Source organism: Enterobacter kobei (assembly GCF_001729765.1).
In the GTDB taxonomy this organism is placed as follows: domain Bacteria; phylum Pseudomonadota; class Gammaproteobacteria; order Enterobacterales; family Enterobacteriaceae; genus Enterobacter; species Enterobacter kobei.
Map to the genome: position 1 here is coordinate 1719625 of NZ_CP017181.1, position 113480 is coordinate 1833104.

Here is a 113480-nt window from a genome sequence, read left to right on the forward strand (position 1 = left end):
CTAAATCCGCTGCAGGAGCAGTCTGAAAAGTTGCAATCAGGTAAAATAAATGTTGCATTTATGATAATTCCTGATGTACTTAAGATAAGACAGCGGTAGTTCCCGGCAGTGATGCTGAATCACTATGGAGATCGCGAATGGTTGCGTCCTGTACTGGACAAGGTAAACATAACAACCGCAGCACCCGGCGCGGAGGCTCAGACTCCGGCAGCGATTTCCTCACCACTAAATTCTCCCCCTCTCCTCAAGAATCTGATTCGACCGACGTGCAGACTGGTGCGCGTAGCCGTTCTGTATCGTCATCTGATAAAGCAAGCAATGGCTTACAAGGAAGCCAACCCTCTGATGTTCGTGCGCATAATCGTGCCGACGCTGGCACGTGTGATGAATACCAACAACTCAAGGTGCTATCCATGGGAAGACAAAAAGCAGTGATCAAAGCTCGTCGCGAGGCAAAACGTGTGCTGAGACGGGACTCACGTAGCCATAAACAGCGTGAAGAAGAATCGGTCACCTCGCTTGTGCAGATGAGTGGCGTAGAAGCAATTGGCATGGCCCGAGACAGCCGTGATCATTCTCCAATTGTGGCGCGCAATGAGGCTCAGGCGCACTACCTGAATGCTATCGAGAGTAAACAGCTCATCTTTGCAACCGGTGAAGCCGGATGCGGGAAAACCTGGATCAGTGCAGCCAAAGCGGCGGAAGCGCTGATCCATAAGGACGTGGAGCGTATTATTGTTACCCGTCCGGTACTGCAAGCGGATGAAGATCTCGGCTTCCTGCCCGGCGATATTTCGGAGAAGTTTGCCCCGTACTTCAGACCCGTCTATGACGTGCTGGTGAAGCGTTTGGGTGCATCCTTTATGCAGTACTGCCTGCGACCAGAGATTGGCAAGGTGGAAATCGCGCCGTTCGCCTATATGCGCGGACGTACATTTGAAAATGCGGTCGTCATTCTTGACGAGGCTCAGAACGTGACCGCTGCGCAAATGAAGATGTTCTTAACGCGCCTCGGGGAGAACGTGACGGTCATCGTTAACGGCGACATTACCCAGTGTGACCTGCCATCCGGCGTGAAATCCGGGCTGAGCGACGCGATGTCACGTTTTGAGGAAGATGAGATGATTGGGGTGGTACGCTTCACGAAAGAGGATTGCGTGCGTTCGGCACTGTGTCAGCGGACGTTGCAAGTCTATTCCGACTGAAGGTAAAACATTACCGTTTTATCCTTCTTAAGTAATCCCTTCCCGGCATCATGCCGGGAAGCTTCTTTTATTCCTGTGCTCTACTCGCGCCTGGTTATCTTTTAATAGATCGCCTGTCGTACGGAATTCATCATTTCGGTATTCATTTCAGCGGTGGGTTTTTATCACGCCTGGCGAAATGTGATGCGTATTTATAATATCCACAAAATACCCATGAATATCATGATCGCGCTAATTGTTCGTTCAAATTTAAACGTGAATGTTGTCACATAATGTTACTAAGTTGTAAAAATTAAGTTGGTGTATTGAGGGTAATTATCTATGTTTCGTACTGATTCAAACAACATTCTAACAAGAAAATCCCATGGGGAACCGTTTCCCTGGAACATCACGTTGAGGGTCATACATGAACGAACTGGTTGGTGCAATTAACGGTGTTATCTGGAGCCCGGCGTTAATATTCTTATGTCTGGGTGTCGGTCTCTATTTCTCATTACGTAGTCGTTTTTTGCAGTTACGTCATATAAAACATATGATTACCTTGATGTTCCAGGGGCGTCCTACCGATGCAGGGGTATCGTCTTTCCAGGCACTGACGATGACGCTGGCAGGGCGAGTAGGGACCGGAAACATTGCTGGTGTCGCCACCGCAATCACCTTCGGTGGACCGGGCGCACTTTTCTGGATGTGGATGGTGGCGTTTTTGGGTGCCAGCTCAGCGTTTGTGGAATCTACGTTGGGCCAGGTTTATAAAGAAAAAATCAACGGTGAATATCGTGGCGGTCCTGCCTTTTATATCGAAAAAGGATTAGGGGTCAAATGGTATGCATGGTTATTTGCAGTCGTCACCATTTTCTCCTGCGGTTTATTAATGCCAGGGGTTCAAGCAAACTCGATTGGCGCCAGCCTGGAGATAGCTTTTGGGCTTGATCCCAATGTCACGGCGGCATTACTTGCCGTACTGTTAAGCTTTATTATTTTCGGTGGTGTGAAAAGGATCGCCAGTTTTAGCAGTATGGTCGTTCCGTTTATGGCACTCGGCTATATTATTGTGGCTTGCGTTATTATCGCGATTAATATTGCCGAGCTTCCTGGTGTTATTCTGCTGATCTGGAAAAGTGCTTTTGGCTTTGAAGCGGGCTTTGGCGCGATTCTGGGTCAGGCGATTATGTGGGGCGTTAAGCGCGGCGTCTATTCCAATGAAGCGGCACAGGGGACCGGACCGCATGCTTCATCTGCGGCAGCGGTGAGCCATCCGGTGAAACAGGGGCTGGTGCAGGCATTCTCAGTTTATATCGATACGCTGTTTGTCTGCTCCGCGACCGGGTTTATGCTGCTGATCACCGGGCTGTATAATGTTCAGGGCGTCGACGGCGCTGCACTCTATACGGGGATTGCAGGCGTGGCCGCAGGTCCTGGCTATGTTCAGACGGCGATGGAAAGTATGATGCCGGGCTTTGGTAATCACTTTGTTGCCATTGCGCTGTTCTTCTTCGCCTTTACCACCATTATTGCGTACTACTATATCGCCGAAACCAATATCGCCTACATCAACCGTAAAATTCACCGTCCCTGGCTGACATTCCTGCTCAAATTATGTTTGATGGCTTCCACCGTGTACGGGACCGTCCGCACCGCGGATCTGGCGTGGGGACTGGGGGATATTGGGGTTGGGATGATGGCATGGCTTAACATTATTGCCATTGTACTTTTACATAAAAAAGCCTTTGTAAGCCTTAAGGATTATGAAACCCAGAATGCACAGGGACTGGATCCACAGTTTGATCCGGTTCGACTGGGAATTAAAAATGCCGATTACTGGCTGGGAGAGCGTAAGGATGAACCGGCTGCGAATCCGGGGCAGACGACTTCTGTCGTGAGAGAGCAAAGCGCAGGGAAACTGAACAATTAATCGTGACAGCCCGTATCGCAATACGGGCTCAGACTGCTGACAACGTTTCGCCCGGCGGCGCTACGCTTGCACGGGCCTACGGGTTTTGTCGAACCCCGGTCGGGGATTCTCATCCCCCCTGTTGGAGAATATAAAAGAAAAAAGCCCGTACTTTCGTACGAGCTCTCATCTTGAATATGGCGGTGAGGGGGGATTCGAACCCCCGATACGTTGCCGTATACACACTTTCCAGGCGTGCTCCTTCAGCCACTCGGACACCTCACCATATTGTTTTGCTGCCTGACCGCGTGGGGGGCAACGGGGCGCTACTATAGGGAGTTGCGCTTACACGGTCAAGCAGATTTTCTGTATTCGTGCTTGTTCGGTTAAGCCTTAATCAGCACATGCCGCTGAGGGCTGAATTAACGCTGTGAATCGAGCACTTCGCTGTTTTTAACCACTTCCTGAGCTTTGCTATAGCTTTCGATCAGCAGCTGGTACGCCGGGAAGATATGGGTGTACACCTCAGCCCACTCCGCAGCATCTTCGCGGTTCCAGGTTCGCTGGATCTCAGACGCCACCGCCGCGGTGTCCATCGGTACCACACCGGCCTGCATCACACGCGCGAGGGTGATCTCCTGCGCCATTTTGCTGTAGGTCCCGGAGGCGTCAATTACCGCAAAGACTTTATACCCATCCGCAACCGCGCTGATCGACGGGAAGGCCATGCAGACGCTGGTGATCGTGCCCGCAATGATCAACGTGTTGCGCCCGGTGGCTTTTACTGCCGCGACAAACTCCGGGTTATCCCAGGCGTTGATCTCACCTTTGCGGGCCACGTACTGAGCATGCGGCGCATTGGCGTGGATCTCCGGGATAAGCGGGCCGTTCGGTCCTTGTGGGACGGAAGCGGTGGTGATCACCGGGATCTTCGCCAGGGTGGCGATTTTTGCCAGCGCCGCCGCACGGGCGCGCAGTTCTGGCATCGGCATATCGCCGACGGTCTGGAACAGCCCGCTCTGGTGGTCGATAAGCAGCATGACTGCATCGTTTACGTCAATGACGGGACGTGTACCGTTGAAGTTTGCAGGGGTAGACATTTTGCGCTCCTTATTACGTTTAGATCTGGCCGAAGCGGCCGGAGTTGAAATCACGAATGGCTTCCGCAATTTCGGTTTTACTGTTCATCACAAACGGGCCATAGCCCACAATCGGTTCATTCAGCGGCTCGCCGGCCATCAGCAGTACTTTTGCGTCGCCGTTTGCTTCCAGATGAAGCTTGTCGCCTTGCTGACTGAATACGATCAGCTGTGCCTCACCCGCTGGCGTGGTGCCGTTCACCGTTACGCTGCCCTCAAGTACCACCAGCGCCGTGCTCCAGCCTTCAGGCTGATTGAGCGTCAGGTGGCTGCCCTGGCGTAGTGTCAGATCCCACACATTCAGCGGTGAGAAGGTATGAGCCGGGCCAGTCACCTCGTCAAAGCGGCCGGCGATGACGCGCAACGTTCCGCTGCTATCCGGCAGCGTGACGACAGGGATATCCGCCTTCGTGATGCTCTGGTAACCGGGCGCTGCCATCTTGTCTTTGGCGGGCAGGTTGACCCACAGCTGCATCATTTTCAGTTCGCCGCCTTTCTGCGAGAACGCGCTGGAGTGGAACTCCTCGTGCAAAATGCCTGCGCCCGCCGTCATCCACTGCACGTCGCCCGGTCCGATGACCCCGCCTTTGCCGCTGGAGTCACGATGCTCCACTTCGCCGGAGTAGACGATGGTGACCGTTTCAAAGCCACGGTGAGGGTGCTCGCCCACGCCACGCTTCGCGCCATCCGCCGGGAAGGTGTAGGGACCGGCATAGTCCAGCAGCAGGAACGGACTGAGTGATTCACCGTGTGTCTGATAGGAAAACATCGAACGAACCGGGAAACCGTCTCCGACCCAATGGGGACGAGGTGCGGTATAGACGCCTGTTACGTTTTTCATGATTAACTCCTGATGTGCTGTTGATGTAATTAGCTTATATTCAGAGCTAATATCCCGGTAGAGAGTGAAAATGACATTCACTGTTCTTAAAATGGAACAATGGGGGCATATGCAGGATCTCAATGATTTCGTGTGGTTTGTGAAAGTGGTGGACCACGGTGGGTTTGCAGCGGCAGGTCGGGCGCTCGATCAGCCTAAATCGAAACTGAGCCGCCGGATTGCGCAACTGGAAGAGCGACTGGGTGTGCGGTTGATACAGCGTACCACGCGGCAGTTTACGGTGACGGAGGTGGGGCAAACGTTCTATCAGCACTGTAAAGCCATGCTGGTCGAGGCTGAAGCGGCGGAGGAGGCGGTGGCTGCCTTACAGGCTGAACCGCGCGGTGTTGTCAGGATAACGTGTCCTGTCACGTTGCTGCACGTTCATGTGGGGCCCATGCTGGCGCGGTTTATGGCGCGCTACCCGGGAATCAATCTTCAGCTGGAGGCCACCAACCGGCGGGTTGACCTGGTAGGTGAAGGCATTGACGTGGCGATCCGCGTTCGTCCGCGTCCGTTTGATGACAGCGATCTGGTGTTAAGGGTGCTGGCTGACAGAGGACACTGCCTGGTGGCGAGCCCGGCGTTGATTGAGCGGATGGGCAACCCGGTGATGCCTGCTGAACTCAGTGACTGGCCGGGTTTAAGTATGGGGGCGGGCAAGCAACTGCATAAATGGGATCTGAGCGGTTCGGAGGGGGCGAAAGCCGAAATCCACTACACGCCGCGCTTTATAACTACCGATATGCTGGCGCTGCGGGAAGCGGCGATGGCGGGCGTAGGCGTGGTGCAGTTGCCGATTTTAATGGTTAAAGATCAGTTGGCGAAAGGGGAATTGGTGCGGGTTCTGGATGCCTGGGAGCCCAGACGGGAAGTGATCCACGCGGTGTATCCTTCGCGGCGCGGTCTACTGCCATCGGTCAGGGCGCTGGTCGATTTTCTAACCGAAGAGTATGCGCGGATGGTTGAGGAGTAAATTCTTTGTAGGTCGGGTAAGCGAAGCGCCACCCGACACCATCACCGCAGAGGAAGCAAAGTTCTCATCCCCCCCGCTGGAGAATATAAAAGAAAAAAGCCCGTACTTTCGTACGAGCTCTCATCTTGAATATGGCGGTGAGGGGGGGATTCGAACCCCCGATACGTTGCCGTATACACACTTTCCAGGCGTGCTCCTTCAGCCACTCGGACACCTCACCATATTGTCATCCCGTTGTTACCGGGACGGGCGCTAATGTAAGGAAAAGCCGAACTGCCGTCAACTCACTTTTTCAGTAATTTAGCGTGTTTAGACAAACTTCAGGCAACCTGATTCCTAAATGTGCGAAAAGCGTCTTTTTTATCAGCAATAACATAGCGCCATAAATTTGTTATGCTGACAATCCATTTGAAAATGAAAACAAAACAGCGCGAAAAAAGGCAGGAATGACTATGGATATACTCTTCTATCACCCCACTTTTGATACGGCTTATTGGATTAAAGCACTGTCGGCAGCACTGCCGGGCGCGCGCGTTCGTGAGTGGAAGCGGGGCGATAACGAACATGCTGACTATGCGCTGGTCTGGCATCCACCCGTTGAGATGCTTCAGGGCCGCAAACTGAAGGCCGTGTTTGCGCTTGGCGCTGGCGTGGATTCCATTCTGAGCAAACTGAAGGCACACCCGGAGATGCTGCCGGAAGATATCCCCCTGTTCCGCCTGGAAGATACCGGTATGGGCCAGCAAATGCAGGAATATGCCGTCAGCCAGGTCCTGCACTGGTTCCGTCGATTTGATGATTATCAGGCCTTTAAGCAGCAATCCCACTGGGAGCCGCTGCCGGAATATCAACGTGAAGCGTTTACCGTCGGTATCCTCGGAGCGGGACTGTTGGGCTCAAAGGTGGCTGAAGCCCTTGCCCCGTGGGGCTTCCCGTTACGCTGCTGGAGCCGTAGCCGTAAAGCGTATCCGGGCGTTGAGAGTTTTGCCGGAACGGATGAACTCCCGGCGTTTCTGAAAGGCACACGCGTGCTGATCAACCTGCTGCCGAATACGGCGGAAACGGTGGGGATTATCAACGAAGCCTTGCTCAATCAGCTGGCCGATCGGAGCTACCTGATGAACCTTGCGCGCGGGGTGCATCTGGTGGAGCCGGATCTGCTGAAGGCGCTGGATAGCGGAAAGCTTAAAGGTGCCATGCTGGATGTTTACAGCCGTGAGCCGCTGCCTGAAGAAAGCCCTCTATGGCGACACCCTCGCGTGGCAATGACCCCGCATGTCGCCGCCGTGACGCGACCGGCTGAGGCGGTGGCTTATATCTCGCATACTATCGGTGAAATAGAGAAGGGGAACGCGGTTACCGGTCAGGTCGACCGACAGCGCGGCTACTGAGAGAAACCCGGCGTTGGCCGGGTTTTTGCTAATATTCGCCGCTGATAACTGCTATCCTTTGGAAAAACCGCAGAGGAGAGAAAGATGTATCCCGTTGACCTGCATATGCACACCGTCGCCAGCACCCACGCGTATAGCAACCTCCATGATTATATCGCCCAGGCAAAGCTAAAAGGTATTAAGCTCTTTGCGATAACCGATCACGGCCCGGATATGGCGGATGCGCCGCACTACTGGCATTTTGTGAATATGCGGATCTGGCCACGTCTGGTGGATGGCATTGGGATACTGCGCGGCATTGAGGCGAACATCAAAAACACCGACGGTGAAATCGACTGCACCGGCCCGATGCTGACCTCCTTAGATCTGATCCTTGCCGGTTTCCATGAGCCGGTTTTCCCGCCGCAGGATAAAGAGACCAATACCGCGGCGATGATTGCCACCATTGCCAGCGGCAATGTGCATATCATCAGCCATCCGGGTAATCCTAAATACCCTATTGATATTCAGGCAGTGGCGCAGGCCGCCGCGAAACACCGTGTGGCGCTGGAGATTAACAACTCCTCGTTCGTGCACTCGCGTAAAGGCAGTGAAGCCAACTGTCGCGAAGTGGCAGCCGCCGTGCGTGATGCCGGAGGGATGGTGGCGCTGGGCTCTGATTCGCACACGGCCTTCACGCTGGGGGATTTTGGCGAGTGCATGAAAGTGCTGCAGGACGTCAATTTCCCGGAAGCACAGATCCTGAACGTCACGCCACGCCGTATGCTCGACTTCCTGGAGTCGCGCGGCATGACGCCCGTTGATGAATTTGCCGACCTTTAATTGAATAACGGAATAACACAATGAATGAATTCTCCATCCTTTGCCGCGTGCTGGGCTCCCTGTATTATCGCCAGCCGCAGGACCCGCTGTTGGTTCCGCTGTTTACGCTCATTCGCGAGGGTAAGCTGGCGCAGAACTGGCCGCTGGAACAGGATGAGTTACTGGAACGTCTGCAGAAAAGCTGTGATATGCAGCAGATCTCAACGGACTACAACGCATTGTTCGTGGGGGAAGAGTGCCGCGTTTCGCCTTACCGTTCTGCCTGGCAGGAAGGGGCGACCGAAGCGGAAGTGCGGGCATTCCTCTCTGAGCGCGGTATGCCGCTGAGCGATACGCCAGCCGATCATATTGGTACTCTGCTGCTGGCGGCCTCCTGGATCGAAGACAACGCGGGTGATGATGAAAATGAAGCCATCGAAATCCTCTTCGAGACGTATCTGCTGCCGTGGGTTGGAACCTTCCTGGGGAAAGTTGAAGCCCACGCCACCTCTCCGTTCTGGAGAACGCTGGCTCCGCTGACGCGCGACGCCATCGCAGCAATGTGGGATGAGCTGGAAGAAGAGAGTGAAGAGTGATTTAAATCACAAAAATTCTGCAACGATACATTTCAACTTGCACGTAATGTGCTTCTGATCTCATTTCCATGGTGCGCATCTGCTAAGATGCGCACCATGAACATATTACTTTGTATTGCAATCACGACGGGCATTCTCTCCGGTATCTGGGGATGGGTGGCGGTGTCTCTCGGTTTATTAAGCTGGGCTGGCTTCCTTGGCTGCACGGCCTATTTCGCCTGCCCGCAGGGAGGGCTGAAAGGGCTCTTTATCTCTGGTTGCACGCTGATGAGCGGCGTTATATGGGCGCTGGTTATCATGAAAGGCAGCGCGCTTGCGCCGCATCTGGAGATCCTGGGCTACGTCATGACGGGGGTCGTTGCCTTCCTGATGTGTATTCAGGCGAAGCATCTGCTGCTGTCGTTTGTACCGGGCACCTTTATGGGGGCGTGCGCGACCTTTGCCGGACAGGGGGAGTGGAAGCTGGTCGTCCCTTCACTGGCGCTGGGGTTGCTGTTTGGCTATGCCATGAAGAACAGCGGTCTCTGGCTGGCGGCGCGACGGGAAAAAACGCAAAACATCACCGCGGTGAGTGAATAAAAAAAGGCGAGATAATCATCTCGCCTTTTTTATGCGCTTCCTGTCAGGATTCCGGAGGCACGGACATATCACGGTATTTCACCAGGATCGGGTTCTGCACGTCTGATTTGTTTTGCAGATCCCACAGCCCGCGATCGATACCATCGTTAATCAGGAAGATCACGCCGGTTTCAATGGCTGACATCAGACACATCATGACCGGTTCATTCGAGGTATAACCAATTTCACCTTCCAGTAAACGCTGGTAGTCGATGAAGCGGAATACCCCCGCCTGGACTTCATAAGACAATATCGTTTTGCTGGTGTTTACCGAGGAGAGCACTTCACCGGTACTGACGTTGACGACACGCAGGTTAACGGCAATTTGGTCGAGCTGATACTGGGTATCCGCGCCAATCCCAAAGTAACGTGCTCCCACACCACCCGATTTAACGTTGCTCTCATATCCGATAATCGAGCCTTCGATCATGACGTTTGCCGCAGCCAGAGACTGCAGAGGCATTCGGTTATTGTCCGCGACGGTGCCATTCTCCTGTGCCGCACGAATAATTTTTCGTTCATTTAACAGGTTCTGTAGCCCCTGGCGTTCCAGCGGTATAAACCAGTGCGAATCCTTGAGTGCGGTAACCAGCATGGCGGTGGCGCTTTGCGGCACTGCCGTGGAGAAGTTACTGGCCGGGTAGGGCTTAAATTGCCCTGTTTCATCCTGAATGTTGTATACCGAGACAAATATTTTGCCCGTTGGAGAAGGCAAATGGGTTAAATCACGATAACTCTGAGCCCGAGGCATTAATGTTGGTTTTGCAGCTTCTTTAGGCGGAGCAGTTAAACAACCGCTCAATAAGCACACTGCAACAAATATCAGGAAGCGCTGCATGATCGTTGTCCTTATTTAGCTATTGTTTAAAAGTCAGTTGAATTGCTTTGTAGGCCAGAAACCTCAATAGTGGAGGTTTTTCCGGTTTTACGATCGGTTACGTTCAACTGAAGTTGTCCGTCTCTGTTGGCGATATCGACAATAAAATCGTTGGTCACCATTCGGCCGGGCTTGCCGGTGTTAATGTTTGTCAGCAATCCCCCTAAAATTTGCGACTGGATAGCCTGGGTGAAGTTATCCAGTGCGGAAGGGGTATCAACGGTAAAGTCCTTATAACTGGGATCTTTATAGGAGTTTTGCGCCTGAGCTTCATTCAGCAGGAACGCACCGTTGTTAGGGTTACCGCCAAAGTTGGGGTTACGGAACTGGAACGTCATATTTCCGCCCCAGCAAAGAGGGGTAATAAGCATTATCGAAACAACTGCATATGCAATACGCATGACAGCCTCCGCATATCGGTTCGCTAGAACTCATCTTTTGCTAAATCGCTGGTGCTTAATAGCGCTTTGTCTATTTGCAGGCGATTAATAGCATCTTCAGTTTGAGCCAGTGCTAAGGCCACGTTTTTATCGAAGTCTGTTTTCGAGGGGAATAAAAACGTTTGATAAATAACGTCCTGATTAGCCGTGATGGTTATCCAGCTTCCCCAACGTGCACTGGGCCGCTCGTTGATTGTTAAATTACCCGTGTAAGTACTGTCCCATTTATCACTGAAGGCCCGGTAAAAACTGTGCCCGATCGATGAGACTGTGTGGTCAGTTAACAATCCGGGAACTTCGACCTCGACGGCCTGCAGGTTCCCTGCAGCGAGCAAGAAACTCGCTGCGGCGATCCAACTCAACGTGCGCTTCATGTGATTAACGCCTGAGGTTATCGTTTGCCCATGAAACAGCCTGAGTTCGATTTTTAACAGCTATCTTCTTGAAAAGATTATAAAGGTGCGTCTTTACCGTATTTTCGCTGATAAATAACGAACGGGCGATTTCAATATTTGAAGCACCAATGCGTAATTTGTTCAGGATCTCTTTTTCACGGTGCGTGAGCAGCGCGGATTCCGAACTGTTATAGCGGTAGTTACCGGAGTGCGTGATGAGGTAGCTGGCCAGCTTTTGCGAGAAATAACACTCTCCGCGCAATATGCCCTGCAGACCCTCTACCACCCGGCCTTCTTCTTCAGTGACGTAGAACACGCCATTGATATGCGGCCAGCTTTCAATATCTCTGAAAGGGTATTCATCAGGAGTGTTCAATAATAACACGCGGATATTATTGTTTTTCCTGCTTAAGTTATCTTGCCAGTAATGGATAAGCTTCTTATCAGCTTCCATCATATCAAACAGAATGATGCTGCCAGGCGCAATATCATCAAAAGAACGTTGAATATTATGCAATTTCCCGTTCAATGATAAAGATTGCTTTAAATGTTGTAATAAAGCTGTCGCTTGCAGAGAAGGTTTTGTGATCAACAGTAATGTATGACCATGTAAACTATGGACTTCATTATACATGATGAAACCCCACTTATTTTTGGCACCTGACAGCTGCCCTCCTGAAAAGAGGAAGGCACCAGAAGTACTGACAGATGTTGCACTGCTGTGTGTAGAATCAGAACATAACCTCCACAGGGAGGTAAATATAAAACCAATTTCGTACAGCTAATTTCAATCTAGCTTTTACGAAGTTTAAAGCAAGTGTTAATCATGTAACAAGATGTAAAAATCAGGTAATGACTCCAACTTATTGATAGTGTTTTATGTTCAGATAATGCCCGATGACTTTGTCATGCAGCTCCACCGATTTTGAGAACGACAGCGACTTCCGTCCCAGCCGTGCCAGGTGCTGCCTCAGATTCAGGTTATGCCGCTCAATTCGCTGCGTATATCGCTTGCTGATTACGTGCAGCTTTCCCTTCAGGCGGGATTCATACAGCGGCCAGCCATCCGTCATCCATATCACCACGTCAAAGGGTGACAGCAGGCTCATAAGACGCCCCAGCGTCGCCATAGTGCGTTCACCGAATACGTGCGCAACAACCGTCTTCCGGAGCCTGTCATACGCGTAAAACAGCCAGCGCTGGCGCGATTTAGCCCCGACGTATCCCCACTGTTCGTCCATTTCCGCGCAGACGATGACGTCACTGCCCGGCTGTATGCGCGAGGTTACCGACTGCGGCCTGAGTTTTTTAAATGGCGGAAAATCGTGTTGAGGCCAACGCCCATAATGCGGGCGGTTGCCCGGCATCCAACGCCATTCATGGCCATATCAATGATTTTCTGGTGCGTACCGGGTTGAGAAGCGGTGTAAGTGAACTGCAGTTGCCATGTTTTACGGCAGTGAGAGCAGAGATAGCGCTGATGTCCGGCAGTGCTTTTGCCGTTACGCACCACCCCGTCAGTAGCTGAACAGGAGGGACAGCTGATAGAAACAGAAGCCACTGGAGCACCTCAAAAACACCATCATACACTAAATCAGTAAGTTGGCAGCATCACCTAAAAATCAATATTAATTTGTGAATATTGGCTGTTTTGAATGTTGTTATTTGATATGAAAGTTGTACATATAAATAGGCGTGCACAGATTTTAAAAATCATACAAATTTTATTAACTGGTTGATTTTATGTCTTAATTTTTATTTTGGAGACGTTAAGCTTTGGTATGAGTAACTGATACTTTCTAAGCCATTATGTTCTCCTCTCTCTGGCTTAAGAAAACACGTCCTGTGTCACGTGATGAACAAAATGCCATCCTGCCGTTACGCTTAAACAACGCGGAGGGAAGCGTGGGCAGGCTTGTCGTCGTTGTACGACACAACGCGTATAAATATTCTATAAAAAATTAAACCAGCCTGTGTAATGTGTATTTTTTCTGCAAATTACGACTTTGTGGTGACCTGATAAATAAAAATAAGCCACGCGGGTGAGATATTTAAAATGTTTCAGCGGACATACTCTTCACCGTAACGACGCGTTAACAAAAAAACGAGTCGTTTAACACGAAATACGAACAGGGTGTTTTCAGGTAGCCGGGTCCAGGGTGACAACATGAAAAACACATCGTTATTTTTGATGTTTACATTACTGGGTGTGCCTGGATTTGTAACCGCGGCTAATACTGATTTGGCGAATGCTGAAATTAATTTTGCGGTTAATGAATTAAGTCGTTCATCATTAAATCAGGCAGCCATTATTGGTCAACAGGGCGTATTTAATGACGCTCAGATTCGCCAGGAAGGGTCGAAACTCTTGTCAGTCGTTTCCCAGGATGGTGCAGGCAACAGAGCGAGAGTTGATCAATCAGGGACTTACAATATTGCCTGGATCGATCAGAGCGGTAACGGGAACGATGCAGGTATTACGCAAGATGGATATGGTAATAGTGCAAAAATTATCCAGAAAGGGTCGGGTAATAGAGCAAATATTACGCAGTACGGTACGCAGAAAACCGCAGTTGTAGTGCAGAAACAGTCGCAGATGGCAATTCGCGTTATTCAACGCTAGTTATTTCGCGACGACTTTAATCAATCCGATGGGGGTTTACCATGAAATTTATCAAAGTGGCAGCACTTGCAGCAATCGTAGTTTCTGGTAGTGCTATGGCTGGTATGATTAACCAGGGCGGATGGGGTCATGGACATGGTCATGGCGGATACGGTGGCCCAAATTCAACCCTGAATATTTACCAGAATGGTGGCGGTAACTCCGCGCTGGCCCTGCAGACTGATGCCAGAAATTCAGTTCTGAATATTAGCCAGACCGGTGGTGGTAACGGCGCTGACGTTGGCCAGGGGTCTGACGACAGTAGCATTAACCTGACCCAGAACGGATTTGGCAACAGTGCGACACTTGATCAGTGGAACAGTAAAGATTCCGTGATGAATGTCAGCCAGTACGGTGGCCTTAACGGCGCACTGGTAGACCAGACGGCGTCTAACTCCACCGTCAACGTTACCCAGATTGGCTTTGGTAACCACGCGACAGCTCATCAGTACTGATACTGACATCTGTGCTACAAAAAACAGGGCTGATGCCCTGTTTTTTTTCGGGAGTTAATTATGAATACCTTAATTCTCCTCGCCGCGCTGTCGAGCCAGATAACCTTTCAAACCTCACAGCAGGGCAATATGACCACCATTATTCCGCAGGTCACGTTGACGGAATCGTGTGATTGTCAGGTCCAGATTGTTTCTTTGCGCGAAGGGCAGAGTGGACAAAGTTCATCCCGCCAGCAAAACACACTTTTTATCCCCGCTAATCAGGCGATTGATTTAATGCGCTTGAGTTTAAATATCTCTGCGGGAGACACGGTAACGATCGTGGTAACCGTCACTGATGGAAAAGCACTTCATTTATCACAACAGTGGTCGCCTGGAGGGCGCGCGCTCTAATAATTCATAATATCAATATGTTGCGAAGGTGGCGGGTCTGTGCCGTTGAGCTATGCTGTTATCAGGAACTGTGTCGTAATGTTCCGTAACGTGACACTTCGTTAACATAATGAAGCGCGTTTGCCCCTCATGGACGATTTTCATTGAGGAGTACCTATCGTGACCCACAATTTTGCACATCTTATTTCAGGTTTGGGCCTGCTCGTTTCTGCCTTTATCGTTCCTGCACATTCGGCCACTTTTGCGGAAGGGGGCGTCATTCACTTTCGCGGTGCAATCGTTGCTGACCCGTGTGAAGTTACGCAGCAACATCGGCAGCTGGCGGTATCGTGCCCGGATAAAAACCGTATGCAAACCCGTATGGTCAGTTACGACGATGCGCTGAACGGCATGACGACACCTTCCAGCCTGGCGACAGTGGATATGAAATACCTTAATCCTGAAAAAACGCTCGCAGTGGTTCAGATCCAGTACCGCTAATTCGTGTTTTACCGCCGATCGTTTTTCTCAATAACCCCTCTGCGATACACTTAAGAAAAAGGCGGGTAGCAGAGGGCTTTTATGAAACCGCAAATTGAAGTGATTCATGGCGATATTACGACCCAGCATGTCGATGTCATCGTCAATGCGGCCAATCCTTCCCTGATGGGGGGAGGCGGGGTTGACGGTGCTATTCACCGCGCTGCCGGACCGCAGCTGCTGGAAGCCTGTAAAATCGTGCGTCAGCAACAGGGCGAATGCCCGCCGGGCCATGCGGTGATTACGCTTGCGGGCAACCTTCCGGCCAAAGCGGTGATTCACGCCGTTGGCCCAGTATGGCAGGGCGGCGACCACCATGAAGCGAGTCTGCTGGAAGAGGCATACCGAAACTGCCTACGGCTTGCCGCCGACAACGGATACAAAACGATGGCGTTTCCGGCAATTAGTACCGGCGTGTATGGTTATCCTAAGGCGGCAGCGGCGACCATCGCGGTAGAAACCGTTTACCGTTACCTGTCGCTGAAACCGCTGCCAGAGAAGGTGACCTTTGTCTGTTTTGATGAAGACACCCTGCATCTGTATCAGCGGTTGTTGGCGCAGCGCAGACAAGCGTTGGAGAGTTGAAACAAACGTGGCGCACCGTCAGTGCGCCACGCTGCTCAGGCAGTTTTCGTCTGGGGCTTGCCTGAAAACAGGAAACGCAGGAGAGGGATCCGCAGATGGATCTCGTAGAGCACGATCGCCACGCCCACTACAAACACCAGTCCGGTAAAGAAGCCCAGCGTGTTAGAGGCGATATGCGGCGTGATGTAAGCCCCGAAGAACAGCGTCAACGGGTGATGCACCAGATAGATAAACAGTGAAGCATTGACGAAGTAGGTCACGCGGCTGGACTTAAAGTTCAGCAAGCGGTGGCCGAGTGCGAACACCACATTCACCATCCACAAGCCCAGCAGCATAGTGATCACGCTTTCCGTTTCATACATCCAGGCGTCGCCGCTACCGTAGCGCTGGTTCAGCAGATAGGCCGCAAACGCGAAGGCGGCACCCACTGCGCACCACGGTGACGGTGTGGTAAACAAGGCTTTAAGCTTCGGATAAATAAACGCCAGTGCGCCAATTAAAAAGAACGGAATGTAGAACAGCGACTGCATCACCACAAAATTAAACAACCCGTCGCTCAGTATCGGTGGGTAGACGATAAACAGAGTGCGTCTCACGGCGGCATAAGCAACGCCAAGCAGCAAAAAGAGCACCGACAGTTTGCCCAGCGTGACGTTGGCGAAGAAGGCGTCAGCGGTCGTGCTTAAATGACGGCGCAGACGGCTAAAGATCACCAGGCTGACCGTGGTCAGTACCACCAGTACCAGCAGGAACCAGAGGTGAGACACCAGTTCCCAGACCAGCGTATTGTACTTTTCATACAGCGTAAGATTCGGCCAGTTCTCTGCTTTGCCTTTAACATACTGCAGCATAATGAACTGCGGCAGCGTCAGCAGCGGGATGGCGGTCAACATAGGAATACCCACGCGCTCTACGCGGACTTTCCACCAGCGCTTCAGCGGATAGCGTAAAAAAAGCATGTAGGAGAAATAGCCTGAAATGACAAAAAACACCTGCATACGGAAGGCGTGAATAAAGTCATTAAACAGCGTGAGCCACCAGGAGGGCATCTGGCTATTAACATGCCACGTGTGGCTGGAGTAAATCAGTGAAATGTGAAAGGGGATCCCCAATAGCATCAGCCATGCCCGGATCGAGTCGAGGAAATATTCACGTTCTGTTGGTGATGTGCTCATATAACTTTGTGCATTCTCAGACTTTTCGTCTTATCCCTAAGACTCATAATGGTTACATTCGACGCCAACCCTACACCAAGACCGACACACTGTCTCCAGGATAAGCACGCAAAGTGAATCGCGGGTTCTTTCATTTGCTTAATCCATGAGCCAGTAGCTGAACAAAGCAGTGATTATGTTGTCGGATTGCCTGAGTTTCCATTAAAATGGATCGGATCGATATAAGCACACAAAGGGGGAAGTGCTTACTTATTATGAAACATAAACCACAGATGATGAAAATGCGTTGGGTGGGTGCTGCAGTCGTGTTATCACTGTATACCTCATCGGCACTGGCCTTTAACATCGACGATGTCGCAAAACAGGCAAAATCGATGGCAGGCAAGAGCTACGAAGCGCCGAAAAGTAACTTGCCCTCCGTTTTCCGCGACATGAAGTATGCGGACTATCAGCAGATCCAGTTCAATCACGATAAAGCGTACTGGAACAACATTAAAACCCCGTTCAAGCTTGAATTTTATCATCAGGGTATGTACTTCGACACGCCTGTTGCCATCAATGAAGTGACGGCGACCGCGGTACGTAAGATCAAGTACAGCCCGGATTACTTCAATTTTGGCAATGTGCAACACGACAAAGATACGGTGAAAGACCTGGGCTTCGCAGGCTTCAAGGTGCTTTACCCGATTAACAGCAAAGATAAAAACGACGAAATCGTCAGCATGCTTGGCGCCAGCTACTTCCGCGTGATTGGCGCGGGGCAGGTGTACGGGCTTTCTGCGCGTGGTCTGGCCATTGATACCGCGCTGCCATCAGGTGAAGAGTTTCCGCGTTTCCGCGAGTTCTGGATTGAACGTCCAAAACCAACGGACAAACGTCTGACTATTTATGCGCTGCTGGACTCCCCGCGCGCAACCGGTGCCTATCGCTTTGTGATTATGCCGGGTCGTGACACGGTCGTTGACGTGCAGTCTAAAGTCTATCTGCGTGACAAAGTGGGCAAACTGGGCGTTGCGCCGCTTACCAGTATGTTCCTGTTTGGGCCAAACCAGCCGTCGCCGGCAACCAACTTCCGCCCGGAACTGCATGACTCCAATGGTCTGTCTATTCATGCCGGTAACGGTGAGTGGATCTGGCGTCCGCTGAATAATCCGAAACATCTGGCAGTAAGCAGCTTTGCGATGGAAAACCCGCAGGGCTTTGGCCTGCTGCAGCGTGGCCGTCAGTTCTCTCGCTTTGAAGATTTGGACGATCGTTATGACCTGCGCCCAAGCGCCTGGGTTACGCCGAAAGGCGACTGGGGTAAAGGCAAGGTAGAGCTGGTTGAAATTCCAACCAACGACGAAACCAACGATAACATCGTCGCTTACTGGACGCCGGATCAACTGCCGGAAGCCGGCAAAGAGATGAACTTCAAGTACACCATTACCTTCAGCCGCGACGAAGATAAGCTGCATGCGCCGGATAACGCGTATGTGATGCAGACTCGCCGCTCAACGGGTGATGTGAAGCAGTCTAACCTTATCCGTCAGCCTGACGGTACCGTGGCGTTTGTCGTGGACTTCACAGGCCAGGATATGAAGAAACTGTCTCCGGATACGGCGGTGTCGGCTCAGGCCAGCATTGGTGATAACGGTGAAATCGTTGAAAACACGGTGCGTTACAATCCGGTAACCAAAGGCTGGCGTCTGACCCTGCGCGTGAAAGTGAAAGATCCGAAACAGACCACTGAAATGCGTGCTGCGCTGGTCAGTGACGATCAGCCGCTGAGTGAAACCTGGAGCTATCAGCTACCTGCCAATGAATAATACATCTGAATATATTGATGCCATGCCACTGACGGATATCGAAAAAGCGGCGCTGCCTAAGAGCGACATCCGCGCGGTTCACACCGCGCTGGATGGTGAACATCGTCAGTTTTCCCGTGATGATGATACGCCGCTGGGGTCAGTAAAAGCGCGTCTGGAGCAGGCATGGCCAGACTCGCTGGCAGAAGGGCAGTTGATTAAAGACGACGAAGGACGCGATCAGCTTCAGGCGATGCCGAAGGCGACGCGTTCCTCTATGTTCCCCGATCCATGGCGCACCAACCCGGTTGGCCGCTTCTGGGATCGCCTGCGTGGGCGTGATGTGACGCCGCGCTATCTGTCACGCCTGACGAAAGAAGAGCAGGCCTCTGAGCAGAAATGGCGTACCGTGGGGACTATTCGCCGTTACATCCTGCTGCTTCTGACGCTGGCACAAACGGTTGTCGCGACCTGGTACATGAAAACCATTCTGCCTTACCAGGGCTGGGCGTTTATTAACCCAACGGACATGATGGGCCAGGATCTCTGGGTCTCCTTCATGCAGCTACTGCCTTATATCCTGCAAAGCGGCATCCTCCTGCTGTTTGCAGTTCTGTTCTGCTGGGTTTCGGCCGGTTTCTGGACCGCGCTAATGGGCTTCCTGCAATTGCTGATGGGGCGGGACAAATACAGCATTTCAGCGTCAACGGTCGGGGATGAACCCCTCAATCCTGAGCACCGTACCGCGCTGATCATGCCTATTTGTAACGAAGACGTTGACCGCGTATTTGCGGGCCTGCGTGCGACCTGGGAGTCCGTCAAGGCGACCGGCAACGCGGCGCATTTCGACGTCTATATCCTGAGCGACAGTTACAACCCGGATATCTGCGTTGCAGAACAAAAAGCGTGGATGGAGCTGATTGCAGAAGTACAGGGCGAAGGCCAGATCTTCTACCGTCGTCGTCGCCGTCGTGTGAAGCGTAAAAGCGGTAACATCGATGACTTCTGCCGTCGCTGGGGTAACCAGTACAGCTACATGGTGGTGCTGGATGCGGACTCCGTCATGAGCGGTGACTGCCTGAGCGGTCTGGTGCGTCTGATGGAAGCCAACCCGAACGCGGGGATCATTCAGTCTTCGCCAAAAGCGTCCGGTATGGACACGCTTTATGCGCGCTGCCAGCAGTTTGCCACCCGTGTTTACGGGCCGCTGTTTACTGCCGGTCTGCACTTCTGGCAGTTGGGTGAATCGCACTACTGGGGTCACAACGCCATTATTCGCGTGAAGCCGTTCATTGAACACTGTGCGCTGGCGCCGCTGCCAGGTGAGGGTTCGTTTGCCGGTTCTATTCTGTCGCATGACTTCGTGGAAGCTGCGCTGATGCGTCGTGCGGGCTGGGGCGTCTGGATTGCCTACGACCTCCCGGGATCGTACGAAGAGCTGCCGCCGAACCTGCTGGATGAGCTCAAGCGTGACCGCCGCTGGTGTCACGGCAACCTGATGAACTTCCGCCTGTTCCTTGTCAAAGGGATGCACCCGGTTCACCGCGCGGTGTTCCTGACGGGCGTGATGTCTTATCTCTCTGCACCGCTGTGGTTCATGTTCCTTGCGCTCTCTACTGCATTGCAGGTCGTCCATGCTTTGACGGAGCCGCAATACTTCCTGCAACCGCGCCAGCTGTTCCCGGTGTGGCCGCAGTGGCGTCCGGAGCTGGCAATTGCACTGTTTGCGTCTACCATGGTGCTGCTGTTCCTGCCTAAGCTGCTCAGTATCATCCTGATCTGGTGCAAAGGTTCGAAAGAGTACGGCGGTTTCTTCCGCGTGACCCTTTCACTGCTGCTGGAAGTGCTGTTCTCCGTGCTGCTGGCACCGGTGCGTATGCTGTTCCACACCGTGTTTGTGGTCAGTGCGTTCCTGGGCTGGGAAGTGGTCTGGAACTCACCGCAGCGTGATGACGACTCCACGCCGTGGGGCGAAGCCTTCATGCGTCACGGTTCTCAGCTGCTGCTGGGGCTGGTGTGGGCGGCGGGCATGGCCTGGCTGGATCTGCGCTTCCTGTTCTGGCTGGCGCCGATTGTCTTCTCGCTGATCCTGTCGCCGTTCGTCTCTGTGATCTCCAGCCGTTCAACGGTGGGACTGCGGACTAAACGCTGGAAACTGTTCCTGATCCCGGAAGAGTACTCCCCGCCGAAGGTGCTGGTGGATACCGATACCTATCTGGAGCAGAACCGCAATCGCACGCTGGATGATGGCTTTATGCACGCCGTGTTTAACCCGTCATTTAACGCCCTGGCAACAGCCATGGCGACGGCGCGTCACCGTGCAAGTCATGTGCTGGAGATTGCCCGCGATCGTCACGTTGAGCAGGCGCTTAACGAGACGCCGGAAAAACTCAACCGCGACCGTCGTCTGGTGCTGCTGAGCGATCCGGTCACGATGGCAAGGCTTCACTATCGCGTATGGTCCGCTCCGGAAAAGTATTCTTCGTGGGTGAACTACTACAAAGACGTGAAGCTGAATCCGCTTGCACTGAAGGCGAAGTAAGTTGTTAACCAGGGCGGGTAAGCGTAGCGCCACCCGCCAGATAAAAATACCGGCTTAATCGCCGGTATTTTTTTAGAGGTAACTTATGAGAATAATCATTGTCGTCCTGATGGCATGCCTGCTTAGCGGCTGCGGCAGCATCATCAGCCGCACTATTCCAGGGCAGGGCCATGGGAATCAGTATTACCCGGGTGTGAAATGGGATGTCCGTGATTCCGCGTGGCGCTACCTGACCGTGCTCGATCTGCCGTTTTCGCTGATTTTCGACACGCTGTTGCTGCCCATCGATGCCAGCCACGGCCCGTACGAGTAGCGTAAATCAACGCTCGTCCCACTCATCGGCTGCGGTTTGACCTTCTTCCGTATCCAGCGGGGGTTCGAGCTGAAATTCGCCCTCATCCCACTCGTGCAGGGTGTTCTCTTCCAGCCACTCCTGCCGTAACTCGATTTCGTCATAATCACCATCAAAGACGGCCTGCGCGCCTTCACCGCTCAGGACCGGCAAACATTCCCCTTCTTCACCTTCATCAGCAAAGAATTCGGCCTGCCACATAATATCCCCGTCCTGCAGAACGTATTTTTGGATATTAAGTTGTTGCACGTCAGCATCTTCTTCCTCAACACCGGGATTGTCGGCGAGGAACTCTTCGCGAGCGGCATCAATAGCTTCTTCCAGCGTGGCGTACATGGTCATTGGTGTCTCCCTGTTTTCCAGAAGGTTTCAGGGAAAGAATAGCTGAAGATCGGATTCTGCAAGTATGAATGCGAAAATAAGCCGTCAGGCTTTCGCCTTATTCTGTCGTGGGGCGTAACGCGCGGGATAAACTCAACCACGAATACATCGCGTTGAACAACACCACGCCCGCCGTCACGATAAAGACGGCGCGGAAACCAAAGCTGGCGGATATACCTGCACCGAGAAGCGGTCCGGTCACGTTACCGATATCGCGAAATGACTGGTTATAGCTAAAGATTCGTCCGGCGATCTGGTTCGTGGAGTTGTAAACCAGCAGGGTCTGTACGGCGGGCAGTAACGCCCCGTCGGCGGCGCCCAGTAAAAAGCGCAGAACCCCCAGTTGCCACGGAGAGTGCACCATCGACATGGGGACAAGCAGCAGGACGGAGATCACCAGTGCGCAGATCAGAATTTTTTCCGGGCCCACCCGATCCCCCAGCTTGCCCAGCCTCGGGGCGCTAAGCAGCGCCGCCACGCCGGGCACGGAGGCAATCAGCCCGCTGATAAAGGCGATGTTACTGACATCACCCGCCAGGTCACGCACGTAGAGCGTCAGAATTGGCGCAATCGAGCCGGTAGCGACCTGAATAATCATTGTCGTGACGAACAGGCTCAGCACCAGTCTGGGATTCTTAAGCGAGGTCAGCACGTCTCTGGCATGGAGCATCTCTTTTTTGGCGACAGGCGTGAAGTTCTCACGGATACAGAGCAGAGTGACGATAAAGCACAGGAACAGCACGCTGGCGGTGATGAAAAAGACCGGGCGCAGGCCGTAATTATCCGCCAGCAGTCCTCCGGCCAGTGGCCCCAGCAAGGCGCCACTTACGCCACCGGTGGAGAGCGTCCCAAGCGCCCAGCCGCTCTTATGGCGCGGAATTTGCGTGGCAATCAGGGCATTCGCATTGGGAATAAATCCGCCCAGTAAACCCAGCAATGCCCGCAATACCAGGAACTGCCAGACGTTTTGCGCGACCCCCATCAGCGCCATGATGATGGCCATCCCCAGCGCAGAACGTAGGAGCATAATTTTTCGGCCCTTGCGATCGGCAAGGCCACCCCAGAAGGGTGAGGCAATCGCGGAGAAGAGAAACGTAATGCTGAAGACCAGTCCAGACCACATATTGAGCGCGCTGTGGCCCGTCACGCCCAGTTGTTCGACGTAGAGCGGCAGGAAAGGCATAACCAGGCTGAACGCCGCACCGGTAAGAAAACAGCCAAGCCACGCAACCGTGAGGTTACGTTTCCAGTTTATGGGGGCATCTGAGGGTGACATAACATTCCGCATAATGAGGTGCTGAGCACCTGAGGCATAAAGTAATAAGCCTGCTAATTATGCGCCTGGGTTATGATTGCCGCAATGCGGAAGCGCTTTTAAAGCTAAAACAGGAGGCGGCCCGAATGGGGCCGCATGAGGATCAATAGCGGGACGGTGTGCCCTGTGGTCGCGTTTTAAAGCGGCGATGCAGCCACATATACTGCTCAGGGGCCAGCATGATGCACTTCTCTACAACGCTGTTCATCCAGCGCGCGGTGGTTTCTGCATCGTCTAACGGCGGCGCGAGCTCCGGTTCGAGCATCATCAGCTCGTAGCCTGAGCCATCCGGCATACGGCGGGGCACAAAGGGGACGATGGCGGCTTTGGACATCCGTGCCAGCATCCAGGTGCCGGTGGTGGTGGCCGCCTCTTCAACGGCGAAGAACGGCACAAATACGCTCGACTGCGGACCGTAGTCGTGGTCGGGAGCATACCAGACCACTTCACCGGATTTAAGGGCGCGGATCATGCCCTTCAGATCCTTACGGTCGATCATGCTTTTATTGGAGCGCATGCGGCCGTTGGTCTGAATGAGATCGATAACCGGGTTGTCGTTTGGACGATAAACACCGATGCCGGGCGCCTGCATGCCAAACATCCGCGCCCCGATCTCCAGCGTCAGAAAATGAACCCCGATCAGCAGAACGCCGGTCTGGTTAGCCTGAAGCGTATGCACGGGCTCCATGCCGGTTCCCGTCACTTTGCTCCAGCGCGCCATGCGCTTATCTGACCAGAACCACGCCATACCGGTTTCCATGAGCCCCATACCGACGGATTCGAAATTCTTCGTGACCATATCGTGGCGCTCTGCCTCGCTCATCTGCGGGAAGCACAGCTCAAGATTTCGGTACGCGATGCGCGCCCGACGCTTCATGAACGTTAGCGCGATTCGGCCTAACGATTTACCTAACCGGAAGATAACAGGGTAGGGAAGCTGTACCAGTAGCCATAAAAAGCCAATGCCAAGCCAGGTCATCCAATAGCGAGGGTGCAAAAGGGCGACGGTAAATTTGGGTAACTGGGTCATGTCTTTCCTGTGTTCAAACGTCCTGTTTCGCTATTGTCGCATTTTTTGAGACGTTGCCAAAATATCTGCCAACGAAACCTGTACGACGAGAGCAATTGTTAAACCTGATTAATCAGGGTGTGTGAAATGTAGCGTAAATTGTGTGGATGTAAATTGGTTTTGTTTGCTATATGATGCCGACCGATTTTTCATTCTCTCTAACGATTCCAGGACTGTACACCATGCCAGTGTTACACAACCGCGTGTCGAATGAGATGTTAAGAGCGCGTATGTTGGCTGAAACCGAACCGCGCACAACCATCTCTTTCTATAAATACTTCACGATCGACGATCCGCAGGCGACCCGCGATGCGCTTTACCAGGCCTTCACGGCGCTGAACGTTTTCGGGCGCGTCTACCTTGCCCGCGAAGGCATCAACGCGCAGATTAGCGTACCGGAAAGCAAAGTCAGCGCTTTCCGCGAGTGTCTTTATCGCTTCGACCCCGCCCTCGACGGCTTACGTCTGAACATTGCCCTGGACGATGACGGGAAATCCTTCTGGGTGCTGCGCATGAAGGTGCGTGAACGCATTGTGGCGGACGGTATTGACGATCCTGAATTTAACCCGGCGAACGTCGGTGAATATCTGAAGGCCGCGGAAGTGAATGCGATGCTGGACGATCCGGATGCCGTGTTCATTGATATGCGTAACCACTATGAATACGAAGTGGGGCATTTCGAGAACGCGATGGAAATCCCGGCCGATACCTTCCGCGAGCAACTGCCTAAAGCGGTTGAGATGATGCAGGAGCATAAAGATAAAAAAATCGTTATGTACTGCACCGGCGGTATCCGCTGTGAGAAAGCCAGCGCGTGGATGAAGCACAACGGCTTTAATAAGGTCTGGCACATTGAAGGCGGCATTATCGAGTACGCCCGCCGCGCGCGCGAGCAGGGTTTACCGGTGCGTTTTATCGGGAAAAACTTTGTCTTTGACGAGCGTATGGGTGAGCGTATTTCGGAAGACGTTATTGCCCAGTGCCACCAGTGCGGTGCGCCGTGCGATACCCATACCAACTGTAAAAACGACGGTTGCCATCTGCTGTTCATCCAGTGCCCTGCCTGTGCCGAGAAGTTTAACGGTTGCTGCAGTGAACTGTGCAGTGAAGAGAGTATTCTGCCGGAAGAAGAGCAGCGTCGGCGTCGTGCGGGACGAGAAAACGGCAATAAGATTTTTAATAAATCACGCGGCCGTCTGAATACCAAACTGGGTATTCCCGACCCGGAATGATAATAACGCCCGGCAGGCGAGATCCTGCCGGGCGAATCTATTATGACTTCTGCTGCACACCTTCAACAGAAATAACCAGCTCAACATCCTGAGACGCCGGACCCAAATCCGTTGTGATATTAAAATCTTTCAGGTGAATTTTTCCTGCCGCTTCAAAACCTGCGCGTTTACCCCCCCACGGATCGTCACCCTGGCCGATCAATTTTGCATCCAGAGTCACGGGTTTCGTAACGCCATTCAGGGTAAGATTACCGGTAATATTCAACTTATCACCGTCTTTTTTCACGTCCGTAGAGGTGAAAGTCGCTTTCGGGAATTTAGTGACGTTCAGGAACTCTGCGCTGCGCAGGTGTTTATCGCGCTCAGCATGATTGGTGTCAACGCTGTTCGTATTAATGGTCACATTGACTTTATCCGCCGCAGGATTTTTCTCGTCAAAGGTGAATGTGCCGTCAAAATCTTTAAAGGTACCGTACAGCCAGCTGTATCCCAGATGCTGAATACGGAAATTGACGAACGCGTGCTGGCCCTCTTTATCAATTTTATAATCCGCCGCCACGGCGGAACCGGTGGTGAATAACAGAGAGCCCAGTGCGATACCCAGCAGGTGTTTTTTCATTTTATACTCCAGAGTCAATTGACGAGCGGCCAAGCATGCGCTTGAGCGTATCGTCTTTATCAATAAAGTGGTGTTTAAGGGCGGCAAGCCCGTGCAGCACGGACAGGATCACCACGCTCCAGGCAAGCCAGAGGTGGACCACCCCCGCCGTGTCGGCCTGAACCCCAGCATCACTGAGCGTTGCTGGCACCTCGAACAGACCAAAAACGCTGATCGGCTTGCCGTCTGCCGTCGAAATGAGATAGCCGCTGATCAGAATGGCGAAGAGCAGCGCATAAAGCGCAATATGCGCGGCGACAGCACTGAAACGGGTCAATTTACTGTGGGTCTTCGGTGCTGCAGGTGGCGGGGAGATATGTCGCCATATCACGCGGAAAATCAGCCCCAGCATCAGCAAAACGCCGATGCTTTTATGCAACTCCGGCGCCTGGTGATACCAGCCGTCGTAATAGCTGAGCGTGACCATCCAGAGTCCAAGTCCGAACATGCCATAGACGGCAATGGCAAATATCCAGTGCAAACTTATGGATATTATTCCGTAGCGCCGGGAGGAGTTACGCAATTGCATCAGAATGTCCATTTTCAAATTAACCGAAACGTAAAAATGAACGGGAAGGCAAGATATTGCAACTGAAATAAGAGTATATGGATTTTTATTTTATTTATTTCAGCAATTTTGAAAAGGAACCGCAAAGGTAATTCAAAGGCTTCGTGCAAGGCGGAATAAGCAGGGGAAAAGAGATTAAATAAACATAAAGTAACGTCAATAAATGTCAGTCAACGCTTTCAATAAAATACAATGTAAATAAAATCAACGATCGCAAGTAGTGCCCACAGTAAGATATAGAGCATAAAATGTTCGCGAATATTATTGACGAGAAAACTCACGATCCTGCGCATAATGCCCCATGATTCACCGTAAAGAAAACGGGCCCCGAACTGTCCGGAGCCCATAGCGATTATCCGTTAAAACGCGCGAGTGAGAAGGGCGTCAGATCAAACTGAGGCGTGATACCCTGAGCAAATTGCGCGGCGATTTCACCCAGCACGGAAGCGAACTTAAATCCGTGTCCGCTCAGCCCGGTAATGAGCAGGGTGTTGTCATGTCCTGGCAGCGTATCAATGATAAAGTCTTCATCCGGCGTGTTGTCGTAGGTGCAGGCCGCGCCGTAGAGCAGGCCACCCACGCCCGGGAGAATATTGCGCAGGAACGAGAAGGCTTCTGAACCATCCTGCGGACAAGCACCAAACGGTTTACGCTCGTCAGGTGAGGAGATAACTTGCCCCCCGTTGTGTTTTCCAATCTTGAGCGCGTCTTTTTCGGAAGGGAAACCGTAGAACTGATCGCCATTGGGCAACTCGCCGGTGAACGCCGGGAATTTATTCTGGGCACTGTAGCGACCATCCGACTGGAACCACGAAAAGACCTTACGCACGGGCTGGATCGGCAGGTCTGGCAGCAGGCGGGTGACCCAGGTTCCAGCGCTGATAAGCAAACGAGACGCCGAATATTCACCGTCCAGAGTCGTTACCGTCACGCCATCTGCGTTATGCGTGATGGCCTCCACCGGACAGTTAAACAATTGCGCACAGCCCGCTTTGGCGGCAAGGTCGATCCAGGTTTTGATGGCGGTTTCACAGTGCAACACCCCGGAGTTGGCTTCAAAGAGGCCAATATAATCGTCCGGGACGGTAATTTCTGGCCAGCGCGCGGTGATAGCCGGCGCGTCCAGCTTCTCAACCTCCAGATTAAAGGCCTTTGCGCTGCGTTCCACATTAGCCAGAAATTCCGAACGGGCCGGGCCAAGATTGATGACGCCCGTACGTTCGAAAATGCGCTCTTCAGTCTCTTTAGCCAGCTCGTCCCACAGCGTCTGGGCACGAAGCACCAGCGGAACATAGCGTTCCCCCTCGCCATAGGCATGGCGAATGAGACGCGTGTCGCCGTGGTGGCTACCTTCGCTATGGGGCGGCAGGTGAGAGTCAATCATCAGGACATTGAGTCCTGCCTGTGTCGCGTAATACCCGGCGGCCGATCCTACGGAGCCACTGCCAATAATGATTAGGTCATATCTCATATGCATCTCGTCACGTACGTTTTTTTTAGCAGAGTAATTAACAAAGCGGGTGCAAACAAGCGGGAAATAAATAAGGCACCGCGTGGGTGCCTGTTGAAAGAAAAGTGAGCATTCGGTTAGTGCCGTTTATACTCATTTTCCTGATAGTCGCCAGATTCTATTTTTGCAATTCCTGCCTCTAAAATAGAAATAAACTGACGGGCGACGTCTGTCGTAAGCCACAGCGTCTGTCCAACTTCCGCTTCTTCACGGTTCAGCTGATTTGGGGTCTGGTAGTGCAAACGCAGCATCAGTGCATCGTAGCTGTCTACGGTACTGATATCCCAGCCAACGAGTGGGTGGGTCTGGATGACTTCGCTATTCTTTTCCATTATAACCCCCATAATGCGTGTTAGAAGACAACGACTTCGAGGTTCAATGCATGTTTTTCTGAAAGCAACTTCAGTATACAAGTAATAAGGGTTCCTAAGGGAAAAATAAACAGCTAGCAACACATTTTTCTGCTTTTTAGGATTGTTCGAGCAATAAAACACCATCTTGTTCACGATTTTTAAAGAAGTTGCCGAATTATTTTGAACTTTCTGGAATTTCAGGCAAAAAAAAGCCGGGGCGACCCGGCAAAAAACACAATGAGGGAGCAGTGTTAATCTGTGATGAACCAGTCGTCCGCGCTCTCCCACGTTTCCTGCAGGATTTCGCTGATGCGATCTTTATCTTCTTTTGCACCGCCAATGACGGAAAGGTTGTTCGCCGCGGCGTAACGAACAGTGACGGCGCCTGCATTGTCGGGGAAGGTGTTATGAATACGACGGGATAATTCGCCTGCCAGTGCGTCAAGCGCGCCAGCAGGCAGAACGGTAGTTTTGGCTATGGTGACTTCAATACGCATAAATGCCCCCTGTGTAATATACTGTTTATTTATACAGGTATATTGTTCGTTTGACAACAAGGGGCGTTGATTATTTAGCGTTTTACCGTCCAGTTGACGGTTTCGCCTGCCAGGAAGGGGATCAGCGTATCATCCGTCAGGGCAATGGATGCCTCCACCTGGCTCGCTTTGCGCTCCAGTTCAATGAACGTGTCATTGACCGGCAGGCCGTAAAAGCGCGGGCCGTTGAGGGAGCAGAACGCTTCGAAATGTTCCAGCGCGTCCATCTCTTCAAATACCGTTGCATAGCTGGCAAGGGCCGTAGGGGCGTTGAAACAGCCTGCGCAGCCGCAGCTCGCCTCTTTACGATGGCGGGCGTGAGGCGCGGAGTCTGTGCCGAGGAAAGCGCGTGAGAAACCGCTGGCAACCAGTTCGCGCAGCGCCTGCTGGTGAACGTTGCGCTTAAGGATCGGCAGGCAGTACAGGTGAGGGCGTACCCCGCCTACCAGCATGTGGTTACGGTTAAACATCAGATGCTGTGGGGTGATGGTGGCGGCAATCAACTCGTTGCCGTCACGCACATATTCTGCGGCGTCTTTGGTGGTGATATGTTCAAAGACCACTTTAAGCGCAGGCAGGCGCTGACGCAGCGGTTCCATCACGGTCTCGATAAAGCGGGCTTCACGGTCGAAGATATCAATCTCGGCATGCGTGACTTCGCCGTGTACCAGCAACGGCATGCCCAGTTTCTGCATACGTTCCAGCACCGGCATGATGGCATCAATGCTGGTGACGCCGTGGCTGGAGTTGGTGGTGGCGTTTGCAGGATAGAGTTTCGCCGCCGTAAAAACGCCTTCGTTAAACCCGCGCTCAACTTCGTCCGGATCGAGAGAATCGGTCAGATAGCAGGTCATCAGCGGGGTGAAATTATGTCCAGCCGGGACGGCATCCAGAATGCGCTGGCGGTAGGCAATCGCGGCATCGACGGAGGTGACTGGCGGAACCAGGTTTGGCATGACAATCGCGCGGCCATAAATTTCACTGGTATAAGGCACGACGGTTTTCAGCATATCGCCATCGCGCAGATGGATATGCCAGTCGTCAGGGCGGCGGATTTTAAGAACCTGGGGTTGTGCAGTCATGGAAGCTCCGGCTTGTCAGGAATCAGTCATAAGGATGGCTGTTTTTGCCGGACACAAATCATAAGCGGAAACGTTTTCGTTTGCACACTTTTCCGTAAAAAAAAGGGCGCCGCAGCGCCCTTCAGGTTAATCGGTGAAAGGAATGATGATTTCTCCCGGTTTCACCTCTATCCCTTTTGCGTATTTTTTCGCAAGGGCTTCACCCTTACTTTTGTCTTCGCTTAAGACATACGCCGGTTGCTGATTGAAATAGTTACGCAGCGACTGGTTCAGATAGGGCATCAGGGTTTGCAGAACCGGTGCCATCTTGTCCGGTGAAACCTGCGCATCGACCACTTCCATCTCCTGCAGGAAAATCGCGCCCTTCTCTTTGTTGAAAACCGGAAGTGCCTTCAGCTTGAGCTTGATGTTGGCTTTCTGGTTGCCAAAAAGGGAGGTCATATCAAGGCTGGCATCCCCGGCGAGGGTGACTTTGTTGGGCTCTTCACGACCAATCTGGCTGGTGAGATTGGTGAGAATGATATGCGCATCGGCAAGGCCTGGCACACCAATGTCTTTGGAGAAATTGTTATGTTTTTCCAGCGCCTGATTAATTTCCTGTTCACTGACGGTGTATTGCGTAAGCTGATTGCAGCCCACCAGCAGGCCGCTAACGATAAATGCGGCGGCAATGACAATTTTCTTCATGGTGTTCCTCAACGAAAAATCGGCGCTTCTGTCCTGTAGCGTCAGTATGTCAGTGTGAAATGGCAGAAACCAGCAGAAAATACTGAGAAGTGAGGCGGGAGAGTTCTCCCGCCAACGAGAAGGATTATGCGCCCGGCTCGAGCATACCGCTCGCGCTGCGCTTCTGGCTGAACTGCCACCAGAGGGCCAGTAACGTCATAAAGCCCACTGCGCCGAGCATCATCCACGGCAGTTCCGGTTGATTCAGCGCTTTACCGGCATCGAACAGCCAGCCGCCGCCGGTGTAGCCTAACGCGCCACCAAAGGCCAGACCGAGTCGGCTGAATCCCATATAGCTGCCGCGGGCACGCGCGTCCGCAAGCGAGGCGCTCAGCGTTTCCCGGGCGGGCTCGGCGATGATGGAGCCGATATAGAAGGTGCAAATCAGCGTAAACAGCTGCTGGAGCGAGCTCACCAGACCGATCGGCATCATGCTCAGCGTCATCAGAAACAGCCCGGCCATCAGGCGATGTTCCAGGCGAAAACGCCGTTCGCTCCAGCGGGCGATGGGGTAGAGCAGCGTCAGTGACAGGCAGGCTTCAATGGCGTACATCCATTTAACGGCAGCAGGCGTGCCCGCAATATCGTTTACCATGATCGGCAGCATCAGCATCACCTGCACGGCCAGCATGTAATACCCGGTCAGGGTCAATACGTAGGTGACAAAACGCTTGTCGCGAAGCACGCGACCTAGCCCTTCGCGCACCGGCGCTTTTACCGTCGACAGTTTCCAGGCGGGAAGATAGAGACCGTTAAACAGCGCGCACAGAATAAAGAGTACCGCCCCGGCCGCACAGACCAGACGGAAATCGTACTGCAGCAGCCAGCTTCCCAGCAATGCGCCAACCACCGCGCCGGCACTGTCCTGCATCATCAGAATGGAGAAGAAACGCCCCCGGTGCTGCGGGCGAATCAGCTTCACCACCAGCGCGGTACGGGGCGGGTCAAACAGCGTGCCGCCGATACCTGAGAGGAAGCAGGAGAACCAGAGCAGCCAGGGCTCGTGGGCAACGGCCATCGTGGCAAAGCCTGCCGCGCGGAGCAGCATACCGGTCACGATCATTGGTTTAGCGCCAAAGCGGTCAGCGATCGCGCCGCCAAAGACGCCCAGACCCTGCTGGACAAACTGACGCAGTCCCAGGGCAATACCGACCATTACCGCCGCCCAGCCCATTTGATCGACAAAGCGGATCGAGATGAGAGGGAACACGACAAAAAAGCCGAGCACGACCAGCATGTTATCGACTAACAGGAAATATTTACCCAGGCTCCTCGCCTGTGATACGCGGGACATTTTCCCTCCAGGGAAAATAAGAAGGTGAGCACGCTAACATTCTGCGGTGTCGCCACGTTTTTTCCCACCCCTGGACGCGACAATATTTTTTTATCAAAAGGGTGCTTTGATAGAGAGTTTTCATTGAAAAAGGTGAAAAGAGGTGAAAATGGTATGTCACTGTTTTCACAGACGGCACGGGCGCAGGTATAGTAAAGCTAATGGGCAAGCTGAAGTGACGGGAAGGAGTGGTATTGATGTTTGGCTATCGCAGTAATGTGCCAAAAGTGCGTCTGACAACGGACCGGCTGGTCGTTCGTCTGGTGCATGAGCGTGATGCCTGGCGTCTGGCGGATTATTACGCCGAGAATCGCCAGTTTTTGAAACCCTGGGAACCCGTTCGGGATGAGAGCCATTGTTACCCCTCCGGCTGGCAGGCGCGCCTCAGCATGATTGCGGAATTTCATAAGCAGGGTAGCGCGTTTTATTTTGCGTTGCTGGATCCAGAAGAGAAAGAAATTATCGGGATCGCCAATTTCTCGAATGTGGTGCGCGGGTCGTTTCACGCCTGTTACCTTGGCTACTCCATCGGTCAGAAATGGCAGGGGCAGGGGCTGATGTACGAGGCGTTAACGGCGGCAATCCGCTATATGCAACGTACGCAACACATTCATCGCATTATGGCGAACTATATGCCGCATAATCAGCGCAGCGGAAATTTACTGGCGCGCTTAGGGTTCGAGAAAGAAGGTTACGCCAAAGACTATTTGTTGATAGACGGCGAGTGGCGTGACCACGTGCTGACGGCGTTAACCACCCGTGACTGGACTGCAGGTCGTTAAGGAGAAAAGATGAAGTATCAGCTAAACGGTACAGAAGCGCGCGTGATTGGGTGCTTACTCGAAAAACAGGTCACCACGCCGGAACAGTATCCGCTTTCTGTTAACGCCGTGACCATGGCCTGTAACCAAAAAACGAACCGTGAGCCGGTGATGAACCTCAGCGAGCATGACGTTCAGGAGGTGCTGGATGCGCTGGTAAAACGCCACTATCTGCGCACCGTCAGCGGCTTCGGTAACCGCGTGACCAAATACGAACAGCGTTTCTGTAACTCCGAATTTGGCGACCTGAAGCTGAGCAGCGCCGAAGTGGCGGTCGTTACTACGCTGCTGTTGCGCGGGGCGCAGACGCCAGGGGAGCTGCGCACGCGTGCTTCCCGTATGCATGAGTTTAGCGACATGCAGGAAGTTGAGCAGACGCTGGAGGGGCTGGCCGCACGTGAAGATGGCCCGTACGTTGTCCGTCTGGCCCGCGAGCCGGGTAAACGTGAAAGCCGCTATATGCATCTCTTCTGCGGTGACGTTGATATTTCAGTTAAGTCTCCTGTAACCGATATAACAACTGGCGATGACGATTTGGTTGCCCGTGTGGAGGCTCTGGAAGGTGAGGTTGCCGGGTTGAAACAACGTCTGGATGCATTACTGGCACATTTGGGAGACTGACGGTGAAAAAATTACGCATTGGCGTCGTGGGGCTGGGCGGAATAGCGCAAAAAGCCTGGCTACCGGTTTTAGGGGCTGCGACCGACTGGACGCTGCAAGGCGCATGGTCTCCTGGCCGTGAAAAAGCAGAGCGTATCTGCGCAACCTGGCGTATTCCGTATGCCGCCTCGCTGCAGGATCTGGCCCGCGAGTGTGACGCCGTCTTTGTGCATACCTCTACGGCCACCCACTATCAGGTGGTAAGCGAGCTGCTCAATGCGGGCGTCCACGTCTGCGTGGATAAACCGCTGGCGGAAAACGTGCAGGACGCCGAACGCCTGATTGATCTGGCGGCGCGTAAAAACCTGACCCTGATGGTGGGGTTTAACCGCCGCTTTGCGCCGCTTTACCAGCAGCTGAAAGCGCAGTCCGGCAATATGGCTTCGCTGCGTATGGATAAGCATCGTACCGACAGCGTAGGGCCGAACGATCTGCGTTTTACCCTTCTTGATGATTATCTTCACGTGGTGGATACCGCGCTGTGGCTGAGCAACGGTAATGCACAGCTGAAAAGCGGCACCCTGGTCACTAACGAACGAGGGGAGATGGTGTACGCGGAACACCATTTTGCCGTTGAGCATCTTCAGATTACCACCAGTATGCACCGTCGTGCGGGCAGCCAGCGTGAGTTCGTTCAGGCCGTCACCGACGGTGCGCTGTATGACATTACCGATATGCGCGAGTGGCGCGAAGAGAAGGGCAATGGCGTTGCTACGCCTCCTGCACCCGGCTGGCAAAGTACGCTTGAGCAGCGTGGTTTCGCAGGATGTGCCCGTCACTTCATCACCTGTGTGCAAAATCAGACGGTTCCTGAAACGTCCGGCGAGCAGGCCATTCTGGCGCAGCGCATTGTGGAAAGGCTCTGGCGCGATGCCATGAGTGAATAATTCGCTGTAACATCTGCCGATAGTAATTCGATGAAATCCGGTTAGACTAAGCGCCGCTTGTTGGCTTTGCCGGGTAGCGCTTACGCTAACCCGGCCTACACATCCGTATGGTTCTGGAAATTCACGTTAATGAACTTATTAAAATCGCTGGCGGCAGTCAGCTCGATGACCATGTTTTCTCGCGTGCTGGGCTTTGCACGTGACGCGATTGTGGCAAGGGTTTTTGGTGCAGGAATGGCGACGGACGCCTTTTTCGTCGCGTTCAAATTGCCAAATCTGTTGCGTCGTATTTTTGCGGAAGGGGCATTTTCGCAGGCATTTGTGCCTATTCTCGCGGAATATAAAAGCAAGCAGGGCGAGGATGCGACCCGCGTCTTTGTCTCTTACGTCTCTGGGCTACTGACCCTGGCGCTAGCCGTGGTGACCGTTATCGGGATGCTGGCCGCGCCGTGGGTGATTCTGGTGACCGCCCCCGGTTTTGCCGATACGGCTGATAAATTTGCACTGACCTCGCAGCTGCTGCGCATTACCTTCCCCTATATTCTGCTGATCTCGCTGGCCTCGCTGGTGGGGGCGATACTGAACACCTGGAACCGTTTCTCCGTTCCGGCGTTTGCGCCGACGTTCCTTAACGTCAGCATGATCGGTTTTGCCCTGTTCGCCGCGCCGCATTTCAACCCACCGGTACTGGCGCTGGCCTGGGCGGTAACCGTGGGCGGCGTGCTGCAGCTGGCGTATCAGCTGCCGCACCTGAAGAAAATCGGTATGCTGGTGCTGCCGCGCATTAATCTCAAAGATGCCGGCGCGATGCGCGTGATTAAGCAGATGGGGCCCGCCATTCTTGGCGTCTCCGTCAGCCAGATCTCGCTTATCATCAACACCATCTTTGCCTCTTTCCTGGTGTCGGGCTCTGTGTCGTGGATGTACTACGCGGACCGTCTGATGGAGTTTCCATCCGGTGTGCTGGGCGTGGCGCTGGGGACCATCCTGCTGCCGTCGCTGTCAAAAAGCTTTGCCAGCGGCAACCATGATGAATACTGCCGCCTGATGGACTGGGGGTTACGTCTCTGCTTCCTGCTGGCATTGCCAAGTGCGGTGGCGCTGGGGATTCTGGCCAAGCCGCTGACTGTGTCCCTGTTCCAGTACGGTAAATTCACTGCCTTTGACGCCGCGATGACCCAGCGGGCGCTGATTGCCTACTCCGTCGGCTTGATGGGGCTGATTGTCGTCAAGGTGCTGGCTCCGGGGTTCTACTCGCGTCAGGACATTAAAACGCCGGTGAAAATTGCCATTGTGACGCTGATTATGACGCAGCTGATGAACCTGGCGTTTATCGGCCCGCTGAAGCATGCCGGTCTGTCGCTGTCTATTGGTCTGGCGGCCTGTCTGAATGCCGGGCTGTTGTACTGGCAACTGCGCAAGCAGGATATCTTTACGCCGCAGCCGGGCTGGGCGAGCTTCCTTGTGCGGTTGATTATTGCAGTACTGGTGATGTCTGCGGCATTACTCGGGATGATGCATGTTATGCCAGAGTGGTCCCAGGGCACGATGCCTTATCGTCTGATGCGGCTGATGGCCGTGGTGGGCGTCGGGGTGGTAGCTTACTTTGCCACGCTCGCCGTACTGGGCTTCAAAGTGAAAGAGTTTGCCCGCCGTACGGCATAAACGCCAAAAGGGGAGTTCACCTTAGGGTGCTCCCCACTGCATGATTTGTCGCAGATGCGTCAAATCGAAATCTTTTTCACACCCGCAATGCGCGCTGTCGCTGTCTGACCATCCGCACCGTACAGTCCGGTTTCTTTATGCGGCTTCAACACCTCAAGCGCCTGCTGATTACGCTCTATCTGGCCTTCAAGCAGCCAGCCGTTATGCTGGTTGAGGTCGCGCAGGTGCTGGGTTTTTTCCGTTATGGTCTGCCAGCGCTCAACAATATCGTCATTGGCGCTGCGCTTAGGATCCTGCTCAGCGCGTCGTTGCTGCTCCAGATAATCCAGCGTCGCCAGAAGCGAACTCTTATCCTCAGTAATCCGCTGCAGCGCACTGCCGTTGATGTTACCGGAAGAGAGGTGCTGCTGTTCAGCGTCCATTACCGTTTTCAGGTCGTTCAGGACAACCGTCATGTGATCCAGTATTTCTGACAGTCGACTCATACGGTTAGTTACTCTGTAAGAAACTCTGTGCTTCCTGAATCAGGGCGTCAGCGATTTTGCTGGTGTCCATTTTCAGCTCGCCGTTACGAATTGCGGTTTTCAGCGCTTCCACACGTTCCATATTGATATCGTTGCTGCCGGGCTGCATCAGTTTTGCCTGGGCATCGCTCAGCGTCACGCTGGTGCTGTTAGACGTTGACGGTTTTTCCAGACGCGTTTTCTGAGGGGCAGCGTCATTCGTTTCGCGAGGCTGTACAGCGCTTACCGGCTTCAGGGCTGATGTACGATCAATGCTCATAGTGTTGTCCTCATCGAGGGTTCGCGGCGTTTGCGCCTGACATCATCATTAGTTGAATATTTATCGGCACGCGCCGCGAAATCTTTAAAAAGATTATAGGTTAATCAGAATATTCCCATCAGAATCGACGGTTCCGCTCACCACCTGGCCTGAGGACATTCTGACGCGGGCGTTTTGCGCGACCGCGGCATTGTTTAACGCTTTCCCTTCACTGTTGATGCTAAAGCCGTCTCCGTTGGCCACAACCATCACCTGCTGTCCCGCTTTGACACGCCATGCCTGGCGCAGCATTGAAAGCTGAATCGGCTGGCCTGGCGCAACATCGCGCAGGCTGACGGCATCCTGTGCCTGGTTCATTTCCAGCATTGTCCGTGGCGGGAGCTGATCCAGGCGCCCGCGCTTCAACGTCACGCTGTTTGCCTGCAGCAGGCTGCCACGCGCAATAGGCACGGCGGCAACAACATAATTGCCCGTCGCCTGAACGGCAACCTGTAAATAGCGTTTTTCGTTGGCGCAGCGAGCCAGCACGTTCACATTGCCCCACAGCTTCGTGGTTCCCGTGACGCTGAATGACGGTTGCTCACAGGTGGGGTACAGATTCGGGGGCGTACGTACGGTAACGGTAACGTCATCGCTAAAGCCTGCCAGCTTTTCCGCAAAGAAAGCCGTTAACTGATCCTGTAAACCTTCAGCCTGCACCAGAGGGCTAAACAGCAAGAAAGCCGCCACCAGACCACGTTTTAACGTTTGCATCGCAAGTTCCACCGTTTCCAGAGTTGACTGAATTCTACCTGCAGTGGTTTTGCATCAACGGAATAAATAGCGACGCATTTTGCGCTTATTCCGTCGATAGGGGAGACCGGGTGAGATTTAAGCTGTGAACTGAAATTTTGCCATCAGCGGAGGAGACATGCTCGATAAACTCGACGCCGCGTTACGTTTTCAGCAGGAAGCGCTCAATTTACGCGCCCAGCGGCAGGAGATTTTAGCCGCCAACATCGCTAACGCCGATACGCCCGGGTATCAGGCGCGCGATATTGATTTTTCCAGTGAACTCAAAAAGGTGATGGAGCGTGGACGTGCCGAAGGAACGGGTGTTGCACTTGCCATGACATCCTCTCGCCATATTCCTGCTCAGGCGATGACCGCGCCAGCGACCGATTTACTTTATCGCATCCCCGACCAGCCATCACTCGACGGTAACACCGTGGATATGGACCGGGAGCGTACGCAGTTCGCCGATAACAGCCTGAAATACCAGACGGGCCTGACCCTACTCGGCGGACAAATCAAAGGCATGATGAACGTCCTGCAGGGGGGCAACTGATAAATGGCCTTGCTGAACATTTTTGATATCGCCGGTTCGGCGTTAACCGCTCAGTCCAAACGTCTGAACGTGGCGGCCAGTAACCTGGCGAACGCCGACAGCGTGACCGGACCTGACGGACAGCCTTACCGTGCCAAACAGGTCGTCTTTCAGGTCGATGCGGCGCCCGGTGCGGCCACGGGCGGCGTGAAGGTGTCTGACGTGGTAGAGAGCCAGGCGCCGGACAAGCTGGTGTATGAGCCCGGTAACCCGCTTGCGGACGCTAACGGATACGTGAAGATGCCAAACGTGGATGTGGTAGGTGAGATGGTGAACTCCATGTCGGCCTCTCGTAGCTACCAGGCGAACGTCGAAGTGCTTAATACCGTGAAGAGCATGATGCTCAAAACACTCACTCTCGGCCAGTAAAGGAGACACGCATGTCCATCGCCGTCAATGTGAATGATCCCACGAACACGGGTGTTAATAACACCCAAAGTTCGACAAGCTCCAGCTCCCTGACGGGAAGTAACGCCTCCGATTTGCAGAGCAGCTTTCTGACGCTGCTGGTTGCTCAGCTGAAGAACCAGGATCCCACGAATCCAATGCAGAACAACGAACTGACGACGCAGCTTGCGCAGATCAGTACCGTGAGCGGCATTGAGAAACTTAACACGACCCTGGGTTCCGTCTCCGGCCAGATTAACAGCAGCCAGTCTCTGCAGGCGGCCAGCCTGATTGGTCACGGGGTAATGATCCCGGGCACCACTATTCTTGCCGGCACCAGCACCACAGACGGTACCTCGACCACCACGACGACCCCGTTTGGCGTTGAATTGCAGCAGGCCGCTGACAAAGTGACTGCGACGATCACCGACTCGACCGGCGCGGTGGTTCGCACCATCGACATTGGTGAGCTGAAGGCGGGCGTTCATACCTTTACCTGGGATGGCAGCCTGGCGGACGGCACCAAAGCACCAAATGGCTCCTACAAAGTCGCGATTAGCGCCAGCAACGGGACAACCCAGCTGGTGGCGCAGCCGCTGCAGTTCGCGCTGGTTCAGGGCGTGATTAGAGGGGGCGACGGCAACAAACTGGATTTGGGTACCTCGGGTACCACCACACTCGACGAAGTTCGGCAGATTATCTAAGCCTTAACACTTATCAGGAGTAAGTCATGGCCTTTTCTCAAGCGGTCAGCGGCCTGAATGCTGCGGCCACCAACCTGGATGTCATTGGCAACAACATCGCCAACTCCGCGACCTATGGTTTTAAATCCGGTTCTGCTTCCTTTGCAGACATGTTTGCCGGTTCCAAAGTGGGTCTGGGCGTCAAAGTTGCGGGTATCACTCAGGACTTTACCGACGGCACCACCACCAATACCGGGCGCGGCCTGGACGTTGCCATCAGCCAGAACGGTTTCTTCCGTATGGTCGATGCAAACGGCTCGGTGTTCTACAGCCGTAACGGCCAGTTTAAGCTGGACGAGAACCGTAACCTGGTGAACATGCAGGGGATGCAATTAACCGGTTATCCGGTTGCCGGCACGCCATCAACGGTTCAGACCGGTGCGAATCCACAGGCGATTAATATCCCGACCACGCTGATGGCCGCGAAGTCCACCTCCACGGCTTCCCAGCAGATTAACCTCAATTCCACCGACACCGCACCGACCACCGCCTTTGATCCGGCTAACCCGGATACCTACAACAAAAAAGGCACGGTAACCGTCTTTGATAGCCAGGGTAATGCGCACAACATGAACCTGTTTTACGTCAAAGATGCGACTCCGGCCAACTCCTGGAAAGTGTATGCCCAGGACGGTAGCGTGGCAGGCAGCACGGCGGCACTGGCCACCACGCTGACCTTCGATAATAACGGGACGTTGACCGGTGGTGGAAACATCAACCTGACGACCGGGACCATCCCGGGTGCGACCCCTGCGACCTTCGCCATGAGTTTTGCTAACTCTATGCAGCAGAACACCGGCGCAAACAATATCGTGGCGACCAGCCAGAATGGCTTCAAGCCGGGCGAACTGGTGAGCTATCAGATCAACGATGACGGTACCGTGGTGGGGAACTATTCCAACGAACAGACTCAGGTGCTGGGTCAGATCGTGCTGGCAAACTTCGCCAACAACGAAGGCCTGAAGTCTGAAGGCGATAACGTCTGGTCGGCTACCCAGTCCTCCGGCGTGGCGCTGCTGGGTACAGCGGGAAGCGGTAACTTCGGTACGCTGACCAACGGTGCGCTGGAAGCCTCAAACGTCGATCTGAGTAAAGAGCTGGTGAACATGATTGTCGCGCAACGTAACTATCAGTCGAACGCGCAGACCATCAAGACCCAGGATCAGATCCTCAACACGCTGGTTAACCTGCGTTAAGCGGCTAACAGGAAAGCGCAATGGATCACGCAATATATACCGCGATGGGCGCGGCAAGTCAGACGCTCAATCAGCAGGCCGTTACTGCCAGCAACCTGGCAAACGCCTCGACGCCGGGCTTTCGCGCGCAGCTGAATGCGTTGCGCGCGGTGCCGGTAGAAGGTCTTTCCCTGCCGACCCGTACGCTGGTCGCCGCCTCTACCCCTGGCGCAGATATGACGCCAGGGCAGATGGATTACACCTCACGCCCGCTGGATGTTGCGCTGCAGCAGGACGGCTGGCTGGCGGTGCAGACCGCTGATGGCGGCGAAGGCTATACCCGTAACGGGAATATCCAGGTTAGTGCAACCGGCCAGTTGACGATTCAGGGTCATCCGGTGATGGGGGAAGCGGGTCCGCTGACGGTGCCTGAAGGCTCTGAGTTGACCATCGCTGCTGACGGTACCATCTCCGCGTTGAACCCGGGCGATCCGGCCAATACCGTTGCCCCTGTCGGACGACTGAAACTGGTGAAAGCGGAAGGCAAAGAGGTGCAGCGTGGTGACGACGGGATGTTCCGTCTGACCCAGGCTGCTCAGGCTACCCGTGGTGCTACGTTACAGGCCGATCCGAGCATCCGCGTGATGTCCGGCGTTCTGGAAGGCAGTAACGTCAAGCCAGTAGCCGCCATGAGCGACATGATCGCCAGCGCCCGTCGTTTCGAAATGCAGATGAAAATTATCAGCAGCGTGGATGAAAACGCGGGCAAGGCTAACCAACTTCTGTCTATGAGTTAACAGGACTCTTTATGATCAGTTCTTTATGGATCGCGAAAACTGGCCTGGACGCGCAGCAAACCAACATGGATGTGATTGCCAACAACCTGGCAAACGTCAGCACCAATGGTTTCAAGCGTCAGCGCGCCGTTTTCGAAGATTTGCTTTATCAAACCATCCGTCAGCCGGGCGCGCAGTCTTCTGAACAGACGACGCTGCCGTCAGGTCTGCAGATCGGTACCGGTGTTCGCCCGGTGGCCACCGAGCGTCTGCACAGCCAGGGCAACCTGTCTCAGACCAACAACAGTAAAGACGTGGCAATCAAAGGTCAGGGTTTCTTCCAGGTGCAGTTGCCTGACGGTACTTCTGCCTATACCCGTGACGGCTCGTTCCAGGTCGATCAGAACGGCCAGCTGGTGACGGCGGGCGGTTTCCAGGTTCAACCTGCGATCACCATTCCGGCGAACGCCCTGAGCATTACTATCGGCCGCGACGGTGTGGTCAGCGTGACCCAGCAGGGCCAGGCTGCGCCGGTCCAGGTCGGACAGCTTAACCTGACCACCTTCATGAACGATACCGGTCTGGAAAGCATTGGTGAGAACCTCTACACCGAAACGCAATCCTCCGGTACGCCAAATGAAAGCACGCCTGGCCTGAACGGTGCGGGTTTGCTGTATCAGGGGTATGTAGAAACCTCCAACGTGAACGTGGCGGAAGAGCTGGTGAATATGATCCAGGTTCAGCGCGCGTATGAAATTAACAGTAAAGCAGTCTCGACGACCGATCAGATGCTGCAAAAACTGACGCAACTCTAAGGTGTAGCCCGGTGCGGTAAACGCCGCACCGGCTCCCTGTTTTCGAAGATGAAGGCAATGCAAAAAAACGCGGCGTTTCGTTATCCGATACTGACTGTCCTGGCCGTCACCCTCAGCGGGTGTGCCTGGATCCCGTCTAAACCATTGGTCCAGGGTGCGACGACTGCCCAACCCGTTCCTGGCCCTGCGCCAGTGGTAAACGGCTCTATTTTCCAGACCGCGCAGCCGATTAATTACGGTTATCAGCCGCTGTTTGAAGATCGCCGCCCGCGTAACGTCGGCGATACATTGACCATTGTTCTGCAGGAAAACGTCAGCGCGAGCAAGAGCTCGTCGGCGAATGCCAGCCGCGATGGCAAAACCAATTTTGGCTTTGACACCGTACCGCGTTATCTGCAAGGGCTCTTCGGCAATGCGCGAGCGGACGTTGAGGCTTCCGGCGGCAATACCTTTAACGGTAAAGGTGGCGCGAACGCCAGCAATACCTTTAGCGGTACGCTGACGGTCACGGTTGACCAGGTGCTGGTCAACGGCAACTTACACGTTGTGGGTGAAAAACAGATCGCCATTAACCAGGGCACTGAATTCATTCGCTTCTCGGGCGTGGTGAATCCACGCACCATCAGCGGCACCAACACCGTTCCGTCCACTCAGGTGGCGGATGCGCGCATTGAGTACGTCGGTAACGGCTACATTAATGAAGCGCAAAATATGGGTTGGCTGCAGCGCTTCTTCCTTAATTTATCGCCGATGTAAGCGAGGTGACCCATGTTTAAATCGATCTTCGCCGTGGTGCTGGTTCTGGTGGCTACCTTTGCCCAGGCTGACCGTATTCGCGATCTCACCAGCGTTCAGGGCGTACGCGAGAACTCGCTGATTGGCTATGGCCTGGTGGTGGGGCTGGACGGTACGGGTGACCAGACAACCCAGACGCCATTCACGACGCAGAGCCTGAACAACATGCTTTCCCAGCTCGGTATTACCGTTCCGGCGGGAACCAACATGCAGCTGAAAAACGTGGCTGCGGTCATGGTCACGGCCTCTTACCCGGCGTTTGCACGCCAGGGGCAGACCATTGATGTGGTGGTCTCCTCTATGGGGAACGCCAAAAGCCTGCGCGGCGGTACGCTGCTGATGACGCCCCTGAAAGGCGTCGACAGCCAGGTCTATGCCCTGGCGCAGGGTAACATTCTGGTCGGCGGTGCGGGGGCCTCAGCTGGCGGTAGCAGCGTGCAGGTGAACCAGCTGAACGGCGGACGCATTACCAACGGCGCGATCATTGAGCGAGAACTGCCGACCCAGTTCGGCGCCGGGAATACCATCAACCTGCAGCTGAACAACGAAGATTTCACCATGGCGCAGCAGATCGCCGACACCATCAACCGCAGCCGCGGCTATGGCAGTGCGACGGCGCTGGATGCCCGTACCGTGCAGATCCGTACCTCCACGGGCAGCAGCAACCAGGTGCGCATGCTGGCCGATATCCAGAATATGGAAGTGAACGTCCCTGTTCAGGATGCCAAAGTGATCATCAACTCCCGTACGGGCTCCGTGGTGATGAACCGGGAAGTCTCGCTGGATAGCTGCGCCGTGGCGCAGGGTAACCTCTCCGTGACGGTTAACCGTTCTGCCAACGTCAGCCAGCCGGATACCCCATTTGGTGGCGGCCAGACGGTGGTGACGCCACAAACGCAGATTGATTTACGTCAGAGCGGTGGTTCTCTGCAGAGCGTACGCTCCAGCGCCAACCTGAACAGCGTCGTGCGTGCTCTGAATGCGCTGGGTGCCACGCCGATGGATCTGATGTCCATTCTGCAGTCCATGCAAAGTGCAGGCTGTCTGCGCGCCAAACTGGAAATCATCTGATGCTGACCGATAGCAAACTGTTGACCAGTGCCGCCTGGGATGCCCAGTCGCTCAACGAACTGAAAACCAAAGCAGGTAAAGACCCGGCGGCGAATATCCGCCCGGTCGCCCGCCAGGTGGAAGGGATGTTTGTACAGATGATGCTGAAAAGCATGCGTGAAACCCTGCCGAAAGACGGGATGTTCAGCAGCGATTCAACGCGTCTTTACACCAGCATGTATGACCAGCAGATTGCGCAGCAGATGACCGCCGGTAAAGGCCTCGGTCTGGCTGACATGATAGTCAAACAGACCGAAGCCGCGCAGGGGATCCAGCCGAAAGATGAGCCGCAGCAGGTACCGATGAAGTTTGACCTGCAAACGGTGACCAGCTATCAGAACCAGGCCCTGACGCAAATGGTGCGTAAAGCGATACCGAAGGCGACGGTGAGCAGCGACGAGCCGCTCTCCGGTGACAGCAAAGACTTTCTGGCGCAGCTTTCGCTGCCGGCCCGCCTTGCCAGTGAGCAGAGCGGTGTGCCACACCATCTGATTCTGGCTCAGGCCGCGCTGGAATCCGGGTGGGGCCAGCGCCAGATCCGTAAGGAAAACGGCGACCCGAGCTTTAACATCTTTGGCGTGAAGGCCACCTCCAGCTGGAAGGGACCGACAACGGAGATCACCACCACCGAATACGAGAACGGTGCGGCGGTGAAGGTGAAAGCGAAATTCCGTGTTTACAGCTCCTATCTGGAAGCATTGTCCGACTATGTCGGTCTGCTGAGCCGAAATCCACGTTATACCGCCGTTACGCAGGCGGCGACGGCGGAGCAGGGCGCTCAGGCCTTGCAAAACGCAGGCTACGCGACCGACCCGAACTACGCACGTAAGCTTACCAGCATGATCCAGCAGCTGAAATCCATGGGCGAGAAGGTCAGTAAAGCCTATAGCACAGATATTGAAAATCTGTTCTGAAAGTTCTCAAGTCCCGGTGGAGGTTGCCGATAACCTTCATCAGGACTCGTGTCTGAACGTATAAAAGGAACCCCCATGTCCAGTTTGATTAACAGTGCCATGAGTGGCCTCAGTGCCGCGCAGTCGGCACTCAATACCGTCAGTAATAATATTTCAAGCTATAACGTGGCAGGTTACACCCGCCAGACCACGGTACTGGGTGCCTCTAACAGCACGCTGACCGGCGGTGGCTGGGTGGGTAACGGGGTGTATGTCTCCGGTGTCCAGCGTGAGTATGACGCTTTCATCACCAACCAGCTGCGCGCCGCGCAGACCCAGAGCAGCGGCCTGACGACGCGCTATCAGCAGATGTCAAAAATTGACGATGTGCTCTCCGATACCACGAACTCGCTTTCCACCACCCTGCAGGATTTCTTCAAGAGTCTGCAAACGCTGGTGAGCAACGCCGAAGACCCGGCTGCACGTCAAACGGTGCTGGGTAAAGCGGACGGTCTGGTGAATCAGTTCAAAACGAACGATCAGTATCTCCGTGACCAGGATTCACAGGTTAATACGGCGATTTCTACCAGCGTCGATCAGATCAATAACTATGCGAAGCAGATTGCCAATCTGAACGATCAGATTTCCCGTCTCACCGGTGTTGGCGCGGGTGCATCGCCTAACGAACTGCTCGACCAGCGCGATCAGCTGGTGAGTGAACTGAATAAGATTGTCGGTGTTGACGTCACCATACAGGACAGTGGCACCTACAACATCTCTATCGCCAACGGCTACAGCCTGGTACAGGGCAGCAACGCAAGCCAGCTGGCGGCGGTGAAATCCAGCGCGGATCCTGCGCGTACAACCATTGCTTATGTGGATGCCGTAGCGGGTAGCGTGGAGATCAAGGAAAAACAGATCACCACGGGGTCGCTTGGGGGGCTGTTAACGTTTCGTTCTCAGGATCTGGATCAGGCGCGAAATACGCTTAACCAGATGGCGCTGGCGTTTGCTGATGCCATGAATACCCAGCATCAGGCTGGCTTTGATGCAAACGGGGACCCAGGCGGTAAACTGTTCGACTTTGGATCTCCGGCGGTGCTGAGTAATGGCAAAAATACCGGAAGTGCGTCTGTTACGGCCACGATGACGGACAGTACTAAGGTCCAGGCGACAAACTATAAAGTTGAGTACAACGGTACTGACTGGACAATTACGCGTCTTTCAGACAACACCAGCTTCACGGCCCAGCCTGATACCAGTGGTAATCTGTCGTTTGATGGTCTCAACGTCAATATTAGTGGCTCAGCCAATAATAAAGACAGTTTCATCGTCAAACCGGTGAATGACGTTATCATCAATATGGACGTTACGATCAGCGACGAGTCCAAACTGGCGATGGCTTCAGCGAATGGAAGCGGAGCAAGCGACAATACCAATGGCCAAAAGCTCCTGGATTTGCAGAGCGCCAGGCTGGTGGGTGGGAATAAAACCTTTAACGATGCTTATGCCTCACTGGTCAGTACGGTGGGTAGCACCACGGCGTCGCTGAAAACCAGCAGTGAAACCAAAGTTAACGTGGTGACGCAGCTTACCAAACAACAGCAGTCAATCTCCGGGGTTAACCTGGATGAAGAGTATGGCAACCTCCAGCGCTATCAGCAGTACTATCTGGCGAATGCGCAGGTGCTTCAAACGGCGAGTACGCTGTTTGATGCATTGATCAATATCCGCTAAGGCTGAGGCATAAAAAATGCGTATTAGTACTCAAATGATGTATGAGCAAAGCATGCGCGGCGTGACGAACTCCCAAAGCCTCTGGCTAAGCTACGGCGAGCAGATGTCTACGGGTAAGCGCGTCAACCGTCCTTCTGACGACCCGATTGCCGCCTCGCAGGCCGTTGTGCTCTCTCAGGCTCAAACACAAAACAGCCAGTATGCGCTGGCGCGCTCCTTCGCTACGACAAAAGTTTCGCTGGAAGAGAACGTGTTATCGCAAGTGACAACCGCTATCCAGGCTGCTCAGGAAAAGATTGTCAATGCGGGCAACGGCACGTTAAGTGATGATGACCGCGCTTCGCTGGCAACGAACCTGCAAGGTATTCGCGATCAGCTAATGAACCTGGCTAACAGCACGGACGGTAACGGTCGCTATATCTTTTCAGGATACAAAACCGAAGCGGCGGCTTTTGACCAGACTACGGGTGATTATAAGGGCGGCGGGACGCCAATCAGCCAGCAGGTTGACTCCGCGCGTACGATGCAAATAAGCCATACGGGCGCAGAAGTTTTCGACAGCTTCACCAGCAATGCGAAACCAGAGCCGGCGGGGAGTACGCAGGAAACGAATTTGTTCAAGATCCTCGACACCGCTATCGGGGCGCTGAATACGCCGATTGGTGATGACGAAACGAAAGCCGAGGCGTTTACTGCGGCTATTGATAAAGCCAACCGTGGCCTGAGCAACTCTCTCAACAACGTTCTGACCGTGCGCGCCGATCTCGGCATTAAGCTGGATGAGCTAGGCAAGCTGGATTCTCTGGGTGAAGACCGTGCTCTGGGCCAGACCCAACAGATGAGTGACCTGGTTGACGTGGACTGGAACTCGGTAATTTCATCCTACACCATGCAGCAGGCGGCCTTGCAGGCCTCTTATAAAGCGTTTAGCGATATGCAGGGCATGTCTCTGTTCCAGCTGGACAAATAACATCTTGACCTCTTAGAACATGTCTTGAAACTGGGCATGTTTTGCTGCCCAATCCGTCTGGATTGGGCATTTTTTTTATGCCATTTCCGCCGGCGCTGAGGCGAGGCGGGCGCTTTCAACCAGACGGATTGCCAGCGCAATGATGCCGCATACCGTTGCCAGAGCGACCACGCCCGTCCAGCCCGCCAGCGTATAAATATTGCTGCCTAATGCGGAGCCCAATGCCATGCCGATAAAGATCACGGTAAAGAGCAGGGCGTTAAGACGACCGCGCGCCTGCGGTTCAAGGCTATAGACCAGATTCTGGTGTGCAACCAGGCTGGACTGCAGACCCAGATCGAACCCGACGGCAGAGAGGGCAATCAGAACCAGCTGTCCGTGCACCCCCAGCGCGGGCATCAGGAACATCAGGGCAAACGAGATGGTCACGAGGATTGCACCGAGCTGCGTGACTTTCCCGGCACCCAATTTGTCTGCCAGACCACCCGCCAGCGGCGCGGCTAACGCACCGGCCGCACCGGCGATACCAAAACCACCCGCGACTGCACTCCCGAGGTGATAGCGTTCCAGCAGCATGACCGCCAGCGTAGACCAGAAGGCACTAAAGGCAATCGACAGAAAACCCTGAGCCAGCGCCGCACGGCGCAGAGCGGGGTAACGACGCCACAAATGCGCCATTGAGCGCATAAGCGCGGGATAACTCAGCGTGGAGTGAATGGCAAAACGAGGAAGTACCGCCCACATCACCACGCCGATAAATGCAATGCTTACCGCAGCCAGCTGATACATCACGCGCCAGCCGAACGCTTCGCCCACGACACCGCTGACGGTTCGGGAGAGCAAAATCCCCAGCAGCAGACCGGTCATCACTGTACCCACGGTTTTCCCCTGTTTACCTTCCGGCGCAAGAATAGCCGCTGCCGGGACAATATCCTGCGCCATGGTGGCGGCCATGCCGATGAGCAGACTCGTCAGCAGCAGGGAGTGGATCTGTCCGGTCAGACTACAGCCAAGAAGAAACAGCGCCAGCGCAGCACTTTTTATCAGTATTAACGTCCTGCGGTCGTGGCGGTCACCGAGCGGTAACAGGAACAGGATCCCTAAGGCATAACCGGCCTGGGTGAGCGTAGGGACCATGCCCATTCCTTCGATACTCAGGTGAAGGTCTGCGCCCATCAGGGGCAGCAGAGGCTGGGCATAATAGATAGATGCCACGCTAAAGCCAGCCCCGAGTGCCAGCATTAAAATGACCCAGCGGCTTACGGCATGGGCGGCAGTGGTTGTGTTCATAAGACATTCCTCATTCATGGTGTACGGCTATTTTTTACCAGGACGCCTTGCGACGGTAGCGGGCCCGGTGGTAAAACGCTTATACGTTGAACGTATAAGTGGAAAGATAATGAAAAGAGTTGAGCGTATAGACAGGGTGGAGTTAATGCGAACGTTTGTCCGTATTGTTGAGGCTGGTTCACTCTCTGCTGCGGCACGCCAGCTGGCAACAACCCAGGCCACGGTGAGTCGACGGCTGCAATCGCTTGAGACGATGCTGGGCGTACGCCTGATGTTGCGCACCACCCATACGACACGGCTGACGGATGACGGTGAACGCTGCTATCAGCACGCTCGTCGGGTGATTGACAGCTGGCTGGCACTGGAAGATGAGGTGGGGCAGACGGAAGATGAACCGGTAGGTGTGCTGAGGGTGCGGGCACCGCACGCGTTTGGTCAGGATCAACTCCTGCAACCGTTAACCGAGTTTTTGCAGCGTTATCCGCAGCTTTCCATTGAATGGTTGCTCAACGATCGGTCGGCTGATTTTCTCGGTGACAACCTTGATTGTGCTATTCGGGTGGGGGCAGAAGTCGATCCGGCGACCGTATCCGTGCTGCTGGCGGAAGTGCCGCGCTCGGTGGTGGCATCTCCGGCATTACTGGCCCGTTTCCCGGCGGTTAACATGCCTGAGGATTTGCAACCGTTTCCGTGGATTGCCATTAACTCTTTCTACCAGCGTCATGTAGAGCTTTTTCATGATGCTTCGTCAGCCACCGCGCGAATTGACATTACTCCGCGCCTCAGCACCGACAGCCTGTATGTTGCACGTAAAACGGCACTCACCGGGCTGGGTGTGGCGGTAGTGTCAAGCTGGACGGTACAAGACGATATTCGGGAAGGGCGACTGGTGCATGTGCTGCCAGAGTGGCAACCGGCGGCATTACCGGTGCATCTGGTTTATCCCTGGTCTCGTTATTATCCTGCCCGTTTGCGGCGTTTTCTGGAGTTGATGCGGCAGGTCATGCCGGAGGTCACGGGAATGAGAAAGCCCGTGCAGCAGCCATAAAAAAGCCGACCCGAAGGTCGGCTTTCAGCGCCAGCGTCCGTTATTCAACAGACTGCGGACGGGTGGCTGGTGCAGTTGCCTTGTGCGTAGCACTGTGACCACCGGCTGCACCTTTACCTTCGAAGTTGAATTCCGGGCGAACCCAGTCGCTGTGACGCGGTGCTTCAGGCACATAATCCGGTGCCGGAGCACGTGTCATCGGCGCTGTTGCAACGTGAACTGGCGCAGGCGCGGCGACAATCTTAACCGGCTCTGGCTCCACTTCAGGCGCTTTCACGTCTTCGACAACCGGTTCAACCTGAATCTCAACGTCCTGAACAACGTCTTCAGCGGTGGTTTCGACGATGGCTTCAGCGGTCTCTTCCACTGCGGCTACAGGTTCAGCCTCTTCAGCGACGTCCTTAGCGACCACGACATCTTCTTCAGCAATCAGCTGTGGAGCGGCTTCAACCGGCGCGGCAATCACTTCAGGGTGCGTGGTTTCGACTTCTACAGCCTGAGGTTCTGCTGTTTCAACAGCCTGAGGCTTAACCACGGTTGCGGCTTCAGTCACGACCTCTTCAACCGCGGCGACATGTGCAATCACCTCTTCGGTCACAGCCTGTTCTTCAACAGCCTGCTCCGGGCGAGCAACCGGGTAACGGATCCAGACTTTGCCGGATGCCATTTCAGGTGACGCGCACGCGACGGTCAACGGCATTGGAGACTGAGTCGGGTAACGCTCGTCACGGTAACGACGACGACGCTGGCCGCTGACGCGCAGATGACGCGGAGAACGACGTGAACGGCGCGGCATGCCTGCGTTGTCACGGTTTTCCCCATTCTCATCCTGCTCAACGTGATTTTCCACAACGGCTGGCAGATCAACTTTTGCAATCTGCGTACCCGTTGCGGCTTCCGGTACTTCAGCCGCTACAGCTGCGGTTTCTTCTGCCTGAGGAGCACCAATGCGCACTTTCTGCGTCAGCTGGCGCTGCTTACGACGTGGCATAACCTGAGTACGTTCTTCCTGCTCGCTGTCCTGCTGCTCTACAGGCTCTTCGCGGTTCAGGTTTTTGACGTCCTGCTGGGCCTGACGTTTCTCGTCGTTACGACGACGGCTACGTTCGCGACGTGGCTGCTGGTCGTCACGCTGTTTGCCCTTCTCAGACTCATCGCCCGCCTGCTGGCGAATTTCACGATCTTCAACGTTCTGCTGTTGTTTCTCGCGACGGTTGCGACGGTTGTCTTCGCGTTGCTCACGGCCTTCGCTGTTGTCTGAACGGTTGTCACGACGGTCGTTACGATCGTTACGGTCGTTGCGGTCATTACGATCGCGGCGGTTGTTCTGACGTTTACGACGATCCTGCTGACGCTCAGGTTTAGCCGCTTTTGGTTCTTCTTTCGGCTGCTCTGGCTGGACTTCTTCACCCGCAAACATCTTTTTCAGCGCGCCGAAGAAGCGGCTCAGCAGACCCTGTTGCGCCGGCTGGGCTTTCGGTGCCGCGGCTTCTGGTTTCTGCACGACAGGTTTAGTGACCGGTTTTTCCAGGGCCGCTTCTGGCGGTGCTTCTGGCATGATGAAGGTGGCTAACGCAGGCTGCTCTGGCAGTTTGCGCTCGGCGGGTTCCTCATCGGAAGGCAGCGCCATCTCTTCTTCGTGCAGTTTCGGCAACAGATAGCTGAGCGTGCTGGTCTCTTCACCTTTACGGACACGCAGCACATGGTAGTGCGGGGTTTCCATCTGGTCGTTTGGCACGATGATGCAGCGAACGCCGCCCTGACGTGCTTCGATAGCACTCACTGCAGCACGTTTTTCGTTCAGCAGGTAGGAGGCAATTGGCACAGGGACAATGGCGTGAACCTCTTTGGTGTTCTCTTTCAGCGCTTCTTCTTCAATCAGACGCAGGATAGAGAGGGAGAGAGATTCGTTATCACGTACGGTACCGGTGCCGGAGCAGCGCGGACAAACGTGATGGCTGGATTCACCCAGCGACGGGCTCAGACGCTGGCGGGACATCTCCAGCAGGCCGAAGCGCGAGATATGGCTAATCTGGATACGTGCACGATCCTGACGTACCGCTTCACGCAGGCGGTTCTCGACCGCACGCTGGTGGCGGACCGGCGTCATGTCGATGAAGTCGATAACAATCAGACCACCCAGGTCGCGCAGGCGGAGCTGGCGGGCGATTTCATCTGCGGCTTCAAGGTTGGTGTTGAAGGCGGTCTCTTCGATGTCACCGCCGCGTGTGGCACGTGCGGAGTTGATGTCGATTGCGGTCAGCGCTTCTGTTGTATCGATTACGATAGAACCGCCAGAGGGCAGGCGCACTTCACGCTGGAAGGCGGACTCAATCTGGGATTCAATCTGATAGTGGCTGAACAGCGGGATTTCGCCGGTGTACAGTTTGATTTTGCTGGTGAAATCCGGACGACCCAGTGCGGCGATGTGCTGGCGAGCCAGTTCAAGCACTTTTGGGTTGTCGATCAGGATTTCACCGATGTCCTGACGCAGGTAGTCACGGAAGGCACGCACGATAACGTTGCTTTCCTGGTGGATCAGGAACGGAGCAGGGCGGCTTTCTGCAGCTTTCTGGATAGCTTCCCAGTGCTTCAGACGGAAGCTTAAGTCCCACTGCAGCGCTTCGGCAGATTTGCCCACGCCTGCGGTACGCACGATAAGTCCCATGCCATCCGGCAGCTCAAGGCTTGCCAGCGCTTCTTTCAGCTCGGTACGGTCATCACCTTCGATACGGCGAGAGATGCCACCCGCACGCGGGTTGTTTGGCATCAGCACCAGATAGCTCCCTGCCAGGCTAATAAAGGTCGTCAGTGCGGCACCTTTGTTGCCACGCTCTTCTTTATCAATCTGGACGATAACTTCCTGACCTTCACGCAGAACATCTTTGATGTTTGGGCGGCCATGGGCGTTGTAGTTGGCAGGGAAATATTCGCGGGCGATTTCTTTCAGAGGGAGGAAACCATGACGCTCAGCACCGTAATCAACAAATGCAGCTTCAAGGCTGGGTTCAATGCGGGTGATTTTACCTTTGTAAATGTTCGCTTTTTTCTGTTCGTGTCCAGGACTTTCGATATCCAGATCGTACAGGCGCTGCCCATCCACAAGGGCGACACGCAACTCTTCTTGCTGAGTTGCGTTGATTAACATTCTTTTCATCGTAACTTACTCGTTATTCTTACATTGACGACAAAGCTGCGGGCAAGGTGACGCTTTCCGGGGTATGAACCGATGGCCTCGTGTCTGTTCACGTCGCCAACCTCACGGTTGTCGCTCGCTTAAGAGGCGCAGAGTGTCGGTTGCCTGTATTTCATACGGAAACACAGCGCAATTATCAGGGGAATTGCCTGGGTAGAACTCTCCAGAGAACAATCCTTATACCGGGAAGTACTGCAACCCGCAGCCCGCTAACTGCCTGAAAGATCAATACGTCTTACGCCATTGCTGCGTGGATGATCGGTCAGGCAAAATTGGTCATTCCGTCAACATCCTTACGTAACCAGGATTTAACACGGAAAACGGCTTCATTATTCCACTGCTCGCCGGGTTATAGCAAGATGACTTTTACCAATTATCACCCGGTTACTCACAGTTTCTTCACTTCAAAACGGTGATTGGTTTAATAACCACCAAATCGATTGCGTGAAACGGGGTGCAGGCCGGACAAAAGTAAATATAAGCATAGAAAAATGAGTGGCGCTAATGGCTGACGATATTTAGAATCGCCAACCATGAAAACAGAGACTCCAGCCGTAAAAATGGTTGCTATCGCGGATGATGACGCGGGGCAACGTATCGACAACTTTTTGCGTACCCAACTGAAAGGGGTGCCAAAGAGCATGATTTACCGCATCCTGCGTAAGGGCGAGGTGCGGGTTAACAAAAAACGCGTGAAGCCCGAGTACAAACTCGAGGCGGGTGATGAAGTGCGCATTCCGCCGGTGCGCGTTGCCGAGCGTGAAGAAGAGACCGTTTCACCTAAATTACAGAAAGTGGCGGCTCTGAGTGATGTGATCCTGTATGAAGACGACCACATTCTGGTGCTGAACAAGCCGTCAGGGACCGCAGTCCACGGCGGTAGCGGCCTGAGCTTCGGCGTGATTGAAGGGTTACGCGCGCTGCGTCCGGAAGCCCGTTTCCTCGAGCTGGTTCACCGTCTTGACCGTGATACCTCCGGCGTGCTGCTGGTGGCGAAAAAGCGTTCCGCGCTGCGTTCCCTGCATGAGCAACTGCGTGAGAAAGGCATGCAGAAAGATTATCTCGCGCTGGTGCGCGGTCAGTGGCAGTCCCATGTGAAAGTGGTTCAGGCGCCGTTGCTGAAGAACATTCTGCAAAGCGGTGAGCGCATCGTCCGCGTAAACCAGGAAGGGAAACCGTCTGAGACGCGCTTTAAAGTTGAAGAGCGCTATGAGTTTGCCACGCTGGTACGCTGCAGCCCGGTGACGGGGCGTACCCATCAGATTCGCGTGCATACGCAGTTTGCGGGCCATCCGATTGCGTTTGATGACCGCTATGGCGATCGCGAATTTGATAAGCAGCTGGCGGGAACCGGCTTGTCTCGTCTGTTCCTGCATGCGGCTGCGCTGAAGTTTACCCATCCGAATACCGGGGAAGTCATTCGTATTGAAGCGCCGCTGGATGAGCAGTTGAAACGCTGCCTGAAGGTTTTGCGCGGCTGATTATGTGCCGGGTGGCGCTGCTGTATGACCGGATACATAGGTGACAGATCAGACCGGGAACATAGGTAACACTTTTAGTCTATCCGGAGCACACTCTGGGTTTTTCGGTCGTAGTACGCAAGCGTTATCCCATTAAAGATGATGGCCTCAAGGCCATCATCTTGTTCTTCCAGCATGATGTACTCCCCAGTCAGTGCTTCACTCAGGAACACCGTACCCTTTTTTCCCATATAGAGGGTCCCCCTCGATTTCACCCTGTAGACTGTACCTCCTTCCGGATAAGCATATTCAGGAACACGGCCATCCCAGTGTCGGTTTGAGGGTTGCCATACCGTTCCGGGCGTTGCTCCCGCCAGTGCTTCATGCGGCCTTTCGTAGTTAAATTCTTTCCGGTAGTCACTGAACCACCGCTGTTGTTCTTCCATCGTCATGAAGGTGTTGCCCTGTTTCACCGCACTTTTCAGGGAGCGGTGCATTCGCTCATGGCGGCCATTTTCTTCCGGATGCCCCTTTCTGATACGCTCCGGCCTGATGCCCAGCTTGATTAGCCAGACGGCAAGACGACTTAATCCGGCTATTCCTGTTCCCGCGAAGGGCTGGCCGTTATCGGTTCTAAGCACTTCCGGCAGACCATATTCCAGGAACGCATCCGTCAGGCACTCTCTGACAAAGGGTTCACTCTCACGGTGTGTTCCCCGGCAGCTGAGCAGATACCGGCTGTGATTATCGGTCAGGGTGAAAGGATGGCAGTACTCTCTGCTGAGCAGCCTGAACTTGCCTTTAAAATCAGCGCTCCAGACCTGATTGTTCTCACTGATGATGGTCAGGGGCTGGCGATTGCCTGGTGTTCTGCGTTTTCGTTTTTTATCCGGAACCAGGCCTTCGCACTTGAGGATATCGCCGATAGTGCTGGCGGCAGGTACGGTAAAATCGACGTGATGATTGAGCAACCACATCCGCAGTTTTTTTGGCCCCCAGTCAGGGTGTTTTTGACGCAGGGCAGTCAGGTGTCCGGCGATATCATCAGGAACCGTCCGGGAGTGGGAGCGTGGCGCACGCGACCGGTCCGAGAGAGATGACAGGTCAGAAGGGTCAAAACGCTGAAGCCATTTATAGCCGGTTTTACGGCTGATGCCAAAAAGACGGCAAAGCGCGGAGAAGGAATCCGTACCTGCATGGCAGGCACGGATAAAATCAAGGCGTTGCATAGGTCGGGTCTCAGTCCAGGGCATAGCGAGTCTCCTCTTCTATGCCAGTTATAACTGTTACCCATGTATCCGGTCTAAAGTGTTACCCATGTTTCCGGTTCATACCCTGCGCTTACCCGGCCTACGAAACCTGTAGGCCCATGCAAGCGAAGCGCCTCTGGGCAAACGTCACAGGGTCAGCGGATTACACGCTTCTCTGCGTAACATCTGGCACAGCGCTATCAACGGTAACCCCACCAGCGTATTCGGATCGCGTCCGTCCAGCTTGTCGAATAGCGCAATCCCCAATCCTTCACTTTTAAAACTTCCCGCACAGTTCAGCGGACGCTCCCGGCGTACATAATCCATGATCTCCTGCTCGCTGAGATGGCGGAAGTGCACGTCAAAAGGCTCACACTCCGTTTGCAGATGACCAGAGGCGGAGTTATAGAGCGCCAGACCCGTATAAAAGGTCACAATGTTGCCACGCGCCTGCATAAGCTGTTTGAACGCGTTCTCTTCAGTGTGCGGTTTACCTGTTATTTCTCCGTCCAGCACACAAACCTGATCGGAGCCTATAATCAAGTGTGAAGGATAGCGCGCGGCGAGCGACTGCGCCTTCTCCTTAGCGAGACGGCTCACCAGATGTCGTGGTGATTCACCAGGCTGTGGCGTTTCATCAACATCCGGTGCGGCACATTCAAACGGGATCCCTAGCTTTTCCAGCAACATTCGGCGGTAAGGAGAAGTGGAGGCAAGGACGAGATTTGGCATATTTTTATCACCAGATATAGCGTATCGATGCCAGCCATTTTAAACTACAGGCCGCAATGTGTGCGAATAATTGGCAAAAGGCAGCTCTGGTTGCCTTTTTCTTTGACTCTATGACGTTACAAAGTTAATATGCGCGCCCTATGCAAAAGGTAAAATTACCCCTGACTCTTGATCCGGTTCGTACGGCTCAAAAACGCCTCGATTACGAAGGTATTTATACTTCCGATCAGGCTGAGCGTATTGCCGAATCCGTAGTCAGTGTGGACAGTGATGTAGAATGCTCCATGTCGTTCGCTATCGACAACCAGCGTCTCGCCGTTTTAACCGGTGATGCAAAGGTGACGGTAACCCTCGAGTGTCAGCGTTGCGGGAAACCGTTTGTACAGCATGTTCACACAACGTATTGTTTTAGTCCGGTTCGTTCTGACGAACAGGCTGAAGCACTCCCGGAAGCGTATGAGCCGATTGAGGTTAACGAATTCGGTGAAATCGATCTTCTGGCTCTGGTTGAAGATGAAATCATCCTCACCTTGCCAGTGGTTCCGGTGCATGATTCTGAACACTGTGAAGTGTCCGAGGCGGACATGGTCTTTGGGGAATTGCCTGATGAAGCGCAAAAACCAAACCCATTTGCCGTATTAGCCAGCTTAAAGCGTAAGTAATTGAGGAGTAAGGTCCATGGCCGTACAACAGAATAAACCAACCCGTTCCAAACGTGGCATGCGTCGTTCCCATGACGCGCTGACTGCAGTTACCAGCCTGTCTGTAGACAAGACTTCTGGTGAGAAACACCTGCGTCACCACATCACCGCTGACGGTTTCTACCGCGGCCGCAAGGTTATCACTAAGTAATCACGCGTCAGCGTGATTAGGCTTAGTGAGGATTTCCCCGTGCAAACGGGGAAGTTACCGAACCAGGCTGCGACGATACCTTGACACGTCTAACCCTGGCGTTAGATGTCATGGGGGGAGATTTTGGCCCTTCCGTGACAGTGCCTGCAGCATTGCAGGCACTGAATTCTAATTCGCAACTCACACTTCTTTTAGTCGGCAATCCCGACACAATCACGCCATTACTTGCAAAAGCTGACTTTGAACAACGTTCACGTCTGCAGATTATTCCTGCGCAGTCAGTTATTGCCAGTGATGCCCGGCCTTCGCAGGCGATTCGCAACAGCCGTGGGAGCTCAATGCGGATCGCGCTGGAGCTGGTGAAAGAAGGGCGAGCGCAGGCTTGCGTCAGTGCGGGAAATACCGGCGCGCTGATGGGGCTGTCGAAATTATTGCTCAAGCCGATTGAGGGTATTGAGCGCCCGGCGCTGGTGACGGTATTACCGCATCAACAAAAGGGCAAAACGGTGGTGCTGGATCTCGGTGCTAACGTGGATTGTGATAGTACCATGCTGGCTCAGTTCGCCGTGATGGGATCGGTGCTGGCGGAAGACGTGGTCGGGATTAAGAATCCCCGCGTGGCGTTATTAAATATTGGTGAAGAAGAGACCAAAGGCCTGGACAGCATTCGCGAAGCTGCTGAAATGCTCAAACAGGTTCCCTCCATCAACTATATTGGTTATCTCGAAGCCAATGAGTTGCTGACGGGGAAAACGGACGTTCTGGTGTGCGATGGCTTCACCGGGAACGTCACGTTGAAGACCATGGAAGGGGTCGTGCGCATGTTCCTTTCTCTGCTGAAATCTCAGGGAGAGGGCAAAAAAAGTGCCTGGTGGCTAATTTTATTGAAGCGTTGGTTACAAAAAAGCCTGACGCGGCGATTCAGTCACCTCAACCCCGACCAGTATAATGGCGCCTGTCTGTTAGGATTGCGCGGCATTGTGATTAAGAGTCACGGAGCCGCCAATCAGCGAGCATTTTCTGTCGCCATTGAACAGGCAGTGCAGGCGGTGCAGCGACAAGTCCCTCAGCGGATTGCCGCTCGCCTGGAATCTGTATTAGCTAAAAGTGACTGAGCGTACATGTATACGAAGATTTTAGGTACCGGCAGCTACCTGCCAAAACAAGTGCGTACCAACGCCGATCTGGAAAAAATGGTAGATACGTCTGACGAGTGGATTGTCACGCGCACAGGTATCCGTGAACGTCGTATCGCCGCGCCAGACGAAACCGTGTCCACCATGGGTTACGAAGCCGCACAGCGTGCTATCGAAATGGCGGGCATTGATAAAGAACAGATTGGCTTGATCGTGGTCGCTACGACGTCTGCCACGCATGCTTTCCCTAGCGCAGCGTGCCAGGTGCAAAACATGCTCGGTATTAAAGGCTGCCCGGCGTTTGACGTTGCCGCCGCGTGTGCAGGCTTTACCTATGCGCTGAGCATTGCCGATCAGTATGTTAAATCGGGTTCCGTAAAATATGCGCTGGTGATCGGTGCTGACGTACTGGCGCGTACCTGCGATCCAACCGATCGCGGGACGATCATTATTTTTGGTGATGGTGCAGGCGCGGTGCTGCTGGGGCAGTCCGAAGAGCCGGGTATCATCTCTACGCATTTGCATGCCGATGGTCGCTACGGTGAACTGTTAACGCTGCCTAACGCCGATCGCGTTAATCCGGATAACGCTATTTACCTGACCATGGCGGGTAATGAGGTGTTCAAGGTGGCGGTGACTGAGCTTGCGCACATTGTCGATGAGACGCTGGAAGCGAACAACCTTGAACGTACCGCACTCGACTGGCTGGTACCGCATCAGGCGAACCTGCGTATCATCAGCGCGACCGCTAAAAAGCTGGGCATGTCGATGGATAACGTTGTGGTGACGCTGGACCGTCACGGCAACACCTCTGCGGCGTCAGTACCGTGCGCATTTGATGAAGCGGTACGCGACGGACGAATCAAACGGGGCCAGTTGGTCTTGCTTGAAGCCTTCGGTGGCGGGTTCACCTGGGGTTCCGCGCTGGTTCGTTTCTAGGATAAGGAATAAAAAAATGACGCAATTTGCTTTCGTGTTCCCGGGCCAGGGTTCTCAAACCGTTGGGATGTTGTCTGAAATGGCAGCAAACTACCCGGTCATTGAAGAGACTTTTCGTGAAGCTTCTGACGCGCTGGGTTATGATCTGTGGGCGCTGACTCAACAGGGTCCGGCCGAAGAGCTGAACAAAACCTGGCAGACCCAGCCAGCATTGCTGACCGCCTCCGTTGCACTGTGGCGCGTCTGGCAGCAGCAGGGTGGTAAAGCCCCCGCGCTGCTCGCGGGTCATAGCCTGGGAGAATACTCTGCGCTGGTCTGCGCCGGTGTGATCGCGTTTGCTGACGCGGTGCGTCTGGTAGAACTGCGCGGTAAATTCATGCAGGAAGCGGTGCCGGAAGGCACGGGTGGCATGTCTGCCATTATCGGCCTGGATGATGCCGCGATTGCAAAAGCGTGTGAAGAGTCTGCTGAAGGTCAGGTGGTTTCTCCGGTTAACTTCAACTCGCCTGGCCAGGTTGTTATCGCCGGTCATAAAGAAGCGGTTGAACGTGCCGGTGCTGCCTGTAAAGCTGCAGGCGCGAAACGTGCACTGCCGCTGCCGGTGAGCGTGCCGTCTCACTGTGCACTGATGAAGCCCGCTGCCGAGAAACTGGCGGTTGAGCTGGAAAAAATCACCTTTAACGCACCGACGATTTCCGTTGTGAACAACGTCGATGTGAAATGCGAAACCGCGCCGGAAGCCATCCGCGACGCGCTGGTTCGCCAGCTCTACAGCCCGGTACAGTGGACCAAAACCGTTGAGTTTATGGCCGCTCAGGGCGTTGAGCAACTGTATGAAGTCGGCCCAGGTAAGGTCCTCACCGGTCTGACAAAACGTATTGTTGACACCCTGACAGCGTCCGCGATTAACGAGCCGGAAGCGATGTCAGCGGCACTCTCGCAATAAAAGAGGAATACCATGAGTTTTGAAGGAAAAATTGCCCTGGTCACTGGCGCAAGCCGTGGTATCGGGCGCGCAATTGCTGAAACACTGGTTGCGCGCGGCGCGAAAGTGATTGGTACAGCAACCAGCGAGAATGGCGCTCAGGCCATCAGCGAATATCTGGGTGCAAACGGTAAAGGTCTGGTACTGAATGTGACCGAACCTGCATCTATCGAATCTGTTCTGGAAAATATTCGTGCAGAGTTTGGCGAAGTGGATATTCTGGTAAACAATGCCGGGATCACTCGCGACAACCTTCTGATGCGAATGAAAGATGATGAGTGGAACGATATTATCGAAACCAACCTGTCATCTGTATTCCGTCTGTCAAAAGCGGTAATGCGCGCTATGATGAAAAAGCGTCATGGTCGTATTATCACTGTTGGTTCTGTGGTTGGTACCATGGGAAATGCTGGTCAGGCTAACTACGCTGCGGCGAAAGCGGGTCTGATTGGTTTCAGTAAGTCGCTGGCGCGTGAAGTCGCGTCCCGCGGGATTACTGTAAACGTTGTTGCTCCGGGCTTTATTGAAACGGACATGACGCGTGCGCTGACCGATGAGCAGCGTGCGGGTACACTGGCGGCAGTTCCTGCGGGTCGTCTTGGCGACCCTAAAGAAATCGCCAGTGCGGTTGCATTTTTAGCCTCTGACGAAGCGGGTTACATCACTGGTGAAACCCTCCACGTCAACGGCGGGATGTACATGGTTTAATCACGATCGAAAATATTTGCGTTATTAGGGCAAATGGCCTCAAAATAACGTAAAATCGTGGTAAGACCTGCCGGGATTTAGTTGCAAATTTTTCAACATTTTATACACTACGAAAACCATCGCGAAAGCGAGTTTTGATAGGAAATTTAAGAGTATGAGCACTATCGAAGAACGCGTTAAGAAAATTATCGGCGAACAGCTGGGCGTTAAGCAGGAAGAAGTTGTGAACTCCGCTTCCTTCGTTGAAGACCTGGGCGCAGATTCTCTTGACACCGTTGAGCTGGTAATGGCTCTGGAAGAAGAGTTTGATACTGAGATTCCGGACGAAGAAGCTGAGAAGATCACCACCGTTCAGGCTGCCATTGATTACATCAACGGCCACCAGGCGTAAGTGAACATCTCCAGGCGGTCATTCGACCGCCTGAGTTTTATCTTTTTTAGTCCCACGAATCTCTTTTTTTATCCCTCCCTGGAGGACAAACGTGTCTAAGCGTCGTGTAGTTGTGACCGGACTTGGCATGTTGTCTCCTGTCGGCAATACCGTAGAGTCCACCTGGAAAGCTCTCCTTGCCGGTCAGAGCGGCATCAGCCTAATCGACCATTTCGATACTAGCGCCTATGCAACGAAATTTGCTGGCTTAGTAAAGGATTTTAACTGTGAAGAGATCATCTCGCGCAAAGAACAGCGCAAGATGGATGCCTTCATTCAATATGGAATTGTCGCTGGCGTTCAGGCCATGCAGGATTCTGGCCTTGAAATTACGGAAGAGAACGCAACCCGTATCGGTGCCGCTATCGGCTCCGGGATTGGCGGTCTTGGCCTGATCGAGGAAAACCATACATCCCTGATGAATGGCGGCCCGCGTAAAATCAGCCCGTTCTTCGTTCCGTCCACGATTGTTAATATGGTGGCGGGTCACCTGACCATCATGTTTGGCCTGCGTGGTCCAAGCATTTCAATCGCGACTGCTTGTACGTCTGGCGTACATAACATCGGCCAGGCCGCGCGCATGATTGCGTACGGCGATGCAGATGCTATGGTTGCGGGTGGTGCAGAAAAAGCCAGTACCCCTCTGGGTGTCGGTGGTTTTGGTGCAGCGCGTGCGCTCTCTACCCGTAACGATAATCCTCAGGCGGCAAGCCGTCCGTGGGATAAAGACCGTGACGGTTTCGTACTGGGTGACGGTGCGGGCATGCTCGTGCTGGAAGAGTATGAACACGCGAAAAAACGCGGCGCGAAAATTTATGCTGAAGTCGTTGGCTTTGGTATGAGTAGCGATGCTTATCACATGACGTCTCCTCCGGAGAATGGCGCAGGTGCTGCGCTGGCAATGGAAAACGCGATCCGTGATGCGGGCATTACGCCAGCTCAGATTGGCTACGTTAACGCGCACGGTACCTCTACACCTGCAGGCGACAAAGCGGAAGCTCAGGCTGTTAAGTCCATCTTCGGCGAGTCTGCCAGCCGCGTACTGGTCAGCTCCACAAAATCCATGACCGGTCACCTGTTGGGTGCGGCGGGTGCAGTAGAGTCAATCTACTCTATCCTTGCGCTGCGCGATCAGGCGGTTCCACCAACCATCAACCTGGATAACCCGGATGAAGGTTGCGATCTGGACTTCGTGCCTCACGAAGCGCGTCAGGTTAGCGGTATGGAGTACACCCTGTGTAACTCCTTCGGCTTCGGCGGTACCAATGGCTCGCTGATTTTCAAACGCGTGTAATGGTTTCTTGCCCATAAAAAACGGAGCGCATAGCGCTCCGTTTTTTTTAGTTCACATTTTCGTTACTGATAGGTGAAAGTGAACTGGACGGTGGTGTTAAATTCGCCTGCCGTGACGGTTCCCGTAGGGGTATAGAGGCGGGCCGCGAGAGGGAACTGCGCATAGTGCGTTGTTCTGTCTACATCGACGGTAATCGAGCCCGCGGGTGAGATCTCGGTGAGATGATCGCGGGTCATGATCTGCATCGCCATGCCTGTTGCATCCCCGCTGCTATTAGCAAATTTTGTCTGATCGTCACTGTCTGAATCGCCGGTCAAGGTAGCCTTAACACGTGTCGTTGAGCTGGGGCAGGATGAAAGCGTGAGTGAAAAATCCTGCCATTCTCCGGTTGCCCCAACGCGACTAAAGTTTACCGCTCGTGCTTGATCGAACCTTACTGTCTGATTTTTGGATCCCGTATCCACGGTACAGGCAGACGCCACGACCGTGCCGCTCAGATCGATAGTGGTTGCCTGCGCGGAGCTACAAAGTGCAAACACCAGGCATGCGAGAGTAGATTTTACCCGTTCTATCATCATCCCCATCCTGCATTACTGATAGGTAAAGGTGGCCTGTGCCTGGCCGATAATGGTGCCTGGCATCACGTTGCCGTTGGAAACGGCGCGGGCACGCATTTTCAAATCATAGGCGTGCGTACTGCTGCTGATGGCGACATTTTGCAATGTGGCGCCACTCTTGTAAGCCGTGTTAGTCGTTTCGTCGGTCAACTCCAGCTTCAGGTTAGTGGCCGTTCCGGTATTTTTATAATAGTTAGTATCGGTATCCGTTGTACCGCCAAAAGTAACGCTAAAGCTGGACGTTGAAGCAGGGCAGTTTGTTAATGCAAGCGTAAAGTTAGTCCAGTTTGTTGCACTTCCGGCAGTGGCCAGACTATCAGCCTGTATATTGTCACCTAATTTTACCGCCAGCGAGGGGCTATCTCCATTGACCACACAGGGTGAGGCAACAACCGTGCCTGTAATGTCAATATTGACCGAGTTGGCTGAACACGCGCCAGAAAACAGACCTCCGCAGAGCGTTGCCAGAATCGCTATTTTTTTTCCATTCGCGATATTCATTTTCATTCCTTATGTATTAGTTGTAGGTTACTTTAAGTTCAATGGCCGATTTCACATTGCCAGCAGTAACGGTTGCAGCGTCATCAATATAATAAGCGACCTTAAAATCGGGCAGGGTGTAGTCGCCTGACCCGTCATAAAGGCCCAGATTGATCTCACTGTTGATCTTATGTGCAGAACCATCGGCGTTCTGTACCTGAATATAGACATTGCTGGCGTAACCATCGCCAGTGACCGTATTTAATACCCCATTATTGGCATTGTGTGCGCCGTATACCGCGAATAAGTTATAGGTGATCCCATTAATCGCGCCAGGGCAGTTTTTCAACTCAACTTTGGGTACGTCGGTAATGTTTGATGCGCCACTTGCCAGGCTTGCACCATACAGTGGGGATAATTTTATTTCCTTTGGTGCGTTAATAGTACAGGCAGTTACAATTGGCTGACTGACTACGCCGGACAGAATCAGGCCCGAATCTAACGCAACACCATCACCATCAGGGTTATGTACGTTCATGGTTACGTCGGGGACAGAAATAATAGTACCTGCTGGTATTTTTTCACTTAATCTGACCAGGCGATACCATACATGGTAGTAACCGTCACGCGCGCTACCATCGACAATTGGCAGATTGATGCGGTAATTGGGAGCTGTGGGATTATCTTGCGGTGAATATCCCGGTACAGATGAAACATGGACCTGATATTGAATACCAATACCTGGATTGCTTGTTGCCCAGGTCACATTGTCGGCAAGTAATTGTCCGTTAACAGACAAATCAATATAGGAGTTTTTTCCTTCGCCGGGGATAGTCTCGGTATAAATGGAATCATTATCATACCAGTCTGTCGTGCCGCCCACGACATTCGGTATAGATAATGTAGAAAATCCATGGTGCATGACATGGAAAGATTGAACTTCAATATAATTTGCGTAGGCGCAATTTATGCCTGACAGACCACATGGAATAAAAATAACAGGGGTTAGCCATTTTTTAAGCATTTTATTTAACGACATGATGCGTTGACCTCTACAATTGCGCTTGATGATGTGCTCTCTGGTAATTGCCAGCGGGTATGACACTGCTTATTTGCACCCCATTTAACGGTTGCACTTCCCTGAAGTGACATACCAGCCAGATAAACCTGTCCACCATCACCGACAATCGAGGTGGTTTTTGCGTTCTTGTCGTCAGTCACGATTGCACCAAACGGAACAGGGCGCCCGTCACGACGGGTTAACGTCATCAAAACGCGTTTACCCACACGTGTGTCAAAATGTGCCCGGACAATAGCCCCTCGGGTTGGCGTAACCGTTTTCGCAGAAAGCTCAACGTCGGCATCATCCGGCAGTTGTTCGGTATTCAGCGACAGCGTGTTTTCACGGTATGGGCTGATAAACGGCACAACGGTATAGCCGCGGAAATCGGTGCTGACGCCCGTCTGGTTAGTGATATCAACACCGCTTGCTCCCGGCGCTTCAACCAGAGCGACGGTCCCACCTAATTCCTGACTCAGCGTAATGCCATTTGCATGCGCAACCACACCGCCGCTGATACCATAATTTACCCGGCGCTGATCGTGGTCGTAACTGTAGGCGCTGTTCATTCTGGCATAGGTACCCTGATAGTCCAGGCTGGCGCTACCACCGTTACCCTCATCGTGGTTCGTCTCGCTTTCCTGCACGCTCCAGTTGAGGTTCTGATCTTGCAGCGCGGTGCCATTCAGCCCGACCGTATGGCTGGTGCTGCCATGTTTACTGGTATTGAGGTTGTAGGTGGCGCGACTGCTGCTGAGCCAGCGATCCAGCGGCACGCTGATACTCATTGAGAACACCTGGTCCTCGCTGTAAACGGTGTCGCTGTCGCGGGCATCAGTGGTGTTACGGTTAAAGCTGTAGTTCAGGCTCCAGGTGATGCCGTTCCAGCTGTTGCTGTAACCCGCGCCGATTGAGCGCATTGTTCGGTCGCTGTTCCAGTAATCCTCGCTGATGGCGTTTAACGAGATGGACCCCGCGCCTTCCCAGAGATTCTGGTTAAGCAATATCTCGGCACGATTACGCCGGCGTTCGGTATTGTCCTGCCAGTTACTGTCCCGCCAGGTGTCGAGTACTTCCTGCAGGGTGTAATAGCCTGAAGTTGAGTAGCGATAACCCGAAATGGCGATATTGGTCCCCGTTTCGAGAATGTTTTTACTGTAACGAACCCGCATTGACTGGCCGATCGCTTTTTCCTGATCCTGTTGGGTTGACCAGGCCTGCGTGCCATCGACGGATACGGCTCCCAGCCCACCAAAGTTTTTACCGATCCCCACAAGTAGCGACTGATAATGTTGCGATAGCTGTCCGCCGCCGTAGGCGGTAAATCCTGCTGGCAGGCCGTAGATGGCCGAGCCCTGAGTAAAGAATGTTTTATCGACGGCGCTGTCGTAAGGACGGTACTGACCGCTGGTCAGGCTGTACTTTAAACGACCTTCACGCTGTAGAACCGGCAGTGAGGCGAAGGGGACCAACTGGTGCTGTTCGCTGCCGTCAGCTTCTTTAATCGTCACGTCCAGATCGCCGCTACTGCCCGTGGGATACATGTCAGTGATCTCAAATGCCCCCGGCGACACATAGCTTTGGTAAATGGTGTAGCCGTTTTGTTTAATGATGACCTGGGCGTTGGTCCGGGCAATTCCGCGAACCACCGGTGCGTAGCCGCGCAGGCTGTCAGGCAGCATGTCGTCATCGGAGGCCAGTTGCGCACCCCGGAAAGGCACGCTGTCAAACAGATCGGAAGGGGAGTTGCTTTCGCCAAGTGTCAGCTGACTTTTGAGCGCGATAATATTTCGCTGAGCGTAGGTATATGCCGAATCCCAGTTATTCTGGGTATTGTCGCCGCTGGTATTGCGTGACCAGGTGCTGTAGTTACGAACGCGCCATGGGCCGATATTTAGCCCTGGGCGCAGGTTCAGGTAATAGCTGTCTGAATCGGTCATATCAGAGTGACGAGCCTGGGTGTTGCCGCCTGTAAAGCTGTAATTAAGCAGCAGTGCATTGATGCCTTCATCCAGGCGTTCTGGAGCAACATATCCACGCGCCTGGTTATTCATCGCCGCCTGAGGGATGCTCAACAAAAGTTGCTGTTTATTGAAGACGAACTGAGTAGCAGCGTTGGGAATAGCGGCCAGGTTTGCGCAATGGTTCTCTCCGGTCAGTTGCGGAAATTGCTCGGTTCGGACGCCAAAGTCACGTAGCATCTCCATGCTTATGCACGGTTGCAATGATGTCTGGCCGTGACTGTCCTTTTGCATGCTAAATTCAATGTCATGTGTGCCAGTCAATGTCTGATTGACCAGCACGTCAACGCGATAAGTACCCGGCATTTGGCCAACACCTTCTTCAAAGGCACTCAGGTCAGAAATGTCTTTACCTGGACCGTCAATACCCAGTAGCGCGGGGTTAAAATATTCCCGGGCACAGGCAGGGTGCGACAACGAGAACGTACACTGCAATGCGATGAAGCAGGCCAGCCTGGTTGGCGAGATCTTATTTTTTTTAGCTCTGATCATTCCGTGATCCTTTCGGAGTCCGAGTATCTAATGAGTGATTACTGCGTCTGGTGTTCCGCGCCAGCTGCGCCGAAGTCACTGATAATTTTCCAGCGAATATTGCCTTTGGCATTTGCCGGAAGACTGAAGGTCGCGCTGGACATGGGCGCAACGTATGTCGCATCCGTAACCGTACTGGCACCGACTTTGACTTCGCTGAAGTTCATGTAATAGGGGGTTGGGTTACTGACCGTAAGCTGTTGATCGCTGCGTTTCCAGCTAAGCTTGCTGGCAAACTTTTCCGGCATCTCAGTAAGCGATGCGGGGCGATAAATGAGTTTGATACGTGTCTTAATCGCAATCTGTAGGGTATTTACGTTGTCTAACTTTTCTGTTGCCGGAATGGTTTTAATGTTCATCCAGAACAGTGACTCACGATCCTGTGGCAGATTCCCGCCCGTATTAATAATACGCAGTTTGTTTTCTTCATTGCCAGCTAAGCGGAACAGGGGCGGCGTGACGATAAACGGTGTTTTACTGGTGTCGTTTTCAACTTTATCAACCCATGACTGAATTAAATAGGAGTATGGGTCTGGGTTTTTGACGTCCAGGGAAGATTCTTTTTTGTCTGCATGGTATATAATGCGAGTGCCTCCAATAATAACACCCGCTTGCGCTGTTGCCATTGAAAAAACAAATGCAGCGGCGATTAATGAATTCACTAATTTCATCTGGTTAACCTCAAAATAGCAATGCCGGGAAGCCCCGGCATTGCTTATAGCCAAAGGCGGAAATTTATCGCGCGATGATTAATTGTATGCCAGCGTAAAGTTAGCGGTACCGTTAGCGGAACCCGCCTCAACGGTAGCGGCAGTTGCGATATACTGTGCGCTGAAATTCATGGTAGCGGTGCCAGCAGTCGCATCGATGGTCGCTGCTTTAGATGCGGTTGCCAGCGGTAACGCGGTGCCGTCGCCGTTCAGCAACTGAATAGCAACGCCTTTGGCAACGCCAGTGGTGCCTGCGCCGGTGACTTCCAGATAGTCATTATTAGTGGCGTCTGGTTTGCCGGTGTATTTCACAACAACAGCTTTGCCTTTCAGGTCTGCCGGGCACTCAGACAGTTTCAGAGTAAAGCGAGTATTCGCGGCAACGGAACCAGCCTCTGGCAGAGCAGTTTTAGCGATATCACCTAACTTGACGGTCTGCGGTGCGGTCATGGTGGTGTCAATTTTACAACCTTGCTCGATGATATTACCGGTGAAATTTACCTGTCCATCATCGGCCTGCGCGGCAGAAACCATTCCGAGTGTAGTGATTAAGGCAACAGCCGCTACTTTTCCTTTCATTGATAATGTCCTTGAAGAGTGTGATTGATATAAAACACAGGTGAGTACTCATGGCACACGATGTGATGATGCTCGATAGTTTTCAGCAAGAAACATTGTCTTGTGTTTTTAAAACTATCTTGCGCACTTGGGTATTCACATGGGGGATTATATCTATGTGCTAAAATATGAACTATAAACTATATCTAATGAGTGTTTTTAATTTAACTTTAATAATCCTCTCCGTGAATAATATTTCATTTATTCATTAATAGATGAATAGCATTTCTCTCATGTATACAGGCGTAGGCGCGCCCAACCTTCCTGTGCTTTTTTACATTTATTCGAAGATAACAGACTTGCGATATCCTCTTTCACCTGCCACCCTAGTCAGGTATTTATATGGAGGGTGAATGTATCTAATTAATGGTGAGTTACAAAAAAAGTTAGATGTGAACGATCGTAGCGTTCAGTTTGGGGATGGTTGTTTTACCACTGCTCGAATTAGCGGCGGCGTTGTTTCACTTTTCAGCCACCATCTGACACGTTTGCAGACGGCCTGCACAAGGTTGGCTATCCCGTTTGATGCATGGGAAACCCTTGCTGCGGAAATGCGGGATATGGCGCAAAAGCAGGGTGACGGGGTGTTAAAGGTTGTTATCACGCGTGGAGCTGGCGGTCGCGGCTATAGCCCCGCAGGCTGTCAGCAACCGGTGCGCATCCTGAGCGTTTCTGAATACCCAACGCATTACGCACGCTGGAAAGAAACCGGCGTAACGCTTGCTCTCAGCCCGATCCCCTTGGGTCGCAACCCTTATCTTGCAGGAATGAAGCACCTCAACCGCCTTGAGCAGGTGTTGATTCGTTCTCATCTTGAGCAGACGGATGCCGATGAAGCCCTTGTCCTTGACAGCGATGGGTGGCTTACGGAATGCTGTGCCGCAAATCTGTTCTGGCGCTGTGGGCAGGATGTCTTTACCCCACGCCTCGATCAGGCGGGCGTAAACGGCATTATGCGGCAGTTTATTATCGCCCAACTGGCACTGACCGCGTATCGCGTTGTCGAAGTGAATGCGCCGCTAACGGCGCTCGCGCAGGCTGATGAAGTGCTTATCTGCAACGCGCTAATGCCGGTTGTCCCCGTACAGCGCTACGCAGAGCGAGAGTGGCCCGCGCGCGAACTTTACCACTATTTAGCCCCAATTTGTGAGTCGTCCGATTAGCATGATGAAACTGTTACGCCTTGTTCTGTTACTGTTGGTTGTCCTCGGCGCTGCCGCCGGCGTCGGTGTATGGAAAGTTTTCCAGCTGGCGGACAGTAAGATCCTCATTAAAGACGAGACGATTTTTACCCTTAAAGCCGGTACCGGGCGGATGGCGCTGGGCGAACAGCTTTACAGCGATAAAATCATCAACCGCCCGCGCGTGTTCCAGTGGTTACTGCGTATCGAGCCGGAACTGTCTCACTTCAAGGCCGGTACCTATCGTTTTACGCCCGGCATGACCGTCAGGGAGATGCTGCAGCTGCTGGAAAGTGGCAAAGAAGCGCAGTTCCCGCTGCGTTTTGTCGAAGGAATGCGACTGAGCGATTACCTGAAACAGCTGCGTGATGCACCCTATATCAAGCACACTCTGAAAGATGATCGTTACGAGACGGTCGCCGGGGTGCTGAAATTTGAGCATCCTGAGTGGGTGGAAGGCTGGTTCTGGCCGGACACCTGGATGTACACCGCGGGCACGACGGATGTCGCAATTCTTAAACGGGCGCACAAAAAGATGGTCGCGGCAGTCGATTCCGCCTGGGAAAGGCGTATGGAAGGGCTGCCCTATAAAGATCAAAACCAGTTCGTGACCATGGCTTCGATCATCGAGAAAGAGACTGCCGTTGCTGCCGAGCGCGATCGGGTCGCGTCGGTATTTATCAACCGTCTTCGCATTGGCATGCGTCTGCAAACCGATCCTACCGTTATTTACGGCATGGGCGAGCGCTACAACGGAAAGATTTCGAGGAAAGATCTCGAGACGCCAACGGCGTATAATACCTACGTCATTAACGGCCTGCCGCCGGGCCCGATTGCAACGCCGAGCGAGGCGTCGCTTAAAGCCGCCGCGCATCCGGCCAAAACACCGTATCTCTATTTTGTGGCTGACGGAAAAGGGGGGCATACCTTTAACACCAACCTTGTCAGTCATAATCGCTCTGTTCAGGACTATCTGAAGGCACTTAAGGAAAAAAATGCGCAGTAAATACATCGTCATTGAGGGACTCGAAGGCGCGGGGAAAACCACCGCTCGCGACGTAGTGGTGGAAACGCTGAACGCGCTTGGCGTCACTGACATGGTCTTCACCCGAGAGCCAGGCGGCACTCAGCTGGCTGAGAAACTGCGCAGCCTGGTGCTGGATATCAAATCTGTTGGCGACGAAGTTATCACTGACAAAGCCGAAGTGCTGATGTTCTATGCGGCCCGCGTCCAGTTGGTTGAGACGGTGATTAAACCCGCCCTGGCCGATGGCAAGTGGGTGATCGGCGACCGTCACGATCTGTCCACTCAGGCGTATCAGGGCGGGGGACGCGGTATTGACCAGACAATGCTGGCAACGCTGCGTAATGCCGTATTGGGTGATTTTCGCCCGGACCTGACGCTCTATCTGGATGTCACTCCGGAAGTGGGCCTCAAACGCGCCCGCGCGCGCGGCGAGCTGGATCGCATTGAACAAGAGTCCTTTGATTTCTTTAACCGCACCCGCGCACGCTATCTTGAGCTGGCCGCGCAGGACAGCTCAATTCGTACCATCGATGCGACGCAATCGCTGGAAGACGTCACGCAAGACATCCAGCAGACCGTTACGCAGTGGCTACAGGAGCAGCAGGCATGAAATGGTATCCATGGTTGCGCCCGCACTTTGAACAGCTGATCAACAGCTATCAGGCCGGTCGGGGGCATCATGCGTTACTGATTCAGGCATTGCCGGGGATGGGGGATGATGCGCTAATTTACGCCATTACCCGTTTCCTGATGTGCCAGCAGCCTGAAGGGCACAAAAGCTGCGGGAAATGCCGTGGCTGCCAGCTGATGCAGGCGGGCACGCATCCTGACTATTACACGCTGGCGCCTGAGAAGGGCAAAAGCGCGCTCGGTATTGATGCCGTGCGTGAAGTCAGTGAAAAACTGTACGAACATGCGCGACTGGGCGGGGCGAAAGTCGTCTGGCTCAACGACGCTGCATTACTGACCGAGGCGGCGGCTAACGCGCTGCTCAAAACGCTGGAAGAGCCGCCGGAGAAAACATGGTTCTTCCTCTCATGCCGCGATCCGGGCCGATTGGTGGCAACGTTGCGCAGCCGCTGTCGTCTTCATCACCTTGCGGTGCCCCAGGAATCATGGTCATTGAGCTGGCTAGAACGCGAGGTGACAACGTCACAGGAAGGTGCGCTCTCTGCGCTTCGCCTGAGCAGCGGCGCGCCCGCAGCGGCGCTGGCATTACTGCAACCCGATGTCTGGTCGCAGCGAGAAACGCTCTGTAAGGCCGTCGAGGCTTCGCTCAACAGCCAGGACTGGTTGAGCTTGCTGCCTGCACTGAATAGCGATCGGGCCGTTGAGCGTTTGCACTGGCTGGCGTCCTTACTTTTGGATGCGCTAAAGCTCCAGCAGCGGGCAACGCTACTGACAAACCCGGACGCGTGGCCACTGGTGAACCTGCTGGCGAGCCGCCTTTCAGGAACGTCCTTGCACGCTATCCTTCATGATATCTGCGAAAGCCGGGAACAGCTTTTAACCGTAACGGGTCTTAATCGCGAGCTGTTACTGACCGACCAGTTACTGCGTATTGAACATTACCTGCAACCAGGCGTTACGCCGCCTGTTTCCCATCTCTGAGAGAGACATTATGTTTTTAGTCGACTCACACTGCCATCTTGATGGCCTGGATTATCAATCCCTTCACAATGACGTGGATGACGTGCTGGCAAAAGCCGCTGCCCGCGATGTGAAATTTTGTCTTGCCGTGGCGACGACGTTGCCGGGGTACCGCGCCATGCGTGAGCTGGTGGGCGTTCGCGATAACGTGGTGTTCTCCTGCGGCGTGCATCCGCTGAACCAGGATGAAGCGTACGATGTTGATGAGTTACGCCGACTGGCTGCGGAAGAGGGCGTCGTGGCGATGGGTGAAACCGGGCTGGACTATTTTTACACGCCAGAAACGAAACCGCGCCAGCAGGAATCTTTCCGCAACCATATCCGCATTGGCCGCGAGCTGAACAAACCGGTCATCGTGCATACCCGTGATGCACGCGCCGATACGCTGGCGATCCTCCAGGAAGAAAAGGTGACGGATTGCGGTGGCGTACTACACTGTTTCACAGAAGACAGAGAAACGGCGGGTAAACTGCTTGATCTAGGGTTTTATATTTCGTTTTCCGGGATCGTGACGTTCCGTAATGCAGAGCAGCTGCGTGATGCTGCGCGTTATGTTCCGCTCGACCGCATTCTGGTAGAAACAGACTCTCCGTATCTGGCACCGGTACCGCATCGCGGGAAAGAGAACCAGCCAGCCATGACGCGAGACGTTGCGGAATACATGGCCGTGCTTAAAGGCGTCAGCATCGAAGAGCTGGCCCGCGTCACGACGGAAAACTTCTCTGCGCTGTTCAATATCGACCCCGCCCGCCTGCAATCTGTCTGATACACCTGTTTTTTTTAGGCTCGTAATTAATAAACAAAACGAGTAAAGTTCACCGCCTCATTTGGGGCGGTGAGGATGTATTTAGACACATCCAGACATGCTTTTTGTAAATAACTGCAAGTTTTTCGTCCGTCTTAAGCTGAAACGTGATAGCCGTCAAACAATCCCAGAGGGAATTATTTTACTCTGTGTAATAAATAAAGGGCGCTTAGATGTCCTGTCCACGGCACGGTACTCCCCCCGGGCCAATGCGTGAAAGCGTAAAAAAAGCACAAATACTCAGGAGCACTCTCAATTATGTTTAAGAATGCATTTGCTAACCTGCAAAAGGTCGGTAAATCGCTGATGCTGCCAGTATCCGTACTGCCTATCGCAGGTATCCTGCTGGGTGTCGGTTCTGCAAACTTCAGCTGGCTGCCAGCCGTAGTTTCCCATGTGATGGCCGAAGCAGGCGGTTCCGTCTTTGCTAACATGCCTCTGATCTTCGCGATCGGTGTGGCGCTGGGCTTCACCAATAACGACGGCGTTTCTGCGCTGGCTGCAGTGGTTGCCTACGGCATCATGGTGAAAACCATGGCTGTGGTTGCGCCTCTGGTTCTGCATTTACCGGCAGAAGAGATTGCCGCGAAACACCTGGCAGACACCGGTGTTCTGGGCGGTATCATCTCCGGTGCGATTGCAGCGTATATGTTTAACCGCTTCTATCGCATCAAGCTGCCTGAGTATCTGGGCTTCTTCGCGGGCAAGCGTTTCGTTCCGATCATCTCTGGTCTGGCAGCGATTTTCACTGGCGTGATCCTGTCCTTCATCTGGCCACCAATCGGTTCCGCGATCCAGACCTTCTCTCAGTGGGCTGCTTACCAGAACCCGGTTGTTGCGTTTGGTATCTACGGCTTCATCGAGCGTTGCCTGGTGCCATTCGGTCTGCACCACATCTGGAACGTTCCATTCCAGATGCAGATTGGTGAATTCACCAACGCAGCAGGCCAGGTATTCCACGGTGATATCCCACGTTACATGGCAGGTGATCCAACTGCAGGCAAACTGTCTGGTGGCTTCCTGTTCAAAATGTACGGCCTGCCGGCAGCTGCGATTGCAATCTGGCACTCTGCTAAACCAGAGAACCGTGCAAAAGTGGGCGGTATCATGATCTCCGCAGCGCTGACCTCTTTCCTGACCGGTATCACCGAGCCGATCGAGTTCTCCTTCATGTTCGTTGCGCCGATTCTGTACGTTATCCACGCGATTCTGGCGGGTCTGGCGTTCCCAATCTGTATCCTGCTGGGTATGCGTGACGGTACGTCCTTCTCTCACGGTCTGATCGACTTTATCGTTCTGTCCGGTAACAGCAGCAAACTGTGGCTGTTCCCAATCGTGGGTGCGTGCTATGCCGTTGTCTACTACACCATCTTCCGCGTGCTGATCAAAGCACTGGACCTGAAAACCCCAGGCCGTGAAGATGCAACTGAAGACAGCAAAGCAGGTGTGACCAGCGAAATGGCTCCGGCCCTGGTTGCAGCGTTCGGTGGCAAAGAGAACATCACTAACCTGGACGCGTGTATCACTCGTCTGCGTGTGAGCGTTGCCGATGTTGCGAAAGTAGACCAGCCGGGTCTGAAAAAACTGGGCGCAGCGGGCGTGGTTGTTGCAGGTTCTGGTGTTCAGGCAATCTTCGGTACTAAATCCGATAACCTGAAAACCGAAATGGATGAGTACATCCGCAACAGCTAAGCTGTGAGCAGGGGAGACTAAGGCAGCCGAATGGCTGCCTTTTTTATTGCTGCTGTTTGTTGTGCCGGGTAAGGCGCAGCCGCCACCCGGCTAAACACTCAGAAGTCGTAGCTCGCGCTCACCGAGACGTTCAGCGGTGCGCCATAAACCACATAAGAGCCGACGTAATCGTAATACTCTTTGTCAAACAGGTTGTTGACGTTAGCCTGGACGGCAAACTCTTTGGTGACCTGATAACGGCTGAACAGGTTAACCAGCCCGTAACTGCCTTGCTCTGCGCGGGATTGTCCCGCCGGGCCGCCGTCCACATCCGTCCACACCTTATTCTGCCAGTTTACGCCACCGCCCACGGTCAGTTCTGGCAGCATTGGCAGTTGATAACGGGTAAACAGCTTCATGGTTGTGCGCGGCTGATCGGAGCTGACTGCGTTGCCGTTTTTATCTTCAGCAATGTAGCGGGTTGCGCCGAACGTTAGCTGCCAGTTATCCGTCAGCGCGCCGTTAAGCTCGAACTCAATCCCTTTACTCACCACACCGTCCAGCGATTCATAAATGGATTCACCGCTCGGCATGTAGGTATAAGTGTTGCTCGCCACGTTATCCTGTTCAATGCGGAAAATTGCCAGCGAGGTGGTCAGGCGGGTATTGAACCAGTCCGCTTTCACACCGGCTTCATAGCTTTTACCCGTGGTTGGGTCGAGGTAACGACCACTGGCATTACGCTTGTCCTGAGGCTGGAAGATTGAGGTATAGCTGACGTAAGTCGACCAGTCTTCATTAATGTCGTAGACCAGGCCCGCGTAAGGCGTGACGTCATCTTTGGTACTTTCCAGACGGGTGTCCGGAGAGCCCGCCGGGTTATAGCGAATGTTATAGTTGGTATAGCGCGCCCCGAGGATCAGGTGCAGCGGATCGGCCAGCGAGAAGCGGGCGGAAGTATAGGCCGATGACTGACGGATGTCGTCCTGGCTGTAGAGCTTCCATGGCGTCCACTGAGGATCGGCAATATCCCCGTTCCAGTTTTTGAAATTACCCACGTCGACCATGCCGTATAACGCATCCGGCATCCTATTGTCATAATGGTTGCGCTGGCGGCTGAAGCTGCCGCCAAACATCATTTCGTGCTGACGGCCAAAGAGATCGAATCCACCACGCAGGAAGGCATCAACCGCATCCTGTTTGCGCTCGCCTTTGTTCCAGCCACCATAGCCCACCATGCCTGCACCGGTCGCTTGATCGGGATAGCCGGACATATACATCAGTTTGCTGTCGAAATTCGTATCAGCATGCATGCCGTTGATGTGGGCTTCCCAGCCGTTGTCAAAGCGCTGAGTCAGGTTGGCGAAAATGCGGGTGTTGTCTTTATCCGAATATGCCCACTTTGGCGCTACGGTCTGGCTACGATCGTAATGGGTTTTACTCCCGTCGCTGTTCCAGGTTGGCAATCCGCCCCAGGTCGGATCCTCGGTGTTGCTTTCCTGGTATTCATAGCCGACAGAAAGGGTCGTGCTGTCGGTCACATCCGCATCCACCACGCCGTAGAGGAATTTTTTACGGTAGTGGTAGTTATCAACAAAGCTGTCGTTATCCTGATAGCCCGTAATCAGGCGGCCGCGTATCTTGCCGGACTCCACCAGCGGCGCCTGCAGATCCAGCACGTAGCGCTGTTTATCCCAGCTACCGTAGCTGGCACTGACATTACCTTTGAATTCATTGCTGTCTGCATGTTTGCGCACCATATTGACATAGGCCGCCGGGTTTCCCGTCCCGGACATCAGGCCGGTTGCGCCGCGTACCACTTCGATACGGTCATAAATCGCGGTATCGGCGGCAGTATCGCCGAAGTTCCACACTTCGCTGATGGAGGTCGGCAGGTCATCGTACGTATAGTTACTCACGAAGAATCCGCGTGAGTAAAATACGGTACGGTCGCTGTCCTGAACCTGCGCCGTCACGCCAGTGGTATTAGTTAACACCTGGCCGATAGACTGCAGGTTTTGATCCGCCATGGGCTGCTGGCTGATGACGCTGACGGACTGCGGAATATCGCGAGGCACGAGGAGCAGTTTGGTCCCGGTGGTGGTGGTCTTGACGCTGTAGTCCCGATCCTGCCCGTCGGACAAGGCAGGCGCGTTATCGAAACTGCCATCAACCACAACGGTATCTTCGTCTGTGGAGGCAGCAAAACTCACGGCTGGCATCAATGCCATAGCAATACAGGCTGCCAGCAACGAAGGCGTTGCGACAGGCTGACGTTGCCCATCCCTGGTATGATGATTGAAAGACATGATCAAACCCTTAAGAACGGTGAAGGTTGGTAGCATCAGTCCCGCGATCGCGGTCTGACGTCGTTTTCTATGTTAAAAATGCGCATGAAAATGCAAATGCGAAATATACGCATTGCCATTAATGCTGTAAACAGATGTGTCGAGCGGAACTGAAATAATGTTTCAGCCAGTGAATACGCCTGAGCGGTCACTCTTCATTCAGCTGATGAAGATTCAGGAAAGAATTCGGGGGAGAAGGTTGAAAGGACAGGAGAAACTCGCTCATACTCTTGGATTGTGTCACACAGTCTTCCCGAGAGTGTGTTATCAGCGGACGCACCACGCCAGATTTTACAAAAAAGGAAAAGGTCATGGCTGAAGAAACGATTTTCAGTAAAATTATCCGTCGCGAAATCCCCTCGGATATCGTCTATCAGGATGAACTGGTGACGGCTTTCCGGGACATTTCCCCCCAGGCACCCACGCACGTCCTTATCATTCCCAATATTCTGATTCCGACCGTAAATGACGTAAAAACCGAGCACGAAGTGGCGTTAGGTCGTATGCTGACGGTGGCGGCGAAAATTGCCGAGCAGGAAGGCATAGCGGAAGACGGTTACCGTCTGATCATGAACTGTAATCGTCATGGCGGCCAGGAAGTTTATCATATTCACATGCATCTGCTGGGTGGACGTCCTCTGGGGCCGATGCTGGCACACAAAGGTCTTTGACATGTTTAAAGGGCGTATTGCAGCGCTGGTAATGACGATGATGATTGTGGGATGCAGCACGCGCCCGGCGATCCCCGTGAGCGATGAACAGACGCTGGTGATGGAGTCCTCCGTGCTGGCGGCGGGTATTACGGCGCAACAGCCCGCGTTAACCGTCAGTGAAATTAAGTCTTCAGCCTCCTCTGCGCTCTTTAACGAACGAAATGAACCCGTGACGGTCCACTACCGTTTTTTCTGGTATGACGTAAGAGGTCTTGAAATGCATCCGCTGGAGGCGCCGCGCAGCGTCACCCTTCCGGCGAGGTCGTCGGTAACGATCTATGACAGCGCCAGCTATTTGGGTGCACATAAGGTAAGACTTTATCTTTATCTGTAAGGGGTGAACTTTGATTAAAAATTTGAGCCGTTATGCTCTCGTGACAGCTTTCGCTCTGTTTCTGGCAGGGTGTGTGACCCGTACTGAACAGCCTGCACCTGTAGAAGAGGCTAAACCGGGTACTGAGCAGCCGACAACGCCAACGGAGCCACAGCCAACCGTGCCGTCTGTACCGTCCATTCCGTCACAGCCTGGTCCAATTGAGCACCCGGACCAGACGTCACAGCCTACGCCGCGCGTGCGCCATTATGACTGGAACGGTGCAATGCAACCGATGGTCGGTAAAATGCTGCAGGCACAGGGCGTGACGGCAGGCGGCGTGCTGCTGGTCGACAGCGTTAACAACCGTACTAACGGTTCGCTGAACGCGGGCGAAGCGACGGAAACCCTGCGCAATGCCCTGGCGAACAACGGCAAGTTTACGCTGGTCTCTGCTCAGCAGCTTGCGGTGGCCAAACAGCAACTCGGCCTGTCGCCGCAGGATAGCCTCGGCACCCGCAGCAAGGCGATTGGGATTGCCCGCAACGTTGGCGCCCAGTATGTGCTGTACTCTAATGCGACCGGCAACGTGAATACCCCAGCCCTGCAGATGCAGCTGATGCTGGTTCAGACAGGCGAAATTATCTGGTCAGGTAAAGGTGCGGTTACGCAACAATGACAGCACGCGTGATGCGATCCTGACGCGCTATTTTCCGCAGTACCGCCTTATCGCGCCGCAGGCCCACTCCGGGCTTGGCGGCGCGAGTTGTATTCTGGAGCAGGGTGCGCACCGTCTGGTCTTACGGCATAATCACGATCCCTTCGCGCCCGCTTTCCATTTTCGTCGTCAGTTTCGTGCCCTCAGACGTCTTCCGTCGGATCTCGTGCCGGAACCCCGTTTTTTCCGACAGGGCTGGATGGCCGTCGACTATCTTGAGGGCGAGGTGAAAAGCGCGCTGCCGGACACCCCGGAGCTCGCGGCGATGCTGTATCATCTGCACCAGCAACAGCGTCTGGGGTGGCGAATCGCGTTACTTCCGCTGCTTGAGCACTACTGGCAGCAAGCCTCCCCGAAAAGACGTACCCCAGTCTGGCTTGCGCATCTCAAACGGCTGCGTAAAGCGGGCGAGCCGCAACCGATTCGGCTCTCACCGTTACATATGGATGTGCACGCCGGGAACATTGTGCATACGTCAGGAGGAGCCAGACTTATTGACTGGGAATATGCCGGAGACGGCGATGTGGCGCTGGAGTTGGCCGCGGTCTGGACGGAAAGTGACGCCGCGCGGCTGACGCTCATCAGAGAGTATGCCAGAGTAGCGCATATTGACGCCGACGCGCTGGCTCGTCAGGTGAGACGCTGGCGACCCTGGGTCATTATGCTGATGGCGGGCTGGTTTGAAATGCGCCTTCAGCAGTCCAGAGAAAAACAATTTATTGCGCTGGCAAACGATGCCTGGCGTCAGTTACAAACGAAAGGATAAGAGAGGTGAGTGTGGGTCCAGTCATGTTGAATGTTGAAGGGTTTGAGCTGGATGCGGAGGAGCGTGACATTCTGGCGCATCCGCTGGTTGGCGGCCTGATCCTGTTTACCCGCAACTATCACGATCCGGCGCAGTTGCGTGAACTGGTGCGTCAGATCCGCGCGGCATCGCGCAATCATCTGGTGGTGGCCGTCGATCAGGAAGGTGGACGCGTGCAGCGTTTTCGCGACGGTTTTACCCGTTTGCCGGCTGCCCAGTCTTTTGCCGCGCTGCTCGGTACGGAAGAGGGGGGCAAACTGGCGCAGGAAGCGGGCTGGCTGATGGCCTGCGAGATGATAGCCATGGATATCGATATCAGTTTTGCCCCGGTACTTGATGTGGGCCATATCAGCGCCGCTATTGGCGAGCGCTCATACCATGAAGATCCGCGTATTGCGCTGGCAATGGCGACCCGATTTATCGACGGGATGCACGATGCAGGTATGAAAACCACCGGCAAACACTTCCCGGGCCACGGGGCCGTGACGGCGGATTCCCACAAAGAGACCCCGCGCGATCCGCGCCCGGAAGCGGAAATTCGTGCCAAAGATATGTCGGTGTTCCGTTCACTTATCACCGATAACAAACTTGACGCTATCATGCCTGCCCACGTGATTTACAGCGACGTCGACCCGCGGCCGGCCAGTGGCTCTCCGCACTGGCTGAAAACCGTATTGCGCCAGGAGCTGGGTTTCAATGGCGTGATTTTCTCCGACGATTTGTCGATGGAAGGGGCGGCAATTATGGGCAGCTATGCAGAACGCGGTCAGGCGTCGCTGGACGCAGGTTGCGATATGATCCTGGTCTGCAATAATCGTAAAGGGGCTGTTAGCGTGCTGGATAACCTGTCGCCGATCAATGCAGAGCGTGTTACACAATTGTATCATAAAGGTTCATTTAGCCGTCAGGATCTGATGGATTCGGCGCGCTGGAAGACGGTCAACGCCCGGCTTGAAGACCTGAATGAGCGCTGGCAGGCGCACAAAGCCAGCCTGTAATCCCTCCCGGAAGGCGTAGCATGGTGAGAAGACAATGATCATCTATTTACACGGTTTTGACTCAAACAGTCCAGGTAATCATGAGAAGGTGTTGCAGCTGCAGTTTATCGATCCCGATGTCCGGTTGATCAGCTACAGCACGCGCCATCCGAAGCATGATATGCAGCATCTGCTCAAAGAAGTGGACAAGATGCTGCAGCTTAATATCGACGATCGCCCGCTGATTTGCGGCGTGGGCCTGGGTGGCTACTGGGCAGAGCGGATTGGTTTTCTGTGCGACATTCGCCAGGTTGTATTTAATCCTAACCTTTTCCCGAATGAGAACATGGAAGGCAAAATTGACCGCCCGGAAGAGTACGTCGATATTGCCACCAAGTGCGTCAGTAATTTTCGCGATAAAAACCGCGACCGGTGTCTGGTGATCCTTTCGCGTAATGATGAGGCGCTCAACAGCCAACGGGCTGCGGAGCTTCTGCATCATTACTATGAGATTGTCTGGGATGAAGAACAGACCCATAAGTTCAAGAACATCTCCCCACATCTGCAGCGCATAAAAGCCTTTAAAACGCTGGGCTAAGTCACAGTCAGTCACCTCCGGAACCCGGTCGCTAATGCGTACCGGGTTTCTTTTTGTCCAGAATTGTCTACTTTTAAGCCATCAAAACTTGATGCATATCAATTTTGGTATGACCAATGCGCCTGACGTGGTATTCTCAATTCACCTGAATGGTTTCAGTGCTGTAACCTGTTGTTAATTAAGGGTTATTTTTATAACTTTTAATTAACAATTGGTTAATAATTTGAGGGGGTCACGTTGACTACGCCATTGAAAAAGATAGTGATTGTAGGCGGTGGTGCTGGCGGGCTGGAGCTGGCCACACAATTGGGTAAGAAGCTGGGTCGCGGTAAAAAAGCCAAAATCACGCTGGTGGATCGTAACCACAGTCACCTGTGGAAACCGTTGCTGCACGAAGTGGCGACCGGATCGCTGGATGAGGGCGTGGACGCGCTGAGCTATCTGGCGCACGCACGCAATCACCATTTCCAGTTCCAGCTGGGTTCCGTGGTGGATATCAACCGTGAAAGCAAAACCATCACCCTGGCAGAGCTGCGTGATGAAAAAGGCGAGCTGCTGGTTCCTGAACGCAAACTGGCGTATGACACGCTGGTAATGGCGCTGGGCAGTACCTCTAACGATTTCAACACGCCGGGCGTGAAAGAGCACTGTATCTTCCTTGATAACCCGCACCAGGCACGTCGTTTCCATCAGGAGATGCTGAACCTGTTCCTGAAGTACACCAATAACATGGGTGCGAATGGCAAGGTTAACATTGCCATTGTCGGCGGCGGGGCAACGGGGGTAGAGCTCTCTGCTGAGCTGCACAATGCGGTGAAACAGCTGCACAGCTACGGCTATAAAGGGTTAACAAACGACGCGCTGAACGTCACGCTGGTCGAAGCCGGTGAACGCATCCTCCCGGCGCTGCCTCCGCGTATCTCCGGTGCGGCGCACAATGAACTCACCAAACTGGGTGTGCGGGTGCTGACACAGACGATGGTGACCAGCGCCGACGAAGGCGGTCTGCACACCAAAGACGGCGAGTACATCAAAGCGGATCTGATGGTCTGGGCGGCAGGTATCAAAGCGCCTGATTTTATGAAAGATATCGGTGGTCTGGAAACGAACCGCATTAACCAGCTGGTGACGGAGCCAACGCTGCAAACCACGCGCGACCCGGAAATCTTTGCGATTGGCGACTGTGCTTCCTGCGCGCGCCCTGAAGGTGGCTTCGTGCCGCCGCGTGCTCAGGCTGCACACCAGATGGCAAGCCTGGTGCTGCATAATATTCTGGCGCAGTACAAAGGCAAACCGATGAAGACGTATGTCTATAAAGACCACGGCTCTCTGGTATCGCTGTCCAACTTCTCTACCGTCGGTAGCCTGATGGGTAACCTGATGCGTGGCTCGATGATGGTAGAAGGGCGCATAGCACGCTTTGTCTATATTTCACTGTACCGTATGCACCAGATCGCACTGCACGGCTACTTCAAAACGGGTCTGATGATGCTGGTGGGCAGAATCAACCGCGTCATCCGTCCGCGTCTTAAACTCCACTAATCTTTCACTCCCTCCGGGCCCTCCGGAGGGAGTTTTTAGCATATCATGCTGCCCGTCATGGATTAGGTGCTTAAGAGTTCTCCTAAACATGATATATCCCTCTCCAGTGTCCACTTTTTGATCCTTTGTCTTATTGGCGAAGCCGTGGCTTCATTGCAAAATTGTTACCAATAGCAACAAAGGAGGAAGTCCCGTGAATAAATCTATGTTGGCGGGTATAGGGATTGGTGTCGCAGCGGCGTTAGGTGTGGCTGCTGTTGCCAGTCTCAACGTATTAGATCGCGGCCCGCAGTATGCGCAGGTGGTTTCTGCTACTCCCATTAAAGAAACCGTAAAAACCCCTCGTCAGGAGTGCCGTAACGTCTCCGTGACCCACCGTCGTCCGGTACAGGATGAAAACCGTATTGCCGGCTCTGTTCTGGGTGCAGTAGCGGGTGGGGTAATTGGTCACCAGTTTGGCGGTGGCCGGGGTAAAGATGTCGCGACCGTCGTTGGTGCGCTGGGTGGCGGCTATGCCGGCAACCAGGTGCAGGGTGCGATGCAGGATAACGATACTTACACCACGACTCAGCAGCGTTGTAAAACCGTCTATGACAAGTCGGAGAAAATGCTGGGTTATGACGTGACCTACAAAATTGGCGATCAGCAGGGCAAAATCCGTATGGATAAAGACCCAGGAACGCAAATCCCACTGGATGGAAATGGCCAGCTGGTACTGAATAACAAAGTGTAAAAAAGATGTTCTCTGAACTTAGCTCCTCAAGCGCTCAGGCTGAGGAGCTTTTTTTTACCTCAAATTTTGAGGAGTTCAGGCCACAAGCGTAGTGTGGTTTCGGTTATATTCTGCAGTTTTTCCAGCGTCGCGCCTTCACGCGCGCTGATCGACATACCCTGCAAAATACAGCTCAGGTACTGCGCCAGCATCTGCGGCTGACAATGCGCGGGAATTTCACCGCGCTGCTGGCGTTGAGCCAGAAATGCGCTGAGGGTCTCTTCCTGCATGGCATGACGCGATTTCACCGTATTGGCGATCTCTTTCGACGCTGCCGCCAGGGTGGCGGAGGTGTTAATCATAAAGCAGCCCGCGGGTGTATCTTTACTGGTGAAGCAGGTGGCAACGGCGGTGAAGTAATCCCGTAGCGCCTGTTCAACGCTTTTCTCTTCACAAAACAGCTGGGCTTCGTGTTTCGCTGCAAAGCGCGAAATGTATCTGTCCAGCACTGCCCTGAACAGCCCCTCTTTGTTGGTAAATTCAGCATAGAGCGTCGGTGCTTTGGCGCCGGTGGCTTCTACCAGATCGGAAAGCGAGGTCGCTTCATACCCATGTTGCCAGAAGAGAGTCATGGCCTTATCAAGCGCTGCATCCCTGTCAAACACTTTTGGTCGGCCACGGCTTTTCTTCGCACAACTCGTGACGTCGGTTGTCATTTGCCGTTGGTCCTCTGTTGATTTGTTGAATAACCATTATAAAAATAAACGCAACCCACCACCAGTGCAGAATGCTTAAAAATAAATTAATCATATATGTATGAAAATTAACGACTTTAAAAATTAATTAATGCTCGTTATAAAATTGTGTTGACGCGTGAGCTGGATCACATTTATGATTTACCTATCGATCGTTAACTAAATCGCTAACGACCTCCAAATTCATCTGCCAAAGGTAAACATCATGAAAAACGTAAAAACCCTCATCGCTGCAGCCGTACTGAGTTCACTTTCTTTCGCAAGCTTTGCTGCTGTACAAGTTCAGTCAACGCCAGCCGATCAGCATAAAGTCGGGACGATCTCTGCGTCTGCCGGGACTAACCTGGGTTCACTGGAAGATCAGCTGGCACAAAAAGCGGAAGCAATGGGTGCAAAATCCTACCGCATCACCTCTGTGACCGGTCCTAACACGCTGCACGGCACGGCTGTCATCTACAAATAAGCCGGGCATAAACCCTCATTTATGCCACTGCAATAAAAAACGCCCTGCTAAGCAGGGCGTTTTGCGTTCTGTTTTACATCGACTGCTGAACGATATCGTGATGCCGGGTGACATCGGTCGGCATGCCTGACCGGGCCTCCATCGCACGTTCCATCACCTGGCTCTCGGTATTCGCATTCGTTTTAAAGCTCACCATCGCAGCATCTAGGTTAATGGGTAACGTCTGCGGATCGTCGCCGATATTTTTTGAGAGCGGCTGGTGAATCTCGACCAGTCGTACGCCGCCCGGCTCCTCAGAGACTTTAATCGGCGTATTGATAATATTCACTTTAGTCCCTGGCGTAACGACGTTGAACAGCGTTTTGATATCGTCATCGCGCAGACGAATACAGCCGGAGCTGACGCGCATGCCGATGCCAAAGTCGGCATTCGTTCCGTGCAGCAGGTAAACCCCACCGTATGCCGCCAGGCGGATCGCGTGGTGCCCCATTGGGTTATCCGGGCCAGCCGGAACAACCGCGGGAAGATCGATGCCCTGGGCTTTATAACGGGCGCGAATGTTGGCCGTTGGCGTCCAGGTTGGATTCGCCCGTTTATCCGAGACGGTCGTCACCATCGTCGGTGTCAGGGTGTCGCCGCCCAGTTGACCGATACCGATAGGGTAGACGGTCACTTCATTTTTACCCGGCGGATAATAATAGAGACGTAACTCAGCCAGGTTTATGACGATCCCCTCGCGCGGGGCATCCGGCAGGAGAGTTTGTAACGGGATCGTCAGTACGCTGCCCGCGCGCGGGACATACGGATCGACGCCGGGGTTCGCCTGCAGCAGAGCCAGAAAACCGACGTTATATTTTTTGGCAATGGCTTCCAGTGAACCGCCATTATTTTCAACCACATGAAAGCGGTTTTCCCCGACCAGCTTGCTGCCAGGCGGTGGAAGAGGCCAGGTGTTTGCGCGAGCGGGAAGTGCAACCGCGACGGCGGCAGCCAGCGTAAACAGGGTTATCCAGCGGGTAAAACGCGAAGAGGTCATCATCACCATAATCCATATAAATGATAAGGTTATTGTTTTATAAGGTGTTAATGATAATTATGGCGAAAGGGTGTGTCGGGAAGATCGGGTGAAGTGCAAAGAGTTTGTAAATTGTCCCCCCGGCAGCACTGGCTAACGGGGGGAGGTCAGATTACGCGACCGCGTTCTCTTCGAGCTGCCGCATAAAGTTACGCACCCAGTCCATACGGGTTTTGCGATCCGCCAGCTCCTGGGTAAATTTCAGACGGGTTGGCCCATCCAGGCGGAAATACTGCGGCTGTTTTTGCAGCAGGCCAATCAGCCACATCGGGTTGACGTGGTTCTTCTCGGCGAATTCAATGACGCCGCCTTTTTCATTACCTTCAAGTTTGCGGATCCCCAGCTTCTGCGCCTGCTGGCGCAGCCGCGCGATATCCAGCAGATTTCTCGCCGCATCGGGCAGCAGGCCAAAGCGGTCAATCAGTTCCACTTTGATCTCTTCCAGCTCATTTTCATTCTTCGCGCTGGCAATGCGTTTGTAGAATGACAGGCGGGTATTCACATCAGGAATGAAATCATCCGGCAGCAGGGACGGCATACGCAACTCGACCTCGGTCTGCTGGCTGGTGAGATCTTCCAGCGACGGCTCGCGTCCGGCCTTCAGGGCATCAACCGCGTTTTCCAGCAGCTCCATATAGAGCGAGAAGCCGATGGTTTCCATGGAGCCGCTCTGATCCTCGCCCAGCAGTTCGCCGGCACCACGGATCTCAAGATCGTGCGTGGCCAGCGCAAAGCCTGCACCGAGGTCTTCCAGCGAGGCGATGGCTTCCAGACGCTTTTGCGCGTCGGTGGTCATCGCTTTCGGATGCGGGGTCAATAGCCAGGCGTAAGCCTGATGATGCGAACGGCCGACGCGACCGCGCAGCTGATGAAGCTGCGCCAGACCAAAGTGATCCGCACGCTCAATAATGATGGTATTCGCCGTCGGGATATCAATGCCGGTTTCAATGATGGTGGTACACACCAGTACGTTAAAGCGCTGGTGGTGGAAGTCGTTCATCACCCGCTCCAGCTCGCGCTCGCGCATCTGCCCGTGGCCGATGGCAATACGCGCTTCCGGTACCAGCTCGGCCAGCCTGTCCGCGGCTTTCTGGATATTTTCAACGTCGTTATAAAGATAATAAACCTGGCCCCCGCGCAGTACCTCACGCAGGATCGCCTCGCGTACCACCAGATTATCGTACTCGCGGACAAAGGTTTTCACCGCCAGACGACGCGCCGGTGGTGTGGCGATAATCGACAGATCGCGCATGCCGCTCATCGCCATGTTCAGCGTACGCGGAATTGGCGTTGCGGTCAGGGTCAGAATATCGACGTCGGCGCGCATCGCTTTGATGCGTTCTTTATGGCGCACCCCGAAGCGGTGCTCTTCATCGACGATCAGCAGCCCCAGATCTTTCCACTTCACGTCGCTTTGCAGCAGCTTGTGCGTACCTATCAGAATATCGATTTTGCCTTCGCTTGCCTGTTCGAGGATCTGCGTCTGCTCTTTGGCGCTGCGAAAACGTGACAGCATCTCAATGCGCACCGGCCAGTTGGCGAAACGGTCGCGGAAGTTGTCGAAGTGCTGCTGGGCGAGCAGGGTGGTCGGCACCAGCACCGCCACCTGCTTGTTGTTTTCAACCGCCAGGAAGGCGGCGCGCATCGCCACTTCGGTCTTGCCGAAGCCGACGTCGCCGCAGACTAAGCGGTCCATCGCCAGCGGCTGGCACATGTCGCTCAATACGGCGTTGATGGCCTGGGCCTGATCCGGCGTGGTTTCAAACGGGAAACTGTCGCAGAACAGCTGGTACTGCTCTTTATCATGCTTAAAGGCGAAGCCCTCTTTGGCCGCGCGCTGGGCGTAGATATCCAGCAGCTCGGCCGCCACGTCGCGTACTTTCTCCGCCGCTTTCTGGCGCGCGCGAGCCCAGGCATCGCCGCCCAGCTTGTGCAGCGGGGCGTTATCCTCCGCGCCACCCGCGTATCGGCTGATCAGATGCAGGGATGACACCGGAACATACAGTTTGGCGTCGTTGGCGTAGGTCAGCATCAGGTATTCACCTTTGATGCCGCCGGCTTCCAGCGTGGTCATTCCCTGATAGCGCCCAACGCCATGTTCCAGGTGAACAATGGGCTGGCCCGGATGCAGTTCGGCCAGGTTACGGATCAGCGTGTCCGGGTTAATGGTTCGACGGCTGTCCTGACGGCGCCGCGCGACGCGCTCACCCAGCAGATCGCTTTCGCAAATCAGCGCCAGGTTGTTGAGCGTATCAATAAACCCGTGTTCGGCGGCACCAATCATCAGATAACGGCCGTTTCCGGCCGCGTCGCTGAGGCGCTGAATGCGTTTCGGCGCAACTTTTATTCGCCCCAGCAGCTCGCCGAGTGCTTCGCGGCGGCCTTCACTCTCAACGGAGAACACCACCGGGCCGGTAAAGGACTCCAGGAACTTGCGCAGATTATCCAGCGGCGATTTCTGCTGCGCCTGTACGGCCAGGTCCGGCAGCGTCCGGAAGGCGAGGTTGGTGTTGGCGGCCTTATCGGCAAGCGAATCGGTTTTGAGCTGGATCCGCGGCCAACGCTTCAGCTCCGCATTGAGTTCGTCGGTACGCAGCCACAGCGCTTCCGGCGGCAGCAGCGGACGCATCGGGTCAACGCCCCGGTTTTCGAAGCGGGCGCGGGTTTCGCTTTCGAAACGGCTGGCGCTGGCGTCGATATCGCCGGTGTTCACAATCAGCGTATTTGCCGGGAAGTAGCTGAACAGGGCAGGTAGCGGCTCGTTAAAGAACAACGGCTGCCAGTATTCGATCCCGGCCGGGAGCGTGCCTTTGCTGACCTGCTGATAGATGTGCTCGGCATCACGCTTCACGTCGAACTTATCGCGCCACTGGCTGCGGAACAGTTCGATGGCAGTTTTGTCCGTCGGGAATTCATGTGCGGGCAGTAAGTTAATGGACTCTACTTCCTCCAGCGTGCGCTGGGTGTCGGCGTCGAACACGCGCAGGCTGTCGATTTCATCATCGAAGAAATCGAGACGATACGGCTGGTCGCTGCCCATAGGATACAGATCAAGCAGTGCGCCACGGGTTGCGTATTCCCCGTGCTCCATCACCTGATCGACATGGCGATAGCCGGCACCGTCAAGCTGCTCGCGCAGGGCATCACGGGACAGGCGCTGGCCTTTTTTCATCACCAGCGCATGACCATGCAGATAGCTGTGCGGACAGACGCGCTGCATCAGGGTATTCACCGGCACAATCAGCACACCGCGCTGCATGGTCGGCAACTGGTAGAGCGTCGACAGGCGCGAGGAGATGATCTCCTGATGCGGAGAGAAGCTGTCATACGGCAGCGTTTCCCAGTCGGCCAGGCTGAACACCAGGCTATCGGTGAACTGGCGGATTTCGTCGTGCAGGCGCAGGGCATTTTGCATATCCGGGGCAACAAGCACCACCGGGCCGGGGTGTCGTTCAGCAATTTCTGCCACCAGCGTGGCGCACGCCGCGCCCGTAAGTTCACCCAACTGGCGCTGGTCGCCCGCTTTGACAGGCAAGGAATAACGATAGTGTTCAGGCATGGCTATGTCAGAGTCTCTTATGGATATACCAACAGTATTGGGGCATATCACTGATACGCAATGTCTTTATTATCCTCGATCGTTTTACATAAGCAAATTGTAACCGCACGGGGTGACTTTCCGCCCCCAAAACGGGGGGCGGAGAAGGCATTAGCGGGGGGACGGTGACAGGGAGAGCGTTGACGGAGGAGAGAAGAAAAGATCGCCAAACAGCGCGGTGGAGAGTTTGCGCACCCCGAGCCCGGCAAGGGTGCAGATAAGCAGGCTGGCAAACGGATAGACCAGAATTAAGCCCAGCTCTGCCCAGACCGGCCAGTATGCGGCATTCATCTCGCCAATCAGGAACAGGCTGAAGGCCTCAATGAGGATGCGGTGGGTGGTATAGATCGCAATGGTGTTGGAGCCAATCACGTTCAGCAGATTGTTGGGATGCACGGCGTAACGCTGCTCAATACTGTAGAAAAGCTTCATGATCAACACAATCGACAGCAGGGAAAGCAGGAGAGAAACGTTAGCAAACCACAGCACCACGGAGACGGCGGCGAACGCCCCTGTCGCCAGCCACGTGCGGCGCAGGTTGAAACTTTTCATCCACGCCATCAGCTCTGCGCCATACCACGCTCCGAGGCTGTAGTAGATCATGTTGCGAACTACGCTGTTCATTCCCCACCACGGCAACGGCAGGAAGTTGATCGCGACGCTCGCCAGTGCCAGCAGCCCGAGAACCGGTAGCTTCCAGCGGCTCAGCAGTTTACACAGCGTGAAGTAGACGACCAGAGCATACAGATACCACAGGCTGGTGCTGGCGGTGAGCATACCGCGTACAAATCCTGAGAGGGAATCGGCGTAGGCCGCGTTCGAGGAGGTGGCAAGCTCACGATCGGGCGCCAGCCAGGCATTCAGGTGGGTCAATGCCTGCCATTGCAGAATCCCCCACAGGACCAGAACCCAGACAATGCTCCAGATCCGTTTGTCGAGACTGGTTCGCCAGTTCACCTCATCGATATAACGACGGATCAGATAGCCGGAGATAAAGAAGAATACCGGCATGCGGAATGGGGCGAGGTAGAGATTAAAATAGACCCAACATTTCGCGAGAAGGCCGGATAGCGGGTGTTGCAGCCCGCTCAGGTGCGGATAAAAGGTGATGACCGAATGATAGATAACCACCAGGCAGATACACAGCCCTTTTATCTGGTTAATCCATAATGCTTTTTGCTTCATTGTTCGCGACTACCTTAAATTGCCATAAACGAACGAGCAATTGTTGTGAAATGAAACCGGGATGTAACGGGTAACAGTCTGTATCAGGAGGTTTTTCGGAAAAGGTGGAGGTTGCGAGGCGACAATTCAGACAATAGCACGCTGATTTATCTGAATTTTTCAGAAAAATGATTACCAAAGCTTACGGTTTCAGTCATTTACGCTTAACGGATTCGCTTATATACTCGTGGGTCTGCTATCAGCAAACAGACGGATTTCATGTATCAACCTGTCGCACTCTTCATAGGCTTACGTTACATGCGTGGGCGCGCCGCGGACCGCTTCGGTCGCTTTGTCTCCTGGCTTTCGACTATTGGCATTACGCTCGGCGTGATGGCACTGGTGACGGTCCTTTCCGTCATGAATGGCTTCGAGCGCGAGCTGCAAAACAACATCCTGGGGCTGATGCCGCAGGCCGTTCTCTCCTCCACCAACGGTTCGCTGAACCCGCAACAGCTGCCGGAAAGTGCGGCGAAGTTACAGGGTGTCACGCGCGTTGCGCCGTTAACAACCGGCGACGTGGTGCTGCAAAGCGCCCGCAGCGTGGCGGTCGGCGTCATGCTGGGTATTGACCCTGCACAAAACGATCCGCTGACGCCGTACCTGGTTAACGTGAAGCAGACCGATCTGGCCGCCGGAAAATACAACGTTATTCTGGGTGAGCAGCTTGCCGGCCAGCTTGGCGTCAACCGTGGCGACCAACTGCGTGTGATGGTGCCCTCTGCCAGTCAGTTTACGCCGATGGGGCGCCTGCCAAGCCAGCGCCTGTTTAACGTAATTGGTACCTTTGCCGCCAACAGCGAAGTCGATGGTTATCAGATGCTGGTTAACATTCAGGATGCTTCGCGCCTGATGCGTTACCCGGCAGGGAACATCACGGGCTGGCGCCTGTGGCTCGACGCGCCGCTGAAGGTTGATACCCTCAGCCAGCAAAAACTGCCGGACGGCACCAAATGGCAGGACTGGCGCGAACGTAAAGGCGAACTGTTCCAGGCCGTGCGTATGGAAAAAAACATGATGGGGCTGCTGTTGAGCCTGATCGTGGCCGTGGCCGCTTTTAACATCATCACTTCGCTGGGTCTGATGGTGATGGAAAAGCAGGGCGAGGTCGCCATCCTGCAAACCCAGGGGCTCACGCCGCGCCAGATCATGGCGGTCTTTATGGTGCAGGGTGCCAGCGCCGGGATTATCGGCGCGCTGCTGGGGGCGGGGCTCGGCGCATTGCTTGCCAGCCAGCTTAATAATTTAATGCCGATCATCGGCGCGCTGCTTGATGGCGCGGCGCTGCCGGTGGCTATCGAGCCGCTGCAGGTTATCGGTATTGCGCTGGCCGCGATGGCCATTGCGCTGCTTTCGACGCTTTATCCTTCCTGGCGCGCTGCCGCCACTCAACCCGCTGAGGCTTTACGTTATGAATAAGATCCTGTTGCAATGCGACAACCTGTCCAAACGCTATCAGGAAGGCGCTGTGCAGACCGACGTGCTGCACAATGTGAGCTTCAGCGTGGGCGAAGGCGAGATGATGGCGATTGTCGGCAGCTCCGGCTCGGGCAAAAGTACGCTGCTGCACCTGCTCGGCGGGCTGGATACCCCAACCAGCGGCGACGTGATTTTTTCCGGCCAGCCGATGAGCAAAATGTCCTCAGCGGCGAAGGCCGAGCTGCGTAATCGCGAGCTGGGCTTTATCTACCAGTTCCACCACCTGCTGCCGGATTTCACGGCGCTGGAAAACGTGGCGATGCCGTTGCTGATTGGCAAAAAGAAACCGGCAGAAATTAACGCCCGCGCCAGCGACATGCTGAACGCAGTAGGGCTGGGTCATCGTGGCAATCACCGTCCGTCGGAGCTTTCCGGCGGCGAACGTCAGCGCGTGGCCATTGCCCGTGCGTTGGTCAACAACCCGCGTCTGGTGCTGGCGGATGAACCGACCGGTAACCTGGATGCGCGTAATGCGGACAGTATTTTCCAGCTTTTAGGTGAACTTAACGCCTCGCAGGGCACCGCGTTTCTGGTGGTCACCCACGATCTGCAGCTGGCAAAACGCATGGGGCGCCAGCTTGAAATGCGCGACGGTCATCTGAATGCAGAACTGACCCTGATGGGAGCGGAGTAATGGCTTCACCGTTATCGTTACTCATCGGGTTACGCTTTAGCCGCGGTCGCCGTCGCGGCGGCATGGTGTCGCTCATCTCCGTCATCTCGACCATCGGTATTGCGCTGGGCGTGGCGGTGTTGATTGTCGGCCTGAGCGCCATGAACGGCTTCGAGCGCGAACTGAATAACCGCATTCTGGCGGTGGTACCGCACGGGGAAATCGAGCCGGTTAACCAGCCCTGGACCCACTGGAGCGATGCGCTCAACAAAGTAGAGAAAGTCCCGGGCATCGCTGCTGCCGCGCCCTATATCAACTTTACCGGGCTGGTGGAGAGCGGGGTAAACCTGCGTGCCATCCAGGTGAAAGGGGTGAACCCTGCCCAGGAAGAGCGTCTGAGCGCGCTGCCGAAATATGTGCAGAACGGCGCGTGGGCAAACTTTAAGGCCGGCGAGCAGCAGATCATCATGGGCAAAGGCGTTGCAGATGCCCTGAAGGTGAAGCAGGGCGACTGGGTGTCGATCATGATCCCGAACGCCAGCGCCGATCACAAATTGCAGCAGCCGAAACGCGTGCGCCTGCACGTCACCGGTATTCTTCAGCTGAGCGGTCAGCTTGACCATAGCTTTGCGATGGTGCCGATGGAAGATGCGCGGCAGTATCTCGACATGGGCGACAGTGTGACGGGCATTGCCATTAAGGTGAACGACGTCTTTAATGCCAACAAACTGGTACGCGACGCGGGCAGCGTGACCAATAACTATGTTTACATCAAAAGCTGGATCGGCACTTACGGGTATATGTACCGTGATATCCAGATGATCCGCGCGATTATGTATCTGGCGATGGTGCTGGTGATTGGCGTCGCGTGCTTTAATATCGTCTCGACGCTGGTGATGGCAGTCAAGGACAAGAGCGGTGACATTGCCGTGCTGAGAACGCTCGGGGCGAAAGACGGTCTTATTCGCGCCATCTTCGTCTGGTACGGTTTGCTGGCAGGATTGTTCGGCAGCCTTTGTGGCGTGGTGATTGGCGTGGTGGTTTCCCTGCAGCTGACGCCAATTATCAACGGCATTGAAAAGCTTATTGGTCACCAGTTCCTGTCGGGTGATATCTATTTTATTGACTTCCTGCCGTCTGAATTGCACTGGCTGGACGTTTTTTATGTGCTGGTTACAGCACTTTTACTGAGTCTGCTGGCAAGCTGGTATCCGGCGCGTCGCGCAAGCCGAATTGATCCGGCGAGGGTATTAAGTGGCCAGTAATTACGTCATGATCTAGCGGCTTTTGGGCCGCCAGGTCAAAAGAGGAATGCACTATGTATTATGGATTTGATATTGGCGGCACCAAGATTGCGCTCGGCGTATTTGATAAAGACCTCAGGCTGCAGTGGGAAACGCGCGTTCCCACGCCGCGCGAGAGTTACGACGAATTTTTAACCGCCATTGCCACGCTGGTGGCGCAAGCAGATGAACGCTTTGGCGTCAAAGGCAGCGTCGGCATTGGTATTCCGGGCATGCCCGAAACCGACGACGGCACGCTGTATGCCGCCAACGTACCTGCTGCAAGCGGCAAACCGCTGCGCGCCGATCTCGCTGCCCGCCTTGAACGCGACGTGCGTTTAGATAACGATGCCAACTGTTTTGCGCTCTCTGAAGCCTGGGATGATGAATTCCGTCAGTATCCATTGGTCATGGGACTGATCCTCGGCACGGGCGTCGGCGGAGGGATCGTGATCAACGGTAAGCCCATCACCGGGCGTAGCTATATCACCGGTGAGTTCGGCCATATCCGCTTGCCGGTGGATGCCCTGGACGTTGTCGGGCGTGAGTTTCCGCTGACCCGCTGCGGCTGCGGCCAGCACGGCTGTATTGAGAACTACCTCTCCGGCCGCGGGTTTGCATGGCTTTACGAACACTTCTATCATCAGAAACTTGAGGCCCCTCAAATCATTACCTTGTGGGAGCAAGGGGATGCGCAGGCGCGTGAGCACGTTGAGCGCTATCTGGATCTGCTGGCGGTATGTCTGGGAAATATTCTCACTATCGTCGACCCGGATCTGCTGGTGATTGGGGGAGGGTTGTCAAACTTCACTGCGATTACGGAACAGTTGTCCGGGCGTTTGCCCCGACATTTATTGCCGGTTGCACGCGTGCCGCGTATTGAACGTGCGCGACACGGGGACGCAGGAGGCATGCGCGGAGCCGCATTCCTTCATCTCACCGATTAGTTTACGAGGTTTCTATGCTGTCGCGTCGCCAGGGTCGACTCAGCCGTTTTCGCAAAAACAAACGCCGCTTACGTGAGCGCTTGCGTCAGCGGATCTTTTTCAGAGACAGAATGATGCCAGAAGCGATGGATAAACCCAGAGTGGTGGTGCTGACCGGGGCGGGGATCTCCGCTGAGTCAGGAATTCGAACCTTCCGCGCGGCGGACGGACTGTGGGAAGAACACCGCGTGGAGGATGTCGCCACGCCGGAAGGTTTTGCCCGCGATCCGGATCTCGTGCAGGCGTTTTACAACGCCCGCCGTCGCCAGCTGCAGCAGCCTGAGATTGCGCCCAATCCGGCGCATCTGGCGCTGGCGAAGCTGGAAGAGGCGCTGGGGGATCGTTTCCTGCTGGTGACGCAGAATATCGACAACCTGCATGAGCGAGCCGGTAACAAAAACATCATCCACATGCACGGTGAGTTGCTCAAAGTTCGCTGTGCCTGGAGCGGCCAGGTGCTGGACTGGAAAGAGGACGTGCTGCCAGAAGACAAATGTCACTGCTGTCAGTTCCCCGCACGCCTGCGCCCGCACGTGGTGTGGTTCGGCGAGATGCCCCTGGGGATGGATGATATTTACAGCGCGCTGGCGATGGCAGACGTGTTTATCGCCATTGGTACATCCGGCCATGTTTACCCGGCGGCGGGGTTTGTTCACGAAGCGCGACTGCACGGCGCCCATACGGTTGAGCTCAATCTGGAGCCAAGCCAGGTGGGCAGCGAGTTTGAAGAGAAACACTACGGTCTGGCAAGCGCGGTCGTCCCGGAATTTGTCGACAAGCTGCTGAAAGGGCTTTAGCGGCAATGGTGTAAAAAGGCACCCGTCCTGCGGGTGCCTGACGATTTACGAATGAAAGAACGCCAGCGTCTTCTCCAGCGATTTAGCCTGCTCGTCCAGTGAGAGCGCCGCGGCTGAGATCTGCTGCACCAGAGAGGCGTTCTGCTGGGTTGTGCTGTCCATCTGATTCACGGCGGTGCTGACCTGGCTAATCCCCCGATTTTGCTCGTCCAGCGCCTGAACGATATCGTTGATCACCAGATGCACATGCGACACCGCCTCGATAACCTGTTTCATCATCACGCCGGTTTCATTGACCAGCTCAACGCCTTTGTTGACGCGGCCAGACGATTCGGCAATGAGCTGAGAAATCTCTTTTGCTGCGTTAGCGCTCCGCTGGGCCAGGTTACGGACTTCACCGGCCACCACCGCAAAACCGCGTCCCTGCTCACCCGCCCGTGCGGCTTCTACGGCAGCGTTTAGCGCCAGGATATTGGTCTGGAAGGCAATGCCATCGACAATGCTGTTGATCTCACCGATCTTACGCGCGCTGTCATCAATCTCGCCGATCACCGTGACAACGTCGTTCACCAGCGTTTCGCCATGTCCGGCGAGGCTGGCGGCGCGGTCGGTCAGCGTGGTCGCTTTGTGCGCATTGTCGGCATTATTCTTCACCGTGGCCGAAATCTCTTCCATGCTGGCCGCGGTTTCCACAATCGCTGCTGCCTGCTCCTCGGTTCGCGAGGCAAGGTCAAGGTTACCTGCCGAAATCTCGCTGGTGCCACCCCGCACGGAATGGCTGGCATCGCTGATGTTGTCGACGATGCGTTTGAGCTGCATCTGCATGGTGTGCAGGGCGTAAAAAATACTGCGAGTATCTCCCGCGCGCACCGGAATTGTATTGTTCAGCTCCCCGCGGGCGACGGCCAGGGCAATTCCGGCGGCGTCAGAAGGTTCGCCACCCACCGGTCGGTCAACTTTACGCGTAAAGATTTGCGCCATGACCAGGCTCACCACTACGATACTGAGCACCATAAGGACAATGGCTTTCAGCAAAAATGCACGCGCCTCGGCCATCACCTCACTGACCGGAGTGACGATGGCCAGCTTCCACGGCGTCTGGCTGTTACCAATTGCAATATCCTGCCAGGTAATAAATGCCTCCTCATTCAGCAGTGGATCGTTTTCCCGGATGACATCATGGCCCGTTATCTTCCCCGCGTAAGGCTTTCCGGTGGCCTGTTTGTCCGGGCTGAATACCACTTTATTTTCCGCTGAGAGGAGCAGGGCATAGCCAGTCCCGTTCCACGGTTTTATTGCCCCAGTCATGGCTTGCAGCGTGGCGAGTGAAAAGTCAGAGGTGACCGATCCCAGAAACTTACCGTCAGCCATAATGGGGGCGGCAATGGAGGTAAGCATGACGTCTACGCCATTGTAGGGGTAGATATAGGGTTCGATGATCACCTCTTTTTGCCGTTGCTTCGGCAGCAGGTAATAATCGCCGCTGCCGGGTGTTTCCAGGTCCGTCAGCAGGTGCAGTGCGGGTTTGCCAGAGGCATCGCGGTCGACATAGCGGGCATAGCGTCCGGCAGGATCCTCTCCGCTCTGTCCGGCAAAGGCGGCATCCTGATGGTCAAACGCGTTGGGCTCAAAAGCCATCGACATGGAGAGAAACTGCGGGTGGGCCGCAAGATAATGGATCAGCAGTTGGTTGAGACTTTGGCGATCGGAGATGCCCGCATCCCGCAGCGCCAGGGCACTGTTGCCCATATCCCTGGCGGCAGCCAGCGCGGAATCCATCTCCTTACTGACCTGCAAAGACTGCACCTCAGCAATCTGGCGGATATGTTTTTTGGCCAGACTGTCCTGCTGCGCCATCCACTGCCACATCATAAAACCAATCGTGGCGGTAAAGCCCACCGTCACGGTGAGAAAAATGGACAATAGCATTAACGTTTTGACGCTCATTTTTGATCTTCGGACCTTGGCGTTTTGCATTCTTATCTCCCGTAATCGTGTGCGTGTCGGTCAGGCACATATTACTTATCGGATATATCACTCTCTTTCTGTAGAGTACCGGGAGTATTTAATTTAAATTCTGAGAATATAAACCCTGTTAATTAGTGTGGATGCTTTTATTTTGTGCATTCAATCAAAATAGTGCTCGATAATGCTCGTTATCGTCGTGTAGAAAGAGGATGCTAATAAATATTAAGTGGTAGAGGAGGATGGGATATGTACGGATTTATCGCCAGACAACCCATTTTTAACCCGGAGATGAAGACGGTCGCCTATGAACTGCTCTTCAGAGAGGGAATGACAAACCGTTTTCCGGATGTCTCGGCGGAATATGCGACATCCAGAATGATATCAGATCAGTTTTTATGTGTACCCGCGCAACGGATCGCCGGGGAGCACACGTCGTTTATTAATTTTCCCTCCCGGATGGTCATCGACCGGAGCGGAGAAGCGCTCGATAAAGAGAGCGTGGTCATTGAGATACTGGAAGATGCGGTTCCGGGGGCTGAGCTGTTGCAGGCCGTCAGAGAGATGAATGCGCACGGCTACCACTTCGCGCTCGATGATTTCACCCTCGCTCCGGAATGGGATGCGTTTTTACCTTATATTTCGGTTCTGAAATTCGATATCAGAAATTATACCTTAGCGCAAATTAAACAGTATCTGGCATCGCGTAAGAACGAGACCGCACATATAAAATATCTCGCTGAAAAAATTGAGACTAAAGAGGAATTTATTCGATTCAGAGATGAAGGATTTTCTCTGTTTCAGGGTTATTTTTTCTGCCGTCCGGAGATGATTAAATATAAACGTTTATCGCAAAATCAGCTTGCGATTTTCCGCCTGCAAATGGAAATCGGACGTAATAAACCTGATTATCGCATTATCGAATCGCTGATAAAAAGTGATCTCACCCTCTCCTGGAAAATTATGCGCTACATGAAGCACACGGCATTTAAACATGTTGGTGCCTGTAATTTCAGCAAGTTAACCCTAAGTGAGGTACTCCGCTATCTTGGGGAGAATCAGCTGAGACGGTTCGTTGCCGTCGTGGTCCTGGCGAGTGCGGACAATGACACCGTCAGCGAGCTTTATCCGTTGAGCATGATGCGTGGTAAATTCTGCGAATTGATCGCAGAGGCGATAAACGAACCGACGCTGGCTGAAAATGCTTTTCTGTGCGGCCTGTTCTCGCTGCTGGATACTCTCCTTGAACTGCCGATGACCGAGTTGATGAAGCAGATTGCGGTGCCGCAGAGCGTGAGCAACGCACTGTGCCATCAGGAGGGGCAGCTAGCTGATATGATCGCACTCTGTCGTTACTACGAGCAGCAGCAGTGGGAGGAGGCGACAAGACTGAGTCGCGCACTGGGGCTGTCGGATGATGATGTGGTCGAGGCGATGAGAAGGGCGACGATTTGGGCTGGCGAGAATGCGGCCAGTTAATGCTTCCTCACGCCGTTAGCACGGCGTGAGGAATAGCGCGATGCCGTTTATCGGCCCGCTTTTAGTTTCTGGTAATACTCTTCGTAGAGGCGGCTGGCGTCACCAACGTCGTTCTGCCATTCCCCTTTGCTGATGGTGTCGGCATCCGGATAGAGTGACTTATCGTTAGCCACTTCAGGCTTCAGCAGCTTGCGTGCCGCGAGGTTCGGTGTCGGGTAGCCAATCGTTTCGGCAACCTGCTTCGCCACGTCCGGGCGCAGCAGGAAGTTAATCAGCTTCAGCGCACCCTCCACGTTTTTGGCATTGGCAGGGATCGCGAGGCTATCCATCCAGAAGATCCCGCCTTCTTTCGGCCACACTACCTCCAGCGGCGTACCGGCCCAACGGGCAACATACGCGGAGCCGTTCCACACCATGCCCAGATTCACTTCGCCTTCCATATACGGGTTTGCCGGGTTATCAGAGTTAAATGCCGCAACGTTAGGCATCAGCTTTTTCAGCTCGTTATAGGCCGCTTCAATATCTTTTGGGTCCGTCGTATTGCCGGAGTAGCCGAGCTTACGCAGCGCTACCTGGAACACTTCGCGCGCGTCGTCGGTTAACAGCAGGCTGCCTTTGTATTCCGGTTTCCACAGATCGGCCCAGCTTGTAACGGTTTTCGGATCGATAGCCTCGCTGTTGACACCAATTGCGGTTGCGCCCCAGATGTAAGGAATGGAGTAGTCGTTATTCGGGTCAAACGGCTTGTTGAGCATCTCCGGATCGAGATTGTTGAAGTGAGTGAGCTTCGTTTTATCGATCTTCTGAATCATGCCCTCTTTGCGCATTTTGTCGACAAAGTAGGTAGACGGCACCACCAGATCATATGCGCCGTCTTTGTAGGTTTTGAGCTTGGCATACATGGTTTCATTCGACTCGTAGGTCGAGTAGATGACCTTGATGCCCGTCTCTTTCGTAAACTGTTCCAGCAGGCCCGGTGGCACATACTCGGTCCAGTTATAGAAGTAGAGCGTTTTACCGTCATCAGCGTGCGCGGCACCCATGCCAAGTACCAGTGCCGCAGCGGCGAGCATTTTTTTCATTTCATTGTCCCCTGAGATTTTGTTTTATCACGAGCAATAATCTGGCTGGCAATCACCAGAACCAGCGAAAACACCAACAGAATGGTCGCCAGCGCGTTCACTTCAGGTGAGACGCCGACTTTGACCATCGAATAGATCTTCAGTGGCAGGATTTCGTAACTCGGCCCGGTCACGAACGAAGAAACAACCACGTCATCCATCGACAGCGTAAAGCTGAGTAGCCATCCTGCGGCTACCGCGGGCATCGCCAGCGGCAGAATGATTTTGCGCAGGATGGTCATCTCGCTGGCCCCCAGATCTTTCGCCGCCTCAAGCATACGCACGTCAAACCCTTTCAGACGTGCAAAGACGGTAACCACCACAAACGGAAGGCAGAAGGTGATGTGGGAAAACAGCAGCGACCAGAAGCCAAGCTGAATGCCCAGCAGCATAAACAGCACCAGCAGCGAAATCGCCATCACGATATCCGGCGACATCATTACCACAAACAGCATGCCGCTGACGAACGGCTTACCGCGAAAGCGATAGCGATACAATGCCACCGCGGTGAGGGAACCGATCAGCGTGGCGAAGGTGGCGGAGAAAATCGCCATCGTCAGCGAGTGCTGAGCGGCCTGCAGCAGACTGTCATTATTCATCAGCAGGCTGTACCAGTTGGTGGTAAAGCCCTGCCAGTTGATGCCGAAGCGTGAACTGTTAAACGAATTCACGATCAAAATGATAATCGGAATATAAAGGTAAGCGTAAATGGCGGTCATAAAACCGCCGCGAAGCAGTCGACCGATCATTCGAGTTCCACCTTTTTATTCAGCAATCGTGAGGCCCGCCAGTAGACCAGCAGCATCAGCCCCATTACCACCGTCAGCGTAATGCTGGTCGCGGATCCGAACGGCCAGTCGCGGATGTTCAGGAACTGGCTCTTGATCACGTTACCAATCAGCAGGTTTTTTGCTCCGCCCATGAGATCTGACACGTAGAACAGCCCCATTGCCGGGAGCATCACCAGCAGACAACCGGCGATAATGCCGGGCATGGTCAGTGGAATGATAATGCGGATAAAGGTTTGCAGCTTGTTAGCACCCAGATCTTTTGCCGCTTCCAGCAGCGGTTTATCGAGCTTCTCGATGCTGGAGTAGAGCGGCATCACCATAAACGGCAGCAGAATATAGACAAGGCCAATAATCACCGCACCCGGAGTAAACATGATGCGTACAGGGGTATCAATCACCCCCAGCCACAGCAGAAACGCGTTGAGGTAGCCTTTGGTGCTCAGGAAGATTTTTAACCCGTAGATGCGAATCAGCGAATTGGTCCAGAACGGCACAATCAACAGAAACAGCAAAAGCGGGCGCACCTTTTGTGGCAGCCCGGCCAGGAACCATGCGAAAGGATACCCCAGTAGCAGGCAGGTGACGGTAGCAATCAGCGCCATATTCAGCGAGTGCAGAAGCACGTCAAAATAGAGCGGGTCGAGCAGGCGCGCGTAGTTATCCAGCGTAAAGACCAGCTTAACGAAGTGGGCATCGTCGCGTGTCAGAAAGCTGGTGGCGATGATCATCAGGTTGGGTAAAAAGACAAATAACACAAGCCAACCGAGGATAGTGGTAATCACCACCTTCTGGAATTTACTTGTGTTCTTCATCAGCCAGTACAACCTCCCAGCTTTCTACCCAGTTGATAACCATTTTCTGGTCGAGAGAGTGGTCGAAGTCAGGATCGTCCTCGTTAAAGAATTCGCTGACCATCACCATTTTGCCATTTTCCAGTTCGACGACGGACTCCAGCGTCATCCCTTTGTAATTGCGCTCGCGGATATAGCCGATAAGCCCTTCGGCTTCGGTATTACCGTGAATTTCATCGACACGCAGATCTTCAGGACGCAGCAGGACGTTGAGTTTTTGTCCCTTCTCGACGGCGAAGTTCACGGTGATATTGCATTCACGTCCTTCCACGTTCGCGCGCACGCGCCGATCGTCCAGACGTTCAATCACCGTGGCATTAAAGATATTGATTTCGCCAATGAAGCTGGCGACAAACAGGTTTTTCGGCTCTTCGTAAATTTCACGCGGCGTGCCGTCCTGCTCTATTTTGCCATCGCGCATTACCACAATACGGTCTGACATGGTCAGCGCCTCTTCCTGGTCGTGGGTGACGAAGACAAAGGTGATGCCAAGCTTGCGCTGTAGCGCCTTCAGCTCGTTCTGCATCTGCTTGCGCAGTTTGTAGTCCAGCGCGGAAAGCGACTCATCTAACAGAAGCAGGCGCGGTTTATTGACCACGGCACGGGCAATGGCCACGCGCTGCTGCTGACCGCCGGAGAGCTGGTGGGGTTTTCGCTGAGCAAACTCGTCCAGCTGCACCATCCGCAGGGCTTCCGTGACGCGCGGGGGGATCTCGCTGGCCGGCGTTTTTTGCATCCGCAGGCCAAACGCCACGTTCTCAAACACGGTCATGTGCGGGAACAGGGCATAGCTCTGAAAGACGGTATTGACGTGGCGATCTTCGGCAGGAACCTGGGTTATGTCCTGGTTCTCAAGATGGATGTGGCCATTATCGACGCTTTCCAGCCCGGCGATAAGGCGCAGTACGGTTGTCTTGCCGCAGCCGGAGGGGCCAAGCAGCGTAAGAAACTCGCCGTCATTGATGGTCAGATTGAGGTCGGAAATGACATCTTTGCCATCAAAACTTTTACGAATTCGTTCAAGTTGCACCAGCGGTGAACGAGAACGGGGTTGTGTATTCAATTTTTGCACTGTCCCATATAGACGCCTCAGGCAGCAGGCCGAAGCGGGGTTTGTGTGTAACCACCTTGGTGACTCGTAATGAGGGCGGACATTCTACGGCAAACCTCGGGAATCGCCAATCCTTGTCACTGATTCATAAGCTACATTTACTAACGCAGAACGATATAAACGGAAAATATTCTCGTTTGCGGGATAAAAGTGACCTGACGCAATATTTGCGTTTTGATGCTTATTGATAATGTTGTCACAAAAAGTGAGGGTGACTGCATGGATAAATTACTTGAGCGTTTTTTACAGTACGTTTCGCTGGATACCCAATCTAAACCGGGTGTCCGCCAGGTGCCAAGCACCGAAGGCCAGTGGAAGTTATTAAACCTGCTTAAAGAGCAGCTCGACGCCATGGGGCTGGTTAACGTCACGTTAAGCGAAAAGGGCACTGTGATGGGGACGCTGCCGGCGAATGTCCCGGGTGATATCCCGGCGATTGGCTTTATCTCCCATGTCGACACCTCTCCGGATTTTAGCGGTAAACATGTGAACCCGCAGATTGTTGAAAACTACCGCGGCGGTGATATTGCGCTGGGCATTGGCGACGAAGTGCTCTCTCCCGTGATGTTCCCGGTCCTGCACCAGCTGCTCGGTCAGACGCTCATCACCACCGACGGGAAAACGCTGTTGGGCGCAGATGATAAGGCGGGGATCGCGGAGATCATGACGGCGCTGGCGGTGCTGAAAGGCAAAAACATTCCGCACGGGGATATCCGGGTTGCTTTCACGCCGGACGAAGAGGTGGGGAAAGGCGCGAAACATTTCGATGTGGAGGCTTTTAACGCGCAGTGAGCCTACACCGTCGATGGCGGTGGCGTGGGCGAGCTGGAGTATGAAAACTTTAACGCCGCTTCGGTGACCATTAAAATTGTCGGGAACAACGTTCACCCCGGTTCAGCCAAAGGGGTGATGGTGAATGCGCTGTCGCTGGCGTCGCGTATTCATGCTGAAGTCCCCGCGCAAGAGAGCCCGGAGATGACAGACGGATATGAAGGTTTCTATCACCTGACCAGCATTAAGGGCACCGTGGATAGCGCCCAGATGCACTACATCGTGCGCGATTTTGACCGTAAAGCCTTTGAAGCGCGCAAGCGTAAGATGATGGAAATCGCCAAAAAGGTAGGCAAAGGGCTGCATCCTGACTGCTACATTGAACTCATCATCGAAGACAGCTATTACAATATGCGTGAGAAGGTGATGGCGCATCCGCACATAATTGATATCGCCCGGCAGGCAATGCGCGACTGCGATATTGAACCGATCTTAAAACCGATTCGTGGCGGTACCGACGGTTCGCAGCTGTCATTTATGGGATTGCCGTGCCCGAACCTGTTTACCGGTGGCTACAACTACCACGGCAAGCATGAGTTTGTGACGCTGGAAGGAATGGAAAAAGCGGTGAAGGTGATTGTGCGGATTGCGGAGTTGACCGCGAAGCGGTGAGACATTGCCCGGTGGCGCTGCGCTTACCGGGCCTACGATCGGAATGTAGGCCGGGTAAGGCGAAGCCGCCACCCGGCACATCTCAAGACTCAATCCTCAAAAAACCAATACCCGCTGTTAACCAGCGCGGCCAGCATGGCGAGGAATGAGGGATCTTCCAGCGCATCGCCAAAGGTTTCAGCAGTCAGAACCATATGGCTGGCAATCGCTTCCAGTGCAGGACGGTGCGGGGAATCCAGCTTCTCGCCATTGACGAAGACCTCTTCACCGATGCGTAGCACGCGCAACCCGCCCAGACGAACCAGCTTGTCGCCCTGCTGAAGGGCATCATAAATCTCGTCAGCCTGATAAGGCGGCTCCGGAGGCGCCACGTCCAGCTCGTGGCGGGACTGGCTAATAAACTCGCCAAACCACTGTCTGAAATGTTCCGGCTCGTTGATCAGATCCAGCATCATACCGCGCAGCTTGTCCAGCTCTGCTGGCAGAATATCTGCCGGATGCTCGCGCGCAGGCACATCCGGATCGCTGTAGCGATAGCTGCCCAGCTCGCGTTGCAGAACATAGTCGGCAAAGCCGCTGATCATCTCGCGACCGCTTGGTGCGCGGAACCCAACCGAGTAGTTGAGCGAGTTTTCCAGGGAGTAACCCTCATGCGGGAACCCAGGCGGAATGTAGAGAATATCGCCTGGCTCCAGCTCTTCATCAATAATCCCTTCAAACGGATCCACCTGAAGCAGGTCCGGATGCGGACAGTGCTGTTTCATCGGCACTTTCTCGCCCACGCGCCAGCGGCGGCGACCCGTACCCTGAATAATAAACACGTCGTACTGGTCCAGGTGCGGACCCACGCCGCCACCCGGAACGGAGAAGGAGATCATCAGATCGTCCATCCGCCAGTCGGGCAGGGCGCGGAACGGGCGCATTAGCGCGGCAGTGGGTTCGTGCCAGTGGTTGACGGCCTGCACCAGCAGCGACCAGTTGTTTTCACCGAGATGATCATAGCTTTCGAAAGGACCGTGACTGACCTGCCATTTCCCGTCCTGGTGACTGACCAGGCGGCTGTCGACTTCGTTTTCCATGGCCAGACCGGCCAGTTCGTCAGGCGAGATAGGGTCGACAAAGTTGCTGAACCCACGTTTCAGAACCACCGGGCGTTTTTGCCAGTAACGTTCAATAAACTCGGGCCAGTTAAGCGTTAAGTGATAATCCATATTTTTTTATTCCGCAGGTTCTTACTGACACGGATTATAACGGAAGCTCAGCCCCCCGGCTGCGAGATCCTCGCATTTTTCACATAACGGGTTAACTATCGTTCGATGTGGGCTGCTGGCGACCAAAAATCACTTCCATTCTGGCGCCGCCCAGCAAACTTTCGCTGGTTTCAATTTTTCCATCGTACTGGTCGACAATTTCACGTGCGACGGCTAACCCCACCCCCTGGCCAGGGCGCAGCGTATCGGCGCGCTGGCCGCGATCGAACACCACATCACGTTTATTGCGCGGGATCCCCGGGCCATCATCTTCAACGATAATATGTAACTCGTTATCCGTCTGACGCGCAGACACTTCCACAAACTCCAGGCAGTATTTACAGGCGTTATCCAGCAGGTTGCCCATGACTTCCATGAAGTCATTCTTTTCGCCGACGAAGCTTATCTCAGGCGAGATATCGAGGCTGATGTTCACCCCTTTACGCTGGTACACCTTGTTGAGGGCGGACGTAAGATTATCCAGCAGCGGTGCCACCGGGTGCAGCTCGCGGCTCAGAAGCGCGCTGCCGGAACGCATACTGGCGCGGTGCAGGTAATAGCCAATTTGCTGTGAGATTCGACTGATCTGCTCCAGCATCACCGGCTCGGCATCATCAACGCTCAGCTTTGAACTGCGCATTGAACGCAGGGTACTTTGCATCACGGCCAGCGGTGTTTTCAGGCTGTGAGTGAGGTCAGTCAGGGTTGTACGGTACTTATCATAGCGTTCGCGTTCACTTTTCAGCAGGCGATTGAGATTACGTACCAGACTTGTCAGCTCACGGGTGGTTTCCGGATTGAGTTTTTCGCGATGGTGTTCCTCAAGCTCGCGCACCTCTCGCGCCAGGGATTCAATGGGGCGCAAGCTCCACCACGCCGCCACCCAAAGCAGCGGGATTACCAGCAGCAGGTTAGCGGCCAGAACATAAACGAACCAGCTCCAGACCCTGTAGGAGCGCTTGAGCTCGACAGGAATGGTGTCGATCACCACAATGGTCAACTGCGGCATGTTCATCGTCGCCGGGTAGATATTAATCGCCACGGAGTGCGTCATCTCCGTTTCGGCATCATCCTCGCGGATTTCATTGAGTTTCTGCTGCATAGAGCGATCTTCGCGAATCAGCGAGCTGGTGGTGTTAAGATCGGCTTCTATCTCATGAAAACCATTGGTTTTAAGCCACTCCGGACGAATGCTTTTAACCAGCCATGGGATATCTCTTTGCGCCCACAGCAACTTCCCTTTTTCGTTGTAAATCAGAGCTAAAGTAGGGCTCTGTTGATTCAGGTTCTCGGGCATTTCAACGCTGATACGGTTGTTTTCCCATTTCGCCAGAGTGTAAAACAGATTACTTTCGCCACGTAACAGTCGAAAAGTTGTTTTATCGAAGCTGACGCTGTAACCCACCAGGGCGACCATACCGTAGGAGAGCGACAGCACCAGCACCACTGCGGCCGTTGCCAGCAAAAAACGAACCCGCAGTGAGAGGGGCAGAATATGGCGCAAAATCTGTTTCATTTAGCGTAATTCAAACAGGTAGCCCTGGCCGCGGACCGTCGTGATCACATCCTGCGGGTACTGCGCCTGAATTTTCTTACGCAAACGCCCCATCAGCACATCAATAGTATGGCTCTCGCGCAGCTCCGCGTCCGGGTAGAGCTGGAGCATTAAGGAGTCTTTGCTCACAACCTTGCCACTGTTACGGATCAGCGTTTCCATGATGGTGTATTCGAATGCGGTCAGCTTGATCACTTCATTGTTAATCGAGAGCTCGCGTCGGGAGAGATCCACCTGGAAAGGCGGGATGGAGATAACCTGTGAAGCCAGCCCGCTGTTGCGGCGTAATAGCGCCTGCATTCGCGCAGCCACTTCTTCAATATGGAACGGCTTGGTGACGTAATCGTCCGCACCGGCGCTGAGCACTTCAACTTTGTCCTGCCAGCCTTCGCGGGCGGTCAGAACCAGCACCGGGAGAGAAACATCATGGCTGCGCCAGCGACGAATTAACGACAGACCGTCTTCATCAGGCAAGCCTAAATCGACAATGGCGATATCCGGCAGATGTTCATTGAGATAATAATCGGCTTCTTTTGCATCTTCAGCATCGTCCACCTGATGTCCCATCTCCTGAAGCTGAACCTTCAGGTGGTGGCGTAGCAATGCGTTATCCTCAACAACCAGTACGCGCATCATCTTTTCTCCCAGAATATGTAGTACGAATAGTTTAACGCTGATTATGGAGTTTGGAACCAGCGTCATGAAATTAAATGACTTTTTTAATGCTACCAATGCCTTGGGGGCGTCTTGGGGGCATTGCAGTCGGCATCTGATTGTTCAGCATGTTGACCTGATCCTGGTTCATATCTCCGATCCACTTCGAATAAACCTCGTACACCATACGCGCATCCTCATGGCCCATCTGGCTGGCGATAAAGGAAGGGTTAGCACCGGCCATTAGCGTCCAGCAGGCGTATGTGTGTCGGGACTGATAGGGATTTCTTTCACGTATCCCGGATAGTTTAGTGCCCCGGTTCCACCCATACGAAATCGAGTTCTTCGAAAAATATCGGTTCTTGCCTGACGTGCACCTCTCAGGAGAAAAAACGAAACGTAGATTTTGCGTTTCGGTTTTGCCAAGTTCCCGATGATGGAAGATGATTTGCTGCCTGGGACTATTGCCGGTAATTTCGTACTGCTCCTTCAACGCATCAAGGGCAGGCTTCAGCAGAGTGATCGTTCTTATCCCAGCATCAGTTTTAGGCGGCACAAACAACCCTTTATTCGTCAGGTTTCTGGATACGTGAATTTCACCTTTCTTCAGGTCAATATCCTCCCATGCCAGAGCACAAACCTCACCTGGCCTCATTCCTGTATGGACAGACACAATAATGATTAAAACCCACTTGCGAGGGAGGAGAGCAATTAACGCATGATACTCATGAAGTAAAAGCGGATCAGGATCTGCCTTTGATAGCTTGAGCCTCGATACTCCCTCATAAGGAGCGTGTAATATAAACTGGCTTCTGTTCGCAAGCTTCAGCATTTCTGATAAAACAGCCATCTGTTTATTGACTGTTGAAGGCGCGCGACCTTTTTTGCTCCGATTGGGCATCGAAGGATTAACAACCTCCCCAGTCAGTAGCTCTTTGCGGTAATTCAGAACATCAGCATGCTGAATATCAACCAGACGAGTGTTCTCGCCCACAACACGCTTAAGGGTATTAACCACAGAGACAATGGAATGCAATGTAGCTTCTGAGACCTCCAGCGCCTTAGTATCTATAAAAAATTCACATAGATCGTTGAACGTGCCGATTCGTTTAGTTGATGAGAATTTTTTAAGAGCCTTTGATTCAGGGAAGCGCGCCGCGTAATCGAACTGGCCGAACTGGATCTCACTCACGATGACGGCGCGAAGGTTTCCCGCCTTCTTGATGTTGCTGCTGTTAACCACCCAGCCACGGAGAACTTCGCGGCAGCGAATGCCGCGATAGGTAAACGTGATCCTGATTTTTCCGTTATGAAGCTCAACGCCAGTTGGAAAGTTCATCATGCTTCCTGAATAAATCTATTAATCAGCGGAAAGTTGTACCAGACCAAAGCGCGTTTGCTTTCTCCACCGGGTACCGCGGGTACTCGCTTAAAATGAACCCCTTCAATCCAGCTTCCGAGGCGATAAGCTTTTATTTGCCTGTCATCCAGCCCCGTTTTCTCAGTTAGCCTTCCCGCCACCATCCACTCTTCATCAAAAATGATTTGCGCCATGCTTAACTCCATGACGCCGCCACGATACCGCAGCGGCAGATAGTAAATTGATTGTCAAAAATCACCGACCAAGCCCGGGGAGGCATTGCAGATGTCTGGCTCTGGTCATTGCCGTGGCCACATAGCTTCGTGGCCTGTTAACAACCTCGACCGTAATTTTTCTCCCTTGGATCTTGATGGTGTAAAAAGTCTGTTTGTCGCTGCGGCCATGCTCGCCATATTTCTCAAAATGGCATTTAAGTGCGGCGGCGCATGCTGGCCCGCCGATACGGTCCCCCTTGCTACGGTTAATCAGACGCACAGGAGTCTTCCAGATGGTTGATCACGCTACGGGCAAGGCCGGATGCCATAGCCGGTAATTCCTCGTACTGATTGCAATATGCCGGGTTGGAACATAAGCCCTGCAGCGCTGCGATCGTTAGCTGTTGCAGGTATGAGGGTGACGTCCACCGATCGTGTTCCTCAGGTTCTGGTGCAGCCGCCTTTTGAGGTTTTGCTTTGACAGCTGGTGGAGCGAGCACTACCGGTTTCGGTACTTCAGGGCGCCGGTATTCCACAATCGCATCAAGCGCTATTTTCTGACGAACGCTGATATCGTCAGACCACTGTTCAAGAATCGTAGTAGCAACGTCTTGTACTTCTTCATCACTGAAATAAGGCGACAGAGAGAATTCAGTTGTGGTGATATCTGCAATCAGTAACGGGAAAATATGCTCGATGTCTTTACCCGTGGTGGCGGTGAGAGTTTCGATATCATCCTGGTCACCAATGTTTGTGCGCCCGGACATCAGCTCGTTTAATGCATGGGCGATTTCAATCTCGCGATCATTAAGCGCGGGAGGCACTTCCTGTTTTTCGACTTCATTTGAGGAGGTGGTGTTTATCAGGGCATCAACTGAGAAGACTCCGCCGCCCAGATTCTCCACCCGCGGCTGATCACCAACCTGCTTTTCAGGTGTGGGGGCCTGAGCGAATGCCTCGTTGAGTTCTTTGTCGAGTTGCGCTGCTTTTCCAGGGCAAACTGATGGTGGCAAAGTTTCGCCAGATACAGTCGGTTTGGCTTCATCATTTTCGATTTCCTCAGGGTTAGCGCGCGGTTTTGGGCGGCAAGCCTTATCAACCGTTTTCTGATCAGGGTGCGCGTGGTCAGATTCAACCAACTCGCGATTGATGTACTCACGCAAGGCGACGGGATCCATCCAGAGGTCTTCCTGAGCAGATTTAATCAGGGCGATAATGGCTGCGCGAGAATAGTCCAGAATGCCTGGGGTGCCGCGCAGCTTTTTCCACCAGGCTGTGAAGCGGGTGTCCTGCTCAGCTTCGGCCATGGCCTTAGCGGGAATGAAAAACTTGTTTGGAATTGAGTAAATATCGATTTCGTCGAAGGTACTTAGAATCGCAACAGCAACCTCTATCTTGAGCGTAGAGAGGTTGTGTACCAGATCCGGGCTTCGGTCTGTCTTATTTCCCCCGCCCAAAGTGGAGCCAGTGTCTGTGAGGTTTTCTTCGGTGGTAGTACGAACAGTTTGAGGACGCTTATCTATCGGGGTATCGATCCATTTAGCGATCTGCTTTTTGATATCCGGCCACTGTGCAGAATCTTTTGTGTTCTCAAGTACCCATGCGAGCAGCTGCTCCTGCCGTTCCGGCGCCAGCGCCAGCGCGCGGGTCTCTTTCGCCAGTGCCTCTGCCAGTTCTCGGGTAAAGCTACCAGCATCATCGTTAATCAGGTCTACGATCTGGCCGTACTGCGCCGTAGTGATTCCAGGGACCGGTCCGAACAGTGCCAGACAAGCTGCTCGCGATGCCAGATCGAGCTGCGCAACGGTTTTAATTTCTTCCTGTGCCTTGTTGTCCTCCCAGTCTGCTTTTTCATCGGTTTCTGGCTGTGGCGCCGCAGCTGGCTCACCTGCGTTCACATTCCATATAGCAACGGTATCGAAAAATTCAGGTGAGAAAACATCAAGCTCAGGGCAGGGTAAACCTTCTCGGTGTTCCCAGATTTTCACTTTGAAGAAATCATCAATGTGTTCCGGGTGTTCAGCTGCCAGCTTGCCAAAAATAACGGCTTCAGCTATAGCTTTTGTGGTCGCATTAACAGCAGTGGCAAGGGGTTTTAAATCCGGATATTTTTTTAATGCTTTATCTTTAGGGAAATAAGCACCGCCGAAAACTTTTAATTCAATAGACATGATTACCTCTATAATTTTAGGAGAATGAACTTTAGCGATGTTGTTTTCGAATAACGCGCTTTACATTTTTTAACGCGTTACGCCTTTCTCTATTTTCATTGCATTGCTCACATAAATAAATCGTGCGCTTAAAGGGGTATATGTCTGTTTTCCTTTCGTGCATTTTCGATTTTTTATATTCGTGGCAGCAAACAGCGCAATGACAAATGGTGTCATCCATATCAGTTCAGATATTGGCGTTTGTGGTCGTAATAGGACATGTAACAGGCGTTCTGTGCTTCTGCAAAATTAACAGCCAGCAAGCTAATATGCTTAACTGCGCAAACTGGGCAATGAAATTCACCGAGCACGTAGCCACCGTCAAGCACGACGGTTACAGGACCTGATGAAGGCAAATGAACTACACCTGAAATGGTACCGTTAATATTGAAGGTGGCAATTTCTTTATTTACGATAACAAGATTCAGCTCAACGGTTGTAACGCTCACTTTCATTTTTAACTCCTTGACTCAGGATGTGAGAATCCCTGCCGTTTAAGGCATAGGTTTTAAATTGAGAAAATTAAATTGCTTTTAAACTATTACGCCATTCCTGGTGAGGTTGGCGATGCACAACGAAATTTCTGTATTTCCGTAATACTTTCCAGGCGGCATGGCAGCCAGCAACATCACGAAGAAATACTGAAGTGACGAGTTTTCCCTGTGCCCAGGCAATTTGTTGTTCCGGTGTTAATTGTGTCTTATCCATATATGAACACTCCACTGGCTTACGCCACATTCAAGAAACTGCCTGGACGAAC

The 113480-nt window shown here is 53.8% G+C and carries 114 protein-coding genes, 2 tRNA genes and 1 pseudogene; 63 read left to right on the plus strand and 54 right to left on the minus strand.

Features of this window, described 5'->3' with window-relative positions:
- The first annotated feature begins 413 nt into the window (after positions 1-413).
- Together phoH and BFV64_RS08190 are read left to right on the plus strand one after the other, a co-directional pair.
- Entirely contained in the window at positions 414-1205 is a 792-nt protein-coding gene (gene phoH / locus BFV64_RS08185) for a phosphate starvation-inducible protein PhoH (protein WP_014883322.1), read from the plus strand.
- 406 nt (positions 1206-1611) lie between these two features.
- Entirely contained in the window at positions 1612-3117 is a 1506-nt protein-coding gene (locus BFV64_RS08190) for an alanine/glycine:cation symporter family protein (RefSeq protein WP_069601911.1), read from the plus strand.
- Positions 3118-3294: 177 nt separating this feature from the next.
- Here BFV64_RS08190 and BFV64_RS08195 read toward each other — a convergent pair.
- The 3 genes from BFV64_RS08195 to BFV64_RS08205 form a co-directional block, all read right to left on the minus strand.
- Positions 3295-3381, minus strand: a tRNA-Ser gene (locus tag BFV64_RS08195).
- A 137-nt stretch (positions 3382-3518) separates the two neighbouring features.
- Positions 3519-4196, minus strand: coding sequence for an isochorismatase family protein (locus tag BFV64_RS08200; RefSeq protein WP_023337077.1), 678 nt, complete (start codon positions 4194-4196; stop codon positions 3519-3521).
- Positions 4197-4215: 19 nt separating this feature from the next.
- On the minus strand, positions 4216-5076 hold the full coding sequence (locus BFV64_RS08205; protein ID WP_023337078.1) for a pirin family protein: 861 nt from the start codon (positions 5074-5076) through the stop codon (positions 4216-4218).
- Positions 5077-5185: 109 nt separating this feature from the next.
- Between BFV64_RS08205 and BFV64_RS08210 the strand changes: the two genes are divergently transcribed.
- The gene (locus BFV64_RS08210) at positions 5186-6091 is read left to right on the plus strand and encodes a LysR family transcriptional regulator (RefSeq protein WP_069601912.1); all 906 of its coding nucleotides are present in this window, start codon (positions 5186-5188) and stop codon (positions 6089-6091) included.
- 132 nt (positions 6092-6223) lie between these two features.
- Here BFV64_RS08210 and BFV64_RS08215 read toward each other — a convergent pair.
- Positions 6224-6311: transfer RNA gene (locus BFV64_RS08215), tRNA-Ser, on the minus strand.
- A gap of 232 nt (positions 6312-6543) precedes the next feature.
- Here BFV64_RS08215 and ghrA point away from each other — a divergent pair.
- The 4 genes from ghrA (at position 6544) to BFV64_RS08235 (ending at position 9458) form a co-directional block, all read left to right on the plus strand.
- Positions 6544-7482, plus strand: a complete 939-nt coding sequence (ghrA, locus tag BFV64_RS08220) for a glyoxylate/hydroxypyruvate reductase GhrA (RefSeq protein ID WP_069601913.1) — start codon at positions 6544-6546, stop codon at positions 7480-7482.
- 84 nt (positions 7483-7566) lie between these two features.
- A complete protein-coding gene (locus tag BFV64_RS08225) occupies positions 7567-8304 on the plus strand; it encodes a phosphatase (protein WP_014883328.1) in 738 nt (245 codons plus the stop codon).
- Positions 8305-8324: 20 nt separating this feature from the next.
- Complete coding sequence (locus BFV64_RS08230; protein WP_023332670.1) at positions 8325-8879, plus strand: TorD/DmsD family molecular chaperone; 555 nt, start codon at positions 8325-8327, stop codon at positions 8877-8879.
- Between the two features lie 96 nt (positions 8880-8975).
- Complete coding sequence (locus BFV64_RS08235) at positions 8976-9458, plus strand: DUF1097 domain-containing protein (RefSeq protein ID WP_072251815.1); 483 nt, start codon at positions 8976-8978, stop codon at positions 9456-9458.
- Positions 9459-9501: 43 nt separating this feature from the next.
- On the opposite strand, the gene csgG is transcribed toward BFV64_RS08235, so the two are convergent.
- The 5 genes from csgG to BFV64_RS08260 form a co-directional block, all read right to left on the minus strand.
- The gene (csgG, locus tag BFV64_RS08240) at positions 9502-10335 is read right to left on the minus strand and encodes a curli production assembly/transport protein CsgG (RefSeq protein ID WP_014883331.1); all 834 of its coding nucleotides are present in this window, start codon (positions 10333-10335) and stop codon (positions 9502-9504) included.
- A gap of 26 nt (positions 10336-10361) precedes the next feature.
- Entirely contained in the window at positions 10362-10775 is a 414-nt protein-coding gene (csgF, locus tag BFV64_RS08245) for a curli production assembly/transport protein CsgF (RefSeq protein ID WP_014883332.1), read from the minus strand.
- 23 nt (positions 10776-10798) lie between these two features.
- On the minus strand, positions 10799-11188 hold the full coding sequence (csgE, locus tag BFV64_RS08250; protein ID WP_014883333.1) for a curli production assembly/transport protein CsgE: 390 nt from the start codon (positions 11186-11188) through the stop codon (positions 10799-10801).
- Positions 11189-11192: 4 nt separating this feature from the next.
- Positions 11193-11843, minus strand: a complete 651-nt coding sequence (gene csgD / locus BFV64_RS08255) for a biofilm master transcriptional regulator CsgD (RefSeq protein ID WP_014883334.1) — start codon at positions 11841-11843, stop codon at positions 11193-11195.
- A gap of 229 nt (positions 11844-12072) precedes the next feature.
- Positions 12073-12770, minus strand: a protein-coding gene (locus BFV64_RS08260) for an IS1-like element IS1B family transposase (protein WP_095033700.1) whose coding sequence is annotated in 2 segments (ribosomal slippage) — positions 12073-12521 and positions 12521-12770 — 699 coding nt in all. Because the reading frame shifts where the segments join, the coding sequence is not laid out codon by codon here.
- Positions 12771-13376: 606 nt separating this feature from the next.
- Between BFV64_RS08260 and csgB the strand changes: the two genes are divergently transcribed.
- From csgB to ymdB, 5 genes are all read left to right on the plus strand, one after another.
- Positions 13377-13832 carry a curli minor subunit CsgB gene (gene csgB / locus BFV64_RS08265; RefSeq protein WP_069601914.1) on the plus strand — a complete coding sequence of 152 codons (456 nt, stop codon included), beginning with the start codon at positions 13377-13379 and terminating at the stop codon, positions 13830-13832.
- 41 nt (positions 13833-13873) lie between these two features.
- Positions 13874-14326 (plus strand): curli major subunit CsgA, encoded by a 453-nt coding sequence (gene csgA, locus BFV64_RS08270; protein WP_014883336.1) that lies wholly within the window; start codon positions 13874-13876, stop codon positions 14324-14326.
- Between the two features lie 60 nt (positions 14327-14386).
- Positions 14387-14719, plus strand: coding sequence for a curli assembly chaperone CsgC (gene csgC / locus BFV64_RS08275; protein ID WP_023337081.1), 333 nt, complete (start codon positions 14387-14389; stop codon positions 14717-14719).
- Positions 14720-14878: 159 nt separating this feature from the next.
- Positions 14879-15199: a YmdA family protein gene (locus tag BFV64_RS08280; RefSeq protein WP_014883338.1), complete on the plus strand. Its 321-nt coding sequence runs from the start codon at positions 14879-14881 to the stop codon at positions 15197-15199.
- Positions 15200-15280: 81 nt separating this feature from the next.
- A complete protein-coding gene (ymdB, locus tag BFV64_RS08285) occupies positions 15281-15823 on the plus strand; it encodes an O-acetyl-ADP-ribose deacetylase (protein WP_014883339.1) in 543 nt (180 codons plus the stop codon).
- Positions 15824-15858: 35 nt separating this feature from the next.
- On the opposite strand, the gene mdoC is transcribed toward ymdB, so the two are convergent.
- Entirely contained in the window at positions 15859-16998 is a 1140-nt protein-coding gene (gene mdoC / locus BFV64_RS08290; RefSeq protein WP_023337083.1) for a glucans biosynthesis protein MdoC, read from the minus strand.
- A 254-nt stretch (positions 16999-17252) separates the two neighbouring features.
- Between mdoC and mdoG the strand changes: the two genes are divergently transcribed.
- The 3 genes from mdoG (at position 17253) to BFV64_RS08305 (ending at position 21640) form a co-directional block, all read left to right on the plus strand.
- Positions 17253-18806, plus strand: a complete 1554-nt coding sequence (gene mdoG / locus BFV64_RS08295) for a glucans biosynthesis protein MdoG (protein WP_032628846.1) — start codon at positions 17253-17255, stop codon at positions 18804-18806.
- A complete protein-coding gene (gene mdoH, locus BFV64_RS08300; RefSeq protein ID WP_023338244.1) occupies positions 18799-21327 on the plus strand; it encodes a glucans biosynthesis glucosyltransferase MdoH in 2529 nt (842 codons plus the stop codon). Before mdoG ends, mdoH begins: the two co-directional genes overlap by 8 nt.
- A gap of 85 nt (positions 21328-21412) precedes the next feature.
- The gene (locus BFV64_RS08305; protein WP_014883343.1) at positions 21413-21640 is read left to right on the plus strand and encodes a YceK/YidQ family lipoprotein; all 228 of its coding nucleotides are present in this window, start codon (positions 21413-21415) and stop codon (positions 21638-21640) included.
- 6 nt (positions 21641-21646) lie between these two features.
- On the opposite strand, the gene BFV64_RS08310 is transcribed toward BFV64_RS08305, so the two are convergent.
- The 3 genes from BFV64_RS08310 to BFV64_RS08320 form a co-directional block, all read right to left on the minus strand.
- Positions 21647-22021 (minus strand): MysB family protein, encoded by a 375-nt coding sequence (locus tag BFV64_RS08310; RefSeq protein WP_008500834.1) that lies wholly within the window; start codon positions 22019-22021, stop codon positions 21647-21649.
- 97 nt (positions 22022-22118) lie between these two features.
- The gene (mdtG, locus tag BFV64_RS08315) at positions 22119-23336 is read right to left on the minus strand and encodes a multidrug efflux MFS transporter MdtG (RefSeq protein ID WP_014883344.1); all 1218 of its coding nucleotides are present in this window, start codon (positions 23334-23336) and stop codon (positions 22119-22121) included.
- A gap of 142 nt (positions 23337-23478) precedes the next feature.
- Positions 23479-24405 (minus strand): Kdo(2)-lipid IV(A) acyltransferase, encoded by a 927-nt coding sequence (locus BFV64_RS08320; protein ID WP_023332678.1) that lies wholly within the window; start codon positions 24403-24405, stop codon positions 23479-23481.
- A 221-nt stretch (positions 24406-24626) separates the two neighbouring features.
- Between BFV64_RS08320 and trhO the strand changes: the two genes are divergently transcribed.
- Positions 24627-25676 carry an oxygen-dependent tRNA uridine(34) hydroxylase TrhO gene (gene trhO / locus BFV64_RS08325; RefSeq protein WP_014883346.1) on the plus strand — a complete coding sequence of 350 codons (1050 nt, stop codon included), beginning with the start codon at positions 24627-24629 and terminating at the stop codon, positions 25674-25676.
- Positions 25677-25716: 40 nt separating this feature from the next.
- Here the strand turns inward: trhO and BFV64_RS08330 are convergent, their stop codons facing one another.
- From BFV64_RS08330 to mdtH, 9 genes are all read right to left on the minus strand, one after another.
- The gene (locus BFV64_RS08330; RefSeq protein WP_014883347.1) at positions 25717-26295 is read right to left on the minus strand and encodes a YceI family protein; all 579 of its coding nucleotides are present in this window, start codon (positions 26293-26295) and stop codon (positions 25717-25719) included.
- Between the two features lies 1 nt (position 26296).
- On the minus strand, positions 26297-26863 hold the full coding sequence (locus BFV64_RS08335) for a cytochrome b (RefSeq protein ID WP_045135501.1): 567 nt from the start codon (positions 26861-26863) through the stop codon (positions 26297-26299).
- A gap of 218 nt (positions 26864-27081) precedes the next feature.
- Positions 27082-27195, minus strand: a complete 114-nt coding sequence (locus tag BFV64_RS08345) for a YceO family protein (RefSeq protein WP_014883349.1) — start codon at positions 27193-27195, stop codon at positions 27082-27084.
- A 59-nt stretch (positions 27196-27254) separates the two neighbouring features.
- Positions 27255-28373, minus strand: coding sequence for an N-methyl-L-tryptophan oxidase (gene solA / locus BFV64_RS08350; RefSeq protein ID WP_045135502.1), 1119 nt, complete (start codon positions 28371-28373; stop codon positions 27255-27257).
- A gap of 116 nt (positions 28374-28489) precedes the next feature.
- Positions 28490-28744: a biofilm formation regulator BssS gene (bssS, locus tag BFV64_RS08355; protein ID WP_008500827.1), complete on the minus strand. Its 255-nt coding sequence runs from the start codon at positions 28742-28744 to the stop codon at positions 28490-28492.
- Positions 28745-29016: 272 nt separating this feature from the next.
- Positions 29017-29262, minus strand: coding sequence for a DNA damage-inducible protein I (gene dinI, locus BFV64_RS08360; protein ID WP_014883351.1), 246 nt, complete (start codon positions 29260-29262; stop codon positions 29017-29019).
- Positions 29263-29336: 74 nt separating this feature from the next.
- On the minus strand, positions 29337-30383 hold the full coding sequence (pyrC, locus tag BFV64_RS08365) for a dihydroorotase (protein ID WP_045135503.1): 1047 nt from the start codon (positions 30381-30383) through the stop codon (positions 29337-29339).
- A 126-nt stretch (positions 30384-30509) separates the two neighbouring features.
- Positions 30510-31070 carry a lipoprotein gene (locus tag BFV64_RS08370; protein ID WP_014883353.1) on the minus strand — a complete coding sequence of 187 codons (561 nt, stop codon included), beginning with the start codon at positions 31068-31070 and terminating at the stop codon, positions 30510-30512.
- 124 nt (positions 31071-31194) lie between these two features.
- A complete protein-coding gene (gene mdtH, locus BFV64_RS08375) occupies positions 31195-32403 on the minus strand; it encodes a multidrug efflux MFS transporter MdtH (protein WP_014883354.1) in 1209 nt (402 codons plus the stop codon).
- Between the two features lie 236 nt (positions 32404-32639).
- Here mdtH and rimJ point away from each other — a divergent pair, with 236 nt between their 5' ends.
- The 4 genes from rimJ to murJ all read left to right on the plus strand — a co-directional run bounded on the left by rimJ (position 32640) and on the right by murJ (position 36475).
- Positions 32640-33224 (plus strand): ribosomal protein S5-alanine N-acetyltransferase, encoded by a 585-nt coding sequence (gene rimJ / locus BFV64_RS08380; RefSeq protein ID WP_014883355.1) that lies wholly within the window; start codon positions 32640-32642, stop codon positions 33222-33224.
- Positions 33225-33233: 9 nt separating this feature from the next.
- Positions 33234-33884, plus strand: a complete 651-nt coding sequence (locus BFV64_RS08385) for a YceH family protein (RefSeq protein ID WP_045135504.1) — start codon at positions 33234-33236, stop codon at positions 33882-33884.
- A 2-nt stretch (positions 33885-33886) separates the two neighbouring features.
- Positions 33887-34810: a Gfo/Idh/MocA family protein gene (locus BFV64_RS08390; RefSeq protein ID WP_045281250.1), complete on the plus strand. Its 924-nt coding sequence runs from the start codon at positions 33887-33889 to the stop codon at positions 34808-34810.
- Positions 34811-34939: 129 nt separating this feature from the next.
- A complete protein-coding gene (gene murJ, locus BFV64_RS08395; protein WP_045269404.1) occupies positions 34940-36475 on the plus strand; it encodes a murein biosynthesis integral membrane protein MurJ in 1536 nt (511 codons plus the stop codon).
- Between the two features lie 59 nt (positions 36476-36534).
- Here the strand turns inward: murJ and flgN are convergent, their stop codons facing one another.
- The 3 genes from flgN to flgA form a co-directional block, all read right to left on the minus strand.
- The gene (gene flgN / locus BFV64_RS08400; RefSeq protein WP_014883359.1) at positions 36535-36960 is read right to left on the minus strand and encodes a flagella biosynthesis chaperone FlgN; all 426 of its coding nucleotides are present in this window, start codon (positions 36958-36960) and stop codon (positions 36535-36537) included.
- A gap of 4 nt (positions 36961-36964) precedes the next feature.
- Entirely contained in the window at positions 36965-37258 is a 294-nt protein-coding gene (flgM, locus tag BFV64_RS08405; protein ID WP_023332688.1) for a flagellar biosynthesis anti-sigma factor FlgM, read from the minus strand.
- A gap of 93 nt (positions 37259-37351) precedes the next feature.
- On the minus strand, positions 37352-38011 hold the full coding sequence (gene flgA, locus BFV64_RS08410; protein WP_014883361.1) for a flagellar basal body P-ring formation chaperone FlgA: 660 nt from the start codon (positions 38009-38011) through the stop codon (positions 37352-37354).
- A gap of 157 nt (positions 38012-38168) precedes the next feature.
- Here flgA and flgB point away from each other — a divergent pair, with 157 nt between their 5' ends.
- The 11 genes from flgB to flgL all read left to right on the plus strand — a co-directional run bounded on the left by flgB (position 38169) and on the right by flgL (position 48025).
- Positions 38169-38585, plus strand: coding sequence for a flagellar basal body rod protein FlgB (gene flgB, locus BFV64_RS08415; protein ID WP_014883362.1), 417 nt, complete (start codon positions 38169-38171; stop codon positions 38583-38585).
- Between the two features lie 3 nt (positions 38586-38588).
- The gene (flgC, locus tag BFV64_RS08420; protein WP_013097138.1) at positions 38589-38993 is read left to right on the plus strand and encodes a flagellar basal body rod protein FlgC; all 405 of its coding nucleotides are present in this window, start codon (positions 38589-38591) and stop codon (positions 38991-38993) included.
- An 11-nt stretch (positions 38994-39004) separates the two neighbouring features.
- The gene (gene flgD, locus BFV64_RS08425; RefSeq protein ID WP_014883363.1) at positions 39005-39715 is read left to right on the plus strand and encodes a flagellar hook assembly protein FlgD; all 711 of its coding nucleotides are present in this window, start codon (positions 39005-39007) and stop codon (positions 39713-39715) included.
- A 26-nt stretch (positions 39716-39741) separates the two neighbouring features.
- Complete coding sequence (flgE, locus tag BFV64_RS08430) at positions 39742-40950, plus strand: flagellar hook protein FlgE (RefSeq protein ID WP_069601915.1); 1209 nt, start codon at positions 39742-39744, stop codon at positions 40948-40950.
- 20 nt (positions 40951-40970) lie between these two features.
- Positions 40971-41726, plus strand: coding sequence for a flagellar basal body rod protein FlgF (locus BFV64_RS08435; RefSeq protein WP_045281249.1), 756 nt, complete (start codon positions 40971-40973; stop codon positions 41724-41726).
- A gap of 11 nt (positions 41727-41737) precedes the next feature.
- Complete coding sequence (gene flgG, locus BFV64_RS08440) at positions 41738-42520, plus strand: flagellar basal-body rod protein FlgG (RefSeq protein ID WP_008500810.1); 783 nt, start codon at positions 41738-41740, stop codon at positions 42518-42520.
- Between the two features lie 57 nt (positions 42521-42577).
- On the plus strand, positions 42578-43276 hold the full coding sequence (gene flgH, locus BFV64_RS08445; protein ID WP_003857987.1) for a flagellar basal body L-ring protein FlgH: 699 nt from the start codon (positions 42578-42580) through the stop codon (positions 43274-43276).
- Between the two features lie 12 nt (positions 43277-43288).
- Positions 43289-44386, plus strand: coding sequence for a flagellar basal body P-ring protein FlgI (locus BFV64_RS08450; protein ID WP_069601916.1), 1098 nt, complete (start codon positions 43289-43291; stop codon positions 44384-44386).
- The gene (gene flgJ / locus BFV64_RS08455) at positions 44386-45339 is read left to right on the plus strand and encodes a flagellar assembly peptidoglycan hydrolase FlgJ (RefSeq protein WP_023332690.1); all 954 of its coding nucleotides are present in this window, start codon (positions 44386-44388) and stop codon (positions 45337-45339) included. Before BFV64_RS08450 ends, flgJ begins: the two co-directional genes overlap by 1 nt.
- A gap of 75 nt (positions 45340-45414) precedes the next feature.
- Positions 45415-47055 carry a flagellar hook-associated protein FlgK gene (gene flgK, locus BFV64_RS08460; protein ID WP_047027493.1) on the plus strand — a complete coding sequence of 547 codons (1641 nt, stop codon included), beginning with the start codon at positions 45415-45417 and terminating at the stop codon, positions 47053-47055.
- A gap of 16 nt (positions 47056-47071) precedes the next feature.
- A complete protein-coding gene (gene flgL, locus BFV64_RS08465) occupies positions 47072-48025 on the plus strand; it encodes a flagellar hook-associated protein FlgL (RefSeq protein WP_069601917.1) in 954 nt (317 codons plus the stop codon).
- Positions 48026-48100: 75 nt separating this feature from the next.
- Here flgL and BFV64_RS08470 read toward each other — a convergent pair whose 3' ends face one another.
- Positions 48101-49315 carry an MFS transporter gene (locus BFV64_RS08470; protein ID WP_045135546.1) on the minus strand — a complete coding sequence of 405 codons (1215 nt, stop codon included), beginning with the start codon at positions 49313-49315 and terminating at the stop codon, positions 48101-48103.
- Positions 49316-49331: 16 nt separating this feature from the next.
- Here BFV64_RS08470 and BFV64_RS08475 point away from each other — a divergent pair, with 16 nt between their 5' ends.
- Entirely contained in the window at positions 49332-50363 is a 1032-nt protein-coding gene (locus BFV64_RS08475) for a LysR family transcriptional regulator (RefSeq protein WP_081330953.1), read from the plus strand.
- Positions 50364-50403: 40 nt separating this feature from the next.
- Here the strand turns inward: BFV64_RS08475 and rne are convergent, their stop codons facing one another.
- The gene (gene rne / locus BFV64_RS08480) at positions 50404-53520 is read right to left on the minus strand and encodes a ribonuclease E (RefSeq protein WP_059373423.1); all 3117 of its coding nucleotides are present in this window, start codon (positions 53518-53520) and stop codon (positions 50404-50406) included.
- Between the two features lie 572 nt (positions 53521-54092).
- Here rne and rluC point away from each other — a divergent pair.
- A complete protein-coding gene (rluC, locus tag BFV64_RS08485) occupies positions 54093-55040 on the plus strand; it encodes a 23S rRNA pseudouridine(955/2504/2580) synthase RluC (protein ID WP_014883373.1) in 948 nt (315 codons plus the stop codon).
- 74 nt (positions 55041-55114) lie between these two features.
- On the opposite strand, the gene BFV64_RS08490 is transcribed toward rluC, so the two are convergent.
- Complete coding sequence (locus BFV64_RS08490; RefSeq protein WP_069601850.1) at positions 55115-56272, minus strand: DDE-type integrase/transposase/recombinase; 1158 nt, start codon at positions 56270-56272, stop codon at positions 55115-55117.
- 144 nt (positions 56273-56416) lie between these two features.
- Complete coding sequence (locus tag BFV64_RS08495) at positions 56417-57001, minus strand: Maf family protein (protein WP_023332694.1); 585 nt, start codon at positions 56999-57001, stop codon at positions 56417-56419.
- Between the two features lie 140 nt (positions 57002-57141).
- Between BFV64_RS08495 and yceD the strand changes: the two genes are divergently transcribed.
- The 8 genes from yceD (at position 57142) to fabF (ending at position 63345) form a co-directional block, all read left to right on the plus strand.
- Complete coding sequence (gene yceD, locus BFV64_RS08500; RefSeq protein WP_014883375.1) at positions 57142-57663, plus strand: 23S rRNA accumulation protein YceD; 522 nt, start codon at positions 57142-57144, stop codon at positions 57661-57663.
- Between the two features lie 16 nt (positions 57664-57679).
- Positions 57680-57853: a 50S ribosomal protein L32 gene (gene rpmF, locus BFV64_RS08505; protein ID WP_003857964.1), complete on the plus strand. Its 174-nt coding sequence runs from the start codon at positions 57680-57682 to the stop codon at positions 57851-57853.
- 80 nt (positions 57854-57933) lie between these two features.
- Positions 57934-58968, plus strand: coding sequence for a phosphate acyltransferase PlsX (gene plsX, locus BFV64_RS08510; protein WP_014883376.1), 1035 nt, complete (start codon positions 57934-57936; stop codon positions 58966-58968).
- Positions 58969-58974: 6 nt separating this feature from the next.
- The gene (locus BFV64_RS08515; protein WP_023332696.1) at positions 58975-59928 is read left to right on the plus strand and encodes a beta-ketoacyl-ACP synthase III; all 954 of its coding nucleotides are present in this window, start codon (positions 58975-58977) and stop codon (positions 59926-59928) included.
- 16 nt (positions 59929-59944) lie between these two features.
- Complete coding sequence (gene fabD, locus BFV64_RS08520) at positions 59945-60874, plus strand: ACP S-malonyltransferase (protein WP_014883378.1); 930 nt, start codon at positions 59945-59947, stop codon at positions 60872-60874.
- Between the two features lie 12 nt (positions 60875-60886).
- Positions 60887-61621, plus strand: a complete 735-nt coding sequence (fabG, locus tag BFV64_RS08525; protein WP_008500795.1) for a 3-oxoacyl-ACP reductase FabG — start codon at positions 60887-60889, stop codon at positions 61619-61621.
- A 154-nt stretch (positions 61622-61775) separates the two neighbouring features.
- Complete coding sequence (gene acpP, locus BFV64_RS08530; protein ID WP_003857954.1) at positions 61776-62012, plus strand: acyl carrier protein; 237 nt, start codon at positions 61776-61778, stop codon at positions 62010-62012.
- Positions 62013-62103: 91 nt separating this feature from the next.
- Positions 62104-63345 (plus strand): beta-ketoacyl-ACP synthase II, encoded by a 1242-nt coding sequence (fabF, locus tag BFV64_RS08535; RefSeq protein WP_014883379.1) that lies wholly within the window; start codon positions 62104-62106, stop codon positions 63343-63345.
- Positions 63346-63407: 62 nt separating this feature from the next.
- On the opposite strand, the gene BFV64_RS08540 is transcribed toward fabF, so the two are convergent.
- The 6 genes from BFV64_RS08540 to BFV64_RS08565 all read right to left on the minus strand — a co-directional run bounded on the left by BFV64_RS08540 (position 63408) and on the right by BFV64_RS08565 (position 69343).
- A complete protein-coding gene (locus BFV64_RS08540; protein WP_045282243.1) occupies positions 63408-63929 on the minus strand; it encodes a fimbrial protein in 522 nt (173 codons plus the stop codon).
- 6 nt (positions 63930-63935) lie between these two features.
- Positions 63936-64463, minus strand: coding sequence for a fimbrial protein (locus BFV64_RS08545; RefSeq protein WP_045282242.1), 528 nt, complete (start codon positions 64461-64463; stop codon positions 63936-63938).
- A gap of 16 nt (positions 64464-64479) precedes the next feature.
- The gene (locus tag BFV64_RS08550; protein ID WP_023332700.1) at positions 64480-65481 is read right to left on the minus strand and encodes a fimbrial protein; all 1002 of its coding nucleotides are present in this window, start codon (positions 65479-65481) and stop codon (positions 64480-64482) included.
- Positions 65472-68015, minus strand: coding sequence for a fimbria/pilus outer membrane usher protein (locus BFV64_RS08555; RefSeq protein ID WP_063861568.1), 2544 nt, complete (start codon positions 68013-68015; stop codon positions 65472-65474). Before BFV64_RS08555 ends, BFV64_RS08550 begins: the two co-directional genes overlap by 10 nt.
- Before the next feature lie 38 nt (positions 68016-68053).
- Positions 68054-68725, minus strand: a complete 672-nt coding sequence (locus BFV64_RS08560) for a fimbrial biogenesis chaperone (protein ID WP_069601919.1) — start codon at positions 68723-68725, stop codon at positions 68054-68056.
- A gap of 78 nt (positions 68726-68803) precedes the next feature.
- Positions 68804-69343: a fimbrial protein gene (locus tag BFV64_RS08565; RefSeq protein WP_014883385.1), complete on the minus strand. Its 540-nt coding sequence runs from the start codon at positions 69341-69343 to the stop codon at positions 68804-68806.
- Between the two features lie 392 nt (positions 69344-69735).
- Between BFV64_RS08565 and pabC the strand changes: the two genes are divergently transcribed.
- The 6 genes from pabC to ptsG all read left to right on the plus strand — a co-directional run bounded on the left by pabC (position 69736) and on the right by ptsG (position 75737).
- Positions 69736-70545, plus strand: a complete 810-nt coding sequence (gene pabC / locus BFV64_RS08570) for an aminodeoxychorismate lyase (protein ID WP_014883386.1) — start codon at positions 69736-69738, stop codon at positions 70543-70545.
- Position 70546: 1 nt separating this feature from the next.
- Entirely contained in the window at positions 70547-71569 is a 1023-nt protein-coding gene (gene yceG, locus BFV64_RS08575; RefSeq protein ID WP_045282239.1) for a cell division protein YceG, read from the plus strand.
- Positions 71559-72200 (plus strand): dTMP kinase, encoded by a 642-nt coding sequence (gene tmk, locus BFV64_RS08580; RefSeq protein WP_014883388.1) that lies wholly within the window; start codon positions 71559-71561, stop codon positions 72198-72200. Before yceG ends, tmk begins: the two co-directional genes overlap by 11 nt.
- Positions 72197-73201, plus strand: a complete 1005-nt coding sequence (holB, locus tag BFV64_RS08585; protein WP_045282238.1) for a DNA polymerase III subunit delta' — start codon at positions 72197-72199, stop codon at positions 73199-73201. The genes tmk and holB overlap by 4 nt, the downstream gene beginning before the upstream one ends.
- Positions 73202-73211: 10 nt before the next feature.
- On the plus strand, positions 73212-74006 hold the full coding sequence (locus BFV64_RS08590) for a metal-dependent hydrolase (RefSeq protein ID WP_045282237.1): 795 nt from the start codon (positions 73212-73214) through the stop codon (positions 74004-74006).
- Between the two features lie 297 nt (positions 74007-74303).
- Complete coding sequence (ptsG, locus tag BFV64_RS08595; protein ID WP_014883391.1) at positions 74304-75737, plus strand: PTS glucose transporter subunit IIBC; 1434 nt, start codon at positions 74304-74306, stop codon at positions 75735-75737.
- 98 nt (positions 75738-75835) lie between these two features.
- Here ptsG and fhuE read toward each other — a convergent pair whose 3' ends face one another.
- Positions 75836-78025 (minus strand): ferric-rhodotorulic acid/ferric-coprogen receptor FhuE, encoded by a 2190-nt coding sequence (gene fhuE / locus BFV64_RS08600; protein WP_069601920.1) that lies wholly within the window; start codon positions 78023-78025, stop codon positions 75836-75838.
- 350 nt (positions 78026-78375) lie between these two features.
- Between fhuE and hinT the strand changes: the two genes are divergently transcribed.
- From hinT to BFV64_RS08640, 8 genes are all read left to right on the plus strand, one after another.
- Positions 78376-78735, plus strand: a complete 360-nt coding sequence (hinT, locus tag BFV64_RS08605; protein WP_008500786.1) for a purine nucleoside phosphoramidase — start codon at positions 78376-78378, stop codon at positions 78733-78735.
- A gap of 1 nt (position 78736) precedes the next feature.
- Positions 78737-79111, plus strand: a complete 375-nt coding sequence (locus BFV64_RS08610) for a YcfL family putative periplasmic lipoprotein (RefSeq protein ID WP_023332707.1) — start codon at positions 78737-78739, stop codon at positions 79109-79111.
- Positions 79112-79121: 10 nt separating this feature from the next.
- Entirely contained in the window at positions 79122-79769 is a 648-nt protein-coding gene (gene lpoB, locus BFV64_RS08615; protein WP_014883395.1) for a penicillin-binding protein activator LpoB, read from the plus strand.
- On the plus strand, positions 79750-80574 hold the full coding sequence (gene thiK / locus BFV64_RS08620) for a thiamine kinase (RefSeq protein ID WP_045282235.1): 825 nt from the start codon (positions 79750-79752) through the stop codon (positions 80572-80574). Before lpoB ends, thiK begins: the two co-directional genes overlap by 20 nt.
- A gap of 11 nt (positions 80575-80585) precedes the next feature.
- Positions 80586-81611 carry a beta-N-acetylhexosaminidase gene (gene nagZ / locus BFV64_RS08625; RefSeq protein WP_045282245.1) on the plus strand — a complete coding sequence of 342 codons (1026 nt, stop codon included), beginning with the start codon at positions 80586-80588 and terminating at the stop codon, positions 81609-81611.
- 34 nt (positions 81612-81645) lie between these two features.
- Positions 81646-82188, plus strand: coding sequence for an alpha/beta hydrolase YcfP (ycfP, locus tag BFV64_RS08630; RefSeq protein ID WP_045282234.1), 543 nt, complete (start codon positions 81646-81648; stop codon positions 82186-82188).
- Positions 82189-82425: 237 nt separating this feature from the next.
- Positions 82426-83730 carry an NAD(P)/FAD-dependent oxidoreductase gene (locus tag BFV64_RS08635; RefSeq protein WP_023337096.1) on the plus strand — a complete coding sequence of 435 codons (1305 nt, stop codon included), beginning with the start codon at positions 82426-82428 and terminating at the stop codon, positions 83728-83730.
- Between the two features lie 193 nt (positions 83731-83923).
- A complete protein-coding gene (locus BFV64_RS08640) occupies positions 83924-84463 on the plus strand; it encodes a glycine zipper 2TM domain-containing protein (protein ID WP_008500779.1) in 540 nt (179 codons plus the stop codon).
- A 59-nt stretch (positions 84464-84522) separates the two neighbouring features.
- Here the strand turns inward: BFV64_RS08640 and comR are convergent, their stop codons facing one another.
- A complete protein-coding gene (gene comR / locus BFV64_RS08645) occupies positions 84523-85158 on the minus strand; it encodes a TetR family copper-responsive transcriptional repressor ComR (RefSeq protein WP_014883400.1) in 636 nt (211 codons plus the stop codon).
- A 244-nt stretch (positions 85159-85402) separates the two neighbouring features.
- Between comR and bhsA the strand changes: the two genes are divergently transcribed.
- Positions 85403-85660, plus strand: coding sequence for a multiple stress resistance protein BhsA (gene bhsA, locus BFV64_RS08650; RefSeq protein WP_023332711.1), 258 nt, complete (start codon positions 85403-85405; stop codon positions 85658-85660).
- Positions 85661-85733: 73 nt separating this feature from the next.
- Here the strand turns inward: bhsA and ldtC are convergent, their stop codons facing one another.
- The 3 genes from ldtC to BFV64_RS08665 all read right to left on the minus strand — a co-directional run bounded on the left by ldtC (position 85734) and on the right by BFV64_RS08665 (position 91518).
- Entirely contained in the window at positions 85734-86699 is a 966-nt protein-coding gene (gene ldtC, locus BFV64_RS08655; RefSeq protein WP_045282233.1) for a L,D-transpeptidase LdtC, read from the minus strand.
- Between the two features lie 148 nt (positions 86700-86847).
- Positions 86848-90294 carry a transcription-repair coupling factor gene (mfd, locus tag BFV64_RS08660; RefSeq protein ID WP_045282232.1) on the minus strand — a complete coding sequence of 1149 codons (3447 nt, stop codon included), beginning with the start codon at positions 90292-90294 and terminating at the stop codon, positions 86848-86850.
- A 150-nt stretch (positions 90295-90444) separates the two neighbouring features.
- Entirely contained in the window at positions 90445-91518 is a 1074-nt protein-coding gene (locus BFV64_RS08665) for an acyltransferase family protein (RefSeq protein WP_045282231.1), read from the minus strand.
- A gap of 258 nt (positions 91519-91776) precedes the next feature.
- Between BFV64_RS08665 and lolC the strand changes: the two genes are divergently transcribed.
- The 5 genes from lolC to cobB are packed head-to-tail and all read left to right on the plus strand — an operon-like array spanning position 91777 to position 96715.
- Positions 91777-92976 (plus strand): lipoprotein-releasing ABC transporter permease subunit LolC, encoded by a 1200-nt coding sequence (lolC, locus tag BFV64_RS08670; RefSeq protein WP_014883405.1) that lies wholly within the window; start codon positions 91777-91779, stop codon positions 92974-92976.
- Positions 92969-93670, plus strand: coding sequence for a lipoprotein-releasing ABC transporter ATP-binding protein LolD (lolD, locus tag BFV64_RS08675; protein ID WP_023332716.1), 702 nt, complete (start codon positions 92969-92971; stop codon positions 93668-93670). The genes lolC and lolD overlap by 8 nt, the downstream gene beginning before the upstream one ends.
- Positions 93670-94914, plus strand: coding sequence for a lipoprotein-releasing ABC transporter permease subunit LolE (lolE, locus tag BFV64_RS08680; RefSeq protein WP_014883407.1), 1245 nt, complete (start codon positions 93670-93672; stop codon positions 94912-94914). The genes lolD and lolE overlap by 1 nt, the downstream gene beginning before the upstream one ends.
- Before the next feature lie 53 nt (positions 94915-94967).
- On the plus strand, positions 94968-95879 hold the full coding sequence (gene nagK / locus BFV64_RS08685) for an N-acetylglucosamine kinase (RefSeq protein ID WP_045282230.1): 912 nt from the start codon (positions 94968-94970) through the stop codon (positions 95877-95879).
- Between the two features lie 14 nt (positions 95880-95893).
- The gene (gene cobB / locus BFV64_RS08690; protein WP_014883409.1) at positions 95894-96715 is read left to right on the plus strand and encodes a Sir2 family NAD+-dependent deacetylase; all 822 of its coding nucleotides are present in this window, start codon (positions 95894-95896) and stop codon (positions 96713-96715) included.
- 45 nt (positions 96716-96760) lie between these two features.
- On the opposite strand, the gene BFV64_RS08695 is transcribed toward cobB, so the two are convergent.
- Complete coding sequence (locus tag BFV64_RS08695; RefSeq protein WP_045282229.1) at positions 96761-98692, minus strand: methyl-accepting chemotaxis protein; 1932 nt, start codon at positions 98690-98692, stop codon at positions 96761-96763.
- Between the two features lie 237 nt (positions 98693-98929).
- Here BFV64_RS08695 and BFV64_RS08700 point away from each other — a divergent pair, with 237 nt between their 5' ends.
- Complete coding sequence (locus BFV64_RS08700) at positions 98930-100159, plus strand: EAL and HDOD domain-containing protein (RefSeq protein ID WP_045282228.1); 1230 nt, start codon at positions 98930-98932, stop codon at positions 100157-100159.
- A gap of 47 nt (positions 100160-100206) precedes the next feature.
- Here the strand turns inward: BFV64_RS08700 and potD are convergent, their stop codons facing one another.
- Genes potD through potA form a run of 4 tightly spaced genes read right to left on the minus strand, consistent with a single transcriptional unit; the run spans position 100207 to position 104015 of the window.
- Positions 100207-101241, minus strand: a complete 1035-nt coding sequence (gene potD / locus BFV64_RS08705; protein ID WP_069601921.1) for a spermidine/putrescine ABC transporter substrate-binding protein PotD — start codon at positions 101239-101241, stop codon at positions 100207-100209.
- Positions 101238-102029: a spermidine/putrescine ABC transporter permease PotC gene (gene potC, locus BFV64_RS08710; protein ID WP_014883413.1), complete on the minus strand. Its 792-nt coding sequence runs from the start codon at positions 102027-102029 to the stop codon at positions 101238-101240. The genes potD and potC overlap by 4 nt, the downstream gene beginning before the upstream one ends.
- Positions 102026-102883: a spermidine/putrescine ABC transporter permease PotB gene (gene potB / locus BFV64_RS08715; protein ID WP_069601922.1), complete on the minus strand. Its 858-nt coding sequence runs from the start codon at positions 102881-102883 to the stop codon at positions 102026-102028. The genes potC and potB overlap by 4 nt, the downstream gene beginning before the upstream one ends.
- On the minus strand, positions 102867-104015 hold the full coding sequence (potA, locus tag BFV64_RS08720; RefSeq protein ID WP_176602112.1) for a spermidine/putrescine ABC transporter ATP-binding protein PotA: 1149 nt from the start codon (positions 104013-104015) through the stop codon (positions 102867-102869). Before potA ends, potB begins: the two co-directional genes overlap by 17 nt.
- A gap of 237 nt (positions 104016-104252) precedes the next feature.
- Here potA and pepT point away from each other — a divergent pair.
- A pseudogene (gene pepT / locus BFV64_RS08730) lies at positions 104253-105476 on the plus strand (peptidase T).
- Positions 105477-105565: 89 nt separating this feature from the next.
- Here the strand turns inward: pepT and BFV64_RS08735 are convergent.
- From BFV64_RS08735 to BFV64_RS25285, 9 genes are all read right to left on the minus strand, one after another.
- Positions 105566-106687: a ribosomal protein uL16 3-hydroxylase gene (locus BFV64_RS08735; protein ID WP_014883418.1), complete on the minus strand. Its 1122-nt coding sequence runs from the start codon at positions 106685-106687 to the stop codon at positions 105566-105568.
- A gap of 91 nt (positions 106688-106778) precedes the next feature.
- Positions 106779-108242, minus strand: a complete 1464-nt coding sequence (gene phoQ, locus BFV64_RS08740) for a two-component system sensor histidine kinase PhoQ (RefSeq protein WP_069601923.1) — start codon at positions 108240-108242, stop codon at positions 106779-106781.
- Complete coding sequence (phoP, locus tag BFV64_RS08745; RefSeq protein WP_014883420.1) at positions 108243-108914, minus strand: two-component system response regulator PhoP; 672 nt, start codon at positions 108912-108914, stop codon at positions 108243-108245. It lies immediately after the preceding gene.
- Between the two features lie 73 nt (positions 108915-108987).
- On the minus strand, positions 108988-110274 hold the full coding sequence (locus tag BFV64_RS08750; RefSeq protein ID WP_069601924.1) for a site-specific integrase: 1287 nt from the start codon (positions 110272-110274) through the stop codon (positions 108988-108990).
- Positions 110274-110489 (minus strand): excisionase family protein, encoded by a 216-nt coding sequence (xisR, locus tag BFV64_RS08755; protein ID WP_023343778.1) that lies wholly within the window; start codon positions 110487-110489, stop codon positions 110274-110276. The genes BFV64_RS08750 and xisR overlap by 1 nt, the downstream gene beginning before the upstream one ends.
- A 61-nt stretch (positions 110490-110550) precedes the next feature.
- Positions 110551-110790 carry a DUF4060 family protein gene (locus BFV64_RS08760; RefSeq protein ID WP_069601925.1) on the minus strand — a complete coding sequence of 80 codons (240 nt, stop codon included), beginning with the start codon at positions 110788-110790 and terminating at the stop codon, positions 110551-110553.
- Complete coding sequence (locus tag BFV64_RS08765; protein ID WP_069601926.1) at positions 110777-112681, minus strand: RecE-related exodeoxyribonuclease; 1905 nt, start codon at positions 112679-112681, stop codon at positions 110777-110779. Before BFV64_RS08765 ends, BFV64_RS08760 begins: the two co-directional genes overlap by 14 nt.
- A gap of 221 nt (positions 112682-112902) precedes the next feature.
- Positions 112903-113175 (minus strand): hypothetical protein, encoded by a 273-nt coding sequence (locus tag BFV64_RS08770; RefSeq protein WP_047625949.1) that lies wholly within the window; start codon positions 113173-113175, stop codon positions 112903-112905.
- Between the two features lie 67 nt (positions 113176-113242).
- Positions 113243-113428 (minus strand): hypothetical protein, encoded by a 186-nt coding sequence (locus tag BFV64_RS25285; protein WP_131774834.1) that lies wholly within the window; start codon positions 113426-113428, stop codon positions 113243-113245.
- Positions 113429-113480: the final 52 nt, after the last annotated feature.

Excerpts from the sequence above, each read along its gene's own strand:
- BFV64_RS08610 (WP_023332707.1), top strand. The coding sequence starts at position 78,737 with ATGTTTAAAGGGCGTATTGCAGCGCTGGTAATGACGATGATGATTGTG.
- BFV64_RS08225 (WP_014883328.1), top strand. The coding sequence starts at position 7,567 with ATGTATCCCGTTGACCTGCATATGCACACCGTCGCCAGCACCCACGCG.
- lolD (WP_023332716.1), top strand. The coding sequence starts at position 92,969 with ATGAATAAGATCCTGTTGCAATGCGACAACCTGTCCAAACGCTATCAG.
- BFV64_RS08750 (WP_069601924.1), bottom strand. The coding sequence starts at position 110,274 with ATGAACTTTCCAACTGGCGTTGAGCTTCATAACGGAAAAATCAGGATC.
- mdtH (WP_014883354.1), bottom strand. The coding sequence starts at position 32,403 with ATGTCCCGCGTATCACAGGCGAGGAGCCTGGGTAAATATTTCCTGTTA.
- mdoC (WP_023337083.1), bottom strand. The coding sequence starts at position 16,998 with ATGAGCACATCACCAACAGAACGTGAATATTTCCTCGACTCGATCCGG.
- nagK (WP_045282230.1), top strand. The coding sequence starts at position 94,968 with ATGTATTATGGATTTGATATTGGCGGCACCAAGATTGCGCTCGGCGTA.
- lolC (WP_014883405.1), top strand. The coding sequence starts at position 91,777 with ATGTATCAACCTGTCGCACTCTTCATAGGCTTACGTTACATGCGTGGG.
- flgE (WP_069601915.1), top strand. The coding sequence starts at position 39,742 with ATGGCCTTTTCTCAAGCGGTCAGCGGCCTGAATGCTGCGGCCACCAAC.
- fabG (WP_008500795.1), top strand. The coding sequence starts at position 60,887 with ATGAGTTTTGAAGGAAAAATTGCCCTGGTCACTGGCGCAAGCCGTGGT.
- dinI (WP_014883351.1), bottom strand. The coding sequence starts at position 29,262 with ATGCGTATTGAAGTCACCATAGCCAAAACTACCGTTCTGCCTGCTGGC.
- flgG (WP_008500810.1), top strand. The coding sequence starts at position 41,738 with ATGATCAGTTCTTTATGGATCGCGAAAACTGGCCTGGACGCGCAGCAA.
- csgD (WP_014883334.1), bottom strand. The coding sequence starts at position 11,843 with ATGTATAATGAAGTCCATAGTTTACATGGTCATACATTACTGTTGATC.
- mdoG (WP_032628846.1), top strand. The coding sequence starts at position 17,253 with ATGAAACATAAACCACAGATGATGAAAATGCGTTGGGTGGGTGCTGCA.
- tmk (WP_014883388.1), top strand. The coding sequence starts at position 71,559 with ATGCGCAGTAAATACATCGTCATTGAGGGACTCGAAGGCGCGGGGAAA.
- rluC (WP_014883373.1), top strand. The coding sequence starts at position 54,093 with ATGAAAACAGAGACTCCAGCCGTAAAAATGGTTGCTATCGCGGATGAT.
- lolE (WP_014883407.1), top strand. The coding sequence starts at position 93,670 with ATGGCTTCACCGTTATCGTTACTCATCGGGTTACGCTTTAGCCGCGGT.
- flgC (WP_013097138.1), top strand. The coding sequence starts at position 38,589 with ATGGCCTTGCTGAACATTTTTGATATCGCCGGTTCGGCGTTAACCGCT.
- BFV64_RS08665 (WP_045282231.1), bottom strand. The coding sequence starts at position 91,518 with ATGAAGCAAAAAGCATTATGGATTAACCAGATAAAAGGGCTGTGTATC.
- BFV64_RS08385 (WP_045135504.1), top strand. The coding sequence starts at position 33,234 with ATGAAGTATCAGCTAAACGGTACAGAAGCGCGCGTGATTGGGTGCTTA.
- flgJ (WP_023332690.1), top strand. The coding sequence starts at position 44,386 with ATGCTGACCGATAGCAAACTGTTGACCAGTGCCGCCTGGGATGCCCAG.
- mdtG (WP_014883344.1), bottom strand. The coding sequence starts at position 23,336 with ATGTCACCCTCAGATGCCCCCATAAACTGGAAACGTAACCTCACGGTT.
- BFV64_RS08370 (WP_014883353.1), bottom strand. The coding sequence starts at position 31,070 with ATGAAGAAAATTGTCATTGCCGCCGCATTTATCGTTAGCGGCCTGCTG.
- csgA (WP_014883336.1), top strand. The coding sequence starts at position 13,874 with ATGAAATTTATCAAAGTGGCAGCACTTGCAGCAATCGTAGTTTCTGGT.
- phoH (WP_014883322.1), top strand. The coding sequence starts at position 414 with ATGGGAAGACAAAAAGCAGTGATCAAAGCTCGTCGCGAGGCAAAACGT.
- pabC (WP_014883386.1), top strand. The coding sequence starts at position 69,736 with ATGTATCTAATTAATGGTGAGTTACAAAAAAAGTTAGATGTGAACGAT.
- solA (WP_045135502.1), bottom strand. The coding sequence starts at position 28,373 with ATGAGATATGACCTAATCATTATTGGCAGTGGCTCCGTAGGATCGGCC.
- BFV64_RS08555 (WP_063861568.1), bottom strand. The coding sequence starts at position 68,015 with ATGATCAGAGCTAAAAAAAATAAGATCTCGCCAACCAGGCTGGCCTGC.
- murJ (WP_045269404.1), top strand. The coding sequence starts at position 34,940 with ATGAACTTATTAAAATCGCTGGCGGCAGTCAGCTCGATGACCATGTTT.
- BFV64_RS08470 (WP_045135546.1), bottom strand. The coding sequence starts at position 49,315 with ATGAACACAACCACTGCCGCCCATGCCGTAAGCCGCTGGGTCATTTTA.
- BFV64_RS08310 (WP_008500834.1), bottom strand. The coding sequence starts at position 22,021 with ATGACCATGTACGCCACGCTGGAAGAAGCTATTGATGCCGCTCGCGAA.
- BFV64_RS08335 (WP_045135501.1), bottom strand. The coding sequence starts at position 26,863 with ATGCAATTGCGTAACTCCTCCCGGCGCTACGGAATAATATCCATAAGT.
- BFV64_RS08495 (WP_023332694.1), bottom strand. The coding sequence starts at position 57,001 with ATGCCAAATCTCGTCCTTGCCTCCACTTCTCCTTACCGCCGAATGTTG.
- BFV64_RS08475 (WP_081330953.1), top strand. The coding sequence starts at position 49,332 with ATGGTGTACGGCTATTTTTTACCAGGACGCCTTGCGACGGTAGCGGGC.
- rimJ (WP_014883355.1), top strand. The coding sequence starts at position 32,640 with ATGTTTGGCTATCGCAGTAATGTGCCAAAAGTGCGTCTGACAACGGAC.
- flgN (WP_014883359.1), bottom strand. The coding sequence starts at position 36,960 with ATGAGTCGACTGTCAGAAATACTGGATCACATGACGGTTGTCCTGAAC.
- BFV64_RS08320 (WP_023332678.1), bottom strand. The coding sequence starts at position 24,405 with ATGACCCAGTTACCCAAATTTACCGTCGCCCTTTTGCACCCTCGCTAT.
- BFV64_RS08210 (WP_069601912.1), top strand. The coding sequence starts at position 5,186 with ATGCAGGATCTCAATGATTTCGTGTGGTTTGTGAAAGTGGTGGACCAC.
- csgG (WP_014883331.1), bottom strand. The coding sequence starts at position 10,335 with ATGCAGCGCTTCCTGATATTTGTTGCAGTGTGCTTATTGAGCGGTTGT.
- BFV64_RS08305 (WP_014883343.1), top strand. The coding sequence starts at position 21,413 with ATGAGAATAATCATTGTCGTCCTGATGGCATGCCTGCTTAGCGGCTGC.
- flgB (WP_014883362.1), top strand. The coding sequence starts at position 38,169 with ATGCTCGATAAACTCGACGCCGCGTTACGTTTTCAGCAGGAAGCGCTC.
- csgB (WP_069601914.1), top strand. The coding sequence starts at position 13,377 with ATGAAAAACACATCGTTATTTTTGATGTTTACATTACTGGGTGTGCCT.
- xisR (WP_023343778.1), bottom strand. The coding sequence starts at position 110,489 with ATGGCGCAAATCATTTTTGATGAAGAGTGGATGGTGGCGGGAAGGCTA.
- hinT (WP_008500786.1), top strand. The coding sequence starts at position 78,376 with ATGGCTGAAGAAACGATTTTCAGTAAAATTATCCGTCGCGAAATCCCC.
- mdoH (WP_023338244.1), top strand. The coding sequence starts at position 18,799 with ATGAATAATACATCTGAATATATTGATGCCATGCCACTGACGGATATC.
- trhO (WP_014883346.1), top strand. The coding sequence starts at position 24,627 with ATGCCAGTGTTACACAACCGCGTGTCGAATGAGATGTTAAGAGCGCGT.
- flgA (WP_014883361.1), bottom strand. The coding sequence starts at position 38,011 with ATGCAAACGTTAAAACGTGGTCTGGTGGCGGCTTTCTTGCTGTTTAGC.
- flgH (WP_003857987.1), top strand. The coding sequence starts at position 42,578 with ATGCAAAAAAACGCGGCGTTTCGTTATCCGATACTGACTGTCCTGGCC.
- BFV64_RS08695 (WP_045282229.1), bottom strand. The coding sequence starts at position 98,692 with ATGCAAAACGCCAAGGTCCGAAGATCAAAAATGAGCGTCAAAACGTTA.
- pyrC (WP_045135503.1), bottom strand. The coding sequence starts at position 30,383 with ATGACTGCACAACCCCAGGTTCTTAAAATCCGCCGCCCTGACGACTGG.
- BFV64_RS08700 (WP_045282228.1), top strand. The coding sequence starts at position 98,930 with ATGTACGGATTTATCGCCAGACAACCCATTTTTAACCCGGAGATGAAG.
- BFV64_RS08435 (WP_045281249.1), top strand. The coding sequence starts at position 40,971 with ATGGATCACGCAATATATACCGCGATGGGCGCGGCAAGTCAGACGCTC.
- BFV64_RS08230 (WP_023332670.1), top strand. The coding sequence starts at position 8,325 with ATGAATGAATTCTCCATCCTTTGCCGCGTGCTGGGCTCCCTGTATTAT.
- BFV64_RS08550 (WP_023332700.1), bottom strand. The coding sequence starts at position 65,481 with ATGTCGTTAAATAAAATGCTTAAAAAATGGCTAACCCCTGTTATTTTT.
- rne (WP_059373423.1), bottom strand. The coding sequence starts at position 53,520 with ATGAAAAGAATGTTAATCAACGCAACTCAGCAAGAAGAGTTGCGTGTC.
- ghrA (WP_069601913.1), top strand. The coding sequence starts at position 6,544 with ATGGATATACTCTTCTATCACCCCACTTTTGATACGGCTTATTGGATT.
- bhsA (WP_023332711.1), top strand. The coding sequence starts at position 85,403 with ATGAAAAACGTAAAAACCCTCATCGCTGCAGCCGTACTGAGTTCACTT.
- csgF (WP_014883332.1), bottom strand. The coding sequence starts at position 10,775 with ATGCGTATTGCATATGCAGTTGTTTCGATAATGCTTATTACCCCTCTT.
- potB (WP_069601922.1), bottom strand. The coding sequence starts at position 102,883 with ATGAAGAACACAAGTAAATTCCAGAAGGTGGTGATTACCACTATCCTC.
- bssS (WP_008500827.1), bottom strand. The coding sequence starts at position 28,744 with ATGGAAAAGAATAGCGAAGTCATCCAGACCCACCCACTCGTTGGCTGG.
- BFV64_RS08735 (WP_014883418.1), bottom strand. The coding sequence starts at position 106,687 with ATGGATTATCACTTAACGCTTAACTGGCCCGAGTTTATTGAACGTTAC.
- comR (WP_014883400.1), bottom strand. The coding sequence starts at position 85,158 with ATGACAACCGACGTCACGAGTTGTGCGAAGAAAAGCCGTGGCCGACCA.
- fhuE (WP_069601920.1), bottom strand. The coding sequence starts at position 78,025 with ATGTCTTTCAATCATCATACCAGGGATGGGCAACGTCAGCCTGTCGCA.
- csgC (WP_023337081.1), top strand. The coding sequence starts at position 14,387 with ATGAATACCTTAATTCTCCTCGCCGCGCTGTCGAGCCAGATAACCTTT.
- potD (WP_069601921.1), bottom strand. The coding sequence starts at position 101,241 with ATGAAAAAAATGCTCGCCGCTGCGGCACTGGTACTTGGCATGGGTGCC.
- flgM (WP_023332688.1), bottom strand. The coding sequence starts at position 37,258 with ATGAGCATTGATCGTACATCAGCCCTGAAGCCGGTAAGCGCTGTACAG.
- BFV64_RS08765 (WP_069601926.1), bottom strand. The coding sequence starts at position 112,681 with ATGTCTATTGAATTAAAAGTTTTCGGCGGTGCTTATTTCCCTAAAGAT.
- ptsG (WP_014883391.1), top strand. The coding sequence starts at position 74,304 with ATGTTTAAGAATGCATTTGCTAACCTGCAAAAGGTCGGTAAATCGCTG.
- ldtC (WP_045282233.1), bottom strand. The coding sequence starts at position 86,699 with ATGATGACCTCTTCGCGTTTTACCCGCTGGATAACCCTGTTTACGCTG.
- BFV64_RS08450 (WP_069601916.1), top strand. The coding sequence starts at position 43,289 with ATGTTTAAATCGATCTTCGCCGTGGTGCTGGTTCTGGTGGCTACCTTT.
- phoQ (WP_069601923.1), bottom strand. The coding sequence starts at position 108,242 with ATGAAACAGATTTTGCGCCATATTCTGCCCCTCTCACTGCGGGTTCGT.
- BFV64_RS08565 (WP_014883385.1), bottom strand. The coding sequence starts at position 69,343 with ATGAAAGGAAAAGTAGCGGCTGTTGCCTTAATCACTACACTCGGAATG.
- BFV64_RS08190 (WP_069601911.1), top strand. The coding sequence starts at position 1,612 with ATGAACGAACTGGTTGGTGCAATTAACGGTGTTATCTGGAGCCCGGCG.
- BFV64_RS08330 (WP_014883347.1), bottom strand. The coding sequence starts at position 26,295 with ATGAAAAAACACCTGCTGGGTATCGCACTGGGCTCTCTGTTATTCACC.
- BFV64_RS08235 (WP_072251815.1), top strand. The coding sequence starts at position 8,976 with ATGAACATATTACTTTGTATTGCAATCACGACGGGCATTCTCTCCGGT.
- yceG (WP_045282239.1), top strand. The coding sequence starts at position 70,547 with ATGATGAAACTGTTACGCCTTGTTCTGTTACTGTTGGTTGTCCTCGGC.
- mfd (WP_045282232.1), bottom strand. The coding sequence starts at position 90,294 with ATGCCTGAACACTATCGTTATTCCTTGCCTGTCAAAGCGGGCGACCAG.
- phoP (WP_014883420.1), bottom strand. The coding sequence starts at position 108,914 with ATGCGCGTACTGGTTGTTGAGGATAACGCATTGCTACGCCACCACCTG.
- BFV64_RS08205 (WP_023337078.1), bottom strand. The coding sequence starts at position 5,076 with ATGAAAAACGTAACAGGCGTCTATACCGCACCTCGTCCCCATTGGGTC.
- csgE (WP_014883333.1), bottom strand. The coding sequence starts at position 11,188 with ATGAAGCGCACGTTGAGTTGGATCGCCGCAGCGAGTTTCTTGCTCGCT.
- BFV64_RS08590 (WP_045282237.1), top strand. The coding sequence starts at position 73,212 with ATGTTTTTAGTCGACTCACACTGCCATCTTGATGGCCTGGATTATCAA.
- BFV64_RS08490 (WP_069601850.1), bottom strand. The coding sequence starts at position 56,272 with ATGCCCTGGACTGAGACCCGACCTATGCAACGCCTTGATTTTATCCGT.
- ymdB (WP_014883339.1), top strand. The coding sequence starts at position 15,281 with ATGAAACCGCAAATTGAAGTGATTCATGGCGATATTACGACCCAGCAT.
- BFV64_RS08345 (WP_014883349.1), bottom strand. The coding sequence starts at position 27,195 with ATGCGCAGGATCGTGAGTTTTCTCGTCAATAATATTCGCGAACATTTT.
- BFV64_RS08770 (WP_047625949.1), bottom strand. The coding sequence starts at position 113,175 with ATGAAAGTGAGCGTTACAACCGTTGAGCTGAATCTTGTTATCGTAAAT.
- fabD (WP_014883378.1), top strand. The coding sequence starts at position 59,945 with ATGACGCAATTTGCTTTCGTGTTCCCGGGCCAGGGTTCTCAAACCGTT.
- BFV64_RS08540 (WP_045282243.1), bottom strand. The coding sequence starts at position 63,929 with ATGGGGATGATGATAGAACGGGTAAAATCTACTCTCGCATGCCTGGTG.
- ycfP (WP_045282234.1), top strand. The coding sequence starts at position 81,646 with ATGATCATCTATTTACACGGTTTTGACTCAAACAGTCCAGGTAATCAT.
- BFV64_RS08200 (WP_023337077.1), bottom strand. The coding sequence starts at position 4,196 with ATGTCTACCCCTGCAAACTTCAACGGTACACGTCCCGTCATTGACGTA.
- BFV64_RS08515 (WP_023332696.1), top strand. The coding sequence starts at position 58,975 with ATGTATACGAAGATTTTAGGTACCGGCAGCTACCTGCCAAAACAAGTG.
- BFV64_RS25285 (WP_131774834.1), bottom strand. The coding sequence starts at position 113,428 with ATGGATAAGACACAATTAACACCGGAACAACAAATTGCCTGGGCACAG.
- acpP (WP_003857954.1), top strand. The coding sequence starts at position 61,776 with ATGAGCACTATCGAAGAACGCGTTAAGAAAATTATCGGCGAACAGCTG.
- holB (WP_045282238.1), top strand. The coding sequence starts at position 72,197 with ATGAAATGGTATCCATGGTTGCGCCCGCACTTTGAACAGCTGATCAAC.
- cobB (WP_014883409.1), top strand. The coding sequence starts at position 95,894 with ATGCTGTCGCGTCGCCAGGGTCGACTCAGCCGTTTTCGCAAAAACAAA.
- flgD (WP_014883363.1), top strand. The coding sequence starts at position 39,005 with ATGTCCATCGCCGTCAATGTGAATGATCCCACGAACACGGGTGTTAAT.
- flgK (WP_047027493.1), top strand. The coding sequence starts at position 45,415 with ATGTCCAGTTTGATTAACAGTGCCATGAGTGGCCTCAGTGCCGCGCAG.
- BFV64_RS08545 (WP_045282242.1), bottom strand. The coding sequence starts at position 64,463 with ATGAATATCGCGAATGGAAAAAAAATAGCGATTCTGGCAACGCTCTGC.
- rpmF (WP_003857964.1), top strand. The coding sequence starts at position 57,680 with ATGGCCGTACAACAGAATAAACCAACCCGTTCCAAACGTGGCATGCGT.
- BFV64_RS08560 (WP_069601919.1), bottom strand. The coding sequence starts at position 68,725 with ATGAAATTAGTGAATTCATTAATCGCCGCTGCATTTGTTTTTTCAATG.
- potC (WP_014883413.1), bottom strand. The coding sequence starts at position 102,029 with ATGATCGGTCGACTGCTTCGCGGCGGTTTTATGACCGCCATTTACGCT.
- yceD (WP_014883375.1), top strand. The coding sequence starts at position 57,142 with ATGCAAAAGGTAAAATTACCCCTGACTCTTGATCCGGTTCGTACGGCT.
- flgL (WP_069601917.1), top strand. The coding sequence starts at position 47,072 with ATGCGTATTAGTACTCAAATGATGTATGAGCAAAGCATGCGCGGCGTG.